This is a genomic window from Curtobacterium sp. MMLR14_010 (genome assembly GCF_001865015.1).
GTDB lineage: Bacteria > Actinomycetota > Actinomycetes > Actinomycetales > Microbacteriaceae > Curtobacterium.
Window position 1 is genome coordinate 67,998 of the sequence record NZ_MJGV01000068.1, and the last position, 113,677, is coordinate 181,674.

The 113,677-nt window shown below is 72.2% G+C and carries 100 protein-coding genes (1 of these 100 running past the window's edge); 47 read left to right on the forward strand and 53 right to left on the reverse strand.

Annotation, left to right across the window (positions count from 1 at the left end):
- Positions 1 to 96: 96 nt before the first annotated feature.
- Together BIU98_RS14260 and BIU98_RS14265 are read left to right on the forward strand one after the other, a co-directional pair.
- Positions 97 to 660: a TetR/AcrR family transcriptional regulator gene (locus BIU98_RS14260; protein ID WP_071277926.1), complete on the forward strand. Its 564-nt coding sequence runs from the start codon at positions 97 to 99 to the stop codon at positions 658 to 660.
- A gap of 80 nt (positions 661 to 740) precedes the next feature.
- Complete coding sequence (locus BIU98_RS14265) at positions 741 to 1,766, forward strand: medium chain dehydrogenase/reductase family protein (RefSeq protein WP_071277929.1); 1,026 nt, start codon at positions 741 to 743, stop codon at positions 1,764 to 1,766.
- Positions 1,767 to 1,793: 27 nt separating this feature from the next.
- Here BIU98_RS14265 and BIU98_RS14270 read toward each other — a convergent pair whose 3' ends face one another.
- A complete protein-coding gene (locus BIU98_RS14270; protein ID WP_071277932.1) occupies positions 1,794 to 2,291 on the reverse strand; it encodes a pyridoxamine 5'-phosphate oxidase family protein in 498 nt (165 codons plus the stop codon).
- 276 nt (positions 2,292 to 2,567) lie between these two features.
- Here BIU98_RS14270 and BIU98_RS14275 point away from each other — a divergent pair, with 276 nt between their 5' ends.
- Positions 2,568 to 3,143, forward strand: coding sequence for a TetR family transcriptional regulator (locus BIU98_RS14275; protein ID WP_071278321.1), 576 nt, complete (start codon positions 2,568 to 2,570; stop codon positions 3,141 to 3,143).
- Between the two features lie 72 nt (positions 3,144 to 3,215).
- On the opposite strand, the gene BIU98_RS14280 is transcribed toward BIU98_RS14275, so the two are convergent.
- Both BIU98_RS14280 and BIU98_RS14285 read right to left on the reverse strand, forming a co-directional pair.
- A complete protein-coding gene (locus BIU98_RS14280) occupies positions 3,216 to 4,655 on the reverse strand; it encodes an MFS transporter (protein WP_071277935.1) in 1,440 nt (479 codons plus the stop codon).
- Positions 4,656 to 4,868: 213 nt separating this feature from the next.
- A complete protein-coding gene (locus BIU98_RS14285) occupies positions 4,869 to 5,369 on the reverse strand; it encodes a MarR family winged helix-turn-helix transcriptional regulator (RefSeq protein WP_071277937.1) in 501 nt (166 codons plus the stop codon).
- A gap of 91 nt (positions 5,370 to 5,460) precedes the next feature.
- Here BIU98_RS14285 and BIU98_RS14290 point away from each other — a divergent pair, with 91 nt between their 5' ends.
- Entirely contained in the window at positions 5,461 to 6,399 is a 939-nt protein-coding gene (locus BIU98_RS14290) for an NADP-dependent oxidoreductase (protein WP_071277939.1), read from the forward strand.
- Here the strand turns inward: BIU98_RS14290 and BIU98_RS14295 are convergent.
- Complete coding sequence (locus tag BIU98_RS14295) at positions 6,362 to 6,736, reverse strand: SdpI family protein (protein WP_071277943.1); 375 nt, start codon at positions 6,734 to 6,736, stop codon at positions 6,362 to 6,364. The two genes, BIU98_RS14290 and BIU98_RS14295, sit on opposite strands and share 38 nt — an antisense overlap.
- Entirely contained in the window at positions 6,733 to 6,972 is a 240-nt protein-coding gene (locus BIU98_RS14300) for a hypothetical protein (RefSeq protein ID WP_139200755.1), read from the reverse strand. The genes BIU98_RS14295 and BIU98_RS14300 overlap by 4 nt, the downstream gene beginning before the upstream one ends.
- A gap of 81 nt (positions 6,973 to 7,053) precedes the next feature.
- Between BIU98_RS14300 and BIU98_RS14305 the strand changes: the two genes are divergently transcribed.
- Positions 7,054 to 7,494: a hypothetical protein gene (locus BIU98_RS14305; protein ID WP_139200756.1), complete on the forward strand. Its 441-nt coding sequence runs from the start codon at positions 7,054 to 7,056 to the stop codon at positions 7,492 to 7,494.
- Between the two features lie 381 nt (positions 7,495 to 7,875).
- Here the strand turns inward: BIU98_RS14305 and BIU98_RS14310 are convergent, their stop codons facing one another.
- The gene (locus tag BIU98_RS14310) at positions 7,876 to 8,082 is read right to left on the reverse strand and encodes a DUF4177 domain-containing protein (RefSeq protein WP_071277952.1); all 207 of its coding nucleotides are present in this window, start codon (positions 8,080 to 8,082) and stop codon (positions 7,876 to 7,878) included.
- A gap of 209 nt (positions 8,083 to 8,291) precedes the next feature.
- On the opposite strand from BIU98_RS14310, the gene BIU98_RS19060 reads away from it, so the two are divergent.
- Together BIU98_RS19060 and BIU98_RS14325 are read left to right on the forward strand one after the other, a co-directional pair.
- Positions 8,292 to 8,852, forward strand: a complete 561-nt coding sequence (locus BIU98_RS19060; RefSeq protein ID WP_139200757.1) for a hypothetical protein — start codon at positions 8,292 to 8,294, stop codon at positions 8,850 to 8,852.
- Between the two features lie 28 nt (positions 8,853 to 8,880).
- Positions 8,881 to 9,240, forward strand: a complete 360-nt coding sequence (locus tag BIU98_RS14325; RefSeq protein WP_139200758.1) for a hypothetical protein — start codon at positions 8,881 to 8,883, stop codon at positions 9,238 to 9,240.
- 69 nt (positions 9,241 to 9,309) lie between these two features.
- Here BIU98_RS14325 and BIU98_RS14330 read toward each other — a convergent pair whose 3' ends face one another.
- Genes BIU98_RS14330 through BIU98_RS14345 form a run of 4 tightly spaced genes read right to left on the reverse strand, consistent with a single transcriptional unit; the run spans position 9,310 to position 15,631 of the window.
- On the reverse strand, positions 9,310 to 12,531 hold the full coding sequence (locus BIU98_RS14330) for a glycoside hydrolase family 38 C-terminal domain-containing protein (protein ID WP_071277965.1): 3,222 nt from the start codon (positions 12,529 to 12,531) through the stop codon (positions 9,310 to 9,312).
- A 49-nt stretch (positions 12,532 to 12,580) separates the two neighbouring features.
- On the reverse strand, positions 12,581 to 13,399 hold the full coding sequence (locus BIU98_RS14335; protein WP_071277968.1) for a carbohydrate ABC transporter permease: 819 nt from the start codon (positions 13,397 to 13,399) through the stop codon (positions 12,581 to 12,583).
- Between the two features lie 13 nt (positions 13,400 to 13,412).
- Positions 13,413 to 14,363 (reverse strand): carbohydrate ABC transporter permease, encoded by a 951-nt coding sequence (locus BIU98_RS14340; protein ID WP_071277971.1) that lies wholly within the window; start codon positions 14,361 to 14,363, stop codon positions 13,413 to 13,415.
- Positions 14,360 to 15,631 carry an ABC transporter substrate-binding protein gene (locus BIU98_RS14345; RefSeq protein ID WP_175481377.1) on the reverse strand — a complete coding sequence of 424 codons (1,272 nt, stop codon included), beginning with the start codon at positions 15,629 to 15,631 and terminating at the stop codon, positions 14,360 to 14,362. The genes BIU98_RS14340 and BIU98_RS14345 overlap by 4 nt, the downstream gene beginning before the upstream one ends.
- A gap of 128 nt (positions 15,632 to 15,759) precedes the next feature.
- On the opposite strand from BIU98_RS14345, the gene BIU98_RS14350 reads away from it, so the two are divergent.
- Both BIU98_RS14350 and BIU98_RS14355 read left to right on the forward strand, forming a co-directional pair.
- Positions 15,760 to 16,794 (forward strand): LacI family DNA-binding transcriptional regulator, encoded by a 1,035-nt coding sequence (locus BIU98_RS14350; protein WP_071277977.1) that lies wholly within the window; start codon positions 15,760 to 15,762, stop codon positions 16,792 to 16,794.
- A gap of 111 nt (positions 16,795 to 16,905) precedes the next feature.
- On the forward strand, positions 16,906 to 18,687 hold the full coding sequence (locus BIU98_RS14355; protein ID WP_139200759.1) for a class I mannose-6-phosphate isomerase: 1,782 nt from the start codon (positions 16,906 to 16,908) through the stop codon (positions 18,685 to 18,687).
- Here the strand turns inward: BIU98_RS14355 and BIU98_RS14360 are convergent.
- The 3 genes from BIU98_RS14360 to BIU98_RS14370 form a co-directional block, all read right to left on the reverse strand.
- Positions 18,677 to 19,591, reverse strand: a complete 915-nt coding sequence (locus tag BIU98_RS14360; protein WP_083393272.1) for an ROK family protein — start codon at positions 19,589 to 19,591, stop codon at positions 18,677 to 18,679. The two genes, BIU98_RS14355 and BIU98_RS14360, sit on opposite strands and share 11 nt — an antisense overlap.
- Complete coding sequence (locus BIU98_RS14365; RefSeq protein WP_071277979.1) at positions 19,588 to 20,805, reverse strand: glycoside hydrolase family 76 protein; 1,218 nt, start codon at positions 20,803 to 20,805, stop codon at positions 19,588 to 19,590. The genes BIU98_RS14360 and BIU98_RS14365 overlap by 4 nt, the downstream gene beginning before the upstream one ends.
- Positions 20,806 to 20,899: 94 nt before the next feature.
- On the reverse strand, positions 20,900 to 21,544 hold the full coding sequence (locus BIU98_RS14370) for a GntR family transcriptional regulator (RefSeq protein WP_071277982.1): 645 nt from the start codon (positions 21,542 to 21,544) through the stop codon (positions 20,900 to 20,902).
- Between the two features lie 118 nt (positions 21,545 to 21,662).
- Here BIU98_RS14370 and BIU98_RS14375 point away from each other — a divergent pair, with 118 nt between their 5' ends.
- The 6 genes from BIU98_RS14375 (at position 21,663) to BIU98_RS14400 (ending at position 27,046) form a co-directional block, all read left to right on the forward strand.
- The gene (locus BIU98_RS14375; protein ID WP_071277985.1) at positions 21,663 to 22,370 is read left to right on the forward strand and encodes a DUF969 domain-containing protein; all 708 of its coding nucleotides are present in this window, start codon (positions 21,663 to 21,665) and stop codon (positions 22,368 to 22,370) included.
- A complete protein-coding gene (locus tag BIU98_RS14380) occupies positions 22,367 to 23,458 on the forward strand; it encodes a DUF979 domain-containing protein (RefSeq protein WP_071277988.1) in 1,092 nt (363 codons plus the stop codon). Before BIU98_RS14375 ends, BIU98_RS14380 begins: the two co-directional genes overlap by 4 nt.
- Entirely contained in the window at positions 23,445 to 24,485 is a 1,041-nt protein-coding gene (locus tag BIU98_RS14385) for a DUF2891 family protein (RefSeq protein WP_071277991.1), read from the forward strand. Before BIU98_RS14380 ends, BIU98_RS14385 begins: the two co-directional genes overlap by 14 nt.
- An 86-nt stretch (positions 24,486 to 24,571) precedes the next feature.
- Positions 24,572 to 24,868, forward strand: coding sequence for a helix-turn-helix transcriptional regulator (locus BIU98_RS14390; protein WP_071278327.1), 297 nt, complete (start codon positions 24,572 to 24,574; stop codon positions 24,866 to 24,868).
- Positions 24,865 to 26,139: a type II toxin-antitoxin system HipA family toxin gene (locus tag BIU98_RS14395; protein ID WP_071277994.1), complete on the forward strand. Its 1,275-nt coding sequence runs from the start codon at positions 24,865 to 24,867 to the stop codon at positions 26,137 to 26,139. Before BIU98_RS14390 ends, BIU98_RS14395 begins: the two co-directional genes overlap by 4 nt.
- Positions 26,140 to 26,287: 148 nt before the next feature.
- Positions 26,288 to 27,046 carry a glycoside hydrolase family 16 protein gene (locus BIU98_RS14400; protein WP_083393300.1) on the forward strand — a complete coding sequence of 253 codons (759 nt, stop codon included), beginning with the start codon at positions 26,288 to 26,290 and terminating at the stop codon, positions 27,044 to 27,046.
- Positions 27,047 to 27,050: 4 nt separating this feature from the next.
- On the opposite strand, the gene BIU98_RS14405 is transcribed toward BIU98_RS14400, so the two are convergent.
- The 5 genes from BIU98_RS14405 to BIU98_RS14425 all read right to left on the reverse strand — a co-directional run bounded on the left by BIU98_RS14405 (position 27,051) and on the right by BIU98_RS14425 (position 31,784).
- Positions 27,051 to 27,932 carry a biotin-dependent carboxyltransferase family protein gene (locus tag BIU98_RS14405; protein WP_071278000.1) on the reverse strand — a complete coding sequence of 294 codons (882 nt, stop codon included), beginning with the start codon at positions 27,930 to 27,932 and terminating at the stop codon, positions 27,051 to 27,053.
- A complete protein-coding gene (locus BIU98_RS14410; protein WP_071278004.1) occupies positions 27,929 to 28,591 on the reverse strand; it encodes an allophanate hydrolase subunit 1 in 663 nt (220 codons plus the stop codon). The genes BIU98_RS14405 and BIU98_RS14410 overlap by 4 nt, the downstream gene beginning before the upstream one ends.
- Positions 28,588 to 29,361: a LamB/YcsF family protein gene (locus BIU98_RS14415; RefSeq protein ID WP_083393274.1), complete on the reverse strand. Its 774-nt coding sequence runs from the start codon at positions 29,359 to 29,361 to the stop codon at positions 28,588 to 28,590. Before BIU98_RS14415 ends, BIU98_RS14410 begins: the two co-directional genes overlap by 4 nt.
- Before the next feature lie 285 nt (positions 29,362 to 29,646).
- A complete protein-coding gene (locus BIU98_RS14420) occupies positions 29,647 to 31,005 on the reverse strand; it encodes a 6-phospho-beta-glucosidase (protein ID WP_071278007.1) in 1,359 nt (452 codons plus the stop codon).
- Entirely contained in the window at positions 31,002 to 31,784 is a 783-nt protein-coding gene (locus BIU98_RS14425; protein ID WP_071278010.1) for a DeoR/GlpR family DNA-binding transcription regulator, read from the reverse strand. The genes BIU98_RS14420 and BIU98_RS14425 overlap by 4 nt, the downstream gene beginning before the upstream one ends.
- A gap of 199 nt (positions 31,785 to 31,983) precedes the next feature.
- On the opposite strand from BIU98_RS14425, the gene BIU98_RS14430 reads away from it, so the two are divergent.
- The 4 genes from BIU98_RS14430 to BIU98_RS14445 are packed head-to-tail and all read left to right on the forward strand — an operon-like array spanning position 31,984 to position 36,150.
- Positions 31,984 to 32,991, forward strand: a complete 1,008-nt coding sequence (locus BIU98_RS14430; RefSeq protein ID WP_071278013.1) for a carbohydrate kinase family protein — start codon at positions 31,984 to 31,986, stop codon at positions 32,989 to 32,991.
- A gap of 36 nt (positions 32,992 to 33,027) precedes the next feature.
- A complete protein-coding gene (locus BIU98_RS14435) occupies positions 33,028 to 34,386 on the forward strand; it encodes an extracellular solute-binding protein (RefSeq protein WP_071278017.1) in 1,359 nt (452 codons plus the stop codon).
- Between the two features lie 10 nt (positions 34,387 to 34,396).
- On the forward strand, positions 34,397 to 35,329 hold the full coding sequence (locus BIU98_RS14440) for a carbohydrate ABC transporter permease (protein WP_254787921.1): 933 nt from the start codon (positions 34,397 to 34,399) through the stop codon (positions 35,327 to 35,329).
- Positions 35,326 to 36,150: a carbohydrate ABC transporter permease gene (locus BIU98_RS14445; protein ID WP_071278020.1), complete on the forward strand. Its 825-nt coding sequence runs from the start codon at positions 35,326 to 35,328 to the stop codon at positions 36,148 to 36,150. Before BIU98_RS14440 ends, BIU98_RS14445 begins: the two co-directional genes overlap by 4 nt.
- Before the next feature lie 79 nt (positions 36,151 to 36,229).
- Here BIU98_RS14445 and BIU98_RS14450 read toward each other — a convergent pair whose 3' ends face one another.
- The 10 genes from BIU98_RS14450 to BIU98_RS14495 all read right to left on the reverse strand — a co-directional run bounded on the left by BIU98_RS14450 (position 36,230) and on the right by BIU98_RS14495 (position 51,826).
- Positions 36,230 to 36,532, reverse strand: a complete 303-nt coding sequence (locus BIU98_RS14450) for a putative quinol monooxygenase (protein ID WP_071278043.1) — start codon at positions 36,530 to 36,532, stop codon at positions 36,230 to 36,232.
- A gap of 622 nt (positions 36,533 to 37,154) precedes the next feature.
- Positions 37,155 to 37,841: a TetR/AcrR family transcriptional regulator gene (locus BIU98_RS14455; RefSeq protein ID WP_071278046.1), complete on the reverse strand. Its 687-nt coding sequence runs from the start codon at positions 37,839 to 37,841 to the stop codon at positions 37,155 to 37,157.
- 26 nt (positions 37,842 to 37,867) lie between these two features.
- Positions 37,868 to 39,643, reverse strand: coding sequence for an allophanate hydrolase (gene atzF, locus BIU98_RS14460; protein WP_083393275.1), 1,776 nt, complete (start codon positions 39,641 to 39,643; stop codon positions 37,868 to 37,870).
- The gene (gene uca, locus BIU98_RS14465; RefSeq protein WP_083393276.1) at positions 39,640 to 43,362 is read right to left on the reverse strand and encodes an urea carboxylase; all 3,723 of its coding nucleotides are present in this window, start codon (positions 43,360 to 43,362) and stop codon (positions 39,640 to 39,642) included. The genes atzF and uca overlap by 4 nt, the downstream gene beginning before the upstream one ends.
- Positions 43,359 to 44,051 carry an urea amidolyase associated protein UAAP2 gene (locus BIU98_RS14470; protein WP_071278048.1) on the reverse strand — a complete coding sequence of 231 codons (693 nt, stop codon included), beginning with the start codon at positions 44,049 to 44,051 and terminating at the stop codon, positions 43,359 to 43,361. Before BIU98_RS14470 ends, uca begins: the two co-directional genes overlap by 4 nt.
- A 3-nt stretch (positions 44,052 to 44,054) precedes the next feature.
- The gene (locus BIU98_RS14475; protein ID WP_071278050.1) at positions 44,055 to 44,891 is read right to left on the reverse strand and encodes an urea amidolyase associated protein UAAP1; all 837 of its coding nucleotides are present in this window, start codon (positions 44,889 to 44,891) and stop codon (positions 44,055 to 44,057) included.
- Positions 44,892 to 44,967: 76 nt separating this feature from the next.
- Complete coding sequence (locus tag BIU98_RS14480; protein WP_071278051.1) at positions 44,968 to 46,575, reverse strand: amino acid permease; 1,608 nt, start codon at positions 46,573 to 46,575, stop codon at positions 44,968 to 44,970.
- A gap of 223 nt (positions 46,576 to 46,798) precedes the next feature.
- Positions 46,799 to 48,109 (reverse strand): NAD(P)/FAD-dependent oxidoreductase, encoded by a 1,311-nt coding sequence (locus tag BIU98_RS14485; protein WP_071278052.1) that lies wholly within the window; start codon positions 48,107 to 48,109, stop codon positions 46,799 to 46,801.
- Positions 48,110 to 48,289: 180 nt separating this feature from the next.
- A complete protein-coding gene (locus BIU98_RS14490) occupies positions 48,290 to 50,425 on the reverse strand; it encodes an Ig-like domain repeat protein (RefSeq protein WP_071278053.1) in 2,136 nt (711 codons plus the stop codon).
- Between the two features lie 114 nt (positions 50,426 to 50,539).
- Entirely contained in the window at positions 50,540 to 51,826 is a 1,287-nt protein-coding gene (locus BIU98_RS14495) for a HupE/UreJ family protein (protein ID WP_254787923.1), read from the reverse strand.
- A gap of 155 nt (positions 51,827 to 51,981) precedes the next feature.
- Here BIU98_RS14495 and BIU98_RS14500 point away from each other — a divergent pair, with 155 nt between their 5' ends.
- Positions 51,982 to 52,707, forward strand: coding sequence for a hypothetical protein (locus BIU98_RS14500; protein ID WP_071278337.1), 726 nt, complete (start codon positions 51,982 to 51,984; stop codon positions 52,705 to 52,707).
- 146 nt (positions 52,708 to 52,853) lie between these two features.
- Entirely contained in the window at positions 52,854 to 53,204 is a 351-nt protein-coding gene (locus BIU98_RS14505) for a hypothetical protein (protein WP_071278058.1), read from the forward strand.
- Positions 53,205 to 53,292: 88 nt separating this feature from the next.
- Here the strand turns inward: BIU98_RS14505 and BIU98_RS18620 are convergent, their stop codons facing one another.
- Together BIU98_RS18620 and BIU98_RS14515 are read right to left on the reverse strand one after the other, a co-directional pair.
- Positions 53,293 to 54,261 carry a matrixin family metalloprotease gene (locus BIU98_RS18620; RefSeq protein WP_139200760.1) on the reverse strand — a complete coding sequence of 323 codons (969 nt, stop codon included), beginning with the start codon at positions 54,259 to 54,261 and terminating at the stop codon, positions 53,293 to 53,295.
- Positions 54,262 to 54,713: 452 nt separating this feature from the next.
- On the reverse strand, positions 54,714 to 56,189 hold the full coding sequence (locus BIU98_RS14515) for an MFS transporter (protein WP_071278078.1): 1,476 nt from the start codon (positions 56,187 to 56,189) through the stop codon (positions 54,714 to 54,716).
- Positions 56,190 to 56,298: 109 nt separating this feature from the next.
- Here BIU98_RS14515 and BIU98_RS19995 point away from each other — a divergent pair, with 109 nt between their 5' ends.
- The 3 genes from BIU98_RS19995 to BIU98_RS14530 all read left to right on the forward strand — a co-directional run bounded on the left by BIU98_RS19995 (position 56,299) and on the right by BIU98_RS14530 (position 58,866).
- Positions 56,299 to 56,868: a TetR/AcrR family transcriptional regulator gene (locus BIU98_RS19995; RefSeq protein ID WP_071278081.1), complete on the forward strand. Its 570-nt coding sequence runs from the start codon at positions 56,299 to 56,301 to the stop codon at positions 56,866 to 56,868.
- A gap of 135 nt (positions 56,869 to 57,003) precedes the next feature.
- Entirely contained in the window at positions 57,004 to 57,717 is a 714-nt protein-coding gene (locus BIU98_RS14525; protein ID WP_139200761.1) for a GAF and ANTAR domain-containing protein, read from the forward strand.
- Positions 57,718 to 57,798: 81 nt separating this feature from the next.
- Entirely contained in the window at positions 57,799 to 58,866 is a 1,068-nt protein-coding gene (locus BIU98_RS14530; protein WP_071278087.1) for an acyl-CoA desaturase, read from the forward strand.
- Between the two features lie 3 nt (positions 58,867 to 58,869).
- Here BIU98_RS14530 and BIU98_RS14535 read toward each other — a convergent pair whose 3' ends face one another.
- Positions 58,870 to 59,352, reverse strand: coding sequence for a RimK/LysX family protein (locus BIU98_RS14535; protein ID WP_083393301.1), 483 nt, complete (start codon positions 59,350 to 59,352; stop codon positions 58,870 to 58,872).
- A gap of 156 nt (positions 59,353 to 59,508) precedes the next feature.
- Here BIU98_RS14535 and rimK point away from each other — a divergent pair, with 156 nt between their 5' ends.
- Entirely contained in the window at positions 59,509 to 60,699 is a 1,191-nt protein-coding gene (gene rimK / locus BIU98_RS14540; protein WP_071278090.1) for a 30S ribosomal protein S6--L-glutamate ligase, read from the forward strand.
- A 55-nt stretch (positions 60,700 to 60,754) separates the two neighbouring features.
- Here rimK and BIU98_RS14545 read toward each other — a convergent pair whose 3' ends face one another.
- Together BIU98_RS14545 and BIU98_RS14550 are read right to left on the reverse strand one after the other, a co-directional pair.
- Positions 60,755 to 61,525 (reverse strand): hypothetical protein, encoded by a 771-nt coding sequence (locus BIU98_RS14545; protein WP_139200762.1) that lies wholly within the window; start codon positions 61,523 to 61,525, stop codon positions 60,755 to 60,757.
- Complete coding sequence (locus BIU98_RS14550; RefSeq protein WP_071278096.1) at positions 61,515 to 62,054, reverse strand: RNA polymerase sigma factor; 540 nt, start codon at positions 62,052 to 62,054, stop codon at positions 61,515 to 61,517. Before BIU98_RS14550 ends, BIU98_RS14545 begins: the two co-directional genes overlap by 11 nt.
- Positions 62,055 to 62,177: 123 nt before the next feature.
- Between BIU98_RS14550 and BIU98_RS14555 the strand changes: the two genes are divergently transcribed.
- The 7 genes from BIU98_RS14555 (at position 62,178) to BIU98_RS14585 (ending at position 72,896) form a co-directional block, all read left to right on the forward strand.
- Positions 62,178 to 63,170, forward strand: coding sequence for a nitronate monooxygenase (locus BIU98_RS14555; protein WP_254787925.1), 993 nt, complete (start codon positions 62,178 to 62,180; stop codon positions 63,168 to 63,170).
- Positions 63,171 to 63,358: 188 nt separating this feature from the next.
- The gene (gene pgi / locus BIU98_RS14560; RefSeq protein ID WP_071278099.1) at positions 63,359 to 65,077 is read left to right on the forward strand and encodes a glucose-6-phosphate isomerase; all 1,719 of its coding nucleotides are present in this window, start codon (positions 63,359 to 63,361) and stop codon (positions 65,075 to 65,077) included.
- An 880-nt stretch (positions 65,078 to 65,957) separates the two neighbouring features.
- The gene (locus BIU98_RS14565) at positions 65,958 to 67,031 is read left to right on the forward strand and encodes a 3-oxoacyl-ACP synthase III (protein WP_071278349.1); all 1,074 of its coding nucleotides are present in this window, start codon (positions 65,958 to 65,960) and stop codon (positions 67,029 to 67,031) included.
- The gene (locus BIU98_RS14570; protein WP_254787926.1) at positions 67,028 to 69,757 is read left to right on the forward strand and encodes an alpha/beta fold hydrolase; all 2,730 of its coding nucleotides are present in this window, start codon (positions 67,028 to 67,030) and stop codon (positions 69,755 to 69,757) included. Before BIU98_RS14565 ends, BIU98_RS14570 begins: the two co-directional genes overlap by 4 nt.
- Entirely contained in the window at positions 69,754 to 70,716 is a 963-nt protein-coding gene (locus BIU98_RS14575; RefSeq protein WP_071278102.1) for an NAD(P)-dependent oxidoreductase, read from the forward strand. Before BIU98_RS14570 ends, BIU98_RS14575 begins: the two co-directional genes overlap by 4 nt.
- Before the next feature lie 125 nt (positions 70,717 to 70,841).
- Complete coding sequence (locus BIU98_RS14580; protein WP_071278105.1) at positions 70,842 to 71,741, forward strand: NmrA family NAD(P)-binding protein; 900 nt, start codon at positions 70,842 to 70,844, stop codon at positions 71,739 to 71,741.
- A gap of 684 nt (positions 71,742 to 72,425) precedes the next feature.
- Positions 72,426 to 72,896 (forward strand): hypothetical protein, encoded by a 471-nt coding sequence (locus BIU98_RS14585; protein WP_071278108.1) that lies wholly within the window; start codon positions 72,426 to 72,428, stop codon positions 72,894 to 72,896.
- 187 nt (positions 72,897 to 73,083) lie between these two features.
- Here the strand turns inward: BIU98_RS14585 and BIU98_RS14590 are convergent, their stop codons facing one another.
- The 3 genes from BIU98_RS14590 to BIU98_RS14600 are packed head-to-tail and all read right to left on the reverse strand — an operon-like array spanning position 73,084 to position 74,981.
- Entirely contained in the window at positions 73,084 to 74,058 is a 975-nt protein-coding gene (locus BIU98_RS14590) for a zinc-binding dehydrogenase (RefSeq protein WP_071278354.1), read from the reverse strand.
- 18 nt (positions 74,059 to 74,076) lie between these two features.
- Positions 74,077 to 74,499, reverse strand: coding sequence for an organic hydroperoxide resistance protein (locus BIU98_RS14595; protein WP_071278111.1), 423 nt, complete (start codon positions 74,497 to 74,499; stop codon positions 74,077 to 74,079).
- 26 nt (positions 74,500 to 74,525) lie between these two features.
- A complete protein-coding gene (locus BIU98_RS14600; RefSeq protein ID WP_175481378.1) occupies positions 74,526 to 74,981 on the reverse strand; it encodes a MarR family winged helix-turn-helix transcriptional regulator in 456 nt (151 codons plus the stop codon).
- Between the two features lie 95 nt (positions 74,982 to 75,076).
- Between BIU98_RS14600 and mvk the strand changes: the two genes are divergently transcribed.
- From mvk to BIU98_RS14645, 9 genes are all read left to right on the forward strand, one after another.
- Positions 75,077 to 76,054: a mevalonate kinase gene (gene mvk / locus BIU98_RS14605; RefSeq protein ID WP_083393280.1), complete on the forward strand. Its 978-nt coding sequence runs from the start codon at positions 75,077 to 75,079 to the stop codon at positions 76,052 to 76,054.
- On the forward strand, positions 76,054 to 77,052 hold the full coding sequence (gene mvaD, locus BIU98_RS14610; RefSeq protein ID WP_254787928.1) for a diphosphomevalonate decarboxylase: 999 nt from the start codon (positions 76,054 to 76,056) through the stop codon (positions 77,050 to 77,052). The genes mvk and mvaD overlap by 1 nt, the downstream gene beginning before the upstream one ends.
- Positions 77,049 to 78,137: a phosphomevalonate kinase gene (locus tag BIU98_RS14615; protein ID WP_071278114.1), complete on the forward strand. Its 1,089-nt coding sequence runs from the start codon at positions 77,049 to 77,051 to the stop codon at positions 78,135 to 78,137. The genes mvaD and BIU98_RS14615 overlap by 4 nt, the downstream gene beginning before the upstream one ends.
- Positions 78,124 to 79,203 carry a hydroxymethylglutaryl-CoA reductase gene (locus BIU98_RS14620; protein ID WP_071278117.1) on the forward strand — a complete coding sequence of 360 codons (1,080 nt, stop codon included), beginning with the start codon at positions 78,124 to 78,126 and terminating at the stop codon, positions 79,201 to 79,203. The genes BIU98_RS14615 and BIU98_RS14620 overlap by 14 nt, the downstream gene beginning before the upstream one ends.
- Entirely contained in the window at positions 79,200 to 80,363 is a 1,164-nt protein-coding gene (locus tag BIU98_RS14625) for a hydroxymethylglutaryl-CoA synthase (RefSeq protein WP_071278120.1), read from the forward strand. The genes BIU98_RS14620 and BIU98_RS14625 overlap by 4 nt, the downstream gene beginning before the upstream one ends.
- A gap of 64 nt (positions 80,364 to 80,427) precedes the next feature.
- Positions 80,428 to 80,883 (forward strand): hypothetical protein, encoded by a 456-nt coding sequence (locus BIU98_RS14630; protein WP_139200763.1) that lies wholly within the window; start codon positions 80,428 to 80,430, stop codon positions 80,881 to 80,883.
- On the forward strand, positions 80,883 to 81,788 hold the full coding sequence (locus BIU98_RS14635) for a hypothetical protein (RefSeq protein WP_071278132.1): 906 nt from the start codon (positions 80,883 to 80,885) through the stop codon (positions 81,786 to 81,788). Before BIU98_RS14630 ends, BIU98_RS14635 begins: the two co-directional genes overlap by 1 nt.
- Complete coding sequence (locus BIU98_RS14640; protein WP_071278134.1) at positions 81,785 to 83,002, forward strand: S9 family peptidase; 1,218 nt, start codon at positions 81,785 to 81,787, stop codon at positions 83,000 to 83,002. The genes BIU98_RS14635 and BIU98_RS14640 overlap by 4 nt, the downstream gene beginning before the upstream one ends.
- Positions 83,003 to 83,106: 104 nt before the next feature.
- Entirely contained in the window at positions 83,107 to 83,469 is a 363-nt protein-coding gene (locus BIU98_RS14645) for an ATP-dependent DNA ligase (RefSeq protein ID WP_071278136.1), read from the forward strand.
- 269 nt (positions 83,470 to 83,738) lie between these two features.
- Here the strand turns inward: BIU98_RS14645 and BIU98_RS14650 are convergent, their stop codons facing one another.
- The 7 genes from BIU98_RS14650 to BIU98_RS14680 form a co-directional block, all read right to left on the reverse strand.
- Positions 83,739 to 85,526 carry a sulfite reductase subunit alpha gene (locus BIU98_RS14650; protein ID WP_083393281.1) on the reverse strand — a complete coding sequence of 596 codons (1,788 nt, stop codon included), beginning with the start codon at positions 85,524 to 85,526 and terminating at the stop codon, positions 83,739 to 83,741.
- Positions 85,523 to 91,126, reverse strand: coding sequence for a glutamate synthase-related protein (locus tag BIU98_RS14655; RefSeq protein ID WP_139200764.1), 5,604 nt, complete (start codon positions 91,124 to 91,126; stop codon positions 85,523 to 85,525). Before BIU98_RS14655 ends, BIU98_RS14650 begins: the two co-directional genes overlap by 4 nt.
- 339 nt (positions 91,127 to 91,465) lie before the next feature.
- Positions 91,466 to 91,648 carry a hypothetical protein gene (locus tag BIU98_RS14660; RefSeq protein ID WP_071278138.1) on the reverse strand — a complete coding sequence of 61 codons (183 nt, stop codon included), beginning with the start codon at positions 91,646 to 91,648 and terminating at the stop codon, positions 91,466 to 91,468.
- A 100-nt stretch (positions 91,649 to 91,748) separates the two neighbouring features.
- Positions 91,749 to 93,014, reverse strand: a complete 1,266-nt coding sequence (locus BIU98_RS14665; RefSeq protein WP_083393282.1) for a glycosyltransferase — start codon at positions 93,012 to 93,014, stop codon at positions 91,749 to 91,751.
- 274 nt (positions 93,015 to 93,288) lie between these two features.
- Positions 93,289 to 94,722, reverse strand: coding sequence for a cell wall metabolism sensor histidine kinase WalK (locus BIU98_RS14670; protein ID WP_083393283.1), 1,434 nt, complete (start codon positions 94,720 to 94,722; stop codon positions 93,289 to 93,291).
- 62 nt (positions 94,723 to 94,784) lie between these two features.
- The gene (locus BIU98_RS14675) at positions 94,785 to 95,507 is read right to left on the reverse strand and encodes a response regulator transcription factor (protein ID WP_071278142.1); all 723 of its coding nucleotides are present in this window, start codon (positions 95,505 to 95,507) and stop codon (positions 94,785 to 94,787) included.
- 10 nt (positions 95,508 to 95,517) lie between these two features.
- Positions 95,518 to 97,716: a glycosyltransferase family 39 protein gene (locus BIU98_RS14680; RefSeq protein ID WP_083393284.1), complete on the reverse strand. Its 2,199-nt coding sequence runs from the start codon at positions 97,714 to 97,716 to the stop codon at positions 95,518 to 95,520.
- Between the two features lie 127 nt (positions 97,717 to 97,843).
- On the opposite strand from BIU98_RS14680, the gene BIU98_RS14685 reads away from it, so the two are divergent.
- On the forward strand, positions 97,844 to 99,955 hold the full coding sequence (locus BIU98_RS14685; RefSeq protein WP_071278144.1) for a glycosyltransferase family 39 protein: 2,112 nt from the start codon (positions 97,844 to 97,846) through the stop codon (positions 99,953 to 99,955).
- Between the two features lie 26 nt (positions 99,956 to 99,981).
- Here the strand turns inward: BIU98_RS14685 and BIU98_RS14690 are convergent, their stop codons facing one another.
- Entirely contained in the window at positions 99,982 to 100,794 is an 813-nt protein-coding gene (locus BIU98_RS14690; protein WP_071278146.1) for a fructosamine kinase family protein, read from the reverse strand.
- Positions 100,795 to 100,882: 88 nt separating this feature from the next.
- On the reverse strand, positions 100,883 to 101,731 hold the full coding sequence (locus BIU98_RS14695; protein WP_071278148.1) for a LysR family transcriptional regulator: 849 nt from the start codon (positions 101,729 to 101,731) through the stop codon (positions 100,883 to 100,885).
- Between the two features lie 70 nt (positions 101,732 to 101,801).
- On the opposite strand from BIU98_RS14695, the gene BIU98_RS14700 reads away from it, so the two are divergent.
- On the forward strand, positions 101,802 to 102,764 hold the full coding sequence (locus tag BIU98_RS14700; RefSeq protein WP_071278151.1) for a DMT family transporter: 963 nt from the start codon (positions 101,802 to 101,804) through the stop codon (positions 102,762 to 102,764).
- An 89-nt stretch (positions 102,765 to 102,853) separates the two neighbouring features.
- On the opposite strand, the gene BIU98_RS14705 is transcribed toward BIU98_RS14700, so the two are convergent.
- From BIU98_RS14705 to BIU98_RS19565, 3 genes are all read right to left on the reverse strand, one after another.
- Positions 102,854 to 103,315, reverse strand: coding sequence for a DUF4383 domain-containing protein (locus BIU98_RS14705; protein WP_071278153.1), 462 nt, complete (start codon positions 103,313 to 103,315; stop codon positions 102,854 to 102,856).
- A 102-nt stretch (positions 103,316 to 103,417) separates the two neighbouring features.
- The gene (locus BIU98_RS19560; RefSeq protein ID WP_071278155.1) at positions 103,418 to 104,248 is read right to left on the reverse strand and encodes a zeta toxin family protein; all 831 of its coding nucleotides are present in this window, start codon (positions 104,246 to 104,248) and stop codon (positions 103,418 to 103,420) included.
- On the reverse strand, positions 104,245 to 104,793 hold the full coding sequence (locus BIU98_RS19565) for a hypothetical protein (RefSeq protein WP_071278158.1): 549 nt from the start codon (positions 104,791 to 104,793) through the stop codon (positions 104,245 to 104,247). The genes BIU98_RS19560 and BIU98_RS19565 overlap by 4 nt, the downstream gene beginning before the upstream one ends.
- Positions 104,794 to 104,944: 151 nt before the next feature.
- Between BIU98_RS19565 and BIU98_RS19570 the strand changes: the two genes are divergently transcribed.
- Together BIU98_RS19570 and BIU98_RS14725 are read left to right on the forward strand one after the other, a co-directional pair.
- A complete protein-coding gene (locus BIU98_RS19570; RefSeq protein ID WP_071278160.1) occupies positions 104,945 to 105,334 on the forward strand; it encodes a DUF6578 domain-containing protein in 390 nt (129 codons plus the stop codon).
- A 238-nt stretch (positions 105,335 to 105,572) separates the two neighbouring features.
- Positions 105,573 to 109,391: a TIM-barrel domain-containing protein gene (locus BIU98_RS14725; protein ID WP_217635705.1), complete on the forward strand. Its 3,819-nt coding sequence runs from the start codon at positions 105,573 to 105,575 to the stop codon at positions 109,389 to 109,391.
- 117 nt (positions 109,392 to 109,508) lie between these two features.
- Here the strand turns inward: BIU98_RS14725 and BIU98_RS14730 are convergent, their stop codons facing one another.
- Together BIU98_RS14730 and BIU98_RS14735 are read right to left on the reverse strand one after the other, a co-directional pair.
- The gene (locus BIU98_RS14730; protein WP_071278164.1) at positions 109,509 to 109,982 is read right to left on the reverse strand and encodes an anthrone oxygenase family protein; all 474 of its coding nucleotides are present in this window, start codon (positions 109,980 to 109,982) and stop codon (positions 109,509 to 109,511) included.
- On the reverse strand, positions 109,979 to 110,407 hold the full coding sequence (locus BIU98_RS14735; RefSeq protein ID WP_071278166.1) for an ester cyclase: 429 nt from the start codon (positions 110,405 to 110,407) through the stop codon (positions 109,979 to 109,981). Before BIU98_RS14735 ends, BIU98_RS14730 begins: the two co-directional genes overlap by 4 nt.
- 108 nt (positions 110,408 to 110,515) lie before the next feature.
- Between BIU98_RS14735 and BIU98_RS14740 the strand changes: the two genes are divergently transcribed.
- A complete protein-coding gene (locus BIU98_RS14740; protein ID WP_071278168.1) occupies positions 110,516 to 111,085 on the forward strand; it encodes a TetR/AcrR family transcriptional regulator in 570 nt (189 codons plus the stop codon).
- Positions 111,086 to 111,220: 135 nt separating this feature from the next.
- Here the strand turns inward: BIU98_RS14740 and BIU98_RS14745 are convergent, their stop codons facing one another.
- Entirely contained in the window at positions 111,221 to 111,793 is a 573-nt protein-coding gene (locus tag BIU98_RS14745) for a TetR/AcrR family transcriptional regulator (RefSeq protein ID WP_071278171.1), read from the reverse strand.
- Positions 111,786 to 112,658 (reverse strand): alpha/beta fold hydrolase, encoded by an 873-nt coding sequence (locus tag BIU98_RS14750; RefSeq protein WP_071278173.1) that lies wholly within the window; start codon positions 112,656 to 112,658, stop codon positions 111,786 to 111,788. Before BIU98_RS14750 ends, BIU98_RS14745 begins: the two co-directional genes overlap by 8 nt.
- 92 nt (positions 112,659 to 112,750) lie before the next feature.
- Between BIU98_RS14750 and BIU98_RS14755 the strand changes: the two genes are divergently transcribed.
- Complete coding sequence (locus BIU98_RS14755; protein ID WP_071278175.1) at positions 112,751 to 113,605, forward strand: UbiA family prenyltransferase; 855 nt, start codon at positions 112,751 to 112,753, stop codon at positions 113,603 to 113,605.
- Between the two features lie 4 nt (positions 113,606 to 113,609).
- Here BIU98_RS14755 and BIU98_RS14760 read toward each other — a convergent pair whose 3' ends face one another.
- A protein-coding gene (locus tag BIU98_RS14760; protein WP_254787930.1) for an NAD(P)/FAD-dependent oxidoreductase crosses the window boundary here: on the reverse strand, positions 113,610 to 113,677 show its 3' portion. It continues 1,108 nt past the right edge of the window; the window shows 68 of its 1,176 coding nt (coding positions 1,109–1,176); the start codon falls outside the window, past its right edge; it ends in the stop codon at positions 113,610 to 113,612.

Below are 113,677 nucleotides of genomic sequence, written 5' to 3' on the forward strand. Positions count from 1 at the left end.
GCACCGGGCCTCCCGTCCGGCTCTGGTCGCGACCGGCGCTGCCAGGATCACCCGCCGCTCTTGACACGCGCTTCTTGTAAGTGTTTGATCAGTCACATGCCCGTCACCGGAACCAGCCCCCGCTCAACCGCCGAGGCCCAGCGTGCCAGGATCACCGCGGCGGCCGTCCGGGTCTTCGCGGAGAAGGGCTACCACGCCACCCCGGTCGCGGACGTCGCGACCGAGGCCGGCGTCTCGCCGGCCTACGTCTTCCGGCTCTTCCCCGGCAAGCTCGGCGTGTTCGTCGCCGCTGTCGAGGACACCTACACGCGCGTCGCCTCGGCGCTCGCCGAAGCGGGCGAGTCGATCGACGACGGCGACCCGACGGCTCGACTGGCGGCCATGACCGACGCCTACATCGCGCTCGTCGAGGACCGCGACCTCATCATGATGCAGGCGCACGCGCAGAGCGCCAGCAGCGTGCCCGAGATCCGCGAGGCCGTGCGCAGCGGGCTCGGTGCGGTCGTCCGGGCCGTGGAGCGGGCCTCGGGTGCGGCGCCCGCCGACGTCCAGCGCTTCGTGGCGTACGGGCAGCTGTGCCACCTCATCGTGCAGACGGACCTGGCGGCCGTCGGGGCGTCGTGGGCGCAGTCGATCACGGCCGGTATCCGGCACCGCTGAGACGCCCCTCCCTCCTCCTGCTCTTCTTCTTACCCAGAGTTGTGACTGTTCAATCAGTAACCAAACGAATCGGGACCACCATGAACGAGACCACCACCCACGTCGTCCTGCCGGGCATCGTCGAGCCGGCCGGGCTCCTGGTCGAGGAGACCCCCGTCGCGACACCCGGACCGGGGGAGCTGCTCGTCACCGTCGAGGCAACCGGCATCTCCTACGCCGAGCGGGCGATGCGCCGCGGCCGCTACTTCATGCAGCCGGCGTTCCCCTTCACGCCCGGGTACGACCTCGTCGGCACGGTGACCGCCGTGGGACCGGGCGTCGACCCCGCGATGACCGGTCGGCGCGTGGCGAGCCTCACCAAGACCGGCGCGTGGACCGGACGCGCCGTCGTCGCCGAGCGGGACTCGGTCGTTGTGCCGGACGGCGTCACGTCCGAGGACGCCGAGGCCGTCACCGTCAACGGCGTCACCGCGTGGCAGATGCTCCACCGTGCTGCGCGGGTGCGTCCGGGGCAGACGATCCTGGTGTTCGGGGCGAACGGCGGTGTCGGCGGCGTGCTCATCCAGCTCGCGCGGCACCACGGCGTCCGCGTGATCGGCGCTGCGTCCCCGCGGCACCACGAGGCCATGCGGCGGGACGGCGTCGACCCCGTGGACTACGCCGCCCCGGACCTGGCCGACCAGGTGCGGGCGCTCGCTCCGGCAGGGGTCGACGCCGTCTTCGACAACATCGGCGGTGCGACGACGCGGACGGCCCGTTCGCTGCTCGCGCGGGGAGGGGTGCTGGTCTCGTACGCGATCATCGACGCAGTCAGCGGGACGGGCAGCCTGTGGCCGCCGTTCCTGTCCCACGTCGGTCGGATCGCGTTCTGGAACACGCTGCCCGGGCAGCGCGCCGTGTTCTACGACCTGTGGAGCGGGCACAGCCGCACGCCGAAGCGGTTCCGGGCGCACCTCGAGGAGGACCTCGGGCGCGTGCTGCAGCTCGTGCGCGACGGAGTCGTCACACCGAGGATCGCCGCACGGTTCCCGCTGACCGAGATCGTGCGGGCGATGGAGCTCGCGGAGTCGCGGACGCTCGACGGCAAGGTGGTCCTGCTGCCCTGACGTGTGGCGTGCCGCGACTCCGGTCGGTCAGAGCTCGACGGTGCCGTTCTCGATCGGGTCCTTGTCCGGGTTGCGGGTGACCGCGGCCCGGGCGGTCTTCGCGATGTACGCGACGGTGCTGCTCGGCCCCTCCCAGTACTCGGCAGAGTCGGCCTCGACCTTGATCAGCGCCAGGCCTGCCGTGTCGAGTCCGTCCGGGAACCAGGCCTGCAGCGGCTTGACCCACAGCTCCTCGGCCTTCTGGCGGTCGTGGACGATGCTCGCGCGGCCGGCCAACGAGGTCCACGAGTGGCCCTTCGTGTCCGAGAACGACACGTTCACCTCGGGGTGGACGCCGATCTGCTCGGCCTTGGCGGAGTCGTCGTAGGCGAAGAACCACAGGTCGCCGTCGAACTCGGCCTCCTGCAGGGCCATCGGGCGGCTGACGTGCTTGCCGTCCGTGGTCATCGTGGTGAGCATCGCGACCTTCGCGTCGTTCATCAGGTCGGCGATGTGGTGCTGGTCGGTGGGGGTGGTGTCGGACATGGTGCGTGCTCCTCGTCGATAGACCGGGTGGTGCTCGCGACGCTACGCGCGGGCAGCCGGGAGGCTCGGTACCGGTGGCGTCGTGCGGCTCACGACTGTGGCGGTGCCGGTGGTGTGGCGCGCGGGGCGGTCGGGCCGCGGTGGCGGCGCGAGCGGGGTCGCGGCCGTCGCGTGGCGTGTGGGCGACAACGTCGACGTCGTACGACATCGACGTTGTCGCGGACGTCCTGCGGTCCCGAGTCCCGCGGCGACCTCCCGCTCGGTACGGTGATCGACATGGCCACCTTCACGCCCCCGCCCGCCGACGCCATGCGTGCGAAGCTCCTGCTCGCAGCACGCGAGGAGTTCGCGGCGGTCGGCATCACCGGCGCCCGGATCGAACGCATCGCCGCGGCGTCGTCGAGCAACAAGGCGCAGATCTTCCACTACTTCGGCAGCAAGGAGGGCCTCTTCGACGCGCTCTACGCCCAGACCGTCGCGGAGACGCTCGCGCTCGTGCCCCTCGACGCCGAGGACCTGCCCGAGTACGCCGGGCGGTTGCACGACGCCGCAGTGCAGCGGCCGTGGGCGCAGCGCTTGGTGACCTGGTACCGACTGGAGCGCGGCGACGCAGCCCCGATGGAGGCCGTCGTCGCCGGCAACGCCGAGGCGGTCGCCGAGATCGAACGGGCCCAGCGCGCGGGTCTCCTGCCGCGGACCGTCCGACCGGCCGTGCTGCTCGGGCTCGTCGTGCACCTGGCGGCGTTCTGGAGCGAGACCAGCCCGGAGTTCGACGCCCTGGTCACCGCGGTGATGCCGGCGCGACGTCGGCAGGTCGTGGTGGACGCCGTCGCGGCGCTCGTTGGGCGCTGACCACGTCCCGACCCGGCGCGCCTGCGTCATCCGGCGCGCCTGCGTCCTCCATCGGGCCGGCGTCCCGGTCCGTCAGCTCGCGTCCCGGCCCTCGCGCGACCGCACGATCCCGACCGTCACGAGCGCGGTCGCCCCGAGCGTCAGCACGACGCCGGCGACCTGCACGCCCGACTCGAACTGCGCCAGCCGCGTGCTCGTCCAGGCCGTCGTCGCGATGCTCCCGCTGACCATCGCCGCCAGCACCGCCCCCGAGGCCGCGATCCCGACCCCGGTCGCCAGCTCGCTCGCCGTGTCCACGAGTGCGGCGCCCATCGACGTCCGGTCGGCGGGCAGCCCCCGGAGGACGTCGTTGCCGGCCACCACGCCGACGACCCGCATGCCGGCGGCGACGAGCACGAGGGCGACGGCCACCCACCCGTAGCCGAGGTGCCCGAGGACGGCGAACACCCCGAGCCCGAGCACGACGGCCGCCGAGCTGGACGCTGCCGCCCGACGGAGCCCGACCCGCTGCACGAACGGCCCGACGAACCGCCCGCTCGCGAGCAGCACCACGACCTGCGGCAGCATCCCTACGGCCGCAGCCGCCGGTGACCAGCCCCAGCCGAACTGCAGCTGGAGCGTCACCAGGTACGACAGCCCGGCGACGGCGAGTCCGGCGCCGGCCTTGAACGCCAGTCCGCTCGCCACCAGCGGCCGGGCGACGAGCGCGAGGTCGAGCAGTGGGTGCGCCGCCGACCGCTCACGCAGCACGAAGGCGACGCCGGCAACCACGGTCGCCGCCGCCATCACCGACAGCTGCCACGACCAGCCGAGGTCGACGGCGAGCGTCGGCGCCACCAGGGCCCCGGCGATCGTCGCGGTGCCGAGGACAGCACCCGCGACGTCGATCGGTGCGCGGTGCAGTCCGTCGGCCGTGTCGGCGCCGATGCCGGTCCGGATCCCGACGAACGCGACCAGGGCGATGGGCGCGTTCGCGAGCAGGAGCACCTGCCACGGCGCCACGGCGAGCACGAGGCCGCCGATGGTCGGGCCGATCGCCAGGCCGACGAGTCCCGCCGTCGAGATGACGGTGAGGGCCCGGACGCGCAGGTCCTCGGTGTCGAAGAGTCGGAACGCCAGCGCCATCGACCCCGGAGTGGTCATCGCAGCCGCGATGCCCATCACGGCTCGCAGGGCGATGAGCTCCGGCGTCGTCGTGACGAAGACGGTCGCGAGGCTCGCCACCGCGAGCAAGACCAGCCCCACGAGCATGATGCGGCGTCGGCCCACCCGGTCGGCGACGGCGCCGAACAGCAGCATCAACCCGCCGAAGACGACGGAGTAGGCGCCGGTGACCCACTGCAACCCGGTGGTCGTGGCGTGCAGTTCGCGGCCGATGGTCGGCAGTGCCACGTTGAGCAGCGAGTTGTCGAGCATCTCGAACAGGAACACGGCGGACAGCCCGGCGAGGGCGAGCCACGCGTCGCCCAGGGACCTCGGCGCGAGCGGACGGACAGTGGGGACGGCGGACATGGGCGCACTCCTTCAGGTGATGAAGTGGCGACTCGAGCGAGTCACGTGCGCGCGCCCGGCGCACGTGGCGCGGGCTTTTTCCCTCTGCGCTCACCGTAGGTGACGACGTGGGCCAACAGCAAGTGCCGCTGCGGGCCCGAGATGGTGCGGACCACCGGACGGGAGGCTCGCATCGGGCTGGTGCCGGGCCTCCTGGCCGGTGGGTGGCGGGTCTCAGGTCGCCTTGCGGCGTCGCGGGCTGGCGGACCGGGGCGGTGCGGCGCGGAGGCGGTCGCCGACCTTGCCGAGGACGGCCGCGAGGGAGTCGACCTCGTCCGTGGTCAGGGACTCGAAGAGCAGACCGCGGACGACGGCGACGTGGCCCGGGAAGACGGTGGCGAGGACGGCTCGGCCGGCCTCGGTGATGGTGACGACCACGCGGCGTTCGTCCTCTGGCGACGTCGAGCGCGTGACGAGTCCGCGCTTGTCGAGCAGCTGCGCCTGGTACGTCAGGCCGCTGCGGCTGTAGACGACGCCGTCCGCCAGGTCGGTCATGCTCCGGCTGCCCGTCGGGTCGTCGCCGAGCCGCGCGAGCAGCTGGAACTGCACATAGCTCAGGCCGCCGGCGTCGCGGAGCTGCTGCTCGACCGCGGGACGCAGGAGTGCGCTGACCTCGGTGAAGGCGAAGTACGCGGCGAGCTCCGTCGGGGAGAGACCGGGTTGGGGTTCGACCATGGTCCGATCCTACCGTTGCTTCGAGTTCGAAGCAGTGCTACCGTCGTCCCCAGTTGCTTCGAACTCGAAGCACACGACGAGAGGTCCCATCATGAAGGCAGTCCGTTTCCTCGAGGTCGGTGGACCCGAGGTCCTGCAGTACGTCGACGTCGAGCAGCCCCAGCCGGCTGCCGGCCAGGTGCGGATCCGCGTCGCGGCGTCCGCCTTCAACTCCGCGGACACTGGCATGCGGGCGGGCTCCCTGCCCATCCCGGTGACTCTGCCGCACGTGCCGGACTACGACGTGTCCGGCACGGTGGACGCGCTCGGCGACGGTGTGGAGGGCTTCGCGGTCGGTGACGCGGTCATCGCGTTCCTGCCCATGGGTGAGGACGGCGGCGCGGCCGAGTACGTCGTGGCTCCCGCTGACGTGCTGGTCCACGCGCCGACGAGCATCCCGCTGGCCGATGCCGCGGCGCTGCCGTCGGTCGCGCTGACCGCGCAGCAGGCGCTGTTCGACGACGGAGGGCTGCAGGCCGGGCAGCGGGTGTTCATCGTCGGCGCGGGCGGTGTCGTCGGCAAGTACGCGGTGCAGCTGGCGAAGCGAGCCGGTGCGTACGTCATCGCCACCGCGAGCCCGCGGAGTACCGATGCGGTGCGCGCTGCGGGTGCAGACGAGGTCGTCGACCACACGGCGTCGTCCTTGCATGAGGCCGTGTCCGAGCCTGTCGACCTGCTGCTGAACCTGGCGCCGATCGAGCCCGCGGAGTTCGCGGCCCTGGTCGATCTGGTCCGTCCGGGTGGGGTCGTCGTGAGCACCACCGCCTGGATGCCCGCACCGGACGACGCCGAACGCGGGGTGCGGTCCGTCGTCGTGTTCGTGCGGAGTGACCTCGCACAGCTCGGGGAGCTCGTGCGGTTGGTCGACGCGGGGGAGCTGCGGGTGGAGGTCTCGCGGCGCATCTCACTGGCCGAGCTGCCGGCGCTGCACGTCGAGGCTGCCGAGCGCGGGGTCAGCGGGAAGGTGATCGTGCTCCCGGAGGCGGTGTGACGCGGAGGGTCGACTCGGGTCGTCGCCGGCTGGCGCGCACGGCGACCCAGGTGCTCCAGAGTGACCCGGCCACCGCTGCCCCGGCGACGGCCAGGAGGAGGGGTTCGCTGTTCCACTGACCGAGCAGGCACCCGGCGACTGCGGCGACGACCATCACCGCGGCGGTCGTGCACATCGGGGCGAGGGCTGCGCGGTGCGCTCGTTGCCAGGCGTCGGCGTCCCGGAGGGTGGCCGTGGTGCGGATGCCGAACCAGCGGTTGCGGGGGATGACGCCCCGGGCCGGGAGCACGACGCTCAGCGCGATGAGGACGGCCGCGGCGATCTCGACGGTGATCATCGCCGCCGCCGGGTGTCGGTCGAGGACGCGGGAGTCGTTGCGTCGAGGGCGTCCCGTTGTGGTGTGCTCCCGGCGAAGTGCGCGGCCGTCGTCGCGATCCACAGGGCGGCGAGGGCGATGAGGCCGACGATGCCCGGGCCGGCGAGGACGAACGCCACGACGAGTGTCGCGAGTCCCGCGAGCATGAGTGCGACGGGGAGCCTGCGGCCCCGGTTCTGGTCCCCGTTTCCTGTCACGTCTCGCCCCTCGTCAATCGCCCCTGCGGTGATCCCATCCTGCCGGTAGCGTGTGACATACGCAACCGCGAGGGAGCAGTAATGGAGCAACGCGTGACCTTCGGCGAGCGGCTCCTCGTCCTCGGGTGGTTCCTGTCGGCGTTCTTCGTCAGCAGTGCGCCGCTCGTGCTCGGGGTCATCGCGGCGGACCTGATCCCGGGCATCGGTGGGGTCCGGCAGTCGGTGACGCTGCCGGTCCTCGTCGCGGCGCTGATGCTGATCGTCGGGTTGGCCGTTGTGTTCGGCAGTGCGCTCGAACGAGTGGTTGACCGGCTCTTCCCGGGGCGCACGGCGAGCAGTCGGATCGCCAAGCAGATCGCGTCAGCGCTTCCCCTCTGGGTGGTGCTCCTGCCACTGATGGAGAACGGCCTCGGTGCCGTGGTCGCGACCGTCGTCGCAGTCGTGCTCTACGACGTGGCGGAACCCGTGCTCGATCGGATCGACCGCAAGCGTCAGGAGGACGACGGCGACGCGGCCTCGTGAACGGAGCAGTTCTTGCGTGATCCTCTGAGGACGTCCGGCCTGTGGCGTGCGAGCCTCCGTCGTGCGGACGGGTGGAGCGAGGTCCGCGGGCCGTCCGGGTCCTACTGCACGGGTTCCCTCGTCGAGTGGGGCAGCATCACGAAGGGCCTCGTCGGCACCGCTGCGTGGCGCACCCTCGACGTCGAATGTCCGGTCGCCGAGGTGCTGCCCGAGTTCCCCGCTGCGGCGTTCACCGTCGCGGACCTCGTCAGGCACACCTCCGGACTGCCACGACTGCGCCGAGGGATGGCGCGCAACCCACTGCGCGACCCCTACCGTCCGACGGTGGCCCGAGCGCTGACTCCTGCCGACGTCACGCCGGTGCATCCGTCCGTGGCCGCGTCAGCCGATGCTCTCGAAGACCATCGTGGCCTGGATGCGGTCGCCGCCGCCGAGGCCTTTGCTCCCGCTGCTCGCCGTGGTGATCGTGTGGAGCCGGTAGCCCTTCGCGGCCTGCTCGTTGATGGCCTGCTCGAGCGACGTCAGGTTGCCCGAACCGGTCCCGAGGAACTTCTCCTTGAGGATCACCTGGAGGACGACGTACTGCATGGGGAGCTCCTTCTCGGGTTGCGGGCGAACCGGACGTCGCCCCGGCCAGTGTCTGCCGCGCAGCCACTGACGTCGTAGCCCCCGTTCGAGTTGCGGCGCACCCGGCACGTACATCTCGCATGTCGTATCCGCGGAGCTTGGCGCGTCCACTTCCGCGCTGCGACCGTCTCGGCATCCGGCACCGAGCCGGCGATGCAACGAGGTGGACGATGAAGAAGACCGGGATCTGCGCACGTGTGGTGGCCAGCGCCGCCCTGAGCTGTGTGCTCGTGGGGAGCGTTGCCGTGGGAGGAGCCTCCGCGAGCGCGGCCGAGGCGCCGACGGACAGCGCGACGCAGCCAGGTAGGGACGGCCGGGCAGCGTGGGCGCACTACAACAAAGTCATCAGCAAGAGCTCGAAGGGGAGCCACGTCGGGTCCCAGAAGCTCGCGTCCTGCGGTTCGCGCACGAGTGCGATGACCTGCTCCCTCAACAAGGGATCGTCCGCGACCCGGACCATCGGCCTCAGCTTCGGCGCGACGCGGAGCTGGGCGGCCGGGCAGCTCAACATCAGTTCCGCGTCCACGCAGAACGTCTCGGTGACGTGCAGCAAGCGGAGCGTCCCGAAGGGCAAACAGCTGGTCGCCTACCCCGTCGGGGTCCGCTACAAGTACAAGATCCAGCGGCACATGACCGGCGGTGGGAAGGACTACGTCTCCGGTACGTCCGGATGGCTGTACGCCTTCAACCCGGGTCCGGCGCGTGTCTCCTGCGACATCAGGAGCTTCTGACCGCCAGCGCACCGCCGGGGTCATGGGCGTGAGCACGGTCCTCATCGTCGCGCTCTCCGGGTGCTCCGCACCGCCGAGCGTGCCCCCGGACACGTTGATCGGTGAGCCGGTCGCGGCGACAGTCAGGCACGTCCCGGCCGGCACCGCGTACGCCTGGTACGACCTGTCCGAAGCGGTCCTGCACCAGCCGGGATCGCTCATCGGTGGGCCGGCTCCGGACGGGGAGGGCGGCGTCGTGATCGCGGTGTGCGCGGACGCCGACACCATCGCCGAGAGCACCAGGATCACGACGGGCGCGATCCCGAGGGCAGCCTACGACGACACGGTCCGCCGCCGGGCGGCGGCCGGCGACTACCGGCACCTGCTCCCGGAGTGCGCAGACCGGTGACGGCGGACGCTGGGCGAGACGGACTGGAGGCTCCCCACCAGCTGGCAGCGAGCCTCCAGTCCGGCGTCGCTACGGCAGTCTCGTGAGCCGGACGGCCGTGGACTCGTACGGTTGGAGCTGCAGGTGGAGCCGATCCCCGTCGATGTGGACGCTGCCGGGGGCGTCGTCGCCGAGGTAGGTGCTGCGGGCGGCCGACTCGACCGCGATGCCGAGGCCGATGGTGAGGTCGACCGGGTGCTCGGTCATCGACTGCAGGCGAAGGATGGACTGCTGGTCGTCCTCGCCGGCGACCACCGACACCAACCGGACGCGGTCGTCGTCGAGCGTGAGCAGCTCGGCGGACGGCACGTCGGAGGCGCCTGAGCCGGAGGCGGGTGCCGTGACCATCGGTCGGACCAGGTCCGCGGTGGTCTGGAGCGCGACGGCCTCGATGCGCTGGCCGGGTTCCGCGCGGACGCCGATCGCGTACTCGAAGGTCGCGGTGAACCCCTGCTCGATCGGGAAGTTCGTGTCCCACACGTTGTTGTGCAGCCACGAGTAGACCGTCGCGGAGCGGGTGGGACTCGTGCTCGCCGGGAACGGTGCGTAGGGCAGGGAGATCGTGCCCGGGTGGACCAGGGGAGCGTCCTTCGTCACCCACACGACGGCGGCGTCCTGGTCCTCGACGCTGACCCAGTTGCGGATCGCGCGCATGTGCTGCGGAGCGCCCGGGATGTGCGGCAGGCCGTCACCGGTGACACCGCCGGAGACCTCGTACCGGACGACGGGCTGCTCGGCGGCGAAGGGGAACGCGAAGAAGGCGCTCTCCTTGGTCCGGGTGACTGGCTTCGCCAGACGGTTCGCGATCCGCAGGCGGGGCTCCCCGTGGCGCAGGCGCAGGGTGACCTCGACGCTGTCGACCCCGGCTGCGGCGAAGCGGTAGACCAGGCGCTCCTCGACGGCGTCGGAGACCCGCTCGACCAGGACGGCCGGGCCCCCGGTCGTCCGCGACGCGAGGAGCTCGAGCCGGTCGGAGCTCCACAGCTTGTTCGCGAGGTGGTTGACGCCGGCCCCCGACGAGCCGTACTCGTCGTAGACGTACCCGTTGAAGCCAGCGGGCGCGTGCTGCTCGACGATCTCGCGCCCGGTCGCCAGCTCGAGGATCGAGCGGATCGTCGACGTCTGCGGGTCGACCGCGACGCGGAGGTACGCGTTCTCGAGCGTGAAGAGGTCGGCGGCCGGGGTGGTCATCGCGTCGTGGATCCGGGGGAGCTCGGGGGCGGAGTCTGCTGACAGCACGTCGACCCGCACGAAGCCGAACGCGGGGACGTCGGTCAGCTGCGCGGTGATCCAGCGACCGGACTCCCGGTGCAGGGAGTTCGACTGCGGCTCGATCACGATCGGCAGGTCGGCGCCCGTGCGACCGTCGCGGAGCGTGACGTGGGCATCGAGGGGGACGGTCGACTCCTTGAGCAGGAACCGCACGGCCCCGGTCCTCGCGGCACCGGAGACGTTCGCCACGACGATCGCCGTGTAGGCGTCGTCGGGAGCGGAGACGGTGTCGGCGAGGTAGACGAGCGCGTGTTCCTCGAAGTCACGGCCGCGCTGGTGGGCGGTGATCGCCTGCGCGACCTTCCACTGCCACTGGCGCTCGCCGGAGTCGTAGCCCTCGTCGCCGTGGGTCCACGAGTTGCTCGCGCCCCACGTGTGCTCGTTGAACATCGAGATCGCGTCGTACGTGGCGTCCGCGTCGGCGCGTTCGGACGGGACGGCCTGTCCGCCCAGCCAGGCGGCGGCCTGGGAGAACGAGCGGGCGTCGCTCACGGTGACCTGGGCCTCGCGGGCCAGGGCGAGGGGGACCGCGGCGGAACCGACGCCCTCCACCCACCAGTCGCCCCAGTCGCCCTCGACGGTGATGAGCTCGTCACCGTGGCGCGCCTCGGCCTCGGCGAAGAAGTCCTCGTTCGTCGAGACCCGGAGCGTCGGCGAGGTCCAGGTGTCGTTCCAGCGGCGGACGACCTCGGAGAGGTGCAGTCGTGCCGGGCCGTTGTCGCCCATGAACCCCTGGGTGCGGAGGTGCAGCACGTCCCACGGGTAGCCCGGGCGGCCCTCGGCCTGTTCGCCGTGCGCACCGAAGACCCCGGGCGGGAAGGGGTAGCCGCGGGTCGCGAGTGCCGTCAGGTAGGCGGGGAGGTAGGTCTCGGCGACCTCGTACGACTCGGTGAGCCCGACCATCGGACCCTCCATGTAGGCCAGCCCGTGCGGGCTGTCGGTCATCCAGACCACGATCGAGTTGCCCGCGGGAGTGCGCCAGCGGAACAGCCGCGGCAGGTCGAGGGCACCGTTCTGGTGCGGCATCGACCGGCCGGCCCAGTTGTGCGCGACGGCGAGGTACCGCACGCCGACGTCGTGCAGGGCGTCCGGCAGCCCGGCGACCTGCCCGGGGACGTCGGTCTGCATGGCGGTGGTGAAGTCGATGCCGTACTGGTCGCGGATCCGGCGGGCCTCGCGCAGCAGCTCGTGCAGCTCCTCGGTCGAGCAGGTGTCGGTGTGCAGGTTGTACGGCATCGCGCTCAGGCCGATCGAGCCCTGCTGGACCAGCTCCACGAACTCGGCGACCTTGGCGGCGGGACGGTGGCGCTCCCAGTCGGCGAAGGCCCAGAGCGCCTCGACGTTCCAGCGGAAGCGCGACGCCTCGGGCCACTCGCGCGTCGCCGCTGCCAGCTCGACGGCGGAGTCGAGGTATGACCGCTGGGAGGAGATGACGGTGGTCTGCGGGTCGGTGTACCCGAAGTCGAAGTGCGAGTGGTGGACGACGTGCACGGACCAGTCGCGCTGGGGGAGGAGCACGAAGGAGAGCTCGGTCCCGGTCTCGGACTCGGTGCTGGCGACGGTCAGGGTGACGTCGGTCGGTTCGTCGACGGTGCGGACCAGCAGCCGGACGGAGGTCGTGTCCGGCGCCGGGGCCGTGCCGACGACGCGGTCGACGCCGTCCGGGCCAGTGAGGGTCGCGGTCACGGCGCGGGGCGCGTGGTCGGGCGCGCCGTCGGTCGCGCCGGCGGGCGTTCCGCCGGTCGCGCCGGCGGCCCCGCCGGCGGCCCCGCCGTCGGCCGCGCCGTCGGTCTCCTCGTCGAAGAGCAGGCGGACGCTCTGGACGGCGACGCCGTCGTGCTCTGTCTTCAGCGGTTCCGGGATGACCCGGACACGGATGCCGTGGACGGTCGCGGCGGCCACGGTGGCGCGGTCGAGGAGCCCGTCACGGGCCTCCAGGTGGGACCAGGGCTGTGCGGAGACGAGGGCTGGTTCGGTCATCGGAGCTGGGGTTCCTTCGGTGGTCGGGAGGGGGATCCGGGTTTCGGGTTCACGCCGTCGGGTTCAGCCCGCGGGCGAAGAACCGCTGGAACGCGAAGAACACGACGATGGTCGGCAGCGACGCCACGAGGGCCCCGGCCAGCGCGACCGGCGGTCCGTACGTCGAGTAGTTGCCGGTGAGGTCGGCGAGCGTCGCCATCACGGGCCGGATGTTCGGGCTGGACGACAGCGTCAGGCCGAACAGCAGGTCGTTCCAGATCCACGTGAACTGGAAGACGAACGCCGCCAGGAGCGCGCTCGTCGAGAGCGGCAGGTGGACCTGGAAGAACATCCGGACCCACCCGGCGCCGTCGAGCGACGCGGCCTCGCGGACCTCGTTCGGCAGGCCGGACATGTGCCCGCGGACGACGAAGAACGCGAACGGGATCGTCAGCGCGACGTAGACCAGGAGCATGCCGTACTGCGTGTCGAACAGCGACGTGGCCGCGAACCCGGTGAACAGCGGGGACAGGAAGGCCTGCAGCGGCAGGATCGTCCCGATGTAGATCACCCAGAACCAGAAGGTCGGGCGCTTGACCGGCATGATCGTGACGGCGAACGAGGCGAGTGCGGCGATGAGCACCGCGGCTCCGGCACCGACCACGGAGTACAGCAGGCTGTTGAGCATGCCCTGGCCGACGTTCGCGTTCCGGAACGCGATCCCGATGTTGTCGAAGAGGGACCACGAGGTCGGCCACCACGAGGGCGTGCCCGAGTAGTCGGCGCCCTTCGTGAAGGCGTTGACGACGAGCAGGTACGACGGGACCAGCCAGATCAGGGACACGACGATGAGCACGGCCGCGAGGACGCGGCGGGAGGTCTTGGTCATCTGCGGTCTCCTGCTAGTCGGTGGGGCGGAGTTGCCGGCGGAGGTACGCCCACGAGGCGACGACGACCACGACGGTGAGGAACACGGCGACGGCCGCACCCGACCCGTACCGGGACAGCGTGAAGGTCTCGCGGTACATCGTGAGCGCAAGGGTCTCGGACGCGGTGCCCGGGCCGCCGTTCGTCAGCAGCAGCACCTGGTCGAAGACCTTCAGGCTGCCGACGATCGAGATGCCCACGACGACGACGGTCATCGGACGCAGCTGCGGGAAGGTGACGGACCAGAACAGCCGCCAGCCGGAGGCGCCGTCGATCTGGGCGGCCTCGAGCGTGTTCGGCGGGATCGACTGCAGCCCGACGAGGAACAGGATCACGCACGCCCCCGTGGCCTGCCAGGTCGTCGCGATGATCATCATCACCGTGTTGAGCGGCCACTGCAGCAGCCACTGCGACACCAGCGGGCCGAGGCCCATGGCCCGCAGGAGCGTGTCCAGGCCGCCGTCCGTGGAGAGCATGAACGTCCAGACCACCGCGGTCGCCGAACCGGAGATGGCGTACGGCAGGACGATGGCGAAGCGTGCCAGCGCACCGAGCTTGAGCTTCCAGGTGCCGACCGCGATCGCGAGACCGATGCCGACCGGCAGCAGGAGCGTGCCGACCACCCAGAGGAACGTGTTCAGGACGGACTGCCCGAACGCCGGGTCGGCGAACATCGCCCGGTAGTTCCCCAGCCCGACCCAGCTCCGCGTGAAGCCGTTGTCGTTGAAGAAGCTGCGGTAGATCGTGAACAGGAACGGGGCGACGAGCAGCACGAGCACGAGCAGGACCGACGGGGCGAGGAACGCGCCGCCGGTGAGCCGGACGCGGAGCGGAACTCGGTGTCCCGGTGCGGCACGGGGCGGACGAGCCACCGGGGCCTGCGGGTCGACGGCGGTCTCGGGGACGGGGGGTTGCGTGAGTGTCATGCGGCGTTCCAGGTCTTCCACTCGGTCCGGGCGCGGTTCTCCATGGAGCGGAGGGTGGCGGCGCCGTTGGCCTTCGACGGGTTCACCATGAACGCGCCGAGGTCCTGCACGTTGCCCTCGACCAGCGGGGTGGGTGAGGCCTCCCAGTAGCGCGTCAGCTCGACGGGGCGGACGCGGGCGACGTCCTTCGCGAGGTCCTTGACGAGGTCCGACTTCGGCAGCGCGTGCGGGTTCGGACTCGTGTCGCCGAGGAACCCGACCCAGGCGGTCTGCACGTCGGTGGCGAGCCAGTTCTTCGCGACGTCGACGGCGGCACGGTGCCGATGGGCCTTGACCGGCACGGACAGCGAACCGCTCTCGACGACGATCGCGGGCTCGGCGTCACCGCGGGGCGGGACACGGAAGAAGCCGATGTCGTCGTCCGTCAGACCGGCGGCGAGCAGGGTGTTGGCGAACCAGGTGCCGTAGAGCATCATGCCGAACGTCCCCTTCGCGACGAGCCCGGGGAGGTCGTTCGACGTGACGTCCGGGGCGGAGAAGAACCCGTCCGCGTACATCCCCGACCAGAGGTCCATGGCCTCGGTGGCCTGGTCCGCGGTGTAGCTGGCCTTGTTCGTGGTGACGGCCTTGTAGTAGTCGGGGTCCGTCGACGCGAGCAGCTGCATGAACCAGATCTCGGCCTCCCACGTCGTGGCGCCCGGGGCGAGGAACGGCGTGATTCCCGCGTCCTTGAGCTGCTGGGCGGCGTCCATGACCTCGTCGAACGTGGTCGGCTCGGCGATGTCGTGCTCCGCGAAGGCCTTCTTGCTGTAGAACACCGCGTAGTAGCTCTTGTAGAGCGGGACGCCGTAGGGCTTGCCGCGGTAGCTGAACGACTCGCGCTGGGCCGGGTCCACCCAGCCGCGTTCGGTGACGTCGTCCCAGACGTCGCTGAGGTCGGTGAGGATGTCGGCCCGGGCGATGTCCTGCAGCCGGTAGCCGTTCGTCCACTTGATGAGGTCCGTCGTGCTGTTGGTCTGCGCCGTCATCCGGATGATCTGCCCGTAGTTGGCGACACTGGCCACCGACCGGGACGTGATCTGGTACCCGATGCGCTTGGCCAGGACGGCCGAGGCGGCGGCGTACCCGGGCCCCCAGGTCGGGTTGTCGCTGTTCAGGCTGACGGTGCCCGGGGCCGAGGGGAGCGTGTCGGAGCCCCGAGCGCATGACGCCAGGGCCATGGCGAGGAGACCGCCGCCACCGAGGGCGAGGGCGGTCCTGCGGGTCACTCCGGGCCCGCTGGAGAACGGATGAGGCATCGGGCGTTCCATTCGACGGTGAATTGATAACGTTACCAACGGGAGCATACACGGCGGCGACCCGGCCGCAAGAGCGCGGTCGGGTATACATGGGACCCATGCAGGCAACCGCGGGGTCCGGACCGGAGCGGAAGGCCGCGATGACCGTGAAGGACATCGCCCGGGTCGCCGAGGTCAGTCCGATGACCGTCTCGCGAGTGCTCTCCGGCGGCAAGAACGTCCGGCCGGCGCTGCGCGAACACGTCGAGCGCGTGATCGCCGAGGTCGGCTACCACCGCAACGAGAACGCGCGCAGTCTGCGCCCGGGGCAGCGGTCCGGCCTCGTCGGCGTCATGATCACGAACATCGGCAACCCGTACTACGCGGGTGTCGTGCAGGGCATCGAACAGGTGGTGGCCGCGACCGGGCGTCGGATCCTCGTCGGCACCACGAACGAGGACGGCGACCTCGAGCGCCAGCTGCTCTCCGACTTCCTCGGCCGCCAGGTCGAGGGGCTCATCGTCGTGCCGGTCGGCCAGGACGGCGAGCGCTTCACGGCGGCCCGTCTGCACGACGCCCCGCTGGTCCTCGCCTCGCGCACGGTCGAGCACGCCCCGGCGGACGCCGTCCTCATCGACGACGTCCACGGTGCCCGCGAGGCGACCTCGATCATGCTCGACGAGGGGCACCGTCGGATCGCCTTCCTCGGCAACAAGGTCACCGTGTCCACCGGGCAGCGTCGCCTGGCCGGCTTCCGGAGTGCCTTCGCCGCGAGCGGGACCGACCTGGACGAGCGGCTGATCGTCCTCGAGCTGCAGGACGCCGACGCCGCCGAGCGGGCGATGCGGGAGCTCCTGGTGCTCCCCGACCCGCCGACCGCGGTGTTCGCCGCGAACAACCGGATCAGCGTCGGGGCCATCCGCGCGATCGCGCGGGGCGTGGCCGACGGGTCGGTCACCGCACCGCCCCGGCTGTTCGCGTTCGACTCGTTCGACTTCGCCGACATGGCGCCGATCCCGCTGTCCGTGATCGACCACGACCCCGCCGAGCTCGGTCGGGTGGCCGCGCGGATGCTGCTGTCACGGCTCGACGGGTCTGCCGACGGCCAGCCGCCGCGGCTCGTCGAGCTCCCGGTGCACATCGTCCACCACTGAGACGTCCGGCCCGCTCGGCTGGCTCGGACTGCTCGGCCTGGAGGCCCGGCTTGCGTCCGCAGGTACGTTCAGCGGTAGTGTTGGTAACGTTATCAGCGCGAAAGGGGTCCCATGACCACCTCCCTGCCCGCAGGCGTGACCGCCGGCCAGTACGACAAGGCCCCCGTCATCGACCTCCCGCCCGGCCACGACGTCTGGGCTGCCGAGCGCACCTGGCAGCAGCTCGCGTCCCGGCTCGACGGCCCCGGTCCCCGCACGATGGCCGTCGACACGTACCCCGGCAGTGACCTCGACGGGCTCCGCCGTGAACTCGCCGCCGTGGCGCCGGACGCCCTCGTGATCGACGTCGAGGACGCGGCCGCCCTGCCCACCGCCGAGATCGAGGACCGCATCGCCGTGAACCTCACCGACGACCGGGTCTTCGGCGTGCTGGGCCACCAGGTGCTGAGCGACCTCTACGACCAGGAGCGCCTCGAGCAGGTCGCCGAGCGGGTCCGCGCTGCCGGGGGTGCCGTCGTGGTCATCGGCTGGGGCGCCACCCTCGTCCCCGAGCGGTTCGACACGGTGGTGCTCGCCGACCTCGCCCGCTGGGAGATCCAGCGCCGACAGCGTGCCGGTGCCCCGAACTGGCGCGCCGACAACGGCGACGAGGACCAGCTCCGCAAGGTCAAGCGCGGGTACTTCGTCGAGTGGCGGATCGCCGACCGGCACAAGCGCACGCTCTTCGACCGCATCGACCTGGTCCTCGACGCGAACGGGTCGATGGCCGAGGCCAAGCTGATCAGCGCCGACACGTTCCGCGCCGGGCTCGAGCTCGCGAGCCGGCGGCCGTTCCGCGTCGTGCCGTTCTTCGACCCCGGCGTGTGGGGCGGCCAGTGGATGAAGGAGGTCCTCGAGGTCGGGGACGCCGACAACTACGCCTGGTGCTTCGACTGCGTCCCGGAGGAGAACAGCCTGCTCTTCCGCATCGACGACACCGTCGTCGAGCTCCCGGCGCTCGACCTCGTGTTCCGGCACCCGCGCGAGCTCCTCGGCGCGAAGACCTTCGCCCGCTTCGGTGCCGAGTTCCCGATCCGGTTCGACTTCCTCGACACGATGTCCGGCGGCAACCTCTCCCTGCAGGTCCACCCGCTGACGGACTACATGCAGAACGTGTTCGGGATGCCGTACACGCAGGACGAGAGCTACTACATGCTCGACGCGGCCGACGACGCCGTCGTCTACCTCGGCGTCCGCGACGACACCGACCCCGAGGCGATGCGGGTCGCGCTCCGGTCGGCGTCCGACGGGCAGGACCCCTTCCCGGCGGACCGGTTCGTGAACACCTTCCCGGCGAAGAAGCACGACCACTTCCTCATCCCCGCCGGCACCGTGCACTGCTCCGGTGCCGACTCGATGGTCCTGGAGATCTCGGCGACGCCGTACATCTTCACGTTCAAGATGTGGGACTGGGGCCGGGTCGGCATGGACGGCGTCCCGCGTCCGGTCCACCTCGACCACGCCTTCGCGAACATCCAGTGGGACCGCCGCACCGACTTCGCCCGGGACGAACTCGTGAACCAGGTGACCGAGGTCGCGCGGGGGGACGGCTGGGTCGAGGAGCGCACCGGCCTGCACGAGCTCGAGTTCATCGAGGTCCGTCGGCACTGGTTCGACGACGTCGTCCCACACGACACGGACGGCACCGTCAACGTGCTGAACCTCGTCGAGGGCGCCGAGGCCGTCGTCGAGAGCCCGGACGGCGCTTTCGAGCCCTTCGTCGTGCACTACGCCGAGACCTTCATCGTCCCGGCGAGCGTCGGGCGCTACACGATCCGCCCCTGGGGTGCCGGGGTCGGGCAGCGGCTCGGCACCGTGAAGGCATCGGTCCGCGGGACCGGCCTCAGCGACTGACGTCCGGGTGCCGCTGCCACACGACGGCGGCACCCGACAGCGGTGCCCGCGCGCCGAGCGCTGCGGGGACGACGACGGCGTGGTCGGCCGACCGTCCGAGACCCGCCCGGAGCGGTGGCGCGACGACGTCCCAGGACCGCGCGATCGACCCGCCGACGACGATGCGCTCGGCGCGGAAGCGCTCGACCCACGGCCGGAGCGCGACCCCGAGTGCGGACGCCGCCGTGTCGAGCACGTCGCGGGCGGTGTCGTCCCCGGCTCGGGCGAGCGCGCAGATCTCCGCCACCGAGCTCGTCCGACCGGAGCGTCGCAGCTGGTCACGTCGGAGTGCGGGGGAGGAGAACGTGTCCTCGAGCGGACGACCGTCGATCGTCAAGCGGTGGACCTCGCCCTCCTCGGGCACGGTCTCGCCGGTGCTGACCTCGACGCCGTCGACGAGGAACGCCGAGCCGACGCCGGTGCCGAGCGTGATGCAGATCGTCCGGTGCGCGCGTGCACCAGCGCCGGCGGCCCACTCGCCGATGCCGTACGCGACCGCGTCGTTGCAGAACCGCACGGCGTCCGGTCCGACCGCGAGTCGTTCGGCGAGGGCGCCGCGCAGGTCGATGCCTGCCAGTGCCTGGAACTTGTCCACCCCGGCGAAGGTCCCCGTGCCGGCCCGGTAGTCGAACGGACCGGGCATCGCGACCGCCCAGCCGGGCACCGGGCGCGTCCTCGCGAGCTCGCGTGCCGGGCCGGTGAGCTGCTCGAGCAGGACGTCGAGCGGCGCGTGCGGGTCGATGTCCGCGCCACGCTCGACCAGCACGTCCCCGGGAGCCGTGGGGTCGACGAGCGCGGCCGTGACGTGGCTCCCGCCGACGTCCATGACGCCGACGGGAGCCCGTCCGTTCTGGTCGGTGGTCAACTGACCTCGCCGAGTCGGTCGGACGACCAGCCGAGCACGGCGAAGACCTGGATCATCGCGGCCTGGTCGAGCGTCGCTGCGGGGCGGTCCCAGTCGGGGTCGCCACCCCCGCTCGGCTGGAAGTGGAACAGCCCGGTGGCCGGGTCGCGGTTGTCCCGCCAGGTCGCGGTGGCCCACTGTTCGGCGGCCGCGCGGTAGGACGGGTCGTGCTGGACGGAGTCGAGCAGCAGCAGGTCCTTCACGTAGAAGGCGTTGAACACAGCGGGCTGCTGCTGCAGGCGGTCCTCCGCGGTCCAGTACCGCAGCGAGGCCTTCGCCGCGGCCGTGGCCTGCTGCAGGTACTTCGGGTCCTCGGTGGCGCGGTAGAGGATCGTGGCGGTGCCGATCATGGCGCCCGAGTTGTACGTCCACAGGGTCGGGTCGACCGTGCCGTCGTCGCCGATGCTGTTCCGGTACAGCCCGGCCGACTGCTTCAGGCACCGGTTGTTCCAGTCGTACAGCTTCGTGCTCCAGCGGAGGTACGACGAGGTGCCCGTCTCCTCGTACAGGTGCGCGGCGAGCTGCGCGGTGAGTCCGGTGACGTTGGCCGCACGCGTGGTGTTGTCCGGCCGGTCGATCCAGTCCGAGCCGCCCGGGCAGGTCAGGGTGGTGTCGGGGTTCCAGCTCCGCACGGCCACGTCGAAGGCGGCCTCGGCGTGGTCGAGGGCAGCCGGGTCCTCGGTCGCCTGGTACTGGCTGACGAACGACAGACCGACCACGGCGTTGTCGTCGTAGTAGACGTCGCCGCCGGTGCCGAGCGGTGCGGGGAGGTACGACTCGTACCCGGGGCGGCCCCCGGGAGCGACCGCGTGGTAGCGCTCGAAGCCGTCGACCCGCGCGGCCGCGGCGTGCGTGTAGGCGGGCCCGACGCCGTCGATGCCCTGCAGGTCGAGCGTCGCCTGGGTCGCTTCGCGGTACTCCCAGAGGTACGAGTACGGGTTGCCGGTGGTCGTGTCGGTGTTCTCCCGGTACAGGCCGTGTCCCGCGGAGCCGGTGTACAGGGCGTCCTGCATGGCGTCGTAGGTCGCACTGGCACGCTGCTGCCAGACGGCGTCGGGCGATCCCGTCGCTGCCTGGGCGGCCTGCGGTGCGCCGGACACGGCGAGACCGAGGACGACCGCGGCCGCGGTGACCTGTGCGCCGCGGACGGTCGCGCTTCGAGTCGAACTGAGCATCGTTGCTCTCCTTCGCGTTGGTATCGTTACCATAAGCGTCCCGTGGCCCGGTGACAAGGGCGAGGTCCGTGGCGGACGAGTGGCGAGCCTCCCGTCAGCGTGCTGCGTCGGCGGCCGACCGCAGGGTCCGCTCGGCGTCGTCGAGGTAGTCCGCGAGCAGCGCGGCCGCCGTGGCCCGGTCGTCGGCGCGCAGGGCAGCGACGATCGCCTCGTTCCGCTCGACGAACCCGGCGTGGAAGGAGCCGGGGTCGTCGGTCGTGAGGAACGCGAGCCGCATCTCGGCGAGCAGCCCGTCCATCAGGCCCCAGATGCGCTCGCTCGGGACGGCTCTGACGAGTGCTGCGTGGAAGCGGATGTCGGCGGTGCCGACGGCGCGCCAGTCGCCCGTGGCCGCGGCGGCACGTGCCTCGGAGACCGCCGAGGCTGCGTCGGCGAGTGCGGGCGAGGACGGCGTGCACGCCCACACGGCCGCTGCTTCGAGCACGCGTCGGGCGGCGTAGAGGTCGACGACGTCGGCGGCCGAGAGGCGGCGGACGAACACGCCGCGGTTGAAGACGTGCTCGACGAGTCGGTCGCGGGCGAGGAGCCGGAACGCCTCGCGCAGCGTGTTCCGGGACACCCCGAGCTGGTCGCTCAACCGCTCCTCGGACAGCTGCGTCCCCGGGGCGAAGTCGCCGGACGCGATCATCGTGCGCAGCCGGGTCGCGGAGGACTCGGCGCCGCTGACGGTTCGGCTCATGCCCCGATCCTGACACGGCCGGGGGACGACTCCTCCACAGGGGGCGTGTGTGACCGACGTGTTACAAGTCCCGGGAGAGGCTTGTGATTGTTGAACAATGCAGTCCAGACTGTCCCGCATGTTCGTCCTCATCGGCGTCGCCGTCGTCATCATCGGCTTCGCACTGCGCGTCAACGCGCTGCTCGTCGTCACCGTCGCGGGCATCGTCACCGCGGCCATCGGCGGGATCGGTCCCGTCGGCATCCTCACCGCGTTCGGCGACGGCTTCGCCTCCAGCCGCAGCGTCACGACCTTCGCGCTCGTGCTGCCGGTCATCGGCCTGATCGAGCGCTACGGCCTGCAGGACCAGGCCAAGCGGCTCATCGCGAAGCTCGACAAGCTGACCACCGGTCGCCTGCTCGCCGGGTACCTCGCGATCCGGCAGGTCACCGCCGCCGTGGGCCTGACGAGCATCGGCGGTCCGGCCCAGACGGTGCGCCCGCTCGTGTACCCGATGGCCGAGGGCGCCGCCATCAAGAAGTACGGCCGCGTGGACGACCCGATGCGCGAGAAGATCAAGGGCTTCTCCGCGTCCTCCGACACCGTCGGCGTGTTCTTCGGTGAGGACGTCTTCGTCGCGGTCGGCTCGATCCTGCTCATCACGACGTTCGTCGACGCGACGTACGACCTGGCGCTCGAGCCGATCGACCTCGCGCTCTGGGCGATCCCGACGGGCATCGCCGCGCTGCTGGTGCACGGCGCGCGGTTGCTGCTGTTCGACCGCAAGCTCGACAAGATGGCGGCGGACATGCGCGGCGCCTCGACCACGGCAGGGGTGGCAGCGTGATCACCAGCGAATGGCTCTACTGGCTCATCGGCGCGTTCTTCATCGCGGTCGCGGTGCTCATCGTCACGGACCGGGAGCACGCCAAGCGCCTCGGCAACGCGGCGTTCTGGGCCATCCTCGGCGTCTCCTTCTTCTACGGCACGTTCGTCGCCGCCAAGACCGCTCCGTCGTGGGTGCTCGGCATCGCGGTCCTGGTGATGGTGGCGCTCGCCGGCCTCGGCTTCACCGGCACCACCGCCAGGGGTGGCAAGCCGAGCCGCACCCGCGTGGCGAGCGTCCCCGGCGCAGGCGTCGGCGCGGAGACCGGCCCGGCGGAACCCACGGGCGCGATGGCCCGGCAGTCGAGCGACAGCACGAGCGTGCTCGCGACGACCTCGCCCGAGGAACGAGCGACCTTCGCGACGCGCTTCGGCAACCGGCTCTTCATCCCGGCACTCGTCGTCCCGGTCGTCGCCGTCCTGGTCGCCACCCTCGGCCCGCTCGTCCACATCGGTGGCAAGCCGCTGCTCGCCGAGGGCAGCGCGACCCTCACCGGGCTCGGCATCGGTTCAGTGCTGGCCGTGGTCGTCGCGGTGTTCGTCCTGCGGCCGCCGAAGATCGCCACACCCATCCGCGAGGGTGGCCGTCTCCTGCAGGCCATCGGCTGGGCGGCGCTGCTCCCGCAGATGCTCTCCACGCTCGGCATCGTCTTCACCCAGGCCGGGGTCGGCGACGCGGTCGGCACGATCATCAAGTCGATCCTGCCGAGCGGCTCGCTGCTCGCCGCGGTGGTCGTCTACTGCCTCGGCATGGCCCTCTTCACCATCATCATGGGCAACGCGTTCGCCGCGTTCCCGATCATGACCGCCGCGATCGGCTGGCCGGTCCTGGTGCAGGGCTTCGACGGCAACCCGGCGGCGATCTTCGCCATCGGCATGCTCGCCGGCTTCTGCGGCACGCTCGTCACCCCGATGGCCGCGAACTTCAACCTCGTCCCGGCCGCCCTGCTCGAGATGACGGACAAGTACGGCCCGATCAAGGCCCAGATCCCGACCGCTGCCATCCTGCTCGTCGTCAACATGGGAGTCATGTACGTTGTCGCCTTCTGAGCCCACCCGCGCCGCCTGGGCCGCGGACTTCGCCGCGGTCGCCGCGGACAACACCACCCGCGAGTACCCCTACGCCTCGCAGCACACGACGGTGAGCCCGGACGACCGGGCCCTGCCCGTCGAGCTGCACCCCGCCTTCGCCACCTCCTACGACTGGCACTCGTCGGTGCACATGCACTGGCTCGCCGCCCGGTTGGTCGCGTTCGGCCTGCCGGCCAGCCTGGAGGCCCGGATCACCACGATCCTGCAGGCCCACCTGACCGCGGACCACCTCGCGACCGAGGCGGCCTACCTGCGCAGTGCGTCGCACTTCGAGCGTCCCTACGGCTGGGCCTGGGTCATGCGCCTGGCGGCGGAGGTCACGTCGTCGCCGGTGCCGGCCGTCCGTGCGCTCGCCCCCGGGTTCGTGCCCGTGGTCGACGCGATCGAGGACCTCGTCACCCGCTGGGTCGACGGCGCCGCCCACCCCGTCCGGCACGGCGTGCACTCGAACTCCGCGTTCGGGCTGCAGCTCGTGCTCGAGGCCGCCCGGTCGCTCGGACGCGACGAGCTCGCCGCGACGTGTGAGCGCGCTGCCCGCGAGTGGTTCGGTGCGGACACCGGCTGGCCCTTCGCGTGGGAGCGCAGTGGGCACGACTTCCTGTCGGCGGGCCTGGCCGAGGCCGACCTCATGCGAGCGGTCCTGCCCCCGGCAGAGTTCGTCCCGTGGGTCCGTGCGTTCTGCTCCGAGGTGCGCCCCGACGACGCGATCCTGCAGTCGACGGTGGTCCGCGACGAGAACGACCCGCAGCAGGTCCACCTGTTCGGCCTCGATCTGTCCCGGGCCGGCGCTGCCCGTCGGATCGCGGACGCGCTGCGTGCTGCGGGCTCGTCGCCCGACGGTCTGGCTGACCTGCTCGACGATGCGGCCGAGCGTCTGCTCGTGTCCGGGCTCGCCGCGAGTGTCGGCGAGGAGTACTACTCGACGCACTGGTTGGCCAGCTTCGCCTGGGACGCGATGGAGGCCCGCGAGCACGCCGTCCGCTGACGACCCGCGCGTGCGCTCACACGTCTGGGTGGAGAACATGCCCGTTCGGGCGCTTTCTGGCACGAATTCGTGTCACCATGTCCGTCATGGTCCAACGTTCTTCACCACGCCGTCGCCGGCAGCTGGTCGCCTTCGGTGAGAACATCCGGCGGTGGCGCTCGATCAACGGGCTGTCTGCTGCTGAGCTCGCAGAGCGTGCTGCCGTCTCCCGCCAGACGCTCCGGGCCATCGAGGCCGGCACCGGGGGGCGCATCGACTCGTTGTTCGCCGTCCTCGGAGCGTTGGGCATCGCAGACGCCGCAGTGGCGGGGATCGACCCGTACGACAACGACGCTGCACGGGCGCGTATCGACGACATCCTGCGTGGAGGGGGTGCGCTGTGACCCCGGAAGCCATCGAGGTCTGGATCGCTGAGCAGGACGTCGACCGGCGCGTCGGAACGCTCCGCCCGTCGTTCATGCGCGGGCGCATGCTGGCCTCGTCGTCATTCGAGTACGACGATGCGTGGTTGCGAGGCGGGTGGGCGATCTCGCCGGATCTCCCTCTCGAGCGGACTCGGATCTACACGGCCGAGAACCAGACCCTCCCGGGCGCGTTCAGTGACACCGTGCCGGACGACTGGGGCCAGAAGCTGATCCGCGCCGACCACGCTCGTCGCCGCCGGCAGGACGACTCCCTCCCGCCGCGGTTGGGCGAGTTCGACTACCTGCTCGGCGTCGCTGACCACACCCGTGTGGGTGCGATCCGCCTCCGGGCTGCCGGGTCGTGGCTCTCGGACGAGAGCGGCGTTGCCAACGTGCACGACCTGCAGCGGATCCTCGATGTGACGCAACGCTACGACGATGACGAGGCGAGCGATGACGACATCGCGTACCTCAACGAGGTGGCCACATCGCCGGGGGGAGCCCGTCCGAAGGCGAACGTGGTCCTCGATGACGGGAGTCTCGCGATCGCCAAGCTGCCGCATTCGAAGGACGGTCGCTTCGACGTGGAGCGCTGGGAAGCCGTTGCGTTGACCCTCGCTGCCGACAGCGGCCTCGTCACTCCGCGCTGGTCGGTGGAAGCGTCCCCGAGTGGGCGCGCGGTGTTGCTCTCGACGCGGTTCGACCGCGACGCAGCGGGACGTCGGTTCGGGTACATGTCAGGACGGACCGCCCTCCGCCTCGGTCTCCACGACGACGGTTCGACCGAGACCTACGAGGACTTCGCCGATGCGATCGCCGAATGGAGTGCAGCGCCGGTCGTCGACCTGCACGAGATGTTCGGGCGGATCGCGCTGACCGTCTTGATCAACAACGTCGATGACCACTGGCGGAACCACGCGTTCCTCCACGGTGCGCAGGGTTGGCGGTTGTCGCCGGTCTTCGACGTCAACCCCAGCCGCCAGCGCGGAGTCATCGACTCCCGGGCCATCAGCGACGACGACGACCCCTCGGACCGCAGACTGGAGCACCTCCTCCAGGTGGCGAGCACCTTCCAGCTCAGCGACGCTGCTGCGCGGCGGGTCATCGCGAGAGTCGCGCGCGCGGTGTCGAACTGGGAGGCGGTCGCGACGCGCCTCGGGCTCGACGAGCGGCAACGGGCGGGCTACCGCGGCGCGTTCTCGTCTCCGCAACTCGCGTGGGCACGGTCGCTCGACACCGACCTGCGCTGACGGCTGTTCCCGCGGTGATTGCAACAACGACATCGGATGTCAAGCCCCTGCGGTCATTGTTGATTGCAACTACGTTCTGTGGACAGCCGAGAGCCGGCACGACACCGCAGGGATCCGGTGTCGAGCGTCACATCAGGGAGTGACCACCATGCAGAAGCGCACAACCACCAGAGCAGTCCTCGCCGCCGTCGTCCTCGGCGCCGCACTCGTCGCCGTGCCGATCGGGTCGTCCTCGGTGGCGCAGGCCGGCGTCTCGGCACCGGTCGGCGACGTCGGGAAGTTCAAGCAGACCTTCAAGGAGAACTTCCACACCTCGGCCGCGGCGAACGGGCCGTTCGCCCGGACCTACGCGAACGCCTGGCAGCCCTACCCGGACGGCACGTCGGGGATCTACTCCTCCAGCTCGCAGGTCAGTGCCCGCGACGGCGTGATGCGTGTCGCCCTCGACGGCGCACATGGAACCGCGGGCACGTTCGGCACGCCGAACGGAGCCTGGTCGCACGTGGGCGGCAAGTTCTCCGTCCGCGCCCGGGCCGAGGGCGGAACGGGCAACGGCGCGGCCTTCATGGTGTGGCCGTCCTCGAACGTGTGGTCGGACGGTGAGATCGACTTCCCGGAGGGCAACTTCGAGAGCACGCCGATGGCCTTCCAGCACTCGATGACGCCGGGTCGGGAAGCCAGCGCGACGAGCATCAGCACCGGGGTGTCCTGGCGGAAGTGGCACACCTACTCGGTCGAGTGGATCCCCGGCAGGTCAGTGACCTACCTGGTGGACGGCAAGGTCCTCCGGACCGTGACGGTGGACGTCCCGACGACGCCGCACCGGTACATGTTCCAGGTCGGGAACTGGGGTCAGTCGGGCCACCTCGACATCGACTGGGTCAGCACGTACGCCTACGTCGGCTGACCGGTCAGGCGATCCGGAAGCGGACCGTGTCGCCCGGCCGGAGCTGGGCGGCACGGTCGACGGACGCGGGCGTGAGGACCGCGACGACCGGGTACCCGCCGGTCACCGGGTGGTCGGCGAGGAACAGGACGGGGAAGCCGTCCGGCGGCACCTGGAGCGAGCCGGTCTCGACGCCCTCGCTCGGCAGTTCCCGCGTGACCGCGCGGACGAGGGGCTCGGCCGCGGTGGTCCGGACGCCGACGCGGTCGCTGTCCGGACTGACGAGGTGGTCCTGCCCGGTCAGGGTGGTCGGCCACCCAGGCGTGAACCAGTCGTCCCGCGGACCCGGGACGACGTCGAGCACGACGGGCTCCCACGGCCAGGGCCCGAGCGGCGGCGCGACGGCGTCGACGACGGGCCACCCGTCGGCCTCGTCCCCGACGGGCAGCGCGTCACCGACCCGCAGCGGAGCGGGACCGAGCTGCGCGAGCGAGTCCCACGAGCGGCTGCCGAGGACCGGTTCGACGGCGAACCCGCCACGGACGGCGACGTACGAGCGGAGGCCGACGTCGGGGACGCCGAGGTGCACGGTGTCACCGGGGCCGAGCAGCAGCACCTCGTTCGCGGCGGCGCCGCGGACGCTGCCGTCCGCCCGCTCGACCTCGACCGCGCAGGCCGCGCCGGTGACGGCGGCGACCACGTGGGCGTCGGAACGGAGCGAGACGGAGCCGAGCAGGGCCTCCAGGACGGCTGCGTCGGGACGGTTGCCGACCATCCGGTTGGCCAGCGCCGCTGAGCCGCGATCGGCGGCTCCGGCCGCGCCGAGCCCCATGTCGCTGAAGCCGGGGCGGCCGAGGTCCTGGGTGGTGACGCCGAAACCGACGCGCTCGACGGTGAGCGTGCTCATGCGCTGCTCGTGTCGACGAAGCGGATGCGCGTGCCTGCGGGGGCGAGTGCGGGCGGGTCGCGGTCGAGTGACCACATCGGGACGTCGGTGCGCCCGATGAGCTGCCAGCCACCGGGGGACGTGCGTGGGTAGACGGCGCTGAACTCCCCGGCGAGGGCGACGGCGCCGCTCGGGACGGCGGTGCGGGAGGTGCTGCGGCGGGGCAGGTCGAGCGAGGATGCTGTGCCGGTGAGGTAGCTGAATCCGGGGGCGAAGCCGCAGAAGGCGCTCGTCCAGACCTGGCCGGTGTGCCAGGCGACGAGTGCCGCGGGGGTCATGCCGGCGAGGTCGGCGGCGGCGGTGAGGTCGTCGCCGTCGTAGGTGACGGGGATCGTGACGTGGGCGTCCGTGGTCGTGGACGTTGTCGTTGCGGCTGCGGCGGCTGCTGCTGCTGCTTCTGCTTCTGCGGTCGGCGTGACGCGGGCCAGGTCCGCGCGGAGGCGGGTGGCGTCGGTGTGCGTGGGGTCGTAGCGGAACAGGAGGGTGCGTGCGCCGGAGACGACCTCGGTGACACCGGGTGGCCGCTCGGTGATGCCGGCGCGGAAGGCCGTGACCGCGTCGAGGGTGTCGAACGTCGCGAGCAGGGCCGCGCTGCCGGCGGGACGCAGGTCGAGGGTCATGCCGGCGTGGCTCGGGAGAACGGGGCGATGTCGATGTCCTGCTCGGTCAGCAGCCGGCGGATCGCCCTGGCCATCGCCACGGCGTCGGGGGAGTCGCCGTGGACGCAGACGGAGTCCGCGCGGACGGGCACTTCGGAGCCGTCGACCGCGGTCGCGACGCCCTCGGTCACCATGCGGAGGACACGCTGGGCCACCTGCTCGGGATCGTGCAGGACGGACCCCGGCTTGCTCCGCGACACCAGGGAACCGTCGGGTTCGTAGGCGCGGTCGGCGAAGGCCTCGCTGACGGCGCGGAGTCCGTGGCGCTCGGCCGCGAGCAGGAGTTCGGAGCCGGGCAGCGCGAGCACGGCGAGGGACGGGGCGACGTCGGCGATCGCGCGGACGACGGCCTCGGCCTGGACCGGGTCGGCGCAGGCGGTGTTGTAGAGGGCGCCGTGCGGCTTGACGTAGTTGACCTCGGTGCCGGCGACGCGGGCGGTGGCGGTCATCGCGCCGAGCTGGTGCACGACGTCGGCGTGGAGCTCGTCAGGGGTGACGTGCACCGGGCGCCGGCCGAAGGCCGCGAGGTCGCGGTAGGCGACGTGTGCGCCGACGGCGACGCCGCGCTCGGCAGCGGCGCGGCAGGTGGTGAGCATGATCGTCGGGTCGCCGGCGTGGAACCCGCAGGCGATGTTCGCGCTCGAGACGACGTCGAGCATCGCGGTGTCGTCACCCATGCTCCAGGCGCCGTAGCCCTCGCCGAGGTCGCTGTTGAGGTCGATCGTCGTCACGGGGGCTCCCTGTCGTCGCCGGGTTGTTCAACAATCTAGTCCGGTGGGGGCGGGGAGGCCAGCGGGGCGGCGGGTGGACTCCGGACGACAACGTCGACGTCGAACGCCAGCGGCGGTCTCGTTCGGCGTCGATGCGCGCGCAGTGTTCGACATGGCAGGAGTCGATCGACTGGCGCTGTGTCGGGTCATGCGTACGCATCCGATGCGTTCGCAGGTACGGACGTCACCGCGCACGGACGGGAGGCTCGGTGCCAGCTGGCACCGAGCCTCCCGTCCGGTGTGCGCCTACTTCGTGAGCACCGCCGCGACCTCCGGGATGCGGTCGATGTAGCCGCGCACCAGGTCGCGGGCGATCGTGACGCTGTCCACGAGGGGGTGGAGCGCGAAGGCCTTGAGCGCCTCGTCCTTCGACCCGGTCATGGCGGCGGCGATCGTGTGGCGCTCGACCGCCTTGACCTGGGACATCAGCCCGATCTGGTGCAGGTCGGGCTGGTCGGTGGACATCGGGTGGACGCCGTTCGCGTCGACCATCGTCGGGACCTCGACCACGGCGTCACGGGGGAGTCCGGCGATGGTGCCGTTGTTCCGGACGTTGAGGATCATCGTCTGGCGCTCGTTGCGGCTGATCGCGGCCATGACCCCGAGGGCGACGCCCGCGTAGCCCTGGTGCGACGGGTCGGTCTCGCGCTCCTTGGAGTCCACGGGCTCGTCCTGCGTGCCGCCCTTGGCCTCGGCCATGTAGGACGCGCTGCGCCGGGCGACGGTCTCGCGCCACAGGTCGGCGACGCCGTTGCCCGCGGCGGTGGCCCGGTCGTAGAAGGCGGACTGGCTCTCGGCGAGGAAGTCGCCGCGGGTCTTGCCGGAGCCGATGATGGAGCGCACGGCGTCGCGGTTGAAGTAGTAGTAGTACAGGTACTCGTTCGGGATGGCGCCGAGGCTGCGGATCCAGTCGAGCCCGAAGACGTGGCCCTCCTCCATGGCACCGAGGCGCTCGTCGTCCGCCATCAGTTCGGGGAGCACGTCACGGCCGTCGTACATCACGCGGCGCATCCACCCGAGGTGGTTCAGGCCGACGTAGTCCATCTGGACGCGGGTGTGGTCGAGGCCGAGCATGCCGGCGACCCGGCGCCCGAGGCCGGACGGGGTGTCGCAGATGCCGAGCACACGGTCGCCGAGGACGGTCTGCATGGCCTCGGTGATGATGCCGGCCGGGTTCGTGAAGTTCATCACGTAGGCGTTCGGCGCGAGGTCGCGGATGACCTTGGCGGCCTCGACCATGACCGGGACGGTGCGGATGGCGTACGCGAGCCCGCCGGGGCCGGTGGTCTCCTGCCCGAGGACGTCGAGGTCGAGCGCGACGTGCTCGTCGCAACGGCGCCCCTCGAGCCCACCCACGCGGAGTGCGGCGAAGACGTAGTCGCTGCCCTCGACCGCGCGGTGCAGGTCGGTCGTGGGCTTCAGGACCGGGGCGTCGGGGAAGTCCGCCGCGAGCTCGGTGAGGATCGCCACCATCGCGTGCAGGCGGACCTCGTCGACGTCGTACAGCGCGACCTCCTCCACCCGGGGCGAGCCGGTGTCGCGGAGGAGTGCCTGGTAGACGTACGGCGTGCGGAACCCGCCGCCTCCGAGGATGCAGAGCTTCATGTGATGACGACCTCTCCGCCGGCGTTCCGGCTGTGTGCGAGTGTTTCGTCGGGGGCGCCGGTCGTCGTGATCAGCGTGTCGACGTCGGTGAGGGAACAGAGCCGGAGGGCCCCGCTCCCCGGGAACTTGGTCTCGGACGCGAGCAGCACCACGCGGTCGGCGGCCGCGATCATGGACTGCTTGATGGGGGCCTCCACGGCCATGTTGTCCACGACGTGTCCGTTCGCGCGGACACCGGTGCAGGACAGGAACAGCAGGTCAGCGCTGACCTGCTCGAGTGCGGCCTCGGCGAGGGAGCCGACGAGCGTGCGGTAGTTGCGCCGGACGACACCGCCGAGCAGCACGAGCCGCACGGCCTCGTCGTCCCGGAGCACGTCGAACACCGCCAGGTTGGTGGTGATGACGGTGATGTCCCGGCCGCGGAGCAGCTCGGCGATCTGCGGCGTGGTCGTGCCGATGTCGAGGATGACGACCTGGCCGTCGGTGACCATGGCGGCGGCGGCCTCGGCCATGCGGCGCTTGAGGTCGAGGTCGCCCGCCTGTTCGAACGGGGTCTCGACAGCCTCGTCCGGGTCGGTGTCCTCCTGCGCGGTGGCACGTGGGGGGAGGACGGCGCCGCCCCACGTGCGGACGAGTTCGCCGTTGCGGTCGAGCATCTCGAGGTCGCGGCGGATCGTCGCCGGGCTGACCGCGAGGGCGTCGGCCAGTTCCTGCACCGAGGCAGCACCGTCAGCCCGGAGTACCCGGATGATGCGGTTCTGGCGGTCACGCAGGATCATGGCGCCACAGTAACGCAGATCGAGCAGAAGCAAGCAAGTTCGCGCAAGCCGGTGGGTGACTCGCGCAGACTTAACAAATCTGGCGCAATCAAGTAACGTCCTCGCAACACGAAGCACGCAGGCTTGAGCACCACCACCGGATCCGTTCCAGGTCGAGCAAGCCTGCGCAGCACTGATCCGCGATGACGAGGAGACTGCCGTGACCGAGGCGCATGCCGAGCCACGACCCACCGGGGACACCGGCGGGCAGGCCGACGAGACCACTCGCGGCACCCTGCTGTTCGCCGGGGACGTCTACTGCGACGTCGTCTTCTCCGGGGTCACGGCTCCCGAGCAGGGCGCCGAGGTCTTCGCGGACGCGTTCGCCATCACCCCGGGCGGCGTCGCGAACCGTGCGGTCGCCGCTGCCCGGGCCGGCGCCCCGACGATGCTCGCCAGCCGCCTCGGCGACGACGTGCTCGGCCGCCACGTGTACGACGTGCTGACCGCCGAACCGTTCCTCGACACCTCCCTGCTCGAGCTCGTGCCCGGCCACCAGAGCGCCGTGTCGGTGGCCCTGACCGGACCCGACGACCGCAGCTTCATCACGTACGAGGAACACCTCGGTCCGACCCTCGTGCCGGACGACCTCGGCCCCGTCGCCGCGACGCACGTCGGCATCGCCAAGCCGCTGCCTGCGTGGGTCGCCCGGCTCCGCGCGGCGGGCACCACGGTCGTCGGCGGTGTCGGGTGGGACCACACCGGCGAGTGGAGCGGCGGGGTGCTCGACCGCCTGGCCGAGATCGACGTCTTCGTGCCGAACGACGTCGAGGCCATGCGGTACACCCGGACGGACTCGGCGCTCGCCGCGGCGAAGGTGCTCGCGGAGCGCGTGCCGCTCGCGGTCGTCACCCGCGGTCCCGACGGCGTCGTGGCGGTCGACTCCGCCAACGGTGTGGTCGTCACGGCCGAGACCATCCGCGTCGAGGCCGTCGACCCCACCGGCGCCGGCGATGTCTTCGTCGCGTCGTTCATGGCCGGCGTGCACCACGGCTGGGACCTCGAGACCCGACTGCGGTTCGCCGCCGCCAGCGCGGCCTTCGCCGTCACCGGACTCGGGGGAGCGGCGAGCGCGCCGCACCCGGACGAGCTCCGCGCCTTCCTCGACCAGCGCTCCGCCCCGGGCGACTGGTCCTTCCTGGCCGACGTGCCCAGCACCGAACGCTGACCCGACCACCCACCCCCTCGCAGAACTGGACCCACCATGAAGCACATCAGCAAGGCGTCGATGCTCATCGGCGTCGCAGCGGCGGTCGCCCTCGGCCTGACCGCCTGCACGCCCGGCGGGTCCGCCGCCCCCGCTGCCTCGCAGAGCCTCGGCGCGGTGTCGAAGGACGTCGGATCGGCGAAGACCACGCTGACGGTCTGGGACCAGAACACGGACACCGGCATCAACGACGCGCAGCAGGTCCTCAACGACGCGTTCGAGAAGGCCCACCCGAACATCACGGTCAAGCGGGTCTCGCGCTCCTTCGCCGACCTGAAGACCACGCTGAAGCTCGCGCTCTCCGGGGACAACCCGCCGGACGTCGTGCAGGCGAACCAGGGCTACCCGGACATGGGCGCCTTCGTGAAGGCCGGCTTCCTGCGACCGGTCGACGACTACGCCAAGCTCTACGGCTGGGACGACTACTACCCCTCGAGCCTGCTGAAGCTCAACTCCTTCTCCTCCGACGGCACGACCTGGCAGGGCGACAGCCTGTACGGCGTCTCGCAGACCGGCGAGCTCGTCGGGCTGTACTACAACAGGGAGGTCCTGAAGGAGGCCGGGATCGACAGCCCGCCCACCACGGTGGCCGAGCTGACCGAGGACATGCAGAAGGTCAAGGCCGCCGGCACCCTGCCCCTCAGCTACGGCGACGTCGAGAAGAGCCCGGGCATCCACCTCTACGGCCTGGTGCTCTCCGCGCTCGCCGGGCACGACGCGGTCAACGACCTGGTCGCCGGCAAGTCCGGCAGCTGGACCGGTGACGACGAGGTGAAGGCAGCCAGCACGATCAGCGGGTGGGTGGAGGACGGCTACGTCACCGAGGGCGCGAACGGCGTCTCCCGCGACGACGCCGTCAGCGCCTTCGGCAAGGGCGAGTCCGCCTTCCTGATCACGGGCACCTGGTACCAGGCCACCCTCGAGGCCGCCAGCAAGGCGAAGGACATCGGCTTCACCGCACTCACGCCGACCGGGGCGTCGACCCCGGTGACGATGGGCGGCGAGGGGCTCGCCTGGGCGATCACGTCGAAGACGAAGAACGCGGACGCCGCAGCGGCGTACGTCGACTTCGTCACGAACGCGAAGGCCGCCTCGACCCTGGTCGACAAGGGCAACCTGCCGACCGTGGTGCCGGACGCCGACACCCCCGCCGAGGGCACGATCGCCGGCGACATCACGAGCAACTACAAGACGATCTCGAGCGCGAACGCCATCACGCCGTACCTCGACTACGCCACCCCGACGTTCTACGACACCATCACCGCTGGCATGCAGGACCTCGTCGCCGGCAAGGCCACGCCGGAGCAGTACACGAAGACCCTGCAGAGCGACTACGCCGGCTTCGTCAAGAAGTGAGGACCGCCTCGTGACCCAGTTGACCGGGGCCCGGGCAGGTGCTGCCGCGAGCAGTGCCCGCCCGGCCCCCCGCCGGCGCCGCCGCAGCCTGGTGCCGTACCTCTACATCCTGCCGGCGTTCGTCGTGTTCGCGGTGTTCCTCGGGGTGCCGTTCCTGCAGAGCATCCAGTACTCGTTCTACGACTGGGACGGCCTCTCCGCGGCGACGTGGGCGGGCTTCGCCAACTACGCGGGCGTCTTCACGGACCCGCAGCTCCGGGCGTCGTTCGGACACGCGCTCGTGCTGATGGTGTTCTACGCCGCCATCCCCGTGGTCGTGGCGCTGTTCCTCACCGCACTGATCTCCCGGGCGAACGGCCTGCGCGGCATGTCGTTCTTCCGCACGGTGCTGTTCCTGCCGCAGGTCATCGCCTCGGTCGTCGTCGCGACGATCTGGGTGTCGATCTACTCCGCCGACGGGCTGCTCAACGACGGGCTGCGGCTCGTCGGCCTCGGGCAGTTCGCGCAGGTCTGGCTCGGTGGGTACGACACGGCCCTGCCCGCGATCGGCTTCGTCGGCACGTGGCTGAACGTCGGCCTGTGCCTGGTGCTGTTCCTCTCCGGCGTCGGCAACATCCACCCGAGCCTGTTCGAGGCGGCCCGCATCGACGGTGCCGGTGCGGCGCGCGAGTTCTTCTCCATCACGTTGCCGTCGCTGCGCGGGCAGATCGCCGCGGCCCTGGCGCTCACGGTCGTCTCGGCGCTGAAGACCTTCGACCTGGTCTACGTCACCACGGCGGGCGGGCCGGGCAACTCGACCTCGGTCCCGGCGTTCGAGGCCTACAGCCGTGCCTTCCAGTCCGGCCAGGTCGGCTCGGCCGCGGCCGTCGCCGTCTCGCTCACCGTCGTCATCATGATCGTCACGGCCCTGATCAGCCGTCTGCAGCCGAAGGACGTCGCATGAGGATCTCCGTCCGCGAGAAGACCGTCAACTACGTCATCCTGTCGCTGTTCGCCCTGTTCGCGATCATCCCGCTCCTCGGCGTGCTGCTGTCGTCGGTCACGCCGTCGGCGCAGAACTCCGGCGGCTTCAGCATCCCCACCGCGATCGACCTCGGGAACTTCGGCACCGCCTGGACCCGCGGCCACTTCGGCACGTTCATGTTCTCCAGCGTGCTGGTCACCGTGTCGGTCGTCGTCCTGACCACGGTGCTCGCCGTCTTCGCCGGCTTCGCGTTCGGCCGGCTCGACTTCCCCGGCTCGAACGTCCTGTTCTTCGTGATGCTCGCGGGCCTGATGCTCCCGGCCGAGGCCTTCATCATCCCGCTGTACTTCAACCTGCGGTCGGTCGGCCTCACCGACACGTACTCGGGCCTGATCCTGCCGCAGACCGCGCAGTCCCTGGCGTTCGGCATCTTCTGGATGCGCAGCCAGTTCCGGAGCTTCCCCGGCGAGGTCATCGAGGCCGCCCGCCTGGACGGCGCCCGTGACGTCCGCCTGCTCTGGCAGGTGATGGTCCCCGCCGCGATCGCCCCGATCATGACGATGTCCCTGCTCATCACGATGTGGACGTGGAACGAGTTCCTGCTGCCCCTGGTGCTCATCACGAGCGAGGACCACCGCACGGCCCCCCTCGGCCTCGCCTTCTTCAAGGGCGCGAACCTGACGGACTACTCGCTGCTCTCCGCCGCCGGGGTGATCGTCGCCCTGCCGATCGTCGTCCTCTACTTCTTCCTGCAGAAGCGGTTCATCTCCGGCATGCTCGGCGGCTTCGCCGACCGGTGACCACAGAACGGACGGGAGGCTCCCCACCAGCTGGTGGGGAGCCTCCCGTCCGTCAGCGGGTCGCGTCGGACGCGGGCCGCTAGGAGAGCTCGATCGTGCGACCGAAGATGCGCTTCACGCCGGGTGCGGCCAGGACCTGGCCGAGCGGGGAGGCGCCCTCGGGCGTGGCACGCCATGCGGCGTAGGCGTCGTGGTCGGCGGTGGTGGTCCAGCGCTCGAGGACCACCAGGCGCGTGGGGTCGGCGTCGTCGATGAGGACCTCGAGCGACTCGCAGCCGTGGTGCTGGCGGGTCTGCGCGAGCGTCTCGCGGATCGTCGACTCGACCTCCTCGTGGGACGCGTCGCTCCGGAGTTCGAGATCGAGGAAGACCGTCGTCGTCATGCTGCACCGTTCCTGTCGTTCTGGGACGCACGTCGGATGACGCACCTCCTCTCCAACCCTGCCCGTCGCGCTGGTGTTCCGTCCCAGGCGGGGCCTCGGCGGGTCGGTGGGTGCTCGGCGGCGGAGCGTGCGGGCACCACGCGACAACGTCGGTGTCGTACGACCTCGACGATGTCGTGCCCAGGGTGGTCCACGTCAGTGTGCGGGCACCACGCGACACGGTCGGTGTCGTACGACCTCGACGATGTCGTGCCCGGGGTGGACCGCGTCAGTGTGCGGGCACCACGCGACAACGTCGGTGTCGTACGACCTCGACGTTGTCGTGCCATGCGCGCGGCGGTGGTGCGTCCGCATGGTCCGACATGGCGGGCGTCGATCGACTCGTGCGGTGTCGGACCATGCGTGCGGCTGTGGTGCGTCCGCATGGTCCGACATGGCGGGCGTCGATCGACTCGTGCGATGTCGAAGGATGCGGACGCAACGTCCGACGCGGGGACCCGGGGACGCGGGGACGCGGACCTGGGGACACGGGGACCACGAGTTCGATCGGCGCGGTGACGGATCTGGTCGGCGAACCTCGGGGAACGGCAACCGCATCCGTCAAGCGGCGGGAGCGAAACCGTCAGACCGCGGCGGCAGCGAGCAGGGACTCCGCGTCGCGCCGGGCAGCGGTGACGGCGGCGGCGTCCAGGCCGCAGGCGCGCAGGCAGGTCGTGATGATGGCGTCGCGGTCCTCATCCTCGACCCGACCGGCACGTCGGAGCTGGATGACGGTCTCGGCGAGCTGGATGAGCACGGCGCCGAGCTGCGTCGGGGTCAGCGACACGTCGGGGGTGGCGGCGCGGGAGCCGAGTCGGCCGTAGGTGTCCTGCAGCTCCTGGCGCTCGAGGCGGAAGCCGTCGTAGCGCTCGCCCTGCACCTCGGGCAGCAAGTAGAGCGTCCCGATGTTGTGCGGCGTGCGCACCAGGGTGTCCACGTCGATGAGCACCAGCGCGGCGAGGGCACCGGCGGCGCTGGTCGACCCCGGCACGCGCTGCTCGAGGTCGCGGACGACGTCGAGGCTCGGGCGCACCGAGGTCGTCAGCAGCTCGACGAGCATGTCGTCCTTGCCCGCGAAGTGGTAGTACAGCGACGCCTGTCGGACCCCGACGCGCTCGGCGATCGCGCGGGTCGAGGTCGCGCTGAACCCGTTCTCGACGAACAGTGCCGCTGCGGCGTCGAGGATCTGGTCGCGGGGGCTGAGCTCGGGGCTCGTGTCCGGCACGGCGCGGGGGCGTCCGACGCGGGACGGTCGCTCGTCGGAGGGCATGGCCCCATCCTCCCAGGCCACCGCGGTCAGCCCTGCTCGCGGTAGGCGCGCCAGCCGCCGTGGTGGGTGATGTCCTCGGCGCCGACGACCGCCCACGGCTCGACGAGGAAGCCCGTGACGTCGGAGCCGTCCTCGAGCGTGACGGTGCCGATCGCCATCGGTGCGGGCAGTGCGGCGACGAAGGTCGCGAAGCCGGCGGCGGGCAGGCGCCAGACCTCACCGGCGATCGAGCCGGTGGCGGGACCGGCGGCCGGCCCGCCACTGGCGGACGCGACACCGCTGCCGGACGCAACCCCGCTGCCGGACCCGACCGGTCCCGCGCGGACCAGCCCCGGCTTCGGCGGCACCGTGTCGAGGGCGTACAGCCGGTAGTCGGAGGCGGTGCGGGCCTCCCGGACGAACGATCCGCCGGCCGCGACCAGCTGGCCGTTCAGCGGCTGGTCGCGGAGGTGCGCTCCGACGACCAGCAGGTCGACGGTGGGGGCGAGGAACGCGGAGGCGAGCGCCGCGAGCCGTCGGTCGGTGAACGCGGGACCGGTCAGCATGACGCCGAAGGGGAGCCCGTCGACGAAGCCCGCGGGCACGGCGAGCGAGGCCATGTCGAGCAGGTTCGCGAAGTTCGTGTACCGGCCCATCCGGCTGTTCGCGCCGATGGGGTCGGCGGCCACCTCGGCGAGGGTCGGGTGCCACGTGGTGGTCGGCGTGAGGAGCGCGGTCGTGCCGTCGAGCACCGCGCGACCCGCAGCCCCGAGGGCGTCGAGCCGGGCCATGTCGGCGAACAGCTCCGACGCGGTGGGCCGGGCGCCGCCGAGCACGATCGCGGCGACGGACGGGTCCAGGTCCTCGCCGACGAGGTCCGCGTGCGCCTCGATGTGGGCACCGACGGCCGCGTGCCGCTCGGCGACGAACGCGCCGTCGTAGAGCAGTGCTGCGGCGTCGAGGAGCGGGGCGATGTCGACCTCGACGACCTCGTGGCCGAGCGCGCGGAAGCGGTCGACGGCCACGGCGAAGGCGGCTGCCCACCCGTCGGCGAGGCCCTCGAGCTGTGCCGGCAGCGGGACGGCGATGCGGGGGACGGTCGGGAGGGCGGCGTGGGCGCGGTCCTCGCGGGCGAGGGGGTCGACGCCGTCGGGCCCGGTCATCAGCTCGGCGGCGGTCCTGGCGAGCCCGAGCGACGCCGCGAACACCGTGACGCAGTCCTGGGACCGGCAGGCCGGCACGACGCCGGTGTTCGGCACCAGGCCCTTCGTCGGCTTCACGCCGACGAGGTTGCCGAGCGCTGCCGGCACCCGTCCGGAGCCCGCGGTGTCGGTGCCGAGCGCGAAGTCGACGACCCCGAGGGCGACGGCCGTGGCGGACCCGCTGGACGAGCCCCCGGAAATCCTGGTCGGGTCCCAGGCGTTCCGGACGGCGCCGAACGGGGAGCGGGTGCCGACCAGGCCGGTGGCGAACTGGTCGAGGTTCGTCTTGCCGACGACGACCGCTCCGGCAGCCCGCAGCCGGGCGACCGCGGTGGCGTCGGCCGTCGGCTCGTACGCGTAGGACCTGGCGGCGGCGGTCGTGGGCAGGCCCGCGACGTCGATGTTGTCCTTCACGGCGAACAGCAGCCCGGCGAGGGGGAGCGCCGGGTCGACGCGGGACGCCTCGGCGAGGACGTCGGCGCGGTCGCGCAGGGTGATCCACACCTCGGGGCGGTCGACCGCGGCGATCCGGTCGAAGGCGTCGTGGACGCGGGACTCCGCGGCCGTCGCGGAGCTCGCGGTAGCAGCGGTGCCCACGGTGCCAGCAACGATCGCGCTCATGCCGGTGCTCCGATCGCGGCGAGGACCTGGCCCGGTGCGACCTGCTCGCCCGGGGTGACGTAGACCTCCAGGACGTGTCCGTCCACGGGTGCGTGCACCATCGACTCCATCTTCATCGCCTCCACGGCCAACAGCTTCTGTCCTGCGTCCACCCGGTCGCCCGGTCGGACGTCCACCTGCCACACCGTCGAGGTGAACGGCGCGGTGACGGCCGTCGACCCCTCGGGCACGGTCACGGCGTCGGGCACGACCACGGCCGGTTCGTCGCGGACGTCGAACTCGCCCGAGGCCCGCCACCGGTCCTTCTCCTCGCCGAACGCCCGGGCCTGCTGCGCCCGGAACGCCGCGATCGAGTCCGCGTTGTCCCCGAGGAACCGGTTGTACGCCGCGATCGAGAACTCCCCGTCGGCGGTCTCGAAGTCCCCGCGGCCCGCGTCGGTCTCGGCCCGCAGCTCGAGGAGCTCCTCGGCGCCGACCGCGTACCACTCGATCCGGTCGAAGAAGCGGAGCGCCCAGGGGTCCTCCTGGAACAGCCCACCACGGCGGAAGCGGTTCCAGATCTGCACGGTGCGTCCGACGAACTGGTAGCCGCCGGGCCCCTCCATGCCGTAGATGCAGAGGTAGGCGCCGCCGATGCCGACGGAGTTCTCGGCCGTCCAGGTGCGCGCCGGGTTGTACTTCGTGGTGACGAGCCGGTGCCGGGGGTCGAGCGGGGTCGCGACCGGGGCGCCGAGGTACACGTCGCCGAGCCCGAGCACCAGGTAGCTCGCGTCGAACACGGTGCGGAAGACGTCGTCCACGGAGTCCAGCCCGTTGATCCGCCGGATGAACTCGATGTTCCAGGGCGTCCACGGGGCGTCGTTCCGGACGCCGTTCATGTAGCGCTCGATCGCCAGCCGGGTCGCGGGGTCGTCCCATGACAACGGCAGTTTCACGGTGCGCGACGGCACGACGAGTTGGTCCGTCGGCGGGATCTCGTCCTCGAGCTCACGGAGCAGCCCGGCCACGTCGCGCGCCTTCAGCACGGACGCGTCGGTGTGCACCTGCAACGACCGGATGCCCGGCGTGATGTCGAGGACGCCCTTCGGCGTGTGCTCCTGCAGCTTCGTCATGAGCGCGTGCACGCGCATCCGCAGTGCGATGTCGAGCGTCATGTCGCCGTACTCGACGAGGACGTTGTCGTCGCCGTCACGGCGGTACGCCACGCTCGGCCGCGAGGGGGTCGCGTCCAGACGCGCCAGCACCCCGTCGTCGCCGTCACCCCCGGTGCGCCCGTCGCGTCCGGTACGCGGGACCGTCCTGGAGGCTCGGTTCGCGATGAGCGCGGCGGCGTCGGTCTCGCGGACGGGGACGAAGCGGACGGTGTCGCCCGGGCGCAGCTGGCCCAGCTTCCACAGGTCGCCGCTGGCCACCACCGCGGGGCAGACGAACCCGCCGAGGGACGGCCCGTCCGGCCCGAGGATGATCGGGGTGTCGCCGGTGAAGTCGATCGCGCCGACCGCGTACGGGGTGTCGTGGATGTTCGAGGGGTGCAGGCCGGCCTCGCCGCCGTCCGTGCGCGCCCAGCCCGGCCGGGGTCCGATGAGCCGGACGCCGGTGCGGGCGGAGTTGTGGTGCACGCCGTAGTCCGTCGCGTAGAACACGTCGAGGTCCGCGCGGGTGAAGAAGTCCGGTGCCGCGTGCGGACCCTCGGTGACGGCGATCTCCCACGTGTCCGTCAGCGCCGTGCGGTGCTCGGCCGGGGTCGGGCCGCCGACGAGTCCAAGCCGGGTGCCGGCGGGGAAGGCCGGGTGCGGGGCGTCGGAGTCGGGGGAGCCGGGGCGGAGCACGTCACCGGCGAGCAGGGCCCGACCCGCGTGGCCGCCGAACCCGCCGAGCGTGAACGTGGCCGCGGAGCCGAGGTAGGTCGGCACGTCGAAGCCCCCGCGCACCGCGAGGTAGCTCCGGAGTCCCGGGCCGGGAGCGGTCCCGACGGACAGGGTCTGCCCGGCGGCGACCTCGACCGGCTCCCACAGCGCGACGGGTTCGCCGTCGAGGGTCAGCGGCACGGGTGCCCCGGTGACCGCGACGACCGCGGCGGCGGAGAACCGCAGCGTCGGGCCGGTCGCGGTGACCTCCAGCGCGGGGGCGCCGTCCGGGTTGCCGACCGCCCGGTTCGCCTCGGCGAAGGACGCCGCGTCGAACGGGCCGCTCGGCGGGACCCCGACCTGCCAGTACCCGAGCCGACCGGGCAGGTCCTGCACGGTCGTCATCGTGCCGGGCACCAGGACGTCGATGCGCGGGTCCGGGTCCTCGGTCGTGTCGAGCGTGGACGTCGAGTGCGTCGCCGTGCGGAGCTCGAGGTCGTCGGTGAGCGTGCGGAGGAGTCCCGCGTTCGTGACGATGCCGTCGATGCGGGTCTCAGCCAGGGCGTCGCGCAGCCGGTCGAGGGCGTCGTCGCGGGTCTCCCCGGTCGCGATCACCTTCGCGAGCATCGGGTCGTAGAACGCCGACACCTCGGAGCCGGTCTCGACCCAGCCGTCGACGCGGATGCCGGTCGCGGTGCCGTCGTCGGTCGAGGTCGCGGGGAAGACGGCCTGCGTCACCAGGCCGCTCGACGGCAGGGAGCCCTTGGCCGGGTCCTCGGCGTAGACGCGGGCCTCGACGGCGTGCCCGGTCGGGGTCCAGCGGCGGTCGAAGACGTCGTCGGGGATGCCGGCCGCACCGTCGCGGGCCAGCCGGAGCATGAGCTCGACGAGGTCGACGCCGTAGACCTCCTCGGTCACCGGGTGCTCGACCTGCAGGCGGGTGTTCACCTCGAGGAACGACGCCTCCTCGCGCACCGGGTCGTAGACGAACTCGACCGTGCCGGCGCTGCGGTACCCGATGCTCGCCGCGAGCCGACGTGCGGACTCGTGGAGGGCCTCCCGGACGTGCTCCGGCAGTGCCGGGGCCGGAGCCTCCTCGATGACCTTCTGGTTCCGGCGCTGGAGCGAGCAGTCGCGGTCGCCGATCACGGCGACCCGACCCTCGCCGTCACCGAAGAGCTGGACCTCGACGTGGCGGGCCGGTCGGACCAGGCGTTCGAGGAAGATGCCGGCGGCGCCGAAGGCGGCGGCAGCGGTGCGCTCGACGCTCGCGTAGGCCTCGCGGACCTCGTCGAGCGTGGCGCAGGCCTGCATGCCGATCCCGCCGCCGCCCCCGGTGGCCTTGAGCATGACGGGCAGGCCGATGCGGTCGGCGGCGGTGACGGCGTCGTCGGCCGAGGCGAGCAGCCCCGTGCCGGCGAGCATCGGGACCCCGGCCGCTGCGGCGAGTTCGCGGGCGGTGTGCTTCGCGCCGAACGCCACGATCTGGTCGGCGGTCGGCCCGACGAAGCGGATGCCGGCTGCGGCGCAGGCCTGCGCGAACGCGGTGTTCTCGGACAGGAAGCCGTAGCCCGGGTGCACCAGGCCGGCGCCGGAGTCGAGTGCTGCCTGGACGACCGCGTCGATGCGCAGGTAGGACTCGCGGGCGGGGGCCGGGCCGAGGCGGACGGCGACGTCGGCCTCGCGGACGTGTGGGGCCGCGCGGTCGGCGTCGGAGTACACGGCGACCGTGCGCATGCCGAGGGCCTTGGCAGACCGGATCACCCGGCGGGCGATCTCCCCGCGGTTCGCGACGAGGACGGTGTCGGTGCTGAGGGCCGGGCGTCCGGCGGGCGACTGTGCCGGCGTCGCGCCCGTCTCGAGCGCGGTCATGGCTGCACCACGATCATCCGGAGGGGCGTGCAGGAGAAGTCGTTGCACGGGTTGTTCATCTGCGGGCAGTTCGACACGATCACGAGCACGTCCCGCTCGGCCCGGACCGCCACGCGCTTGCCGGGGGCGCTCATCCCGTCGACGATGCCGAGGGCGCCGTCCGCCTCGACCGGCACGTTCATGAACCAGTTGAGGTTCGACACGAGGTCGCGGACGCCGAGGCCGTGGCGGGACGCCTCGGCGAGGAAGTTCTCGCGGCAGCCGTGCTGGTACGCGGTGTGGTGCCCGTAGCGGAGGGTGTTCGACTCCTTCGAGCAGGCGCCGCCGATGGTGTCCTGGCGGTCGATCTCGTTGCCGACGACGGTCATCAGTGGGCGGCCCTCGTTCGACATCAGGACCGTGCCGGTGCGGACGTACGCGTTGCCCTGCGCGACGAGGGTGTCGGGGACGCTGTACCGCTCGTCGGGGTCGTGCGCGTCGTAGACGAGACAGTCGGCGCTCTGGTTGCCACCGACGTCGACGATCGTGAGCACCTCGCCGGCCAGCACGACGGCGGACCACGGTGCCAGCGGTGCGACCCGGTCGTCGCGGACTACGGTGCCGGGCACGAGCGACTCGCTCCAGTCGAGGACGGCGTCGGGCGCGTGCACGGCACCGACGGGGACGGTGGAGGTCATGGTGTCGGTCATTGCTCAGCCTCGTGCTTCCGCGTGGTCGATCGAGTTCAGGTAGGCGCGGGTCAGTTCCGGCGTCGCGGTGAAGCGCTCGTCGGCCGCCGTGGTCGGTGCCCCGCGCCAGGCGTGCACGCGCAGGGGCCCCACGACGTAGTCCGGCCGCGGGTCGAGCGGGTGCGCGACGTTCGCGATGAGGACCAGCAGCGGGAGCTCCGCGACGAGCGTGACGTGGTGCCCGGGGCCCGCCGACCCGGTGGGCTCGAGCGCGCCCTCCGGGTCGACGCGGACGCCCTGGAAGAACGAGATGCTCGGCGGCAGGTCGCGCTTGGTGAGCCCGTGCTTGGCGGCGGCCTTCGCCAGGAGCGACCGGCCGCTCGGCGACGGTCCCTCCGGTGCGGCGTCGCCGTACTTCGCGGTGTTCCACGCGTCGGTCGAGGTGCCGCAGAACGCGTCGTGCCGGCCGGACGTGTCCTCGACGATCGTGGCCAGGGCCCGCCCGTCCCCGCTCAGCAGCGGCGACCCCGCGCCGAGGTACGCCTGCCACGGGATCTTCTGCGTGTCCGCGACGTTGAGGCGTTCCCACGGCTCGAGCGCGTTGTACACGACGGTGTTCGCGCACGCGTCCCCGGTCGGGTCGTCGAGCCGGATCCGGGTGCCGCGGGCGAGGACCCGGTGCGTGTACCCGCCGGGGGCCACGGTCTCGGCCCACACCAGGTCGGCGGGGTCGACGCCCTCCGGGGCGAACGGGGACGTCGACGCCGGCAGCCAGGGCATGTACTCCGACTGCGACCCGGCCTGCGCGCGGGCGTCGGAGCGCGAGGCGGTCACGCTGTCGGTCTGGTGGAGGTCACGCATGCGGGTCCTTCGTGGTGGAGCGGGTGGGGCGGGGTGGTGGCGGGGTGGTGGCGCGCTGGAGGCGGGCGCCGGCGGGTCAGGCCTCGGCGGCGACCGGGACGGCGGCCGTGGTCGGGACGTGCGCGAGCGTGAGTGGCCCGTGCGCCCGGTGTCGCCACGACGACCAGGCCCAGCCGACGAGCAGGACGCCGCCGATGAACAGCAGCGCGCTGTACTGCAGCCACCAGGAGTCCCCGGTCAGGTCGTAGATCTCCGGGCGGGGCCAGATGAGGTTCACCGCCATGCCGATCTGGAACGCGACGGCCAGGGCGTTCAATGGGATGCCCCACCGGCCGAGCGTGAAGAGCGGCTTGCCGTCCTCGTCCACCCCGGTCGGCAGCCCGGTGCCGCGCGACCGCAGGCGCTCGAGGAGGAGTGGGCCGGTCACGCCGAGGTAGGCCAGGTAGAGCATCGCGATGCACAGGCTCGACAGGGCGGTGAAGATCGCCGACTGCCCGATGTTGACCGCGAGGGCCAGACCGGCGCCGACACCGACCACGATCGACGCGGCGATCGGGGTGCCGGTGCGCGGGGAGACCTTCGCGAGCGTGCGGTGGAACGGCAGCGCGCCCTCGCGGGCCATCGAGAAGACCATGCGCGCGCCGGCGGTCTGCACGGCCAGCGTGCACGCGAACACGGCGACCGCGACGGTGCAGAGCAGCAGCCGACCGGCCACCTCGCCGAGCGTCGACGTGATCACCCACGCCAGGCCCTGCGTGGCGAGCTTGCCGTCGGTCAGGCTCGGGGCGGCGACGAGGGCGCCGATGATGAGCAGTCCGCCGCCGAGCCCGGACACCGTCAGCGCGCGGACGATCGTCTTCGGGGTCGTCCGGCGCGGGTTGTGGGTCTCCTCGGCCAGTTCACCCGCGGAGTCGAAGCCGACCATCACGTACGCGGCCATCAGCGAGGACGCCAGGAACGCGAAGACGTACGGCTCCGTGCTCGTGGACCCGACGCTGGAGAACACGACGGTCGCGCTGCGGTGGGGGAGCAGGAACAGCGCACCGATGAGCACGATGACGCCGACGATCTCGATGAGCACGCCGAAGCTCGTCACGCGGGCCATCAGCCGCACGCTCGTGATGTTCACGACGGTCGTCACGACGAGCATCACGAGGCCGAGCACGACGGCGTTCGCGGCACCCGTGGCGGATGCGAGCGACGGGTCGGCGCCCGCTCCGCCGACGATCTGGAAGCCGCTCCAGATCGCGGGCAGCACGGCCTGCACGGCGATGGCGGCGACCGCGACGGTGAGGGTCTGGCCGATGATCATCGTCCAGCCGGTGAACCAGCCGAAGCGGGCACCCGCCAGGCGGCTCGACCACTGGAAGATCGCGCCGGAGATCGGCCACCGGGCCGCGAGCTGTGCGAAGTTCAGCGCGACCAGCAGCTGGCCGCCGAAGACGAGCGGCCAGGCCCAGAAGAACGCAGCGCCCCCGAGTCCGAAGCCGAGTCCGAAGAGCTGGAACACCGTGGTCAGGATGGACACGAAGGAGAAGCCGGCGGCGAAGGACGAGAACGAGCCGACCCCGCGGTGGAGTTCCTGCTCGTAGCCGAGGCGGGCGGTGCCCTGGGTGTCGGGGGCGGCGGAGCCGGTCGACGAGGTGGCGCGCGGTGCGTGGAGCGGGGCTTCTGGAGAGCGCATGGCTGCAGACCTTTCGCGGAGTACCTGTCGGGTGACAGGTAGTGCGACCAAGTGTCGTGCGGCGCTGTGTCGTCGCCGTTGCCCGGCTGTTTCGAGCACGTGACACGGGCGGCCCCCGTGTGAACTTCTCGCGTCGGCGGGCCGGTTCCCCGGCCAGCGGAGCGCCGGACTGGAGGCTCGGTGCGGGCTGGCACCGAGCCTCCAGGCCGTCACCTGGTCCGGTTCAGGACCAGGCGGCGGCGATCGGGACGTGTCGGCCGAGCACCGCGCAGGCGGCGCGGTGGCCGGAGTGCAGGGCCGCCGTGACGGTGGCGGGGTCGTCGGTCCAGGTGGCCTCACCCGCCAGGTGGAGGACCCCGCCGACGGGCTCGGCGAGGTCGTCGTGGTCCCGGGTCGTGGAGCCCGGCGTCATGTACGCGTAGGAGCCCCGCGCGAAGGGGTCGTCCTGCCACGCTGTCACGATGACGTCCGTCGGGTCTGGCACGTCGGCGCCGTACAGGCGCCGCAGCTGGGCCGTGACCGACGCCGCCACCCGGTCCGGCGTCCAGCCGCGGATCGCCCGCGCGACCGGACCCGCGGCGAACGTCAGCAGGGTCGGGACGCCGTCGAGCCGGGTGAGGTCGTACCAGGAGTGCCACCAGGCGCCGTCGGGGCCGAGCTGTCGCACGGCGTGCACGTCGGCGTCCCAGAACCGGTGCGGGAAGCGCAGCACGACCTTCTCGAAGGCGTTCATGCGCAACCGGCCGAGGGCTGCGCGCTGCCGGTCGGGGAGCGGTGGTTCGATGACGAAGTCGTCGGACTGCAGCACCCCGACCGGCACCGTCACGACGACCTGGTCGGCGGCGAACCCGGGCACGGTGACGCCGTGAGGTGACCACGTGACGCGGCTGACCACGTGGCTGAGGCGGACGTCGAGCCCCTCCGCCAGGGACGTGGCCAGGCGGTCGTAGCCGTCGGGGAACACGACCTCGTCGCCGGCGATGACGTCGTCGTCGAGGCCGTGGGCGGCGAGGTCCTCGATGCGGACGCCGTACTGTTCCTCGCTGCGGTGCTCCAGGTACTCCCGGACGCGGGCAGTCCGCTCGGCCGGCCAGCCCTGGGCGGCGAGTGCGACCTCGGTGACGTCGCGGTAGGTGGCCTCGGGAGCCGACCCCGCGACGACCGGACCGAGTGCGGCGTCGACGGTGCGGACGTCCGCGACGAACCGCGCGGTGGCGCCCGGGTCGAGTCGGTGGCCGTCGGCGCCGAAGTACGCGATCGGGCGACCGTCGGGCTGGTACCCGCCGACCGTGAACTCGACGAGGGGCATGCCGGACGCTGTGGCGGCGTCGGCGACCCGGCTGTCCTCGACGCCGTGGATCCAGGACGCGCCGAGGTCGGTGACGCGCCCGTGGGACCGGTCGGTGTGCACGCGCCCGCCGACGCGGTCGCGGGCCTCGAGCGCGACGACGCGGCGCCCGGCTCCGACGAGGAGCCGGGCGGCGGTGAGGCCGGCGATCCCGGCGCCGATGACGATGGTGTCGACGTGCTCCATGCGGACAGGGTCGCACGACGGCGGGCTCCGCGACCGGCCGGGACGACGGAGGGCCCCGCGACGGGCCGGGACGACAGAGGGCCCCGCGACGGGCCGGGACGACGGCGGGCTCCGCGACCGGCCGGGACGACGGAGGGCCCCGCGACCGTGGTCGCGGGGCCCTCGTGGGAGCGGGTCAGCTCACTTGACCACCGTGGTGATCGTGGGGCTGGTGCTCATGTTGATCATCGACGTCGGCGCGAAGACGGCGTGCAGCTTGTGGATGCCCGCGTTCTTCAGCGGGACCGAGCCGGTCGCCTTGCCCTTGACGACGGTGAGGGTCTTCAGGAGCTTGGTGCCCTGGTAGACCTTCGCCGTGCCGTTCACCGTGACGCCGTCGGCCTTCACCGTGACGGTGGCCGTGCCGGCGGCGTATCCCAGCGTCGTCGTGGAGGTCGCCTTCGTGACGGTGACCGTGGTGCCGGTCGTCGTCGCCGAGCTGGTGCCCGCGAAGTCGGACGTGCTCGTGAAGGCCGCCGTGATCGAGTGGCCACCCATCGCGAGCGTCTTCGGCAGGGTGATGGAGGCCGCGTTGTCGGCCACCTTCACGGTGCCCAGCTTGGTGGTGCCGTCCGAGAAGGCGACGGTGCCGGCCTGCTGGCCGATGCCGCCGGCGATCGTCGCGGTGACGGTCACGGGCTCAGCGGAGCCGTACTGCTGCTTCGCGGCGGAGGCGGCGACCGTGGTCGTCGTCGTCGGGAGCGCCGCGTCGAGGGTGAATGCGTCCACCGTCGAACCGATGGGTGCCGGGTCGGCCGACGCGGTCGGCTTCAGCGTGACGCCGCAGTCGTCGACCTTGCCGTGCTGGACGGCCGAGTTCAGCGTGGTGCAGTCGCTGGCGCGGACCGTGGTGACGGCGAGGTTGTCGTCCGTGACGCCGACCTTGACGTAGGTGCGGACGTGCTCCTGGTTCTCCACCGAGTTGGCGAAGTGACGCTTGCCGGTCGGGTCGAGCGGGTCGGATCCGTAGCCGCCCTGGGTGGCGTCCGGGGTGGTCAGGTCGTAGTACTTCGAGCCCGACGCCGAGTTCGCGGTCAGGTAGATGACGCCACCGGGGCCGGCGAAGACCTGGTCAGCACCCGGCTGCTCGTCCGGGTTGGCCTTCTTGCCGTTCTTGATCGCGTAGCTGCGCGAGTAGGAGTGGTCGTGGCCCTGCAGGACGATGTCGACGCCCATGTCGGAGAACGCACGCGTGAAGTCGAACCGGCGCTGCTGGTTGTCCTTGTCGTTCGCGTGGTCTGCCGGCGAGTAGATCGAGTGGTGGTAGACCAGCGCGGTCCACTTCGCGTCGTCACCGTGGCGGGTGATCACGTCGCGGACGTAGTTCACGTGCGCTGCGTCCGAGCCGCCCGCGTAGGCGTTCGAGTTGATGTCGATGAACAGGACGCCCTTGTACATGTACCAGTAGTCGCCGCCCGAGTTCGTGGTGGTGTTGCCACCCGGGTAGAAGTCCGGCACCTTGAGCGAGTTCGGCAGCTGGTTGTGCTGCTCGTACGACTTGCCACCGACGTCGTGGTTGCCGATGGTCGAGGCCCACGGGTACCGCTTCAGCACGTCGCTGCTGTCCGCGAACGCACCCCACTGGTACTCGTTGTTGGCGTTCTCGACCTGGTCGCCACCGGAGACGAGGAGCTCGGCGTCCTTCTCCTTGGTCGTGGCGTACTTCAGGGTGTCGGCCCAGCCGGCACCGTCGTCGTCGACGAAGCCCGACGAACCGATCTGCGGGTCACCGAAGAACAGGAAGTCGAAGTCGCCGGAGAAGCTCTTCGTGGTGAACGTGTACGGGGTCGACCAGGCCGAGCCGTCAGCGGCACCGACGTGGTACGTGTACGTCGTGTTCGGCTCGAGGCCGTCGATGACCGCGTGTGCGTTGACGTAGCCGGCCTCGTTGGTGATGCCCGCGATCGTCTTCGTGCTGCTGTCGGTGGTGCTGGTGTCGGCCGCGGTGTTCGCGCTCGCCGAGGCGCCGATGGTCTTCTTCGCGTCGGTGAAGACGCCACCGGTCATCGAGTCGGTCTTCTGGATCTCGACCGACTGGGCGACGTTGGTCGGGAAGTACCAGGACGCGATGCGCTGGCTCTCGGTCGCGCCGACGCCGAGCAGGATGTGGATCGGGCCGCCGGTGGAGATGTTCGTGGTCGGCGTGTTCGTGGCCGCGGAGGCCGTGCTGGTGCCGATGAAGGAAGCGCCAGCGAGGAGCGCCGCCCCGAGGACTGCGCCGCCGACGCGGAGTGTGGTGGATCTGCGCCGGGTGCTGGCGCCAGACAGGAGACTCATGGGGGTCCGTTCTCGTGACAGGGGTGTCGTGCACGGGAGACTCTGCATTCGCCAGGAAACGCCTTGGTGAACGCTGTGTGTCCATCTGTTCCGGATTGGAAGGGGTTCAGCCGATCAGCCGGCCGCGAGACGCTCCACGAACCAGATCATCCCCATCACGAACACCCCGGCGGTCACGATCCCGGTGACCCAGAGCGACGCCCGGTGGGCCTTGCGGCGCAGGAGCGACAGCGGGGGGAACACGATGACGATGATCGCGAGCTGCACTGCCTCGATGCCGACGTTGAAGATGAGCAGTGACACGAGCAGCTGCCAGGAGAACGCCTCGTGGATGCCGAGCGCCCCGGCGAACCCGAGCCCGTGGATCAGTCCGAACGCGAACACGACCGCCAGCCGCGTCCACCCGGCGCGGTCCAGGGCGAACCGGCCCCCGTCTTCGACGATCAGCTCGTCCGCGTGGGAGCGCCGCCGGAACAGCCGCCACAGGTACCAGCCGGCGACAGCCGCGATCGACAGGGCGATGAGCGGCTCGACCACGATCGACGGCGGGCTGACGACCCCGAGCGCGGCGAGGATGAACGTGATCGAGTGGGCGATCGTGAACGCCGACGCGGTGAACACGACCTCGCGGAGACGCCGTGACCCCGCGATCAGCGCCACGAGGAACAGGATGTGGTCGATCCCGGTCAGCAGGTGCTCGGCGCCGAGCGTGAAGAACTCCCAGAACCGGGCGCCGGCGGACTGCTCGGTCGAGAACGAGGGCCGGTCGGCGTCGAGCGTCGCGGAGCCCTCCTGCGAGTCGACGGCGTAGGTGACGATCGTCTTCGTGTCCTTGACGAACGTCTCGGAGTCCGGGAAGAGCTTGGAGGTCACCACGTGCCCGGCCGCCGTGTGCGACGACGTCGGGCAGCGGAAGTCCGCGACGACCTCCACGTAGGGCACCTCGTCCTGCATGTCGACGTGCATCGGCTCCTGCAGGGTGCCGCGGCACTCGCGTCCACCGGAGCGCACGGAGAAGCGGTCGAGGACGTAGTCGGCCATGGTGTCCCGGTGCTGTTCGGCGATCCGGGTCATGGCGGGGAAGTCCCCGTCGTCCCACGCCGCCTGGCCCTGCCGGTAGAACGTGTCGGCGTGCTCGCTGGTGCCGACGGAGACGAGCATCAGGTCGTACTCCAGGCCCAGGCGTGCCTGCACGACCCCGGACTCCTTCGAGGTCACCTTCGCGTAGACGACCGAGCTGAAGCCGTGCGCGGACGCGGGGGCCGCCCCGCCGACGAGCGCGACCAGGACGGTGCCGAGCAGGACGAGTGCGGCGAGGACCGTGGCGGCCACGCGGGCCAGGATCGGGGTGGTGCGGGGGGAGCGGCGTCGGGACGCCGTGCTGGGGGTACCGGGGATCACCGGCCAGACGATCTCGACCCCTGGCGACCGGCAGGGAAACAGCAGGTGACCAGCAGCTGGACAGCGTTCGGACAGGTGCCCATGCCGGACGATCAGGTCGTCGGATCGTGGTTCCATGGTCGCGATCCGCCCGCCGAACGCCCTTGGAGTCCCTCGTGACCAGCCTCGCTCCCCGCACGACGACCCTGTTGGCGGCCGTCGCGGTGCTCGGCGCCGCGGGACTGCTCCTCGCCGGCTGCTCGACCGGGGCCGACGCGCCGGGGCCGAACGGGTCCGGTCCGACCGCCACCGCCGGCACCCTCGACGCCGGGTTCTGGGACGCGAGCCGCCCGCCAGCGCCCGAGTCCACCGTGAGCCCGTCGCCCGGCTCGTGGAACGGCGTGCACCCGCCCGCGGGCTACCGCGTCGTGCTGCTGTCCGCGGGGGCCGTCGACGCCGACGGTGACGGCGAGACCGCCGCATCCACGCCGACGCAGGCACTCATCGGGGCCGTCGACGCCTGGGCCGACACCGAGGACGTCACCGTCACCCGGGTGCACCCTCGGGGGAACGAGACCGTGCTCGACGCCGTCGGCACGGCGGTCGGGAAGCACCCCGACCTGGTGATCAGCGTCGGCAACGACATGGTCGACCCCATCGCGGCGATGTCGCCGAGCGCGCTGCACCAGCAGTTCCTGGTCCTCGGGGCCGAGATCGCCGAGCCCACCTCGAACGTGACCGCTGCCGACTGGACCGGTGCCGGCTACCGCGGCGAGGGGCTCGGCGCCGCGAGCCACCACGACCCGGCGAGCTTCACCGAGGAGCGTGCCGGTCGGGCGCTGCGCGCGGGGGTCGCCGCCGTGCTGCACGGCTACAACGGCACGGTCGTCTGGGTCGCGTGAGCTCCGACCACCGTTCTGCGGACACTCGCGGACCGGGTGCGGCATGCCGGACGTATCCTGACGACGGAAGCAACGACGGTTCCGGCCGAGCCTCGTGCGGCCTGGACCTGTCCGGGCGCGAGACGCAACCTCCTGACCCGAGCGACATGACAGAACACATCATCGAGTACGTCGCCCGCGACCGAACGGGCATCACCGCCGTCATCACCACGACCGGCGTCATCGACGTGGACACCGTGATCCACAACATCAGCTCCGGGCACTCCGGCTACGTCGTCCGTGCGGGCGAGTGGCGCCGTGCTCCCGTCCGCAGCCTGTCGGTGCTGGGCGGCGCGTACCTGTTCGCGAACTGGGACGGCTCCAAGCGCAACAACCTGCACGACGTGGCGTTCCAGGCGCCGACGCGTCCGGCTCGACAGCAGGGCACCGGCGGGTTCGTCGCGGCGCTGACGACCGCGCTCGCCACCGTCTTCGGCCGGGACCGACGCAGCGCCTGACCGGCGCGGCACCCGACCGGCGCGAGACCCGGCCGTCTGAGCGCCCGACCGCCGCAGCGCCTGACCCGACCCGCGGGACGACAGCGCCTCAGTACAGCGCGCCGATGCCGAGCACGTCCCCGAGCCCGAGCGTGCGGGACGCCGTGTCGCAGTACCCGCCCGAGGGCGCCATGACCAACCCGGTGTCGTCCGCCGTGTGCCCGAGCCCGTACGAGTGCCCCCACTCGTGCGTGGCGACCGCCCGCAGGTCGAACCGGGCACCGGAACAGGTCGTGGCCGAGTTCCACAGGTACCGCGTCGAGTACCGCTGGTCGGCCTCCACCGCCGTGCCGTCACCGCGGTACCAGACGCACGTCAGCCCGAGTGTGCCCGTCGGCAGCGTGCCCCAGCCGCTGACGCTGTACCGGTTGCTCTGCGTGCACCCGCCGGTGCTCGTGACGCCGGGTGCCTGCTTCGCGACGCGGACGTAGGTGTTGTCGGCGTCCGATGTCCTGGTGCGCCCGCACGCGGTCAGGGTCCCGTTCCAGGCGTTCGCCGCGCGCTGGAGCGCGGTCAACCCGTACACGCGCTGGCTGTTCGAGTTGTAGTACCAGTCGATGGTGTCCGTCCAGCGGTACCCGAGCTTCGAGTACGCGGAGCTGCCACAGCTCGCCGCCGGTGCCGCTGTAGCCACCCGTGTCGCGAGGGCCGAGCGCTCCCGGGTCACTGCGGCCGGAGCCCCACGCCAGCCGGTGCCGATCCGGACGGCGATCCCTGATGCGCCGGCGTTCGACACGACGACGTCGGCGAGCTCCTCGGCCCCCGGTGCCGCCACGCTGGACGCGGCGACGCTCGTGCCCGGAGCCGGCACCGCGAACGTGCGACCGTCCGGCACCACCACGGTCGTCCCCGAAGCCACCGCGCACCCGCTCGCGAGCATCCGCAGCGTGACCTGGTCCCCGGTGCACGACGTGCCTGCGGCCTCGGCGGGTGCGGCCACGACGGCCGTCATCCCGGAGGCGAGGACGACACCGCCCACCACCGCACCGATCACCCTGGTGAGTCGACGTCGACGCATGCTGGTCCCCTCTCGACGCCGGGTCCCTGCGACCGCCGTCGCCCCCTGCCTACCGGTCCCCATCCCGGCCGTCAAGCCTCCCCTCCGGGGCCGCCGAGGTCGCACTCCGTGTCGGCACGGCACTCCGGCACCCGACACGAAGTGCGACTTCAGCCCCGCTTGGCGGGGCCGGGCCGGTGCCGGGCCGGTGCCGGGCGGGAGGCTCGGGTCCAGCCCGCCCCGAGCCTCCCGCCCGCGCGCCGACGGGTCACGACACCCCGCTCGCGTCCGCCGGGTGGTCGCGGAGCGTCGTCTTGCGGCGCCGGAGCCGACGGCCTGTGGCCGCTCGGCGGCCGCCGCCCGGGGTGTCGTGACCGCTCGCGGCCGCGCTGGGGTCGCACTCCGTGTCGGCACGGCACGTCGGGAGCCGACACGAAGTGCGACCTCGGCGCTCCCGAACGGAACGAGCCCGGCTACCGCGTCACGCCGTCGAGATCGTCGACACCGGCAGCGGCCGCCGCCGCACGACGGGCCCGCATCGACGGAGCAGCGACGGCCGCGAGGACCGCCAGCACGGCCACCCCGGTGCACGCCCAGAAGCCGATCGTGAACGCGTCGTCGGTGGGGAGCCCCTGCGCGGTGCTGTGCGAGGTGATCAGCGCGGCGATGACGGCGGTGCCGACGCTCGAGCCGATCGTCCGGACGACGGTGTTGGCGCTGATGGCCTCGCCGGTCTGGTTCGCGGGGACGCTCTCGATGATGGCGTTCGAGCACGCGGCCAGGGCCAGGCCGATGCCGATGCCGGTGAAGACGCCGGAGACGACGACCTGCCAGAGCTCGCCGTGCGCGATCGCGGGCAGCAGGAAGGCGATGACGATCGCGATCCCGCCGAGCAGCATCGGCGGCTTCGGGCCGATCCGGCGGACCAGGATGCCGGCGATCGGCCCGGCGATGACCATCATCACGACGGTCGGCAGCAGGAAGAGCCCGGCCTGGGTGACGTCCTTGCCGAAGCCGTACCCGAGGGCGCTCGGCAGCTGGAGCAGGGTCGGGACGAGCACGAACGTGCCGAACATCGCGAAGCCGAACACCAGGGCGACGACGTGCGCGGTCCACACGCCGCGCACGGCGAAGAGCCGGACGTCGATCAGCGGTTCGGCGACGCGGAGCTCGACGAGCACGAACGCGACGAGTGCCACGGCGCCGAGGACCAGCAGCCCGACGGTCTTGACGTCGCCCCAGCCCCAGGTCTCGCCCTCGCTGACGGCCAGCAGGATCGCGACCAGGGACACCGCGAGCACGCCCGTGCCGAGCATGTCGAGCCGGCCGGGCTTGCGCACCGGGGACTCCGGCATGCCGAAGACGGCGCCGAGCAGCGCGATCACGACGAGCACGGCGGGCAGCCAGAACAGCCAGTGCCACGACAGGTGCTCGACGATCGGCCCGGCGGCGACGATGCCCACGCCCGCGCCGATGCCGAAGATCGCGGAGAGCAGGCCGATGGTGACGCTGACCTTCTCCTTGGGCAGCTCGTCGCGGACGATGCCGATGGAGAGCGGCATCACGGCTCCGGCTGCGCCCTGCAGCGCCCGGCCGACGATGAGGGTCCCGAGGTTCGGCGCGAGCGCGGCGAGCACGGCCCCGACGAGCAGGATCGTGAGCACCACGATGAGCACCTTGCGCTTGCCGATCATGTCCCCGAGCCGACCGAGGATCGGCGTGAGCACTGACGCGGACAGCAGGTAGGCCGTGAGCACCCAGCTCGTGGCGCTCGTCGAGGCGCCGAGGTCCTTGCCGATCGTCGACAGCGCCGGTGCGACGAGGGACTGCAGGACCGCGAACGACAGGCCGCCGAGGGACAGGTAGACGATGATCGCCGTGCTGTTCGGACGACGGCCGTCCGTGGTCGGGTGGGAGCCGGTGCGGGGGCTCGCCATGGTCTCGGTCATCGTGCTCCGTCTGGTCGATGTAAACAGTTGCTGACTCGACGAGGGTACGCGGTTCGCACCTGATGTCAACAGACGCTTACATTGCCCATCGGCCCGCTACGCTTCGACCATGAGCAAGGACGCCACGGCCACCCGGCTGCTCCTCGTGCAGGCAGCCAGGCGCCGCTTCGCGTTCGACGGCTACCGCGCCACGACCGTGCGGGACATCGCCGCCGACGCCGGGGTCAACGTCGCGCTGATCAACCGCTACTTCGTGTCGAAGGAGGGCCTGTTCCGCGCCTGCCTCGACCGCGCCGTGCGCGACCTCGACCCGGGGGAGGACGCCACCGGACACCTCGACCGCGCCCTCCGCGGGCTCATCGGACACGTCCTCCGCTCGCCGACCGACGAGGACTCGATGCAGCTCATGCTGCTGCTCCGGACCTCGGGCGACGAGGGCGTCGACACGATCCGCCGCGAGACCCTCCGTCGCTACGCCGAACGCCTGGCCGAGGCGGTCGGCGACCAGGTCACCGACGACCTGCTCATCCGCGCCGAGATCGCCCTGTCGGTCGTGCTCGGGATGACGATGATGCGGACCGCGACCCGGGTGGAGCCCCTCGCCTCCGCCTCGGAGGACGCCGTCGCAGGCCCGCTGGACGACGCGCTGCGCGCGCTCCTGACCGGACCGACTGCCTGACTGGAGGCTCGTGGCGGCGCCGCCACGAGCCTCCAGTCCGGCAGTCCCATCGGGGGACGCTGTCGGTCCCGCCCACCGGGACCGAGTACCGTCCACCATGGAACGTCCGACGCCGACCGCCAGGGAGCACGCATCGTGACAACGACCCGCGAGCACCGTCTCGTCGACACCTTCGTCGCCCTCACGGACACACTCGTCGACGACTACGACGTCGTCGACCTGCTACAGACCCTCGTCGACCGCGTGGTGGAGATCTTCGACGCCTCGGCGGCGGGGATCCTGCTGCTGAACCAGGACGGCGAGCTCGAGGTGCTGGCGTCGACCAGCGAGGCGTCGAGCTTCGTCGGCCTGCTCCAGCTCAACGCCGGGGACGGGCCCTGCGTGGAGTGCTTCCGGACCGGCGAACCCGTCTCGGCCACGGACCCGGCGGAGATGCGCCGCCGCTGGCCGGCGTTCGCCGCTGCGGCCGCCGAGTCCGGCTTCTCCTCGGTGCACGCGATCCCGATGCGTCTGCGCGACACCGTGCTCGGGTCGCTCAACCTGTTCCGCGAGCACGAGGGGGCACTCAGCCCGGACGACGCCCTCGCCGCCCAGGCCCTCACCGACGTGGCGACGATCAGCATCCTGCAGCAGCGGACGCTCGAGCAGGCGAGCGTCGCCCAGACGCAGCTGCAGCGCGCGCTCGACAGCCGCGTGCTCATCGAGCAGGCGAAGGGCTTCGTCGCGCACACGCACCACGTGGACATGGAGACGGCGTTCGCGATGCTCCGGCAGCACGCCCGGACCAACCGCGAGCCGCTCGTCGACGTCGCCCGTGCCGTCACGGAACGCCGGTTGACGCTGTCCTGACAGACCCGGCTCCCGCTCGGCTACGATCTGGGGCAGTGGCCCCGGACCCCGGCTGCGGTACAGCCCGACCGGAGGACCAGCATGAGCGAGATCATCACGACCGGACCACGTCCCGGCACCAGCGGTACGTCGAGCTACACGGCGTTGCTCGCCAGGATCAAGGACGAGGGCCTGCTCGGCCGACGCACCGGCTGGTACTGGGGCCTCATCGTCGTGCTCATCGTCCTGCTGGCGCTCGCCGGAACGGCGTTCACCGTGCTGGGTGACTCGTGGTGGCAGCTCGTCGTCGCCGGCGTGCTCGGCCTGCTCTTCACGCAGTTCGCGTTCCTGGCGCACGAGGCCGCCCACCGCCAGGTGTTCGCCTCGCACACCTGGAACGACCGTGCGGCGCGCTACGGCGGCACGCTCCTGACCGGGATCAGCTACGCCTGGTGGACGAGCAAGCACACCCGGCACCACGCCAACCCGAACACGGTCGGCAAGGACCCGGACATCTCGTTCGACGCGATCTCGTTCCGCCCCGAGGACGCCGCCAGCCGCACCGGCTTCCTCCGCGTGCTCGTCCGGGTGCAGGGCTGGGCGTTCTTCCCGATGCTGCTCATCGAGGGCGTCAACCTGCACTGGCAGTCGATCCGCACCTACACCAGCCGAGGCCCGGTCAAGGGTCGCTGGTCCGAGGCGTCGGTGTTCGCCGTCCGCTTCGTGCTGTACCTCGGCGTCGTCTTCTGGTTCCTGCCGCTCGGCATGGCGTTCGCGTTCCTCGGCGTGCAGCTCGCCGTGTTCGGCTTCTTCATGGGCGTCGCCTTCGCCCCGAACCACAAGGGCATGCCGATCATCGAGCCCGGCCGCCGTGTCGACTTCTTCTCGCGCCAGGTCCTGACCTCCCGTGACATCACCGGTGGGCGCTGGGTCGAGTACTTCATGGGCGGTCTGAACCACCAGGTCGAGCACCACCTGTTCCCGAACATGGCCCGACCGAACCTGCGGGCCGCGCGGGTCATCGTGCGCGACTACTGCAAGACGCAGGGTGTGCCGTTCACCGAGACCTCGCTCGTGCAGTCGTACGCGATCGTCGTTCGCTACCTCAACGAGGTCGGGCTGGCGGCGGCGGACCCGTTCGCGTGCCCGATGGTCGAGCGGCTGCGCTGAGCCTCAGGCGCGACCGCGGTTGCGGCGTCGGATCTCCTTCGGGGCCCGGCCTGCCTGGAACGACCGCGCCGGGTCGACGACGAAGCCCTGCCGCAATGCCTCGCGCCCGATGAGCATCCGGAAGCCCATCTGGTCGCGGTTGCTCAGCGTGACCTCGGCCTCCACCGTGCGGCCGGCGAGCTCGATCGCGGTCAGGACGACGATGCGCTCCTGGGCGTGACCCGACGAGCTCCGGACGACCCGGCGGTCGTGGACGTCGCACTCGACGGTCGCCTGGTCGGCGTCGGAGTCCTGCCACGGGTGCACCGAGAACCGCACCCGGTCGCGCGGCAGCTCCTCGAGGTCGAACGCGTGCAGTGCCGAGGTCCGCGCACCCGTGTCGAGCTTCACCTTGATCCACGGGATGTCGAGGTCCGGCAGGGCGGCCCACTCGCGCCAGCCCGACATGATCGGCGTGCGGCGCCTGGGCTTCGGGTCGTCGGCCATGCGCCCATCCTGGCAGGACGGCACCCGCGGTGCGTCGATCGGGGTCGACGGCGTGCGCGGTGCGTCGATCGTGGCCGACGGCACGGGCGCGGCGCGTCGATCGTCTGCCAGCATGGAGCGTCGCCGTCGCCACCCACGAACCCGCGGAGCCTCCCGATGAAACTCGCCATCCTGTCGCGTGCCCCGCAGGCGTACTCGACGCAGCGACTCCGTGCGGCGGCACTCGACCGCGGCCACGAGGTCAAGGTGCTCAACACCCTGCGCTTCGCCATCGACCTGACCGGTGACGCGCCCGACCTGCAGTACCGTGGCAAGCTGCTGTCCGACTACGACGCCGTCCTGCCGCGCATCGGCAACTCGATCACGTACTACGGCACCGCGGTGGTCCGACAGTTCGAGCAGATGGACGTGTACACGCCGAACACCGCGAACGGCATCACGAACTCGCGCGACAAGCTCCGGGCGAACCAGATCCTCTCGCGGCACGACATCGGCATGCCCGCGACGACGTTCGTCGCCGGACGGGCCGACGTCCGCGGGGCCATCGAGCGGGTCGGGGGAGCGCCCGTCGTCATCAAGCTGCTCGAGGGCACCCAGGGCATCGGCGTGATCCTGGCGCCGGAGGCGAAGGTCGCCGAGTCGATCGTCGAGACCCTGCACTCCACGAAGCAGAACGTCCTCATCCAGCGCTTCATCGCGGAGAGCCGCGGGAAGGACATCCGCGCGCTCGTCGTCGGGGACCGGGTCGTGGCCGCCATGCGCCGGAGCGCCAGCGGCGACGAGTTCCGCTCGAACGTGCACCGCGGCGGCACGGTGGAGCAGGTCACGCTCACCCCGGAGTACGAAGAGGCGGCGGTCCGTTCCGCGCAGATCATGGGCCTCCGCGTCGCCGGCGTGGACATGCTCGAGGGCAACGACGGCCCCCTGGTGATGGAGGTCAACTCGTCGCCGGGCCTCGAGGGCATCGAGCGCGCCACGGGCCTGGACATCGCCGGCGCGGTCATCGACTTCATCGCGAACCAGGTCGCGTTCCCCGAGATCGACGTCCGCCAGCGCCTGTCGGTGTCGACCGGCTACGGCGTCGCGGAGCTCCTCGTGCACACGAACGCGGACCTGGTCGGCAAGACGATCCACGAGTCGGGCCTCGGTGACCGGGACATCACGGTGCTGACGCTGCACCGCGGCTCGACGGTGATCCCGAACCCGCGCGGCAGCGTCACCCTCGAGCCGGGCGACCGACTGCTCTGCTTCGGCAAGCTCGAGGAGATGCGCTCGATGATCCCCGAGCGCCGCAAGCGCCGCGCGAAGCTCCGGAAGCTCCCGAAGGAGCCGCTGCTCGAGCAGTGACGACGGGCGGGAAGCGCCCCCCAATGGCCGCTTCCCGCCCGTCGTCCGTCATCCGTCATCCCCAGATCTGCTGCTCCACCGCGCCGAGCAGGTCGGTCGTGGGGAAGTTCGTCTGGTTGACGTGGAACCAGGTCGTGCCGCGGAAGTACCACGTGTCCGTGGTGTCCACCGGGTACTGGGCTGCCTGCTGGGTCTGGGTGCAGACCCGTGCCTCGTCCCGGTCCGTGCACGTGGCGCCCTTCGCGGTGAGCCCGGCCTCGTACGCCGTGAGCTGTTCCGCGGTGCCGGTCCCGACGTCGATCGACAGGCCGGACACGTCGGACCGCGGGTCGCGCCACAGGCAGGACAGGGTGGTCGTGAGCGGTGCGGCGTTCCGTAGCTCGGCCTTGCCCGTCGGGTCGTACAACGGCGTCTCGCCGAAGAGCCGTGCGGCCTCGGACGGGGCGACGAGCCCGGTGCAGTCCGCCGGGATCGTGGCCGCGGCGGGGCTCGGCGTCGCCGTCGCCGAGGGCGTCTGCGGCGGTGCAGGGTCCGGTGTCTCCTGCACCGGTGCCGCGGCGGGTGTGCTGGGTGCTGCGGGTTCGGTGGGGCTGGGCGTGGTGGTGGGTGCCGGCGCTGCGGCGAAGGGCTGGGGGATCATGCCGAGGGCGACGCCGCCGCCGGTGGCGCCGAGGCCGAGGAGGGCGATCACGCCGATGGCGATCCCGGCGCGGCGGCCGCGTCGGCGGGGTGCCGGCTTCCGGTCCTCCGCGCGGTCGAGCACGCTCTGCTTCATCGTGACGAGCATGCGCTGCAGGTCGTCTCCGGTGGGGGGCTCAGTGTTCATCGTGCATCACCGCCTTCTTCAGTCGGGCTCGAGATCGGGAGACGCGCTGTGTGACGGCGCCGACGCTCAGGCCGAGGATCTCCGCGGCCTCGGCGTAGGAGTGGCCCTCCAGCAGGCAGAGCTCGCAGATCCGACGGTCGACCGGCGCCAGGGCGGCGATCTCGTCGCGGACCCAGCGCAGGCGCTCGCGGGCCTCGTCGGCGTCAGCGCGGGCGGGCAGGTCCTCCGGCAGTTCGTCCCCGGCGCCCTTCGCCAGGCGTCGTGCCTGGTTGCGGGCGTGGTTCCGGCAGACGACCAGCAGCCACGGCAGCAGCGCGCTGGTGGCGAGGTCGATCGTCGTCGCCTTCTGCCAGAGCGTCAGGAACGTGTCCTGCACGAGCTCCTCGACGTCCTGTCGGCGTTCGGCCTGTGCCCACGCGTAGCGGGTCAGGGTCGGTGCGAAGCGGTCGAACGCGTCGGCCAGTGCCGTGCGGTCCCCGTCCGCGAGCCGACGCGTCAGTGCTGCGTCGGCTCGGGTGTCGTCATCCACGGTTGCCCCTCTCACCTGAAGAAGTGTCCGGTACCGCCCGATCCTGACGAGCCGTCACACCCATCGGCGTGTCGCACGGGTGCGCCAGGGCAGGAGCACGGTCTGCCAGTGCAGGATCGAGGGGTGAACCAACTCCCCGAGGTCCTCCGGTCACCCCTGCACGTCGCACCGATGGCGGGCGGGCCGTCGACGCCGGCGCTCGTGGTGGCCGCGGCCCGGTCCGGCCAGTTCGCGTCCCTCGCCGCCGGGTACCGCACCGCCGAGGAGCTCGCCGCCGAGATCGCCGAGGTCCGCACCCGCACCGACCGCTTCGGCGTCAACGTCTTCGCGCCGAACCCGGTCCCGATCAGCGACGCCGACTACGACCGGTACCGCGCGTCCCTCGGCGTCCCCGACCTGCCCGACAAGCGCGAGGACGACGACGCCTGGGCCGACAAGCTCGCGCTGCTCCTCGACGACCCGGTGCCCGTCGTGTCCTTCACGTTCGGGCTGCCGTCGGCCCAGACCGTCGCGGACCTCCGCCGTCGAGGCACGGTGACGGTCCAGTCGGTCACCAACCCGGTCGACGCCGAGGCCGCCGCCGAACGGGGCATCGACGTCCTGGTCGTGCAGGGCGAGGCAGCAGGCGGGCACTCCGCGGTCCTCGACCCCGAGCAGTCGCCCGTGTGGGAGCCCCTGCCGGACCTGGTGCGCGCAGTCCTGGCCCGGGTCGACCTGCCCGTGGTCGCCGCCGGCGGCATCGGGGGAGCGGAGGACGTCGAGGCCGTCCGGCTCGCCGGCGCGTCCGCCGCGATGGTCGGCACGCTCGTCCTCCGCACCGACGAGGCCGGCACCGGACTCACCCACCGCGAGGCCCTCGTCGACCCGGTCTTCGACCGCACGGCACTCACCCGCGCCTTCACCGGACGACCGGCACGCGCACTCGTCAACCGCTTCGTCCGCGACCACGAGGACGCACCGCTCGGCTACCCGGCGCTGCACCACCTGACCCGGCCGATCCGCACGGCGGCCGCCGCCGACGGCGATGCGCACGCGCTGCACCTGTGGGCCGGCCGGTCCTGGCGGGCTGCGGCCGACGGGCCGCTGGCGGACACCCTGGAGGCCCTGCTCACGTGAGCCGCGCCGGTCACGTGCGCTGAGCCTCCAGTCCGTCGCCCCGACCCTGTGCACAGGCGAGCCGCTCTCCACAGGACGGCTGGTGCTGTGCGCGCGCCCGCCCCCGGCGCACTACGCTCGGATGCGGCCCGCGTCGCAGCGTTGCGGTGGTCCGCGGACCACTCAGTTCTGGCGTTCAGGAGGACCCCGTGACCGAATCCGCACCCGTCGACCCCACGACGACCGAAGGCTGGAAGACGCTCGCCGGCATCGCCGACGGCTTCTCCCCGGACCTGCGAGGGTGGTTCGACACCGACCCCGGCCGTGCCGAGTCGTACACCTTCCAGGCAGGTGACCTCACCGTCGACCTGTCGAAGGGCCTCGTGACGAAGGAGATCCTCGACGCGCTGCTGCAGCTCGCCGAGGACACCGGCGTCGCCGAGCGCTACCAGGCGATGATCTCCGGCGAGCACATCAACGTGACCGAGGACCGCGCCGTCCTGCACACCGCGCTGCGCCGTCCGGCCACGGGCGAGCTCGTCCCCGCCAAGCCCTTCGTCGTCGACGGCCAGGACGTCGACGCCGACGTGCACGCCACGCTCGACAAGGTCTACGCGTTCGCCGAGCAGGTCCGCTCCGGCGCGTGGAAGGGCGTCACCGGCAAGCGCATCGAGACCGTCGTGAACATCGGCATCGGTGGCTCGGACCTCGGTCCGGTCATGGTGTACGAGGCCCTCAAGCCCTACGTGCAGGCCGGCATCGAAGCCCGCTTCGTGTCGAACATCGACCCGACCGACATCTACGAGAAGACGGCGGACCTCGACCCCGAGACCACGCTGTTCATCGTCGCGTCGAAGACCTTCGGCACCCTGGAGACCCTGACGAACGCCCGTCTGGCGCGCCAGTGGCTGTGGGAGCGCCTCGAGCTGACGGACGCGTCGGACGACGACAAGACCGCCGCGGTGGCCAAGCACTTCGTCGCCGTCTCCACCGCGCTCGACAAGGTCGCCGCGTTCGGCATCGACCCCGAGAACGCGTTCGGCTTCTGGGACTGGGTGGGCGGCCGCTACTCCGTCGACTCGGCCATCGGCACCTCGGTGATCGTCGCCGTCGGCAAGGAGAACTGGCAGGACTTCCTCGCCGGGTTCCACACCATCGACGAGCACATGCGCACCACCCCGCTGGCGTCGAACGTCCCCGTCCTCATGGGCCTGCTCAACGTCTGGTACTCGAACTTCCTCGGCGCCCAGAGCCACGCGGTGCTGCCGTACACGCAGTACCTGCACCGCTTCGCCGCGTACCTGCAGCAGCTCACGATGGAGTCGAACGGCAAGCGCGTCCGCTGGGACGGCACCCCCGTCACGACGGACACCGGCGAGGTCTTCTGGGGCGAGCCCGGCACGAACGGCCAGCACGCGTTCTACCAGCTCATCCACCAGGGCACGCGCCTGATCCCGGCCGACTTCATCGCCGTCGCCAACCCGGCCCGTCCGCTCAAGGACGAGACCGGCGACGGCAAGGCGGTCGAGCCCGGCCAGGACGTCCACAACCTGTTCCTCGCGAACTTCTTCGCGCAGACCAAGGCCCTGGCGTTCGGCAAGACGGCTGACGAGGTCCGCTCCGAGGGCACCACCGACGAGTCGATCATCGCCGCCCGCACGTTCACCGGCAACAAGCCCTCGACGTCGATCCTGGCGCCGGCCCTGACCCCGAGCGTCGTCGGTCAGCTCATCGCGCTGTACGAGCACATCGTCTTCACCGAGGGCACCATCTGGGGCATCGACTCCTTCGACCAGTGGGGTGTCGAGCTCGGCAAGCAGCTGGCGCTCCAGATCGCCCCCGCGGTCGACGGCGACCAGTCGGTCCTCGAGACCCAGGACTCCTCCACCAAGGCGCTCATCGCGAAGTACCTCGAGCTCCGCAAGTAGCACCTGGCGCACCACGACACCCCGTCGCCCCCGGGCGGCGGGGTGTCGTCGTACCCGGGGGCGCTCCGCGCCGCCGGCCCCGCGCTGAGGTCACACTTCGTGTCGGGTCCCGCCGCGCGGACCCGACACGAACTGCAACCTCACCGGCTCCTGTGGTGGGGTTCCGGCGGGCGGGCGGGCGGGAGGCGCGGTGCGGGCGGCAGCCGAGCCTCCCGTCCGGCGAGTGGTCACGACACACCGCCCGCGGTGCTTCGACCGGCCGCGATCTGTCGCCCGCGGGGCGCGCGACCGACAGGTCGCGACCCCTCGGCGAACGCGAGCGGGGTTTCGCGACCGCTCGGCGCCGCCGGCCGCGCCTCCGCGCTGAGGTCGCACTTCGTGTCGGGCCCCGGCGCGCGGAGGTGACACGAACTGCGACCTCACCGGGTCCTGTGGTGGGGTCCCGGCGGACGGGAGGCGCGGTGCGGGCCGGCACCGAGCCTCCCGTCCGGCGAGTGGTCGCGACACACCGCGTGCAGTGCGTCGACCGGTCGTGTTCCGTTGCCTGCGGCGCCCGCGACCGACGGGTCGCGACCCCTCGGCGATCGCGAGCGGGGTGTTGCGACCGCTCGGCGACGACGGCGCCGCCGCCGCCACCTCCGGCAGTGAGGTCGCACTTCGTGTTGGGGCCCGGCGCGCGGAGGCGACACGAAGTGCGACCTCACCGGGTCCGGTGGCGGGTCAGGCGACCCCTCGGCGACCCCGAGCGGGGTGTCGCGACCGCTCGGGAGACCCCTGGAGCAGCGCGAATCGGACCGATCCGGAACGATCGTCCCCCACCACGCAGCGCTTCCGGATCGCGCATCCAGCCCGGATGCGGAAGTATGTATCGGTGACGATCATGACGGAACGCCCGGTCGACGAGTCGACGAGCAGTGAAACCGAGCGGCCCGGCAACGCGACGGTCAGGCACGACAACGTCGCGCTGCTCTCGGTGGCGACCACCGTGGCCGAGCGTGTGACGACCTCGGCGGACATCGAGGAGAAGCTCCGCGGGGTGCTCCGACGCCTGCGCCTGCCGATGGGGCTCCTCGAACGTGTGGCCGGTGTCAAGGAGCGTCGCAACTGGGGCGAGGGGCAGTCCTTCCAGGACGCCGCCATCGACGCCGGACGCCGCGCGATGGCCGAAGCGGGCATCAAGCCCGAGGACGTCGGCCTGCTCATCAACACGTCGGTCACCCGTCCGCACCTCGAGCCCTCGGTCGCCGTGCGCCTGCACCACGGGCTCGGGCTGCCGTCATCCGCGATCAACTTCGACATCGCGAACGCCTGCCTCGGGTTCGTCAACGCGATGAGCGTCGCCGCTGGCATGATCGACTCCGGTCAGATCAAGTACGCGCTCGTGGTCGACGGCGAGGACGCCGACCAGGTGCAGCTCAACACGATCGAGCGCCTGAACCAGGGCGGCCGGAACCGCAAGGACTTCATGAGCGAGTTCGCCAGTCTGACGCTCGGCTCCGGCGCTGCCGCCGCCGTGCTCGGCCCGGCGGACATGCACCCGGGCGGACACCGGATCGTCGGCGGCGTCACCCGTGCGGCGACCCAGTGGTACGACCTGTGCGTCGGCAGCGTCGACGGCATGTTCACGGACGCCAAGATGCTGCTCAAGGGCGGCATGGAGCTCGTCGTCGCCGCCTGGAACGAGGCCCGCGCCCACTTCGACTGGGCGGACATGGACCGCTACGTCCTGCACCAGGTCTCCGACGTGCACACGAACGCCTTCGTCGAGGCCATCGGTGTCCCGCGCGCCAAGGTCCCCACCACGTACGAGCGCTTCGGCAACGTCGGCCCGGCGTCGATCCCGATCACCCTGGCGGACGAGGTCGCGAGCGGACACATCCGCCCCGGCGACCGTGTCTTCCTCGGCGGGGTCGGCTCCGGCATCAACACGGCGATGATGGAACTCCGCTGGTGACATCGGGGCTGCCCCGCGTCGCCGCGAGCACTGCTCCGGCGACGCAGCCGCCCTCGTTGCCCGGCCTCGACCCCGCGTGGTCCCGCCTGGTCACGGTCCCCGCGTGGTCGGGAGAACGGTCGGGAGGCCCGGATCGCTCCGAGCGCACCTGGCACCTCCTCGACACGGCCGGGTCCCTGGCCGCGCTCGGCGTCGAACCGGTCGGCACGCTGCTGTGCGTGCACGGCAACCCGACCTGGTCGTACCTGTGGCGGTCGGTGCTCCGCACCTCGCTCGACGTCGCCGCCGCTGGCGGTCCGGCCTGGCGCGTCATAGCCGTCGACCAGCTCGACATGGGCTTCTCGGAGCGCACCGGGGTCCTGCGCGGGCTGCCGCAGCGCGTCGCGGACCTCGGTGCGCTGACGGACGAGCTCGGGCTGACTGGACCCGTGGTCACCCTCGGCCACGACTGGGGCGGGGTCGTCTCGCTCGGCTGGGCCGTGGACCACCCGGACCTCGTGGTCGGCGTGACGACGTGCAACACCGCCGTGCACCAGCCTGACGACGCCCCGATCCCGGCACCCCTGCGCCTGGCGCTCCGGCCGCAGGTCCTCGGGCGCGGCACGGTCGTCACGCCTGCGTTCCTCGAGACGACGCTGGCGATCGCGCACCCCAAGCTCGACCGGGCCGTCGCGGACGGCTTCCGTGCCCCCTACCGAGGCTCTGCCCGGCGTGGTGGCATCGGCGGCTTCGTCGCGGACATCCCCGTCGACGCCGCACACCCGAGCGCTTCCGAGCTCGACCGGATCGCGTCCGGCGTGGCCGCGCTCGACGTCCCCGCGCTGCTGCTCTGGGGGCCGCGGGACCCGGTGTTCCTCGAGCGCTACCTCGACGACCTGGCCGACCGGCTGCCGCACGCTGACATACACCGCTTCGAGGGCGCCGGGCACCTCCTCCCGGAGGATGCCGACGTCGCCGGCACGATGTTCGACTGGTTGGGGGACCGCCTGCCGGAGGGCCACGTGCCCGCCGGGGCCGAGCCGAGCCTCCCGTCCAGCCCTGGTGCGGCCGCGCCGTCCCGACCGCTCTGGGCGGCACTCGACGTGCTCCGCGACTCGGACGACGCGGCGCTCGTCGAGATGGCGGCTCCGGGCGGCACCCGGACGATCAGCTGGCGACTGCTGTCGCGGCGGGTCGACGAGGTCGCAGCGGGTCTGCTCGACGTCGGCGTGCAGCCGGGGGACCGTGTCTCGCTGCTCGTGACGCCCGGTGCCGACCTGACCGCTGCCCTCTACGCCTGCATCCGGATCGGTGCGACGGTCGTCGTGGCGGACGCCGGACTGGGCCTGCGCGGCCTCACACGCGCCGTGAAGGGCGCCCGGCCGGACTGGGTGATCGGAGCGCTGCCCGGACTGGCCGCGGCCCGAGCGCTCGGGTGGCCCGGTCGGCGGATCGCGACGCTCGCGCTCCCGGCGCCCGCACGTGCTGCCCTCCGGGTGGGGCACACGCTCGCCGGGGTCGCACGCCGTGGTGCCCGTCGTCTCGCTGCCGGTACCGCGCTGCCGGACGCTCCGCCGTCGGACACCCCCGCAGCCGTGCTCTTCACGTCCGGCTCGACGGGTCCCGCGAAGGGCGTCGTCTACACGCACGCGCAGCTCGGGGCCGTCCGCGACGTGCTCTCGGCGCAGTACGGCATCGGTGTCGGCACGGGGCTCGTCGCCGGCTTCGCGCCGTTCGCGCTGCTCGGGCCCGCGCTCGGAGCCAGGTCGGTCGCGCCGGACATGGACGTCACCGCACCGCGGACGCTCACCGCGTCGGCCGTGGCCGCGTCCGTGTCGGCTGCTGACGCGACCGTGGTGTTCCTGTCCCCGGCGGCGCTCGCGAACGTGGTCGCCACCGCGTCGGCGTTGGACGCCACCGAGCGGGCGGCGCTCGGCCGCGTGCGGTTGTTCCTGTCGGCGGGCGCTCCCGTGTCGGCCGCGCTGCTGACGGCGGCCACCGAGCTGATGCCGAACGCCAGTGCGCACACCCCCTACGGCATGACCGAGGGGCTGCTCATGACCGACGTCGACCTGCCCGCGATCCGGGCGGCCGCTCCGGTTGCCGTCGGTGACGGCGCTGGTGCCGGTGCCGGTGGGGTCTGCGTCGGGCGTCCTGCGGCGTCCGTGGAGGTGCGCATCGCGCCGCTGTCGGCGTCCGGTGTCCCGTCGGGCGAGCTCACCGCCGAGCCCGACGTCACCGGCGAGATCGTCGTCGCGGCCCCGCACGTGCGCCAGGCGTACGACCGGCTGTGGCGCACGAACCGCGCCTCCCGTCTCGGGCTGACCGATCCCCGCGGCCACCGTACGGGCGACGTGGGCCACCTCGACGCCTCCGGGCAGCTCTGGGTCGAGGGCCGGCTGCAGCACGTCGTCACGACGCCGTCCGGGGTGCTGACGCCCGTCGGGCCGGAGCAGCGCATCGAGCGCGTGCAGGGCGTGGGTCGGGTCGGCGTCGCCGGCATCGGACCCTCCGGCACGCAGCAGGTCGTCGCGGTCGTCGAGACCGTGCCGGCAGCGCGCCGGCCGGGGCTGGCGTCGCCGGACCTCGCCGCGGCCGTGCGCGCAGCAGCGGGGGTGCCCGTCGCCGCGGTGCTCGTCGTGCCGGTGCTGCCGACGGACATCCGCCACAACTCCAAGGTCGACCGCACGCGGCTGGCCCGCTGGGCGTCGTCGGTGCTCAGCGGCGGGCGGATGGTGCGGCCGTGAGGGTCCTCGTCACGGGGGCCAGCGGGTTCCTCGGTCGGGCCGTCGCGGGCGCCGTGCGGGACGCCGGCCACGAGGTGCGGACGTTCCAGCGCCGGCCGTCCGGTGTCGACCGCGTCTCGGACGTGCTCGGGACGATGACGGACGCTGCTGCGGTCGGGCGCGCGGTGGACGGGGTCGAGGCCGTCGTGCACCTCGCCGCCAAGGTCTCGCTCGCCGGGGACCCCGCCGACTTCGAGCGGGTGAACGTCGAGGGCACGCGGACGCTCCTCGCAGCAGCGCGAGCGGCCGGGGTGTCCCGGTTCGTGTTCGTGTCGTCGCCCTCGGTCGCGCACACCGGGTCGTCGATCTCCGGCGACGGTGCCGCACCCGCGTCGCCAGCTCACGCCCGCGGTGACTACGCCCGCACGAAGGCCGCCGCTGAACTGCTCGCCCTCGCCGCGGACGCCCCCGGGTTCGCCGTCGTGGCCGTCCGCCCGCATCTGGTGTGGGGGCCGGGCGACACGCAGCTCGTCGGGCGGATCGTCGACCGTGCCGCGCGAGGACGACTCCCGTTGCTCGACAGCGGCGCCGCGCTCATCGACTCCTGCTACGTCGACAACGCCGCCTCGGCGATGGTCGCCGCGCTCGACCGCGCCGACGCCGACGAGGTGCACGGCAACGCCTACGTGGTCACGAACGGCGAGCCCCGGCCGGTCGCGGACCTGCTCGGCGGCATCTGCCGGGCGTCCGGCGTGCCGACGCCGCGGTGGCACGTCCCCGCCGGTGTCGCCCGCGCCGCGGGGTCCCTCGTCGAGGCCGTGTGGCGTGTCCGTCCGGGTGAGGACGAGCCGCCGATGACGCGGTTCCTCGCCGAGCAGCTGTCGACGTCGCACTGGTTCGACCAGCGCCGCACCCGGCAGGACCTCCGGTGGGCGCCCAGCGTGTCGATCGACGAGGGGCTGCGGCGGCTCGCCGGTTGACGTCCCACGTCGCGTCGCGTGCGTCGCGTGCGTCGCGTGCGTCGCGTCGCGCGCCACGCCGTGTCGTGCGGCCTGGAGGCTCGTGCCCTGTGCCCCAGGTCCGCTCCGTCCGTAGTGTCGAGGACATGACAACCACCGTGCTCGTCGCCGGCGCCACCGGAGACCTCGGGGGCCGCATCGTCGGCTCGCTCCTCGACCTCGACACCCGGGTCCGCGTGCTCACGCGCCCCGGCAGCTCCTCCGCCACCGAGCAGTACGGCGGCAACGACCGCATCGAGGTCGTCACCGCGGCCTACACGGACCACGCCGCCCTCGTGACGGCGCTCACGGACGTCGAGGTCGTCGTCTCCGCCGTCAGCGGCACGCGCTCGGTGATCGTCGACGCACAGACGGCCCTGCTCGCCGCCGCGGTCGAGGCCGGCGTACCGCGCTTCATCCCGTCCGACTACTCCGCCGACTACCGGTCGATCACCCCGGGGACGAACCGGAACTTCGAGCTGCGCCGTGAGTTCGCCGCCACGCTCGACGCAGCACCGATCCGCGCCACGTCGATCCTCAACGGGGCGTTCGCCGACATGCTCACCGGGCAGGCGCCGATGATCCTGTTCGACCGCCGCCGCGTGCTGTTCTGGTCCTCGGCCGACCAGGTCCTCGACTTCACCACGAAGGACGACGTCGCCCGCGTGACCGCCGCGGCTGCCGTCGACCCCGATGCACCGCGGGTCGTCGAGGTCGCGGGGGACCAGGTCACCGCGCGCTCCGTCGCGAACACCATGTCGCGCCTGACGGGCACGCCCTTCCGCCTGCAGTGGGCGGGCACGGCGACGACGCTCTCCGGCATGGCGAAGGTCGGGCGGCGCCTGTCGAAGGACCCCGACGAGCCCTTCCCGGCGTGGCAGGGGATGCAGTACTTCGTGAGCATGTTCAGCGGCGAGGCCGAGCTCCACCACGTGGACAACGACCGCTACGGTCCCCACGCGTGGACGAAGGTCGAGGACGTCCTGGCCGCGCACCTGGCCGCCTGACCGCCCGCCGTCGCCGAGACGCCGGTGTCCTGGCGAGACGCCGGTGTCTCGCACGTCCGGCCGTTCGTCGAGACGCCGGTGTCCTGCCGAGACACCGGCGTCTGACGGAGACGCCGGTGTCTGGCGTGCTCGGGGGTGCCGAGACACCGGTGTCTGGCGAGCCTGGGCGTGCGAGACACCGGTGTCTCGGTGAGACGCCTCGAGGTCGTCGAGACGCCGTGGAAAGTGGCGGCGTCTCGAGGCGAATGCGTTGTCTCGCGCAGACGCCGGTGTCTCGCCTCCAGACGCCGGTGTCTCGCGCAAGTCGGTGTCTTCCCCACCCGGGTGCGCCGAGACGCCGGTGTCTGGCGGAGACGCCGGTGTGTGACTGGGACGCCGGTGTCTGGCGTGCTCGGGTGTGCCGAGACGCCGGCGTCTGCTGTATCTGGGCATGTGAGACGCCGGTGTCTCGGTGAGACGCCCCGAGGTCGTCGAGACGCCGTGGAAAGTGGCGGCGTCTCGAGGCGAGGGCGGTGTCTCGCGCAGACGCCGGCGTCTCGCAGCCACACGCCGGCGTCTCATTCCCAGACACCGGTGTCTCGCCTGCGCACCGGCAACCGAAGACCCGGACGCAGCAAGACCCGGACGCAGCAAGACCGGGACGCAGCAGGACCGGGCCGCGGGCGTCGGCGGTACGGTCGTCGCATGGACAGGTCCGAGGTCATCGCCGCCGCCGCAGCCGCGCACGCCGCCCGCATCGCCGCAGCCGGCGGCGACGACTCCGCCGCGCGGGACCGCGCCGAGTCGGCAGCATCGGCACCGCAGGACCACAGCCGCGTGGACGAGGCCGACCGCGCCGCCGACCGCACCGAGGGCGTCCTCTCCGACTGGCGCCGGATGGGCACCCGCCGCGGGATGTCGCCGGACGCCCAGGTCCGGGCAGCGTGGTCCGTCGGCGGCGTCCCCGACCCGGGCCCCGGCCGAGCGCTGGCGAACGTGCTGCTCTCGACGGCGGGACACGCGGGCCGGGTCGCCGATGCCGCGCGTCGGAACGACCGCCTGAGCGGCGCCGCCCGCACGGCCGCGCGCCGCACGGTCCGGCGGTACACGGACCACGGCGCCGACATGTCGACCCTCGGGGACGTCCTCCGCGACCAGCAGCCCGACGCCGAGTAGGTCACACCGCGCGGAGCGAGTCCTTCCGCGCGTTGGCGGTCGGAAGGAATGACCTCCAACGCGCGTTCCGACCTGCCATCGCGGGTGTTGTGGGAAGGAACAAGCGCGAACGCGGTGCACCGCACCCGGGAACGACGGGAGGCTCGGTGCCAGCTGGCACCGAGCCTCCCGTCCGTCCGGTGGCGCGTCACGGGCGCAGGAGCACCTTGCCGACGCGACCGGCGGTGTCCGAGGCGCGGACCGCGTCGCGGACGTCCTCGAACACGAAGGTCTCGGCGACGGGGAGCGTCAGCGAGCCGTCCAGCACGCGCTGGATGAGCTCACCGAACAGCTGCTGCTTCGTGTCGGCGGGCATGGTCCGCGACACGACGCTGCCCCAGAAGCCCTTGACTGTGACCTGCTTGAAGATCACGGCGCCGGAGGGGATCTCCATCGTCGGCGACGCCATGGCGCCGAAGACGACGAGTGTGCCGTTCTCAGCGAGGGTCGAGACGATGTCGGCCGCGGCCTTCCCGCCGACGGACTCGACGCCCGCGACGATCGGGGCGCCACCGGTGATCGCCGTGACCTGGTCCTGCCAGTCCTCGGCGTCCGTGGCGACGATGCGCTCGATGCCCTGTTCGCGGAGCTCGTCGACACCGGCGGCGCGACGCACCAGGCCGATGACGTTGATGCCCCGTGCGGCGGCGAGCTGCGCGACCATGCGGCCGACGGCACCGTTCGCGGCGTTCTGGATGAGCCAGTCACCCTCGTGCAGGTCGAGCGAGTGCAGCAGGCTGATGGCGCTGAACGGCATCGACACGAGCTGGGCGGCGGACTCGTCGGTCATCGCCTCGGGCACGGGGATGAGCCCGGCCGCGTCGGCGACGTAGTACTCGGCCCACACGCCGAAGGTCCCGCCGGCGACGCGCTGGCCGACGGAGAGGGCCGTGACGCCCTCGCCGAGGGCCTCGACGACGCCGAGCGCCTCGGTGCCGGACTGGGCGGGCAGCTCGGGCTTGAAGCCGTAGGTGCCGCGGACCGTCCACAGGTCGTGGTTGTGGATGGGGGAGAGGACCGTGCGGACCAGGACCTGGCCGGCGGCGGGCTGGGGGACCGGGCGCTCGGCGACGGTCAGGACGTCGGCGGGCTCGGCGAAGGTCTCGTGGACGACGGCGCGCATGGTGGAGTCGGTCATGGGTCAGTCCTCCGAGACGGTGATGGTGACGTCGATGTTGCCGCGCGTCGCGTTCGAGTACGGGCACACCTGGTGGGCGGCGTCCGCGAGGGCCTGGGCCTGGTCGTGGTCCATGCCGGGGATGACGACCTCGAGCATGACGGCGAGCTGGAAGCCGCCCTGGCCGTTCGGGCCGATCTGCACGCGACCGCCGACGGACGAGTCGGTGACCTTGACCTTCTGCGAGCGGGCGACGCCCTGCAGTGCGGAGTGGAAGCACGCGGCGTAGCCGGCGGCGAAGAGCTGCTCGGGGTTGGCGCCGTTGCCGGAGCCGCCCATGTCCTTCGGGATCGCCATGTCGAGGTCGACGCGGCCGTCGCTGGTGGCGACGTGGCCGTTCCGGCCCTCGCCGGTGGAGATGGCTTCTGCGGTGTAGAGGACGTCCATGGTGGAGGTTCCTTTCCTTCGTGGGGTCAGTGGTCCGCCGGCGCCGTGGTGGGCGCTGCGGCGGCGTGCATCGTCTCGGTGAGACGGTGCAGGGTCTGGATGAGCTCGGCGGCGGCGCGCTCGTCGGGCAGCCCGGTGCCGGCGGCGATCCGTCCGGGGATGTCCGCGAGCTCACCCCGGAGGGCACGCCCGCGCGCGCCGGTGGTCACCGTGACGACGCGCTCGTCGGCACTGCGGCGCTCACGGCGCACCAGGTCCGACTGCTCCATCCGGCGCAGCAGCGGCGACAGGGTGCCGGAGTCGAGCTGCAGGTGCTCCCCGAGGCCCGACACGGTCTGGTCGCCCTCCACCCACAGGGTGACGAGGACGAGGTACTGCGGGTAGGTCAACCCCCACGGCTCGAGCATGGAGCGGTAGGCCTGCGTGGTGGCGCGGGTCGCTGCGTAGAGGGAGAAGCACACCATCTCGTCGGTCACGGGCATGACTCCACCGTCGCACACAACCGAGTTGCGCACAACCTTCCGGAGTACCTGCTGAGCGGTCACGCAGCGAGGCCGTTAGGCTGACGGGACCAACGATGACCAGCAACCACCCAGCCTCGGCACGACCAACGACCCCGCGAGTCGGCTCGTCGACGTCCCACGGCAAGACGATCCTGATCGGCGAGCACGCCGTGGTGTACGGCGCACCCGCGCTCGTGCTGCCGGTCAACGACGTCCGGGTCACCGCCACGGTCACGCCGACCCCGGGCAGCGGTGGGCACGGCCTCGAGTCCGCGGTGCACACCGGTCCGCTCGACCTCGCCCCCGCGGCGGTGATGCCCACGGTCACGGCGGTCACGGCCACCCTGCGGCACCTCGGCGTCACGGACCAGCACTTCCACGTGCGGGTCGACAGCGAGGTGCCCACCGCCCGCGGCATGGGCTCGAGCGCCGCGGTCGCCGCCGCGGTCACGGCTGCCGTCGCCGACGCCCTCGGGGTGACGCTCGACGCCCAGACCCACCACGACCTGATCCAGGAGTGCGAGCGCGTCGCCCACGGTCGGCCGTCCGGACTCGACGCCCGCGGGGTCGTCGCGGACGTGCCCGTGTGGTTCGAGGACGGCCACATCGAGCCCGTCGACGTCACCGGGGAGTTCGTCTTCGTCGTCGCCGACACCGGCGTGCCCGGCCACACCCGCGGCGCCGTCGCCGCCGTCCGCGAGCACCACGACCGGGCCCCCGCCGAGGTCGATGCGGTGATCGGACAGATCGGCGACCTGGCCCGACGCGCACGGGGGACACTGGTCGACGGCGATGCCCAGGCGCTCGGTGCCACCATGGACGCCGCGCACGCACTGCTGACCACCCTCGACGTGTCGAGCGACGACCTCGACCGCCTCGTCGGCGCCGCCCGCAGCGCGGACGCCCTCGGCGCGAAGCTCACCGGGGGTGGACGGGGCGGCTGCGTCCTCACACTCGCCGCCGACGGCGACCACGCGGTCCGGATCGCCGATGCGCTCCGTGCCGCAGGGGCCACCGCAACATGGACCACTCGGATCGGAGACCGCGCCTGATGACCGCCACCGCCGTCGCGCACCCCAACATCGCCCTCGTGAAGTACTGGGGCAAGGCGGACGCCGACCTCGCGCTGCCCGCGACGGGCAGCGTCTCGATGGGTCTCGACGTCTTCCCGACGACGACCTCCGTCACCCTGCAGAGCGGACTGGAGGCTCGTGACGCGTTCGTCCTGAACGGTCGCGTCGTCGACGATGGTCCCCTGACGCGCGTCGAGCGGTTCCTCGACCTGGTCCGCGAGCTCGCGGGGAGCGACGCGCGGGCGTCCGTCGAGTCGACGAACACGGTGCCGACGGGTGCCGGTCTGGCCTCGAGCGCCTCCGGCTTCGCGGCGCTCGCCACGGCGGCCGCGGCGGCCTACGGCCTCGACCTGTCCGAGCGCGACCTGTCCCGGCTCGCCCGGCGCGGTTCGGGGTCGGCCACGCGGTCGATCCCCGGCGGGGTGTCGGTCTGGCACGCGGGCGACGACCAGGGCTCGTTCGCCGAGACGATCCCCGCGCCGCAGATGGCGATGGTCGTCGTGACGATCAACCACGGCCCGAAGGAGATCGGCTCGCGCGAGGCCATGCGCCGCACGATCGCGACGTCGCCGTTCTACCCGGCATGGGTGACCTCGACGACCGAGACCGTCACCGACATGCTCGACGCCTGTGCCGCCGGTGACTTCACCCGGGTGGGCGAGCTCACCGAGAGCAACGCGCTCCGGATGCACGCCACGATCGAGGGCTCGTTCCCGCCCATCCGCTACCTCACCGCCCGCAGCGTCGCGGTGTTCGACGCCGTCGCCGAGCTGCGCGCATCCGGCCTCGAGGCCTACGCGACCGCCGACGCCGGGCCGAACGTCGTCGTGCTCACCAAGCCCGAGGACCGCGGTGCCGTGGCGTCCGCGCTCGGGCACCTGGGCGACGTCATCGAGTCCGGCACGGGACCCGCCGCGCGCGTGGTCCGCTCCGAAGGAACGGGGAGCCAGCCCGTCCAGAAGGAGACCGCCGAGTGATCGAGTTCCGCGCCCACGGCAAGTTGTTCGTCGCCGGTGAGTACGCCGTCGTCGAGCCCGGGCAGCCGTCCGTGCTCATCGCCCTCGACCGCGCCATCACGGCCAGCGTCGCCGAGGGCCACGGCGCCGGCAGCGTGCACTCCGAGGAGTACGGACACCTGCCGCTGACGTGGACCCGGGCCGAGGACGGCCTGGCGCTCGACCGCGAGCACCACCCCTACGACTACGTGATGGCGACGATCGACCTCGTCGAGAAGCTCCGCGCCGAGCTCGGCATCGAACCGCGCTTCCACGACCTGCGCATCATGAGCCAGCTCGACGACGCCAGCGGCCGCAAGTTCGGACTCGGCTCGTCCGCCGCCGTGACCGTCGCGACCGTCGGCGCCCTCGACCGCTTCTACGGTCTCGGCCTGACCCAGCGTCAGCGCTTCCAGACCGCCCTGCTCGCCACGATCCGGGTGAACCCCCGCGCGTCCGGTGGCGACCTCGCCGCGAGCACGTTCGGCGGCTGGCTCCGCTACAGCGCCCCGGACCGCGAGCGCCTCGCCGAGCACCTCGAGACCCGCACCGTGTCCGAGATCCTGCACGACGCCTCCGCGTGGGAGGGCTTCGACGTCGAGCGGCTGCCCGAGCCCGAGGACCTGCGGCTGCTCGTCGGCTGGACCGGGTCGCCGGCGTCCACCACGAAGCTCGTCGGTGCCGTGCGTCGGCACCGCAACGGCGGCTACGCGACGTTCCTCGACGACAGCCGGAGCTGCGTCGACGACCTGACCACGGGCCTCCAGACCGGCGACGCCGAGCGCACGCTCGACGCGCTCCGCCGGGCCCGCGGACTCATGCAGCGCCTCGGCGACTCCGTCGGCTCGAGCATCGAGACCGAGCGCCTGACCACGCTCTGCGACGTCGTCGAACGCGCCGGCGGGGCGGCCAAGCCGTCCGGTGCCGGCGGCGGCGACTGCGGCATCGCGCTCGTCCCCGCGGACGGCGACATCCCGAGCATCCTCCGCGAGTGGGAGGCCCACGACATCCGGCACCTCACCATCGCCGTGCAACCCCCGGAAGGCCCCCTCGATGCACACCGCTGAGAAGACCACCTCGCAGACGCCGATCCCGACCCGCTGGGTGGGTCCGATCCGGGTCAGCGGCAACGCGGTGGAGGGCGAGCACGAGGTGCCCCTCGCCACGTACGAGTCGCCGCTCTGGCCGTCCGTCGGGCGCGGTGCCCGCATCTCCCGCATGGTCGAGGGCGGCATCGTCGCGACGGTCGTCGACGAGCGGATGACCCGGTCGGTCGTCGTCCGGGCGTCGAGCGCCGCCGCCGCGCACATGGCCACCGGCCGGATCCTGGCGCGCCAGGCCGAGCTCGAGCAGATCGTCGTCGGGCAGAGCCGGTTCGCCAAGCTCATCGAGGTGCATCCGGAGATCGTCGGGGACCTGCTGTTCCTGCGCTTCGCGTTCACCACGGGCGACGCCTCCGGCCACAACATGGTGACGCAGGCCGCGGACACGCTGCTGCCGACGATCCTCGCGTGGGAGCCGGACCTGTCCTACGTGTCGATCTCGGGCAACTTCTGCTCCGACAAGAAGGCCACGGCGGTGAACGGCATCCGCGGGCGCGGACGGCACACCATCGCGGAGATCGTCCTGCCCGGCATGGTCGTCGAGCGGTTCCTCAAGTCCTCCACCGAGCGGATCGTGGACCTGAACACCGCGAAGAACCTGGTCGGGTCGACGATCGCCGGGGCCCTGCGCTCCGCGAACGCCCACTACGCCAACATGCTCCTCGGCTTCTACCTGGCCACCGGGCAGGACGCCGCCAACATCGTCGAGGGCTCGCAGGGCATCACCTTCGCCGAGGCCCGCGGCGACGACCTGTACTTCTCCTGCTCGCTGCCGCACCTCATCGTCGGCACGGTCGGCAACGGCAAGGGCAACGACCTGCCCGTCGTCGAGGACGCCCTGGTGCGCCTCGGCTGCCGCGAGGACCGCGAGCCGGGCCTCAACGCACGGCGACTCGCCGGCCTCTGCGCCGCGACCGTGCTCTGCGGCGAGCTGTCCCTGCTCGCCGCGCAGACCAACCCCGGTGAACTCATGGCGGCGCACGTCGCGATGGAACGTGCCGGATCGACGAAGGGCGGCGACGCAGCATGAGCGCCATCGGCATCCACGACCTGGCGGTCGCGACGGGGCACCACGTGCTCGAACTGGACGACCTGGCCGAACGGCTCGGCGTCGACCCGGCGAAGTACCACGTCGGCATCGGGCAGGACGCCTTCAGCGTGCCGGCCCCGGACGAGGACATCGTCACGATGGGCGCCGCCGCGGCCAAGCAGGTCATCGACCGGCACGGTTCCGACGGCATCCGCACGGTGCTGTTCGCCACCGAGTCCGGCATCGACCAGTCCAAGGCCGCCGGCGTCTTCGTGCACGGGCTGCTCGGCCTGCCGCAGGCCGTCCGCGTCGTCGAGCTGAAGCAGGCCTGCTACGGCGGAGCCGCGGCGCTCCAGCTCGCGCTCGGCATCGTCGCGCGGAACCCCGACGAGCGCGTCCTCGTCATCGCGGCCGACGTCGCCCGCTACGACGTCGACACCGCGGCCGAGCCCACGCAGGGTGCCGGCGCGGTCGCGGTCCTGGTGTCCGCCGACCCCGACCTGATCGAGATCGAGCCGCTCTCCGGGCTGTTCACCGCCGACGTCGACGACTTCTGGCGGCCGAACGACCGCTCCACGGCGTTGGTCGACGGGCGGCTGTCCGTCAGCGCCTACGTGGACGCCTTCATCGGCGCGTGGGACGACCTCGCGTCGCGCGGCGGCCCGGCGTACGACACGATCGACCGCTTCGTGCACCACCAGCCCTTCACGAAGATGGCGCTCAAGGCCCACCGCAAGCTCACCCAGCACGTGGGCGTGCCCTTCGACGAGACCGAGCTGCAGACCGGCTTCACGTACAACCGGCAGGTCGGCAACACCTACACGGCGTCGCTCTGGATCGCACTCGCCGCGGTGCTCGACCTCGACGACGACCTCGACGGCACCCGCGTCGGGATGTTCAGCTACGGCTCGGGCAGCGTCGGCGAGCTCATCACCGGCATCGTCCGTCCCGGGTACCGCGAGTACCGTCGCCAGGGAGCGGTCCGCGCCGACCTCGAGGCCCGCGTGCCGCTGACCGTCGACGCCTACCGCGCCCTGCACGCCGACGGCGCGGCGACGAGCCAGGACGTCGACCGCCCCCGCGTGACGGCGGCCCCGTTCCGGTTCGCCGGCGTGCTCGGCGGCGCACGGCACTACGAGGCGACCACCCCCGCGGCCTGACCCGCGGGACGGGGGCACCCCGAGCCTCCCGTATCGTTGTCCTGACGACTGCGAGGGGATGACGATGCATGACCAGGTCCGCGACCTCGTCGCGTCGCTCCCGTCGTCCCCGCGCCTGTCCGACGTCGTCCACGCCGTCTCCGGTCGCGTGGGCAAGCCCGTCCGGGTCGTCGACGTCGACGGGCCGAGCTGGGGCGGGCTGACCGCCCTCGTGGCGCAGCACGACCACGAGGCGATGGTCCTCGTGCCGACGACCGCCCCGCCGCTCTACCGGATGCACTGTGTCCTGCACGAGCTGGGGCACCTGGTCCGCGGCGACACCGGCGCTGCGCCGACGACGCAGCTCGGCTTCGACGCGTGGGTCTCCGGCGGACACGTCTGCCAGCGGTCCCTCGACGACCGACCGGGTCTGGTGGGGGCCGGCGGCGCGGACGAGCACTTCGCCGAGGCCTTCGCGTACGACGTCGCGCAGGTCCTGCTCGCCGGCACGGTCGACGCCGACGAGCGGACCTACGGGTAGTGGTCGTCCTGCACGCCGCCACGTTCTGGTGCGCGGCACTGATCTTCCTGCTGCGGGTACGGCACGTGTGGCGGAACCCGCAGGGGCGAGCGACCTGGGCGGCCACGGGCGTCGGCGCCCTCGGGCTGCTGACGCTCGGCAGCGTGGTGCCCCAGCGGGACCTCGACGCGCTGCTCGGCGGCACGAACGTCATCAACCTCGCGCAGAACCTGCTCGCGGCCACTGCGTTCTGGCTGATGCTCCGCGCGAGCACCCAGGACCTGCCCGAGCGGCCCCTGCTCGCGCGGCCGCTGTCGATCGTCCTGATGCTCGCCGCGTTCACGGTGCCGTTCCTGTTCATCCAGGACCGCGGCGGCACGGTGTTCACGTTCCTCATCGACCAGCTGCACCAGACGCCGACCTGGCTGTACGGCACGATCTACATGTGCGTCGTCGGAGCGCTGGCGGCGTCGACGCTGGTGCACGGCGTGCTGCGCAGCCGCGGGGCGCTCGTGGTGTTCCGGGTCGGGCTGGTGCTCGTCCTGGTGGCGAGTGTCGACGAGGTGCTCTCGATGGCGGCCGACCACTTCGTGCTGTTCTCCGAGCCGGTCCGAGTCGTGCTGCGGTTCCTCTTCGACCCGCCGTTCTACGTGGGGATCGTGCTCATCGTGGCCGCCATGGCGTCCCTGACCATGCGGCGGTGGAGCCGTGACGCCGAGTACGTCCGCCACGGTCGACGGCTGGAGCGCATCGCTCGACGGCACGGCCTGCGCGACCGGGGTCGGCGCGGGGACCCGCGAGTGCGGACCTACGACCTGGTGATCGCGATCCGGGACGCCGAGGTGCAGGGGCAGACGCTGAGTCCGTCCGAGGCGGGGCAGGTGCGGTCGGCGGAGTCCGTGCTGGCCCGGAGCCTCGTCGGATGAGCGGGGGTGCGGTGGTGGCGGTGCTGGGCGCGCTCGTGGTCGTGCTCGTGCTGGTGGGGCTGGTCGGGCTGCTCGTCGTCGTCCGGCTCGTCGTGGGGCGGGTCGTGCTGCCCGGGCGGGAGCGGTGGACGCCGGTGCTCGCCGTGGACGCGTCGTCGATCACGCTGCCGCTCTCGGACGAGACGCGGAGCGCAGGGACGTTCGGGCTGTGGCACCGCGGGGACGGCCGGGACGGCGTGGACGGCTTGGACGGCGGGGACAGCGGGGGCGGCGGCGACGGTCACACCGTCGTCGGGGAGGTGCTCGACGTCGACGACGTGCGCGGGAGCGTCCGTCGCGCCGTGCTCGACACCGTGGGTGCCCCGCCGACCGAGGTCCGCTGGTCCGGCCACGTGCTCCGTCACCCGTCGGTGCTCGGCACGCTGTGGAACGACGTCGCCATCCCGACAGTGCTGGGCCCGGCGCCCGCGTGGCAGGTCTCGCCGCCGGCCGAGGACGGGACCGCGGCCTCCCGCACCTGGGCCGTCCACGTGCACGGCATCCGCACCACCCGCGTCACCGCGCTCAGGACCGTCCCCGCGGCGACCGCCCTCGGCTGGACCTCGTTGGTGCCGTCCTTCCGCGGCGACGGCGAGGCCCCGTCGGACACCCCCGCATCGCACCTCGGCGCGCGGGAGTGGCCGGACGTCGAGGCCGCCCTCGACCACGCCGTCGCCCACGGCGCGGAACGCCTGGTCCTGGTCGGCTGGTCGATGGGCGCGACGATCACCCGCGAGCTCCTCGTGCACTCCGCGCACCGTGCACGCATCGTCGGGATCGTCCTCGTCGCCCCCGCGCTCGACTGGGCGACGACCGTGCAGACGGCCGCCGAACGCTCCGGGTTGCCCGGCCCCGTGGTCCGCCTGGCGCTCGGCAGCATGGCCACGCCGGGGCTCTGCCGGCTCGTCGGACTCCGGTCGCCGGTCGACGTCCGGGCGCTGTCGTGGGTGCTGGACCCGTCCGCGCCGCCGCTCGACCACCTGCCGCCGACGCTCGTCGTGCACTCGCCGGGGGACCCCACCGTGCCGTTCCGCCTCAGCGAGCAGTTCGCGGCGCAGCACCCCGGTGTCGTGACCCTGGCCGTCAGCGAGCCGACCGGGCACGGCTGGGAGCGGAACCGCGACGCGGCCTGGTTCGACGACCAGGTGACCCGGTGGGGCGCAGCACTCGACTGACGCGGACGCCACACCGGCCGGCGATCTCAGGATCGCGCGCTGACGAACCCGCTGCACCGCGGTCACCCGGCAGCGAGCGCACGCGGTGAGGAGTAGACAGAGCCATGGGACAGCTCATCTACGCGGGCGAGACGCTCGACCTGCACATCGACGACCGGGCCCTGACGCACCTGCAGATCGTCATCGTCAACCTCCTCCGGCGGGATCACCGCTTCGTGTTCTCGTGGAAGGACGACGTCACCCACGGGGACGGTCGCAGCAGCATCTGGCTGCACCCGAACGTGAGCCTGCACTTCAGCTTCGCCGGGGGCCGGACGCCGTCGATCAACCGGTCGTGGCTCGAGCAGCTCTACGCCTCGGCGTCGTCCGGGTCCGGACTGGTGCTCACGCCGGAGCCCGCCGACACCAGCGTCGCCGACGACTCGCCGTGGTCGCGGGCCGTGGCGCCGGGGTCCGACGAGGCGTAGCGACGCGCTGCGCAGTACCGGGCCGGGCGGCGTACGCCTATAACATCCTGAACTTTCTTCGTCAACGGGTTCCGCGCCATCAGGACCATCGCGTACGGTGGCCCCATCGCCCGGTGCGCGGACCTACACCGGCTCAGGGCGCCGCGTGGGCCTCGGGAGACCTGGATCAGGGGGTTCCCGCGCGCATCGAGCGATGAGGTCGCCGTCCCCGGCACAGGATTCGGGTTCCGAACCCGGGGGCGGCGACCACCTCGTGACCGCGACAGCGCTCAGTACACGTCGCGCACGTACCGCTTCGCACGCCGCAGGTCGGCCAGGTAGTCCACCGCGTCGTCGGCTCCGCGCCCACGTTCCGTCGCGATGACGTCGAGCAGCGCGGCCTCGACGTCCTTCGCCATCCGGGAGGCGTCGCCGCACACCGTGAAGGTCGCGCCGTCCTCGAGCCAGGCGTACAGCTCCCGCGACTGCTCGCGCATGCGGGTCTGCACGTAGACCTTCTCGGCCTGGTCGCGTGAGAACGCCAGGTCGAGCCGCGTCAGCACGCCCTCGGCCTGCAGCGCGGCGAGCTCGTCCGCGTAGACGAAGTCGGTGTCGCGGTGCTGGTCACCGAAGAACAGCCAGTTGCGACCTGTCGCTCCGCTCGCGGCCCGCTCGTGCAGGAACCCGCGGAACGGGGCGATGCCGGTCCCCGGCCCGACCATGATCAACGGGGCGTCCCCGTCCGCGGGCACGCCGAACGCCGCGTTCGGCTGCAGGTACACGCCGACCTCGTCGCCGACCTGGACCCGGTCGGCCAGGTGTGTCGACGCCACCCCGGAGTGCTTCCGGTGGTCGTCGCCGTAGCGGACCGACGCCACGGTGAGGTGGATGCGGTCCGGGTGTGCGAGCGGGCTCGACGAGATCGAGTACTGGCGTGCCTGCAACGGGCGGAGGAACGGCAGCAGCTCGTCGAGCCCCGGTGCCGTTTCGCCGGCATCGCGGAGCAGGTCGAGCACGTCGCGACCCCACAGCCACCGGTCGAGCTCCTGCTTGTCGCCGTGCGCGACCACCGCCGCGAGCTCGCTGGCGGGGGACCGCTGCACGAGGTCGGCGATCAGGTCCTTCGACGGCGCCCGGACCTCGCGGTCGGTGCGCAGCAGGTCACGAACGGACCGCCCGTCGAACACCTCGTCACCCGTGGCACCCAGGTGCTCGAGCAGGTGGTCGACCAGGGAGTCGTCGTTCACGGGCACCACGGCGAGTGCGTCGCCGGCCGCGTACGTGATGCCGCTGTCGCCGAGGTCGAACTCGTAGTGCCGGATCTCCTTCGCGCTGCGCGGGTCGGAGAGCAGGCGGTTCTCCACCAGGCGCGCCGGGTACGGGTTGCGCTTGGTCCACTCCGAACCCGGACGGGAGGCCCGGGTCGACCCCGCCCCGCCGGCCGCGGTCGTGCCGGTGGTCGCTGTGGCACCCGTCGCACCGGCCGGTCCGGCTGCGCCGGTCTCGGCGGCGATGCGGTCGAGGACGGCGGCGGTCCAGAGCGCGGCCGGGTCCTCGAAGTCGACGTCGCAGTCGACGCGGTCGTGGACGCGAACGGCGCCGAGCTGCTCGAACCGGGTGTCGAGGAGCTTCGCCGCCTGGCAGAACTCGTCGTAGCTCGTGTCACCGAGCCCGAGGACGGCGTACTGCAGGCCCTCGAGCCGCGGCACGGTGCTCGCCTGGACCGCGTCCCAGAACAGGCCGGCGTTGTCGGGCATCTCGCCCTCGCCGTACGTCGAGGTGACGACGAGCACGTGCGACATCCCGGCGAGCTCCTCCGGCGTGACGTCGTCGAGCGCCCGGGCCCGGCCGCCGAGCCCGCGGGCGGTCGCACCGGCCACGAGCTGGTCGGCGAGGAACTCCGCGTTGCCGGTCTGCGTGCCGTACAGCACGTCGACGGTCGTCGTCGGCGTGCTCGGGGCCGTGGCAGTGCCGGCGGCGGCGATGCCCGCGATGAACCCGGCGAGCCAGGACTCCTGCGCGGCCGAGAACGGGGCGTCGACCGGGATCAGCTGACCGGTCGGGGGCAGGACGCTCACGCGGTCACCGCCTCGGCCGGGGCCTGCGGTGCACGACGGGCGATGTCCTCGAGCGCCGCGGTGGCGAGGAGCTCGTCGAAGCGGGCCTCGTGCAGCCGGCCGTCGTTCTTGGCGTTCTGGTGCATGATCCAGCCCGTGGTGCCGGGTGCGTCCATGCTGCGGTTGTTCCGCTGCGTGAGCGCACGCTTGTGGTCGTCGAGGCGCTTGACCGCGATGAGGGTCGCGAGCTGGTCGTCCGCGAACCGCTCGAGCGTGCCGCGGAGGTACTTCACGACGCGCTGCTTGACGAAGAAGTCCTCGGTGAGCACCAGGTTCCGCACGGCCTCGAGCACGCGGGGGTCGGCCGGGCCGGCAGCACCGGGCACCCGCTCGAGCGCCAGGTCCTGGGCGACGCCGAGCACCGTGTAGGACGACAGGAGCGAGAACATGTCGCCGCCCTGGTCGCCGAGCGCCGGGGCACGGCCGCCGAGCACCGTCCGGCGGTCCCGGTAGTCGAGCTTGAACGCGCGGAGCTTGTCCGTCGCGGTCGAGACGGCGAGCTCGTCGAGCAGCTCGTTCCGCGTCGAACCGGCCAGGATCGCGTCGGCGTCCTGGGTGAGCAGGAGCGCCCGGGGCATGCCGACGAACACGTGCGTCCGCGTGGTCGCCCAGTCCGCCAGGAGACGGGCGGCGAGCTCGGAGCCCGTCGCCTCGAGGTGCCACGTCAGGAGCAGCCGGGCGGCGTCCTCGTGGAAGGCGCCGCGCGCGGTGTCGAGCACCGGGAAGACGAGCAGCGAGTCGGTGCTCGCACGCTCGGCCACCTGACCGGTCGGGTCGTACTGGTACAGGAAGCCGCCGGACATGCCGTTGCCGAGGCCCTTGCCGAAGCCGCCGAGGTTGAACACGGCACCGCCGGTCATGTACTCGCAGCCGAAGTCGCCGACGCCCTCGACCACGGCGGTCGCGCCGGAGTTCCGGACGGCGAAGCGGTCGCCCGCCTCGCCCTGCACGAACGTCCTGCCGCCCGTCGCGCCGAACAGCGCGAAGTTGCCGACCAGGACGTTGCCGCCGCGCTCGGCGCTGCCGCCACCGGGGGCGCGGACGACGATGCGCCCGCCGCTCTGGCTCTTGCCGACGCCGTCGTTCGCGGTGCCGGTATGGTCGAGCGTCACGCCGTCGTTGTTGAAGACGCCGTAGGACTGCCCGGCAGAGCCGCTCGTGCGGATGGTCACGGCACCGTCGACGAGCCGACGACGTCCGCGGTCGTCGGTCGACACGGCGGGGGCGTCCTGCAGGGCGTCGGCAGCGAGCTCGTGGTTGAGGACGCGCTCCAGGTCGATGCCGAGCTGACCGCCGACGGACTTGTCCGCGTTGCCGAGGAGCACGCCGTCCATCGTGACGCTGTGCTCGTGGCGCACGAGCAGGGCCTCGCGGACCCGCTCGATGAGCGCGTCGTCGGTGGCGTAGTCCTTCTCCAGGTACTCCGGGTCCGTGACGATCTTCTCCGGCACCTGGGTGAGCAGCGCCCGCACGTCGAGCCGCCCGACGCTCGCCGGGTGGTCGAGGAGCTGGAGCAGGTCGGTGCGGCCGCGGGCCTCGCGCAGGGAGCGTAGGCCGAGGCGGGCGAGGATCTGCCGGACGTCGTGGGCGATGTTCAGCAGGTACTGCGCGAGCGCGCGGGGGTCGCCCTCGAACGCCTCGGCGTTCGTGGTCAGGCCCGCCGGGCACTTCACGTTGCAGTTCTTCGCCATCACGCAGCCGAGCATCATCAGCGCGGTGGTGCCGAACTCGAACGAGTCGCCGCCGAGCAGCGCCGAGGTGACGACGTCGCTGCCGGTCTGGTGCGCGCCCGAGCAGCGGAGGACGACCTTCTGCCGCAGGCCGTTCGCGACGAGGGCCTGGTGCACCTCGGCCACGCCGATCTCCGCGGAGCGGCCGGCGTACTTCAGGCTCGTGACGGCCGCGGCGCCCGTGCCGCCGGTGTTCCCGGCGACGTTGATGACGTCTGCGCCGGCCTTCGCGACGCCCACGGCGATCGTGCCGATGCCCTCGGAGGACACCAGCTTCACGATCACCCGGACGCGGGCGGCCTTGCAGTCGTGGATGAGCTGCGCGAGGTCCTCGATCGAGTACGTGTCGTGGTGCGGCGGCGGCGAGATGAGCTCGACGCCCGGGGTGCCACCACGTGCTGCGGCGATGTCGACCGTGACCTTCGCCGCGGGCAGCTGGCCGCCCTCACCCGGCTTCGCGCCCTGGCCGATCTTGATCTCCAGTTCCTCGAGCATCGGGTCGGCGAGGTAGCCCGCCCAGATGCCGAACCGGCCGGAGGCGAACTGCTTGATGCGCGAGCCGCGGATCGTGCCGTAGCGGGTGTGGTGCTCGCCGCCCTCACCGCTGTTCGACATGCCGCCGACCATGTTCGTGCCGTGCGCGACGGCCTCGTGCGCGGTCGCGACGAGGGCGCCGTGGCTCATCGCCCCGGACGCCAGGGTCCTGGTGATCTCGTGTGCCGGCTGGACCTCGTCGAGCTCGACGCTCGCCGGGGCGCTCTCGAGCAGCCCGAGCAGGTCCACGGCCGAGCCGGTGGCGCGGAGCGTCACCTGGTCGGCGTCGACGGCGTCGACGTCCACCTGGCCGGGGAAGAGCAGGCCGAGCCCGTCCGCGAGGGCCTGATGGCGCAGTGCACCCAGCGACGCCGTCGACGTGAGCTCCAGGCGGAATCGAGCCGGGCCTCCTGTCCGGTCGTCAGCAGACGGACGCGAGCCGAGCAGACCGCGCACCGTGACGCTGCTGTTGCCGGTCAGCGAGAACCGGCCGAGCTCGCGGGCGAAGTCCTCGGCCTCGTCGATGCCCGTGACGTCCGCGGGGAGCGCGAGCACGTCGCGGAGGGCACTCGGGCGGCGGGAGCGTTCCTCGTGCGTGGTCTGCAGGAAGGTGCGGTAGCCGGGCGTGATGCGGAAGGCGTCGATCTCGGCCGTGCTGAGCCGGTCGTAGCCGGTGTTGCGGTACGCGGCGTCGGTGATGCCGAAGGCGTCGTCGAGCTGGCCGAGCGTCAGCAGGCGGAGCGCCTCGGAGTCGCCCGCGCGCTCGAAGGACGGGCGCTCCTCGGTCATGCCGCCGAAGCCGCGGACGGACGCCACGCCGAACGAGTGTCCGGCACCGTCCGAGCGCTCCTTGAACAGGCCGAGCAGCGGCACCTGGGCGTCGCCCTGCACGGCGACGGCGCGCTCGTGCCAGTCGGTCGCCGCCTGCGCGATGCGGGTGAAGCCGACGCCGCCGACCGGCGCCTGCATGTGCGGGAAGACGCGGGCGAACAGGTCGTCACGGGTGTCGAGGTAGTTCGGCTCGAAGAACTCGCCGCCGATGTAGCTCTCGGCCGTGCACAGGCCGACGCGGCCCATCGTCTTCGCGAGGGCCTTCTCCGCGGCCTTCCGGAACTGCTTGAGCGCGAGGTCCGTCGCGGTCAGCTCACCGGCCGGCGCGGGCGCTGCCGGGTACTTCTCCTCGGCACGCAGACGCGCGCTCAGGCTGTAGACCGCCGCGGCACCGAAGCCGAGCGCCGTCGCGACGTGGTGCGACGACGGCAGCTGCCCTGACTCGGCGACCACGGAGACCCGGAGCCGCAGCCCGGTCTCGATGAGCCGCTGGTTGACGGCCGCGACCGCGAGGATCACGGGCAGGGGCGCGCGGGTGGAAGACACCTCGCGGTCCGTGACGACCGCGATGCCGCCGGTGCGCTCGGCGAAGCGGGCGACGTCCTCGGCGAGCTGCAGCACGGCGGCGCGCATCGCGTCGGCGTTGGCCTGCTCGTCGTCGCGGACGGGGGTGTAGAGCATGTCGAAGCGCTCGAGCGGCACGACGTCCTGGTCGCGCAGGCGGACCATGTCGAGGTGGCCGAGGATCGGCGACTGGACGACGAGCTGGCGGGTCGTCGTGCCGGTACCGGTGCTGCCGGTGCTGCCGGTGCTGCCGGTGCTGGTGGCGCTGCCGGTTCCGTCGGGCTTGCTGCCGAGGGTCACGCGCATGCTCATGCCGTCGGCCTCGCGGATGGAGTCCAGCGGCGGGTTCGTGACCTGGGCGAAGCGCTGCGAGAAGTACTTCGCCATGCCGCCCTCGGTGTCGCTGAGTGCGTTGATGGCGTTGCCGTAGCCCATCGCCGAGATCCGCTCCGAGCCGTTCTGCAGCATCGGGTCGAGCATGAACCGGAAGCTCTCCTGGTTCAGTGAGTACGCCACGTAGCGGCCCTGCAGCGACAGGTCGCCGTCGTAGCCGAGGGTGTTCGTGGTGCGGTCGTAGTCCGGCGCGGGCAGGTCGTCGAGGTTGACCCGGGCCGCGTCGAGGAGGGTCTCGTAGTCGCGGCGGGCAGCGAGCATCGCCAGCACCTCGCCCGTGCGCATCAGGCTGCCGGTGCGGTGGTCGACGACGAGCATGCCGCCGGCCTCGATCCGGCCGCGGTGCACGACCTCGTCGTCGGGGAACGTCACCTGACCGGACTCCGACGAGACCATGAGGTACTCGGACGTCTGCACCGTGCGCAGCGGCCGCAGCCCGAGGCGGTCCAGGCGGGCGCCGACGACGTCACCGTCGCTGAAGATGACCGCGGCGGGGCCGTCGTTCTTCTCCTCGTACAGCGAGAAGTACTCCAGCATTGCCCGGACGTCGGGCGTCAGGGTGCGGTCGTTCTCCCACGCCGGCGGCATGAGCGTGACCACGGCCTCGACGATCTCGAGCCCGTCGTCGAACACGCGGCTCTGCAGGGTCTGGTCCAGGCGGCTCGAGTCGGACTGGCCGGGCGGGCGCACGATGCTCCGGGTGCGGGCACGCGCCAGCGCCTCGTCCGACAGCCGGTTCTTCCGGTCGGTGTTCAGCTCGCCGTTGTGCGCCATCAGGCGGAACGGCTGCGCCATCGTCGGGTGCGGCTCGGTGTTCGTCGAGAAGCGGGTGTGGAAGTACAGCGTGCGGACCGAGTGCCGGGGGTCGCGGAGGTCGGTGAAGTAGCCGATGACCTCGCCGGAGTTCAGGCGGCCCTTGAGGACCTGCGTGCGGGCGCTGAGCGAGAGCGGCGAGAGGGCGGCGTGCTCGAGGTGCTGCTCGGCGGCCTGACCGTAGGAGACGGCCTCGATCGCGAGCAGTGCCCGGTTCGCGGCGGCGTCGACCTCGGCGCGGGACCAGGCCGCTGGCGCGCGGAAGACCCACTGCACGATCGGGAGCTGGTACTGCTCGGCCTCCGGGCGCGCCACCGTGTGGTCGACGGGGACGTCACGGACCAGGAGGAGCTCGAAGCCCTCGCTGGTGACGGCGTCCGCGACGGTGTGTTCCGCCGCGGCGCGGTCGGTCGGGTCGGTCGGGACGAAGCAGTTCGCGACGCCGAAGTGGCCGGCGCGGAGCGGCTCGCCGGTGAGCGCGCTGAAGAACTCCACCGACAGGTCGATGCTCACGCCCGCGCCGTCACCGACGCCCTCGGAGGACTTGCCGCCGCGGTGCGGGATCGCACAGAGCGCCTCGTCGCCCTTGCGGATGACGTCGTGGCTCGGGGTCCCGTCGAGACGGGTGATGAAGCCGACGCCGCAGGCGGAGGATTCGCGGGCAGGGTCGTACAGACCGAAGGGGGAGGGGTTCACGAGCGTGTCCAGTGGAACGGTGCCAGCAGCGGACGACGGAGGCTGCAACTCTGGAGCGCTCGCCGCGGGCAGACCGGTGGGTGGCAGTCGGGCCCTGTGGGGTGTGGTGCGGTGAGGCGATGCTACGGGCTGGTATACCGCGGGCGCAACACCGCTCGGCGGGCGGTGGCGCGTCGTGGCTGGTGCCGTTCGGCGCGGACGCGTCGGGCGTGGGTGGTGCCGTTCGGCGCCGCACGTGTCGGGCGTGGCTGGTGCCGTTCGGCGCCGCACAGCAGGAACCGGTCCGAACCGCGGATGTGCGCGGTTCGGACCGGTTCCGGTGGTGCGACGTCGCCAGGGCTACTCGGCGCCCTCGTCCTCTTCCTGGTTGAAGTGCGAGCCGTCCTCGGTGAAGCCGGCTGCGACGCCCTCGGGGTGGTCGGGGATGGTGCCGTCCTCGCCGAGACCGCCGGGCTTCTCGGTGCCCTCGGGGTCCGGCGTGCTGTCGTGCGCGTGGGTGTCGGATGCGTTGCTGTCGGTCATGCGCTGCTCCTTCGCAGATGGTGAGCGGCGGACCTACGGTCCGTGTCTCGGGAACGCCACGGTACTCACGCGGCCCGGGTAGCGGGTGCGAGGCCGGCGGTCATGGCGTCGCGCCGTCGTGCACCGGGAGCGCCTCGGTGCTCGCCTCCGTCGCCGGTGTCGTCCCCCGCTGGACGACCTGCGGGCGGCGTCGGGCGCGGAACACCCACGCCTTGAACAGCACGAAGCGCACCAGCGTGGCGAGCAGGTTGGCGCCGGTCAGGACGGCGATCTCCGCCCCGTGCGTCGCGTTCGGCGTGGTGGCGTGCAGCAGGACGAGCGACCCGGACGTGATCGCCCAGGCGATCCCGAACACGACCAGCCCCTGCAGCTGGTGACGGCCGGCGCCGACGCGACCACGCATGCCGAAGGTGAAGCGACGGTTCAGCGCCGTGTTCCCGACGGCGGTGACGAGCAGCGCCAGGAAGTCCGCCGTCTGGGCTCCGAGGGCGGGACGGAGGAGCGCGTACAGCAGCGCGAACGCGATGGTCGATGCGACGCCGATCGCGCCGAACCGGAGGACCTGCCCGAGGATGCCGACGTGCGGGGTCGTGAAGGGTCGGCGGCCGATCGACTCGTAGACCGGTGCGATCGGGATCCTGCCGGTCGCGAGACCGCGGGAGACCCGCCACATCCCCTTGAGGTCCTCGGTCGCGGTCGAGGCGATGTGCACCGACGAGTCCACGTCGTCCACCCAGTCCACCGGCACCTCGTGGATGCGCAGTCCCGCGTGCTCCGCGAGGACGAGCAGCTCGGTGTCGAAGAACCACGCGTCGTCCTCGCAGAGCGGCAGCAGGTGCTCCGCCGCCGTGCTGGTCACGGCCTTGAAGCCGCACTGGGCGTCGGAGAACGACACACCCATGGTGCTCCGGAGCAACAGGTTGTACGAGCGGGAGATGAACTCCCGCTTGCCGCCTCGGACGACCCGGGAGGACCCGGCCAGGCGTGTGCCGATGGCCATGTCGGAGTGTCCGGACAGCAGCGGCGCGACGAGGGGCTCGAGCGCGGCGAGGTCCGTGGACAGGTCTTCGTCGAGGTAGACCAGCACGCGGGCCGGGGACGCGCTCCACACGGCCTTCAGGGCGCGTCCGCGGCCCTTCTGCCACAGGTGCACCGCGTGGACCCCGTCGAGCATCGCGGCGAGGTCGTCCGCGATGCGAGCGGTGTCGTCGGTCGAGGCGTTGTCAGCGATGGTGATGCGCCACGTGTGCTGCAGCGAGGTGCGGCAGAAGTCGTGCAGTCGTCGGACATGCGCCGCGAGGGTGTCCTGTTCGTCGTGGCATGGGACGACGATGTCGATGTCGAGGGGCTGGTTCGTCTCCGTCATGCTGCTCAGGTTCGGCAGCGCGGCGATGGGGACGGCAGCACCGCCCTGTGGTCACGGTAAGAACCGGAGGCGGTGCTCCGCGACGGGACGAAGCCCCGACCCGTCAACCGGCGAGCAGCACCTGTACGACCGCGACCACGACGAGCACGGCGATCGGGACGCGCCCGACCGCACATCACGGCGGCTGCAGACGACGGCGAGACGGACGGGAGGCTCGGTGCGGGCCCGCCACGGGCCTCCCGTCTGGCGGTCCACGGGACCGGCGCCGCCCCGGCTACGCGGGGAGGGTCACCGTGAACGCCGTGCGGCCCGGCTCCGAAGTCACACGGACGGAGCCGCCGTGGGCATCGACGACCGCGCGCACGATCGCCAGGCCGAGGCCACTCGTGCCGTGCTCCCGGGAGCGCGACGCCTCGCCCCGGGTGAAGCGGTCGAACAGCGACGGCAGCGCCGGGGCCGGGATCGGCGGCCCGTCGTTCGCCACCACGAGCCGCACGACCGCCGGGTCGGATCCCGGCACCCGCTGCACCGACACGACGACCGCCGTCTCCGCCGGGGTGTGCGTCCAGGCGTTGGCGAGCAGGTTCGTCACCACGCGGCGGAGCTGGGCGGTGTCCCCGGACACCGTGACGGGGTCGTCGTCGACCTGCAGCGTCCACCGGTGTGCCGGAGCGGTCGTCCGTGCGTCCATCGTGGCCTCGACCACGAGCGCGGTCAGGTCGACGGGGGCGTGTGCGCGGGTCGGGGCAGCGGCCGCGTCGAGTCGGGCGAGGAGCAGCAGCTCCTCGACGAGCGCACCCATCCGGACGGACTCCTGCTCGATCCGGTCGACGTTGCGGTGGATGGCGTCGACGTCCGAGGAGGACGACGAGAGCTCGGCGTACGCACGGACGGTCGCGATCGGGGTGCGGAGCTCGTGCGAGGCGTCGGCGATGAAGGTGCGCATGCCGGCCTCGGCGTCGCGGCGGGCCGTGAGTGCCTTGGACACGTGGCCGAGCAGGCGGTTCAGGGCGGTGCCGACGGCCCCGACCTCGCGGTTCCGCACGAGGTCGGCGGGGGCCACGCGCACGGGGATGGCGGTGTCGCCGCGCTCCAGGTCGAGTCCGGTGACGCTCGACGCCACGGCGGCGACGTGCTCGAGCGGCCGCAACGACCGGCGGACGAGCATCGCGCCTGCCCACACCGCGACGGCCAGCCCGAGGAGCGTCACGCTGCCGATGACCACCACGAGCCGGACCACCGAGGCCCGCAGGTCGCCGAGGGGGAGCGCGGTGACGAAGACGTCGCTGCCGGAGTCGATCGCCTGCGCGCGGTAGGTGCCGAGCGACCCGAGCATGATCGTGACGGGCCCGTGGTCCGCGTCGACGGCGGCGAGCGTCCGCTGCTGGGCCGTGGAGAGCCGGTGCTGCACGCCCGCGGCGTCGGTGTAGCCGGCGAGGACCGCTGAGCCCTCCCGGTAGATCCCGACGACGGTCCCGGCGGCCTGCCCCGGTGCCCCGATGAAGGCGTTGTCCGGGTCCGGTTGCGACCCGGAGCCGGACGCCCCTGAGCCAGCCGCAGGTGGTGGCTGTCGTCCGTCTCCGGGCCCGAGCGTCCGGTCCGCCGCCGTCGCCAGCTCTGCGTCCAGCCGACCCACCAGGTACCCGCGGTACGCCACGACGGTGACGACCCCGACGACGACGTTCGTCAGCACGAGCAGCAGCGCCACCGCCCCGACGATCCGCCACCGCAGCGACGGTGCCCGGTCCGGCCGCCGCGTACCCAGCGGGCTCACGATGTCGGCCGCAGCACGTACCCGGCCCCGCGCACCGTGTGCACGAGCGGTGACCGCCCGAGGTCGACCTTCCGGCGCAGGTACGACACGTACATGTCCACGAGGTTCGACGACGACCCGAAGTCCATGCCCCACACGTTCGCCAGGATGGTCTCCCGCGGCAGCACCCGGTTCGCGTTCCGCGCCAGGTACCGCAGCAGCTCGAACTCGGTCGGGGTCAGCTCGATCGCCTCCCCGCCGCGCGTCACCGTCCTGGCGTCCTCGTCGAGCTCGAGGTCGCCGACGACGATCGCCGTGCTGCCGCTCGCCATGGAGACCCGCGGCGACGTCCTCGCGAGGATCCGTGCCCGGGCGAGGAGCTCCGCGATGCCGAACGGCTTCGTCAGGTAGTCGTCACCACCGCGCGTCAGGCCGACGAGTCGGTCCTCGGACGAGTCACGCGCGGTCAGGAACAGCACCCGGACCGGGTCGCGGGCGTCGCGGAGGCGGTCGAGGACCTCGAACCCGTCGATGTCGGGCAGCATCACGTCGAGCACGATGACGTCGGGCTGGTGCTCACGCGCCGCGAACAGCACGTCGCGACCCCGGTGGACGGTGCGCACGGACCAGCCGTCCGCCTCGAACGCGAGGCGGACGGCGTCGGCGAGCGCGTGCTCGTCGTCGACGACGAGAGCCCGGACGGGAGACCCGTCGGTGCGCTGCAGCGGTCGGTCGGACATCGCGCCGAGCCTACTTCCCGCTCGTCAGGTCGTAGACGGTCTGCCCGCCGACCGTCGTCGACTCGTAGTTCGCCGCGACCCACTCCTGGATGGCGCTCGCGGTGGAGGAGCCGCCGCCCATCCCGCCGCCGTTGCCGTTGCCGTTGCCGGAGGCGATGTAGTACGACACGTCCCCGGCCTCGACGAAGGCCTTGAACTCGGCGAGCGTCGGCGTCGGGTCGCTCGACCAGCCGCCGATCGCCATGACGGCGGTGTCGCTGTCGAGCTCCAGCTGCGCTGCGGACTGCGACCCGTTGACGGCCGCGGCCCACGTCGTGTCGGTCGCGGCGAGCAGCTTCGTGAGCGCCGAGGACGTCGACGCACTCGCGCCGCCCATGCCGCCACCGTCCGCCGAGCGGTCACCGCTGTCGGACGGGAGGCTCGTCCCCGACTCCGCGTCGGACGTCCCGTTCCCGGGTCCTCCGCCGGTGGCGCCGTCCGGCACCTCGCCGGTCGTCCCGTCCGGCATCTCCGGCGCCGTGCCGGTCGGAGGCTGGCCGCCGGGACCCTGCTGGGAGCCGCTGTCGCTGTCGGAACCGTCGCTCTGCGTGCCGGACGCCGATCCGCCCGGGCCACCAGCGCCTCCCGGCATGCCGCCGCCCATCCCGCCACTGGACGATCCCGACGGACCGACGCTCGGGATCGAGCCGGAGTGCGCCACCGTGGTGGTGGCCAGCGCGTAAGCGGTGGTGCCGGTGAGGCCGAAGAGCGTGCCGGCGAGGACACCGACGGCGACGAGCTTGCGGAGGGACGGGACGCTGCCGACGACGATCGCGGCGGCCGAGAGCAGACCGCCGGCGAGCATCACCCAGCGGAGCCACGGCAGCCACGTCGGGTTCTCGTTGAGCAGGCACCAGCCCCAGAACGCCGTGATGCCGATCATGCCCGCGAGTCCGAGGCGACCGGTCATCCGGTGCCGGGCGTCCCAGAGCAGTGCACCGCCGGTGCCGACCAGTCCGGCGATCGCCGGGGCGAGTGCGACCGTGTAGTACGGGTGGATCGTGCCGGACATGTACGAGAACACCAGCCCCGTGACGAGCAGCCAGCCACCCCACAGGACCAGGCCGGCGCGGACCGGGTCGGCGAGGTGGCGACGACCGACGACGACCAGGCCGAGCACGAGCGCCAGGAGCGCCGCGGGCAGGAGCCAGGAGATCTCGAGTCCCATCTCGGACGAGAACAAGCGGTTCAGTCCGGTCGAGCCGCCGAACGACGACCCGGCGGTGCCGCCCGTCATCCCACCGCCCCCGCCGCCGTTGCCCGACCCGCCGAAGATCCGGCCGAGGCCGTTGTAGCCGAACACCAGGTCGAGCACCGTGTCGTCCGTCGACCCACCGATGTACGGACGGGCGGACGCGGGCCAGAGCGCCACGGCGAGGACCCACCACCCGGCACCGGCCACGAGCGAACCCGCGGCGATGAGCAGGCCGACGATCCGCTTCGGCCAGGTGGTGCGAGCGGCGATCAGGTAGACGAGCCCGAAGGCCGGCAGGACCAGGAGCCCCTGGAGCATCTTCGTCAGGAACGCGAAGCCGAGGGCGACCCCGGCGAGCGCGATCCACCGCCAGCTGCCCCTCGGGAGCGCCCGCACCGTGCAGTACGCACCCGCGGTCATGAGGAGCACGAGGAGCGCGTCCGGGTTGTCGAAGCGGAACATCAGCGCCGCCGCCGGGGTGGCCGCGACGACGAAGCCGGCGAGCAGCGCCCCGACGTTCGCGGTCGTGGTGCCGAGGCGGGCGAGCGTGCGGCGGACCGTGCCCCACACGAGCGCGACCGAGCCGACGGCCATCAGCGCCTGGGGGAGCAGCAGGCTGGTGCTCGAGAAGCCGAACAACCGAGCCGAGAGCACCATCACCCAGAGCGATGCCGGGGGCTTGTCCACCGTGATGAAGTTCGAGGAGTCGAGCGAGCCAAAGAAGAAGGCCTCCCACGACTTCGTGCCGGCCTGCACGGCTGCGGCGTAGAACGAGTTGGCGTACCCGGAGGAGCTGAGGTCCCACAGGTAGACGACGGCGGTGAGGACGAGGAGCGCCCAGAACGCGGGCCGGAGCCAGCGGGCGTCCTCGTGCTCGCCGAGGACGAGCCGGGCGAGCGGCTTGCGACGCGCCGGGGCCTGCGTCTGCTGCGCATGGCCGCGTCGGTCGGACACGGGGATCGGGTAGGTGGTCATGGCAGGAGCGTGACGGGCGGAGCCGGGCCGGTTCTCTGCACTTCCTATGCGGTCCCTAAGACGCTTCCTTACCCGCTCCACAGGCGATGGCGACGCGGGACCCACGGACGATCGGCACCGTCGTGGCATGACATCGACGACCCCGGGCGCTGTACGCCCGGAACCCAGACGACCAGGCGCGGTGCGCGGCGGACTCCGTTCGCTCGTGCGCGGCAGCGCGGACGCGGCCCGGTGGGAGCGCCCGGCGTTCGTCGGGCTGCTCGTGGCGACCGGCGTGCTCTACGTGGTGAACCTGTCCGTCAACGGATGGGCGAACGCGTTCTACTCCGCCGCGGTGCAGGCCGGCAGCCAGAGCTGGGAGGCCTTCTTCTACGGGTCCTCCGACGCCGCGAACGCGATCACGGTCGACAAACCGCCCGCGTTCCTCTGGGTGATCGGCATCTCGGTCCGGCTGTTCGGGCTGAACTCATGGGCGGTCCTGGTGCCTGAGGCGCTCATGGGTGTGGCATCGGTCGCGGTCCTGTACCGGATCGTCCGGCGGCGCTTCTCCGCGGGGGCTGCCCTGGTCGCGGGTGCGGCGCTCGCCACGACGCCCGTCGCGACGCTGATGTTCCGCTACGACAACCCGGACGCGCTGCTCGTGCTCCTGACCGTCGGGGCGATCGCCCTGACCCTGCGCGGCGTCGAGTCGGGGCGGATGCGGTGGGTCGTCTGGGCCGGTGTCCTGGTCGGACTCGGGTTCCTCACGAAGCAGTTGCAGGCGTTCCTGGTCCTGCCCCCGCTCGTCGGCGTGTACCTCTGGGCGTCGCCGCGGCCGGTCCTGCGACGGGTCGGACACCTCCTCGCTGCCGCTGCCGCACTCGTCGTCTCGGCCGGATGGTGGGTGGCGATCGTCGAGCTCGTGCCCGACTCGTCGCGCCCGTACATCGGGGGCTCGCAGACGAACAGCTTCCTCGAGCTGACATTCGGCTACAACGGTCTCGGCCGTGTCACCGGGGACGAGACCGGCAGTGTCGTCCCAGGCGGTGCCACGGGTGCCGGCTCGTGGGGGTCGACCGGGCTGACCCGCCTGTTCGGCTCGGACTTCGCGACGCAGGTCGCCTGGCTGCTGCCGACGGCGCTCGTGCTGGCGGTCGTGGCGATCGTCGCGGTGGGTGTGCGGAAGCGTACGGACGGACGGCTCGCGACGGTGCTGGTGCTCGTGGCGTCGCTGCTCGTCACTGGCCTGGTCTTCAGCTTCATGGGCGGGATCTTCCACCCGTACTACACGGTGGCGCTCGCGCCGTACATCGCCGGCGTCGTCGGCATCGGTGCCGGGTTGCTCTGGGAACGACGGGCGTCGGTGTGGTGGCGGGTCACCGCGGCCGTGACGATCGCGGCGACCTCGGCGTGGTCGTTCCGCCTCCTCTCCGAAGCGTCCTCGTGGCAGCCCTGGATCCGGTGGGCGGTGCTCGCCGCCGGCGTCGCGGCGACCGTCCTCGTGCTGCTGCCCCGACGCAGCCACGGCGTCGAGGTCGCCACGGTCGCGACGGTCCTCGTCGCCGCGTTGCTCGGACCGGCTGCGTTCTCGGTGCAGACCGTCACCGTCGGACACACCGGTGCCCTGCCGTCGGCGGGCCCGAGTGTCTCGTCAGGGGGCGGGCCGGGCGGTGGTGGTCCCGGTGGAGCGCCCGGGGGCGGTCAGGGCGGGGCGGCGCCCGGCGGTGCTGCTCCCGGTCAGGCTGGCACGGCGCCGGGCGGGGGCGCCGGCGGTGGACAGCGCGGAAGCGCGACCGCGGGCGCCGGCTCGACCGGTGGCGACGGGAGCGCCGCCGGCGGGACGGCCCGGCGCGGTGGTGGTGGCGGTGGTGGTGGTGGTGCGAGTGTCATCGGTGGTTCCACCGAGGTGTCCTCCGAGGTCGTCGCCGCGCTGACGGAGGACGCCGACGACTTCACGTGGGCCGCTGCCACGGTGGGCTCGAACGGCGCCGCGGGCTACCAGCTCGCGACCGGCGAACCCGTCATGGCGGTCGGTGGCTACAACGGCACGGACCCAGCGCCGACGCTGGCACAGTTCCGGGCGCTCGTCGCCGACGGAACGATCCACTGGTTCATCGGTGCGTCGGGCTCGTCGGGGTCGTCGAACAGCTCGGGCAGCGACGCGGCCGAGCGCATCGCCGCTTGGGTGGCTGCGCACTACGAGGCGCAGACGGTCGGCGGCGTCACGATGTACGACCTCTCCGCGGCTCCGACGTCGTGAGCGGCAGCGCATGGTGGGAGCTCGCGTCAGGCGTAGCGGCGGGCTGCCCGGAGTGCAGCGTCGGTGTACGAGCCGCCGAACAGCACCACGTGCAACAGCAGCGGCGCGAGCTGGTGCAGCTCGACGCGCTCCTGCCACCCGGGCGCCAGGCGGGACTCGGCGTCGTACGCGGCCACGACCGTCTCGAGTCGGGGGAGCCCGAACAGTGCCAGCAGCGCGAGGTCAGTCTCCGCGTGACCGCCGTGCGGGTTGGCGTCGATGAGCACGGCGCCCGTCGGCTCGGAGCTGTCCCGCGGCCAGAGCACGTTCCCCGCCCAGAGGTCCCCGTGCAGCCGCGCCGGACCGTCCCCGACGAGCGCCGGCTGCGGTGAGCCGAGCGAGCCGTCCTCCAGTCGGGCGCACACCCGCTCGAACACGGCGGCCTCGGACCCGTCGTACCCGCCGGCGTCGACGATGCGCGAGACGTAGTCGCGGATCCGGTACTCCGCGAAGCACTCGCCCCAGGTGGCCGGGGCCTCGGACGCCGGCACGAACGGCGTGCGGGAGCGGCCCATCCGCATCGGCCCGTTCGCCGGGAACCCGGGCGACGGCGCTCCCCAGTGCGCGGCACCGGCGGCGTGGGTGTGGGCCAGCGACCGGCCGAAGCGCTCCGCCTGGGCCGAGGTCGGCGCGCTGTCGGGAACGAACTCGAGCTCGAGGACGGTCGGACGGGGACGACCGAGCACCCGGGCGATGCGGGTGCCGCCGGCGTCCTCGGCCTCGGCGAGCCACTCCAGCCCGGCGGCCTCGGCGGCGGCCTCGTTCGGGTCGGTGAAGGTCTTGACGTAGGTCTCGGGCATCGCCCCATCCAACCCGGAGACGCCCGGGCGCCGCCCGGGCGCCGCCCGGAGACGTCCGGACGCACCCCGCGCCCCACCCGACCACCCGTCACACCGCGTCGACCAACGCCCGCGCCAACGGGTGCCACGCCCGCGAGGACGGCCCGCTCAACACCAGCGTCCGCTCCAGTCGGGGGAGCGTCGGCACCATCACGAGGTCGGCCGGCAGCATCACGCGACCGAGCGTCGGCACGATCGAGACGCCCTCGCCGCGCTGGATCATCCCGAACATCGTGCTCATCTCCCGCACCCGGTGGGCGTAGCGGAAGGGCTGCCCGGCGATCTCGTGCATCCGCTGGATCTGGTACTCGCACCCGCCGCCGCCGGCGACGAGCCCGTCCTCGTGCAGGTCGTCGAGCGTCAACGCGGTCGCGTCGGCGAGCGGGTGGTCCCGGCGGACGACGGCGGCCATCTCGTCCGTCGCCACGACGACCCCGCCGTCGGGCACCACGGTCGGGTCGACGAGCACGGCGGCGTCCACGGTGCCGGCCTCGAGCCACTCGGGCATCTCGTCGTCGTCCCCCTCGTAGACCTGCACGTCGACGTCCGGCAGGGTCACCGCCCACAGCTCGCGGAGCCGCGGCAGCAGTCCCTGGCAGACGGTGGGGACGGCGGCGAGGCGCACGGTGCCGCGCGCTGTGCCGGGCTGGACCACGGCCTCCAGGGCGTCGACGGAGGCGAGCGCGCTGCGGGCGTGACCGAGCAGGCGCTCACCCAGCGGCGTCGGTGTGGCGGGGCCGCCGCGACGGAGGACGGAGCCGTTGACCTCGCGCTCCAGCCCGGCGACCGCGTGCGAGACGGCGGACTGGCCGACGCCGAGGGCGGAGGCCGCCGCGGTGAACGAGCCGCGGTCGACGGTCGCCACGAGGGCGCGGAGCTGGGCGATGGTGATGTTCATGCGTCTCCCTCATGGGTGCATGAAGCCGATGCGTTTGCCTCATGCCGAGCGGTGGCTCGACACTAGCGGCATGAACGCCTTCCTGTTCGTCCTGGTCGCACTCACCTGGGGCTCGAGCTTCCTCTTCATGAAGATCGGGCTCGAGGGCCTCTCGCCGCAGCAGGTCGCGCTCGGACGCGTGCTGCTCGGGGCGCTCACGCTCCTGGTGATCATGCTCGTGACCCGGCGGAGGTGGCCGCGGTCGCTGAAGCTGTGGGGGCACCTGCTCGTGCTCGCGGTGTTCCTCAACGCGGTGCCGTCGAGCCTGGTGGCGTGGGCGGAGCAGAGCGTGCCGAGCGGCCTGGCGAGCATCTACAACGCGACGACGCCGATCATGGTGCTGCTCGCACTGCCCCTGCTGCTGCCGGCGGAACGCCTGCGGGGTCGGCAGCTCGTCGGCGTGCTGGTGGGGATCCTCGGCGTCCTGGTGCTCGTCGGTCCGTGGGGCCTCATCGGTGACCCGGCCGTGCTCGCCACGGTGCCCGGCCAGCTCGCGCTGCTCGGCATGACCGCCTGCTACGGCTTCGGACTGGCCTACATGCGTCGGTTCGTCGCCGGCAGTGGGTACGACGCGATCACCCTGACGACGGTCCAGCTGACGCTGGGCGCGGCACTGCTCCTGGTGGTCGCGCCCGTCACGGCGACCGGCGCGATGCACCTGGACTGGAGGATCGTGGCTGCGATGCTCGCACTCGGTTGCCTCGGTACGGGGCTGGCCTACATGTGGAACACGGGGCTCGTGCAGGCATGGGGCGCGGCGCGCGCGTCCACCGTGACGTACCTGACGCCGGTGGTCGGGGTGGTGCTCGGCGTGCTCGTGCTGGGGGAGCGGGTGCGGTGGAACGAGCCGGTCGGGGGCGTCGTGATCCTGGTGGGGATCGCGCTGGCGTCGGGGCTGCTCGGGCGACGGCGTCGGGCGGCCGTCGTCGAGGAGACGGCGGCCCGTCCTGTCACGGTTCCGCACGAGGCCCGGGACGGCGTCCGGGGCGCCTGACGCGGTCTGCGATCGATGGCGGTTGACGCCGGGAACGTGGAAGGGCACGTCGACGGATCGACGTGCCCTTCGCTGTGTGGTGCAGGGAGTCAGCGGGTGCGGCTCGTTCCGAGACGGGGCAGGACGATGCCGAGCACGATCATCGCGACGGCGAGGAACGCGTGCAGCACGTTGTCGGCGCTGTTCAGCGGCACGAAGTTCGCGCCGCTCGTCATGCCGGCGGTGAACAGGCCGAAGACGAACAGCACGGCGTAGACGATGCCGCCGACGAGCAGGTAGAGGCGCGAGCCGCTGGCGGTGCGGGACGCGACGAGCCCGACGATGCCGAAGAGCAGGTGCACGATGTTGTGCAGGACCGACACCTGGAACAGGCCGAGCAGCATGGCCATCGAGCCGTGTCCGGCGAAGGACATCGTGCCCATGTCCATGGTCAGGCCCGGGATGAAGCCGGCGAGGCCGACGATGAGGAAGACGACACCGAAGAGCAGTGCGCCGCGCTGCGTCCAGGTCGAGCCGGCGGTGGAGCGGGGAGATGCTGTGTTGCTGGTCACGGTCGGACCTCTCGTCGGGGCGCGGGTGCCCGCGCGGCCCTCACCGTAGGCGGACCGTCCGGGCCTGGTTCGCCCCAGTTCGGGGGACCCCGTGGCTGGCGGTCAGCCGATCCGCTCGACCGTGACGTGCCAGCCGAGGTCGGTGGCACGGCGCTCGAGCTCGGACGCGTTCGACCGGCACAGCGAGCCCGTGCCGTCCGGGTAGTACCGGCGGATGGCGGCCTCCGGGACGAAGCGCCCGCCGAGGGGGTCGGACCCGAGGGCGCGGACCTGCCACCAGCGCTCGGTGGCCTGTTCGAGCGCGGCGTCGAACGGGACCTCCACGTCGACGATCTTCAGGCGGTCGTAGCCGGCGTCGTCGAGCTCGGACAGCAGGTCGTCGAGGTAGTCGACGCTCGACAGCGTGCCGTGCACGACGACGTTCTCACCGTCGCGCAGGGAACGACGGCGCAGGGTGTCCGCCACGGCCGTCGACTCGGCGTGCACGAAGCCGGCGAGCTCCCGCGGCTGCACCGGCCGCCCGTCGGCGAGCACGTGACTGGTCCAGGCGTCGAGCAGTCCGTCCGCTGCGGCGCGTTCGAGCAGGGCGTCCTTGAAGTCGTCGGCGTCGACGTGGCGGTAGTCGTCGAGCTCCGGCATCCGCGCCAGTGCCGTCGACTTCCCCGCACCGGGCGGGCCCGCGGTGACGACGACCGCCAGGGTGCCGTCGTCGCTCGGCGCCGGTGTCCGGTCGGCGTGGGCGGCGAGCAGCTCCTCGTGCAGGCGCAGGCGCTCGGCCGTGTAGAGGAAGCCGTCCGGGGCGTACCGGAGCCGGCTGCTCGACCCGGGCTCGTCCGACCAGGGGTCGTCGAGACAGGCCCGCTGGAGGAACGCGGCGAGTTCGTCGGCGGTGCGGTCGCGGAGTGGTCGGTCGTTCGTGCCGGCGTCGGTCACGGCCGGCGGACCCGGCCCTGGCGCCCGGCGATCGCCCGGCGGACCGTCTCGTACTCGCCCTCGCTGATCAGGCCGTCCTGGAACGCGGCGGCGAGCTCCTTGGCGGTGCCGGTCTGGGCCGCGGCGCTGTCGTAGCCGGAGTCGCGCGCCGGTGTCCGGTGCGTCATCGCCATCGTCGAGAGTTCGCGCATCATCGTGTCGGAGTCGATCAAGCCGGCCTGGCGCTGGGAGATGACCTCGCGCGGGGACGGCCGCGACGCGGTCAGCGCTCGCCGGGTCAGGCGCCGGGAGACCTCGGGCTGCGAGATGCCGGCGAGCCGGGCGATGTCCCGCGGGGTGACCCCGAGGTCGGCGAGCTCGAAGATGCCGCGGCGGAGCTCCATCTCGGCGAGGTGCTGCTGTTCGCGGCTGTGCAGGACGCTGAGGACGGCGGCGCGGACCGATGCGGTGTCGCCGTCCATCCGGGCGGCCAGGGCGTCCACGAGCGACTCGACGTCGTGCCGAGGCCGTTGTCCGGCTCGGTGCCGAGGGTCCATCTCCGTCATCGCTGCTCCGTCCTCGCGGTGCCGATCGTACCGCCGCCGAGGGGCGGCGAGCGTCCCGCCGCCGGGCGGCACCGACCGTCCCGCCGCCGAGCGACGCCGGGCGACGCCGGGCGGCGCCGAGCGGCGGCGACCCCCTCCGTAGGATCGGGGCATGGGCGGTGACGGCGTCGACGTGTGGCTGGACTCGTGGCAGGTCGACGAGGACCACTTCGAGGTGTCCCTCGGCGAGCGCGTCGACTGGGACACCGTGACCATGGACGCGTCCTGGGTGTCGAGGCTGTTCGTCGACCGGACGATCCCGTGGACCCGCGACACCTACGCGGATGCGACCCGAGCACCGGACGACCCGTCCTGGCACCGGGTGCAGGGCCGGGTGTCGGGCATCGAGCAGGTCACGGTCACCTTCGTCGCGTCGGACGACCCGGCGGACCCCGGCCTCGTTCCCGTCCCCGGAGCCGCGGTGGTGCAGCCGGTCACCTCCCTCTGGGACCGTCCCGCCCACCCGGACGTGCTGGTCGGGTTCGTCGTCCGGGTGGCCTGACCGCTCCGTCGGCCGAGCACCCGTTCGTCCAGACGGCGCACCGGGAACGCATCGGCCCTTCCTCGGGAGCCGGAAGGCACCTAGGGTTTACAGCGTTGTAAACGGAGCGTCGATCAGGACACTCCGACCGACCCGGCCGACCCCGGCCCGATGGACGACGTCGTCCATGAGGAGTTCCCTGTTGCGTCCCTTCTCCGTCCGATCCCGGGGGCGGCAGCGCGCCGTCGACGCTGCCGTCGTGGGCACGACCGTGCTGGGCCTGCTCGGCCTCGCCGCGCTCCCTGCCACGGCCGACACCGCCGCCGCCCGCACCGTCCAGTCCGGCCAGGCCCGCTTCGAGGTCCTGTCCCCGACGCTGATCCGCACCGAGTACGCCGGCGACAGCAGGTTCACCGACGGCAGCACCTTCAACGTCATCGGTCGGGACGACTTCGCCCCGACGACGTTCACGAAGACGGAGCGCGACGGCTGGCTGACGCTCGACACCGGCTCGATGACCGTCCGCTACAAGGAGGGCTCCGGGGCGTTCACACAGGACACCCTGCAGACCAGCCTCACCCTGCCGTCCGGGCAGCGGGTCTCCGGGACGCCGTGGGTGTCCACGCCGACCCCCTCGTGCGCGATCGGCTCGCTGTGTGAGGCCGAGGCGCTCCGGCTCACCGGGCTGTCCCTCGCGACGGACCACGCGGGCTTCACCGGCGCCGGGTTCGCCGCGGGCTTCGAGTCCGTCGGCAACGCGATGACCTTCACGACGACCGCGGCGACGGCCGGCTCGTACGAGCTGGCCCTGCGGTACGCGAACTCGCAGGGCGGCGACGGCAAGGTCGCCACCCGCACGTTGAGCGTCACCGTGGACGGCGGCGCAGCGACGACGGTCAGCCTGGCGCCCGGTGCGAACTGGGATGACTGGAAGACCACCGCCGCCACGGCGATCGACCTGCCCGCCGGCACGCACACCGTGCGCATCGAGCGCGCCGCGGGCGACTCGGGCCAGGTCAACGTCGACAGCCTCGCCCTCGTGACGACCGGTGGTGCGTACCCGGCCCCGACCACGACGGTCGCCGGGCAGGACTGCGCGTTCGGCGCCGTGTGCCAGGCCGAGGACGCGACACTGACCGCCCCGGCCACCGCTGCGACGAACCACAACGGCTCCGCCGGTGCCGGCTTCGTCGCCGGGTTCGAGCGCGCGGGTGCCGCGATGACCACCCATGTCACCGGTGTGCCGGCCGCCGGCGACTACACGCTGCAGGTCCGCTACGCCAACGGCGGCACCGCCACGCCGACCCTGACCGCGGCCCCGACCGGACAGGCCACCACGACGGCCACACTGCCGCCGACGAGCGGTTGGGACTACTGGAACACCGTGCAGGTGCCCGTGCACCTCGCGGCCGGCGCGAACGACGTCGTGCTCGGATGCCCGACCGTCGCGGCGAACTGCAACGTCAACTTCGACACCGTCGCCGCGGTCGACGCCGCGTCGCCGGTCCTCGCCGCGCACGCCCCGCTCGGCGGCTACCGTCGCGACCTCGACACCGCCAACGGGTCGGTGAAGACCAACCCGGGCTTGCTGTACCAGGACGGCTGGTCGCTCCTCGACGACAGCGCCTCGGCCGGGTACGACCAGGCGACGGACACGGTCACGCCTGCGAGCGACCACGGCGGGAAGCAGTACCAGGACGGCTACGTCTTCGGCTACGGCACCGACTACCGCCATGCGCTGCAGGAGCTCGCCGTGCTGACCGGCCCGACGAAGCTGCTGCCCCGCTGGGCGTACGGCGTCTGGTACTCCGAGTACTACGACCGCTCGCAGGCCGACTACCTCGCGATCGCGAAGCAGTTCAAGGAGCAGGGCGTCCCCGTCGACGTGATGGCGATCGACACGGACTACAAGGTCGGCAGCCCGACGAACGAGGGCGACAGCAAGTGGGACGGCTGGTCGGTCGACCCCACCAGGATCCCGGACATGACCAGCCTGCTCGCCGACTGGCACGCCGAGGGCATCCACAACACGCTCAACATCCACCCGTCGATCTCGGGCAGCGACCCCCGGTTCGCCCAGGCGCAGGCCACGGCGAAGGGCAAGCTCACGAAGGGCGACGGCGACCGCTGGCTGTTCGACTGGTCCGACCCTGACCAGCTCAAGGCCTACTTCGACCTGCACACGGCGATGCAGCCGAAGGGCGTCGACATGTGGTGGCTCGACTGGTGCTGCAGCGAGGTGTCGAAGTACTCGGCGAACGGCGTCACCCCCGACGCCTTCATCAACCAGCAGTACGCGAAGGCCACGAACGAGGCCCTCGGCGGCCGTGGGCTCGCGTTCTCGCGGGCGTACGGCTCGCTGACCGCCGGCGGCTACGGCAACCCGCAGCCCGTGCCGACCGGCCCGTGGGCGGACAAGCGCACCACCGTGCACTTCACCGGCGACACCACGTCCTCGTGGGACATGCTGCTGGCCGAGGTCGGGTACACCCCCGGTGAGTCCGCGGCGACCGGCCTGGCGTCGATCAGCCACGACATCGGCGGGCACAACGGCGCCCAGTACGGCATCACGGGCGCCGAACCGGGGACGACCCAGCTGCCGGAGGACCTCTACGCCCGCTGGGTGCAGCTCGGGGCCTTCCAGCCGATCGACCGCCTGCACAGCAACCACAGTGACCGGCTGCCGTGGCAGTACCCCGCTGCGGGGAACGCCTCCGCGAAGCAGTTCCTCAACCTCCGCGAGGACCTGCTCCCGCTGACGTACACGCTCGCCGCCCAGGCGACCGCGACCGGCACCCCGATCCTGCAGCCGCTCTACCTGCAGTACCCCGAGGCGCAGCAGTCGTACGCCATGGCCGGCTCGGAGTACCTGTACGGGCCGGACGTCCTCGTCGCCCCGGTCACGACCGCGAACGACGCCTCCGGGACGGCCACACGCTCGGTGTGGTTCCCGGCCGGCAGCTCCTGGACCGACTGGTTCACGGGCAAGACCCACCAGGGCGGCACGACCGCGCAGGTGACGACCGGACTCGACGCGATGCCGGTGTTCGTGAAGAGCGGCGGGATCGTCCCGACCCGGTCACACCACGTGACGAACGACGGGTCCGGACCGCTCGACGCCGTGACCCTCCGCGTCGCGACCGGCGCGAACGGCTCCTTCGCCCTGCACGAGGACGCCGGTGAGGACACCGCGACCGGCGGGACCGGCGCGACCGGGGCCGTGGACGCCACCACGACGGCGGACGCGACGAGCCGGGCGGCGGCGGGCAGCGCCTCCACCGCGGTGCGGTACACGCAGCAGGCCGCCGGCGGGCAGCTCGACATCGCCCCGGCCGACGGCTCCTTCGCCGGCCAGGTGCGGGACCGCAGCTGGACCGCGACCTTCGCCGACACCGACCGTCCGACCACGGTCACCGTCGACGGTCGTGCCGTCCCCCGCACCGGCTGGACCTACGACGCCGACGCGCGCACCCTGACGGTGCCGGTCGCCGAGCGGTCCGTGACCCAGCGCACGGTCGTGCGCTTCTCCACCGCGGCCGCGGTGACCCCGACGCTGCAGGTCGCCGACCCGCGGGTCGAGGCCGGCGCGACCCAGACCGTCACGGGCAGCGGGTTCCCCGCCTCCATCGACGTGGTGCTCGCGACGCAGCCTGACGTCGGCGGCGTGACCGTGCGGTCGGACGTGGACGGCGCGTTCTCGGCCGACCTGCCGGTGGCGACCACGGCCTCCGGGCGGGTGGGGGTGACCGCGTCGGTGGACGGTGCCGTCGTGGCTCGCGCCGCCTTCACGGTGACGGCGGCAGCTGGTCCGGCACCGACGGCTCCGGCGAGCGGCACGCCCGGTGCCGGGCCCACCTCCGGTGCCGGGGCGCCCGGTCCTGGAGGCGGTGGTGCCGCCGGCGACGCCGGTGGCAGTCCGGCAGACGCCGGGCCCGGCACGGGGGCTGCGCGTCCGGGCGGGGCACTCGCCTTCACCGGGGCTGACCTGCTGCCGATGGGGCTGCTCGCCGCGGCGCTGCTGGCCGCCGGAGGGCTGCTGCTGACCCGGCGGATCCGTCGGGGTCGGTCACGCGGCTGACGCTCGTCGCCCGGGCGCCGGAATGGCCCGGTGCGAGGGTGCCCACGCCGTGCGATGTCAGAACGTCGCACGGGGTGGGCACGCTCGCACCAGGCGGGACGCCCGCGCGCGCCCTGGTCAGAGCGCGACGAGCGTGAGGCCGAGGGCGAGCAGGGCGACTCCCTGCAGGGTCGCCCGCAGCACGATGACCCGGTCCCACCGGTCCTGCAGCGATCGCGCGTCCGCGGGGGTCTCGTGGGCGTCGGCCGCAGCGGTGAGCCGCGCGTTGACCGGGGCACTGACCCGGACGTAGACGACCATCCACACCACGAGCAGGACGAACGCACCGCCCGCCAGGACACCCGCGGCCGCGTGGCCGGACAACGCGGCGAGCACGGTCGCGACCAGGGCGAAGAGGAGTCCGACGACGCCGGGTACGCGCATGCGGACGTCGGCGTAGCGGTGCAGGTTGCCCATCACCGTCGTGAGGGCGGCGTCGCTGACCCGCGCGAGGGCCGGACGCTGGGCGATGGCGCAGAAGACGTCGGTGCCGTAGACGACCCCGGTGCCCAGGAGGGCGAGCAGGGTGGCGAGCTGGACCAGGGCGGTCATGCGCGGGACTCCTGGTCCCCGCCGAGTGCCGGGAGGGCGCCGACCTGCTGGAAGACCTCCATCAGGTTGAGCTCGTCCCAGTGCTCCACGAACAGGCCGTCCTCGACGCGCCAGATGTCGATGCTCCGCAACTCGACCGGGAGGCCCGTGGCCGGGATGCCGAGCAGGTCGCCGGTGTGCGTGCCCCGGTAGACGAAGCGGCCGACCACGCGGTCGCCGGCGACGACGAGGTCCTCCATCGTGACCGTGACGTCGGGCAGGCCGTGGAAGAACGCCGCCCAGAAGGTGCGGTTCGCCGCGCGGCCGTCGGGGACGACGACGTTGTGGTTGCGGTAGTCCTCGGCGACGAAGGCGTCGACGAGCTCGGGGTCGTGGGTGTTGAGCATGGTCAGGTACGTGTCGGCGAGTGCTTCGTGGGTGGTCATGGGCCGTTCCTCCTGGGTTAGCGGTGCTAGGTAGTAGCAACGCTAACCCTGCTTTTCCGTCTCGTCAATAGCGCCGCTAGGGAATCGTGCTGCTGCTAGCATGACCGCATGGCAATCACGGACCGACGGCAGCGCGAGCGCACGGCGCAACGCGACCTGATCGTCGCGTCCGCGCGGGTGCTCGCGGAGCAGGAGGGCTGGGACGCGGTCACCACCCGACGCCTGGCGACCGAGATCGAGTACAGCCAGCCGGTCATCTACAAGCACTTCGCGTCGCTGGGCGCCCTGGCCGAGGCGGTCGCGCTCGAGGGCTTCGCCGAACTCGCCGCGGCGGTCCACCAGGCCCGGGTCGGTGCTGCGGACGCCGATCCGGTGGTCGTCGTCGCGCACGCGTACGTCGACTGGGCCGTCGCGAACCCGTCGCTCTACGACGTCATGTTCGTCCGCGCCACCGGCCTGCAGTTCGGCGCCGAGGAGACCCCGCCCCAGCTCACCGAGGGGTACGCCGAACTCCTGGCGGCGACGAGCACGGTCGCCGGTGACCGCGATCCCGAGGTCCTCACCGAGGTGTTGTGGGCGGCGCTGCACGGCCTGGTGCTGCTCGACCGCGGGGGTCGGCTCCGGCCGGCGCACCGCCGGGCCCGCGTCGAGGCCGTTGCGGCGCTCCTGGCGGGCTGACCTGGGCGCTGCACCGTGCGCGTCTCGTCAGCCAGTGCGAGGTTGCACACACCGTGCGGGCCCCCGAGCGCGCACCGGGTGTGCAACCTCGCACCGGGGGCGAGCGCGGCGCCGCGCCGCGCCATGCCGCCCGCCTCACCGCTCCGCGGACCCGCGCAGCCCCCGGTCGACGAAGTCGATCATCCACGCGAAGCTCTCGTCGACGTCGGTGCCCATGCGGAACCCGTCCGAGGCCTCGATCGTGGCGAAGCCGTGCAGCACGCTCCGGAGCATGCGGATCGCGTGCACCTCGTCCGCCGGGTCGAGCCGGTACCCACGGAGCGCGGCCGCGAAGGACGCGAGGCTGCGCTCGAGCGCTGTGGCCAGGGGGTCGTCCGGCCCGGTCGGACGCGTGCCGACGGTCGCGGCGTACCGGCCGGGGTGGCGTTGCACGTAGCGCCGGACGGTCTGCGCGGCGGCGGCGAGGGCGTCCACGCCGGCCAGTCCCTGCATGGCCTCTCGGAGTTCGTCGCCGAGCTCGTTCGCCGCGAGGACCGCCACACGACGGGTCAGGTCGGGCAGCCCGTCGACGTGCTTGTAGAGCGAGGGGGACTTCACGCCGAGCCGTTCGGCAACGATGCTCATGCTCAGCTGCGCGAGGCCGATCTCGTCGGCGAGGGTCGCGGCGGCCTCGGTGACCGTCGCGGGGTCGAGCCCGGCCCTAGGCACGAGGACCCGTGGCGCCCGTGGTGTCCGCGGCGCCGGCGCCCACGGTCCGACGGAGGAACGGCAGCAGCAGGGCCACCACCTGGTCCGGCGTCTCGGTGTGGGGGTAGTGCCCGGCACCGTCGATGACCTCGAGCTCACCGAGGCCCTCGGCCAGGTCGCCGATGACCCGCAGCCCCTCGGCCCGGGGGTCCGCCCAGTCGGGGTCGGCGCTGCCCTCGACGACGAGCACGGGGCAGCGCACGTCGGCCAGGTGAGCACCGGCGTCCGCGGGGGAGGTCTTCGTCATCGCGCGGAGCACCGCCATGCGCTCCGGCTGCTGCAGGGTCGTCTCGATGCGGGTGCGCTCCTGGGCCCAGTCGGCGGGCTTCGTCGGGACGGCGACGTCGAGGTAGGCCATCCAGCCGGCCAGGCTGCCGGTCGTCATGACCTTCGCGAGCTGCAGCGTGCCGGCACGGTGGTGCTTGTTGCGCAGGAGCCCGACGAGGTCGACGCCCTGCTTCCGGGTGAACGGGGCGAGCTCGACGATGCCGACGACCACGTCGGGCGCGGTCGCCGCCGCGATCGTGGCCGCGCCGCCGCTGATCGACTGTCCGACGACGACGGCCGGCCCGCCGAGGTGGCGGACGACGGCGACGAGGTCGCCGGCGATGTCCGTGCGCTGGTACGACGGCCACGCCGCGCTCGAGTCGCCGCAGCCGCGGATGTCGACGTTCGCGACCCGGTAGCCGGCGGCGACGAGCTGTGGGACGACGAACCGGTACGAGTGACGGCTGTCGCCCATCCCGTGGGCGAGGACGACGAGCGGGCCGGTACCGGTGACGTCCACGGCGATGGTCCCGTCGTCGGTGGTGATGTGTTCGAGCATGTCGTCCTCCTGGGGGTGTCTGGCTAATGCCAGTAGCCACAAGCTATGACCATTAGCCATGAGTGTCAACACCCCGTCCGTAAACTGGTCCGATGACGTCACCGGTGCGCCTGCTCTTCGCCTCGTCGCACCCCGGGCCCACGGTCACGGTGACGGTCCTCGCCGCGGTCATCGCCGCCGCGGTCGGTCATCCGGTCTGGCTCGTGGTGCTCGTCGCGCTGACGGTCATCGCCGGGCAGCTGTCGATCGGCCTGGCGAACGACTGGATCGACGCCGACCGCGACCGGGCCGTCGGCCGCTCGGACAAGCCCGTGGCCCGCGGCCTCATCGCGAAGGAGACGGTCCGGACGGCCGCGGTCGTCTGCGCCGGCGTCGCCGTCGTCCTCTCCCTGTTCCTCGGTCCGGTCGCCGCCGTCGCGCACCTGGTGCTGGTGGCCGCCGGGTGGGCCTACGACGCCGGCCTGAAGCGCTCGGTCTGGTCCGTGGCCCCGTTCGTCGTCGCGTTCGGGCTGCTGCCGGTCGTCGCCGTGTCCGCCGGCGCCGACGCCCAGTTCCCCGCCGCGTGGGCGATCGCGACCGGCGCGGTGTTCGGCGTCGCGATCCACTGCACGAACGTCCTGCCCGACCTGGTCGACGACGCCGCCACCGGCGTGCGCGGGTTCCCGCACCGGCTCGGGCTGCACGCCGCCGGCGTGGTCGCCTTCGCGTCGCTCGTGGTCGCCGCCGGACTCGTCCTCGTCGGTCAGCTCGGCGGGGACGACCCGGTGCGCGGCCTCGGCGTCGTGCTCGCGCTCCTCGGCGTGGTCGTGGTGGTGGCGCTCGCCGCCGTCGGCGTCCGCCTGGTGCTCACCGGTCCGCCGACGCGCACGCTGTTCCGGCTGGTCATCGTGTCGTCACTGGTGCTCGTCCTCGAACTCGCGCTCGCCGGGGCGCGCCTCGTCGCCTGACCGGTCAGGCCCAGCGCATCGCGTAGAGGCGCGCGAGCAGATCGGCGGTCGGGAGGCTCAGCGCCGTCCGCA

Excerpts from the sequence above, each read along its gene's own strand:
- BIU98_RS14370 (WP_071277982.1), bottom strand. The coding sequence starts at position 21,544 with ATGAGCCGAACCGTCAGCGGCGCCGAGTCCTCCGCGACCCGGCTGCGC.
- BIU98_RS14675 (WP_071278142.1), bottom strand. The coding sequence starts at position 95,507 with ATGTCCGACCGACCGCTGCAGCGCACCGACGGGTCTCCCGTCCGGGCT.
- BIU98_RS14330 (WP_071277965.1), bottom strand. The coding sequence starts at position 12,531 with ATGACCGAACCAGCCCTCGTCTCCGCACAGCCCTGGTCCCACCTGGAG.
- BIU98_RS19995 (WP_071278081.1), top strand. The coding sequence starts at position 56,299 with ATGAGCAAGGACGCCACGGCCACCCGGCTGCTCCTCGTGCAGGCAGCC.
- BIU98_RS14450 (WP_071278043.1), bottom strand. The coding sequence starts at position 36,532 with ATGACGACGACGGTCTTCCTCGATCTCGAACTCCGGAGCGACGCGTCC.
- BIU98_RS14445 (WP_071278020.1), top strand. The coding sequence starts at position 35,326 with ATGAGGATCTCCGTCCGCGAGAAGACCGTCAACTACGTCATCCTGTCG.
- BIU98_RS14355 (WP_139200759.1), top strand. The coding sequence starts at position 16,906 with ATGACCACCTCCCTGCCCGCAGGCGTGACCGCCGGCCAGTACGACAAG.
- mvk (WP_083393280.1), top strand. The coding sequence starts at position 75,077 with ATGACCAGCAACCACCCAGCCTCGGCACGACCAACGACCCCGCGAGTC.
- BIU98_RS14580 (WP_071278105.1), top strand. The coding sequence starts at position 70,842 with ATGACAACCACCGTGCTCGTCGCCGGCGCCACCGGAGACCTCGGGGGC.
- BIU98_RS14600 (WP_175481378.1), bottom strand. The coding sequence starts at position 74,981 with ATGCCCGTGACCGACGAGATGGTGTGCTTCTCCCTCTACGCAGCGACC.
- BIU98_RS14505 (WP_071278058.1), top strand. The coding sequence starts at position 52,854 with ATGACAGAACACATCATCGAGTACGTCGCCCGCGACCGAACGGGCATC.
- BIU98_RS14585 (WP_071278108.1), top strand. The coding sequence starts at position 72,426 with ATGGACAGGTCCGAGGTCATCGCCGCCGCCGCAGCCGCGCACGCCGCC.
- BIU98_RS14740 (WP_071278168.1), top strand. The coding sequence starts at position 110,516 with ATGGCAATCACGGACCGACGGCAGCGCGAGCGCACGGCGCAACGCGAC.
- BIU98_RS19570 (WP_071278160.1), top strand. The coding sequence starts at position 104,945 with ATGGGCGGTGACGGCGTCGACGTGTGGCTGGACTCGTGGCAGGTCGAC.
- BIU98_RS14535 (WP_083393301.1), bottom strand. The coding sequence starts at position 59,352 with ATGGCCGACGACCCGAAGCCCAGGCGCCGCACGCCGATCATGTCGGGC.
- BIU98_RS14645 (WP_071278136.1), top strand. The coding sequence starts at position 83,107 with ATGGGACAGCTCATCTACGCGGGCGAGACGCTCGACCTGCACATCGAC.
- BIU98_RS14690 (WP_071278146.1), bottom strand. The coding sequence starts at position 100,794 with ATGCCCGAGACCTACGTCAAGACCTTCACCGACCCGAACGAGGCCGCC.
- BIU98_RS14485 (WP_071278052.1), bottom strand. The coding sequence starts at position 48,109 with ATGGAGCACGTCGACACCATCGTCATCGGCGCCGGGATCGCCGGCCTC.
- BIU98_RS14475 (WP_071278050.1), bottom strand. The coding sequence starts at position 44,891 with ATGCGTGACCTCCACCAGACCGACAGCGTGACCGCCTCGCGCTCCGAC.
- atzF (WP_083393275.1), bottom strand. The coding sequence starts at position 39,643 with ATGAGCGCGATCGTTGCTGGCACCGTGGGCACCGCTGCTACCGCGAGC.
- BIU98_RS14435 (WP_071278017.1), top strand. The coding sequence starts at position 33,028 with ATGAAGCACATCAGCAAGGCGTCGATGCTCATCGGCGTCGCAGCGGCG.
- BIU98_RS14695 (WP_071278148.1), bottom strand. The coding sequence starts at position 101,731 with ATGAACATCACCATCGCCCAGCTCCGCGCCCTCGTGGCGACCGTCGAC.
- BIU98_RS14565 (WP_071278349.1), top strand. The coding sequence starts at position 65,958 with ATGACGGAACGCCCGGTCGACGAGTCGACGAGCAGTGAAACCGAGCGG.
- BIU98_RS14260 (WP_071277926.1), top strand. The coding sequence starts at position 97 with ATGCCCGTCACCGGAACCAGCCCCCGCTCAACCGCCGAGGCCCAGCGT.
- BIU98_RS14490 (WP_071278053.1), bottom strand. The coding sequence starts at position 50,425 with ATGAGTCTCCTGTCTGGCGCCAGCACCCGGCGCAGATCCACCACACTC.
- BIU98_RS14470 (WP_071278048.1), bottom strand. The coding sequence starts at position 44,051 with ATGACCGACACCATGACCTCCACCGTCCCCGTCGGTGCCGTGCACGCG.
- BIU98_RS14735 (WP_071278166.1), bottom strand. The coding sequence starts at position 110,407 with ATGACCACCCACGAAGCACTCGCCGACACGTACCTGACCATGCTCAAC.
- BIU98_RS14665 (WP_083393282.1), bottom strand. The coding sequence starts at position 93,014 with ATGACGGAGACGAACCAGCCCCTCGACATCGACATCGTCGTCCCATGC.
- BIU98_RS14750 (WP_071278173.1), bottom strand. The coding sequence starts at position 112,658 with ATGCTCGAACACATCACCACCGACGACGGGACCATCGCCGTGGACGTC.
- uca (WP_083393276.1), bottom strand. The coding sequence starts at position 43,362 with ATGACCGCGCTCGAGACGGGCGCGACGCCGGCACAGTCGCCCGCCGGA.
- BIU98_RS14755 (WP_071278175.1), top strand. The coding sequence starts at position 112,751 with ATGACGTCACCGGTGCGCCTGCTCTTCGCCTCGTCGCACCCCGGGCCC.
- BIU98_RS14425 (WP_071278010.1), bottom strand. The coding sequence starts at position 31,784 with ATGATCCTGCGTGACCGCCAGAACCGCATCATCCGGGTACTCCGGGCT.
- BIU98_RS14685 (WP_071278144.1), top strand. The coding sequence starts at position 97,844 with ATGACATCGACGACCCCGGGCGCTGTACGCCCGGAACCCAGACGACCA.
- BIU98_RS14640 (WP_071278134.1), top strand. The coding sequence starts at position 81,785 with ATGAGCGGGGGTGCGGTGGTGGCGGTGCTGGGCGCGCTCGTGGTCGTG.
- BIU98_RS14410 (WP_071278004.1), bottom strand. The coding sequence starts at position 28,591 with ATGACCCTCGACCTGCGTCCCGCCGGCAGCGCGGCCCTGCTCGCGACG.
- BIU98_RS14290 (WP_071277939.1), top strand. The coding sequence starts at position 5,461 with ATGAAGGCAGTCCGTTTCCTCGAGGTCGGTGGACCCGAGGTCCTGCAG.
- BIU98_RS14420 (WP_071278007.1), bottom strand. The coding sequence starts at position 31,005 with ATGAAGCTCTGCATCCTCGGAGGCGGCGGGTTCCGCACGCCGTACGTC.
- mvaD (WP_254787928.1), top strand. The coding sequence starts at position 76,054 with ATGACCGCCACCGCCGTCGCGCACCCCAACATCGCCCTCGTGAAGTAC.
- BIU98_RS14530 (WP_071278087.1), top strand. The coding sequence starts at position 57,799 with ATGAGCGAGATCATCACGACCGGACCACGTCCCGGCACCAGCGGTACG.
- BIU98_RS14365 (WP_071277979.1), bottom strand. The coding sequence starts at position 20,805 with ATGCTCAGTTCGACTCGAAGCGCGACCGTCCGCGGCGCACAGGTCACC.
- BIU98_RS14270 (WP_071277932.1), bottom strand. The coding sequence starts at position 2,291 with ATGTCCGACACCACCCCCACCGACCAGCACCACATCGCCGACCTGATG.
- BIU98_RS14375 (WP_071277985.1), top strand. The coding sequence starts at position 21,663 with ATGTTCGTCCTCATCGGCGTCGCCGTCGTCATCATCGGCTTCGCACTG.
- BIU98_RS14350 (WP_071277977.1), top strand. The coding sequence starts at position 15,760 with ATGCAGGCAACCGCGGGGTCCGGACCGGAGCGGAAGGCCGCGATGACC.
- BIU98_RS14545 (WP_139200762.1), bottom strand. The coding sequence starts at position 61,525 with ATGAACACTGAGCCCCCCACCGGAGACGACCTGCAGCGCATGCTCGTC.
- rimK (WP_071278090.1), top strand. The coding sequence starts at position 59,509 with ATGAAACTCGCCATCCTGTCGCGTGCCCCGCAGGCGTACTCGACGCAG.
- BIU98_RS14295 (WP_071277943.1), bottom strand. The coding sequence starts at position 6,736 with ATGATCACCGTCGAGATCGCCGCGGCCGTCCTCATCGCGCTGAGCGTC.
- BIU98_RS14265 (WP_071277929.1), top strand. The coding sequence starts at position 741 with ATGAACGAGACCACCACCCACGTCGTCCTGCCGGGCATCGTCGAGCCG.
- BIU98_RS14310 (WP_071277952.1), bottom strand. The coding sequence starts at position 8,082 with ATGCAGTACGTCGTCCTCCAGGTGATCCTCAAGGAGAAGTTCCTCGGG.
- BIU98_RS19565 (WP_071278158.1), bottom strand. The coding sequence starts at position 104,793 with ATGACGGAGATGGACCCTCGGCACCGAGCCGGACAACGGCCTCGGCAC.
- BIU98_RS14455 (WP_071278046.1), bottom strand. The coding sequence starts at position 37,841 with ATGCCCTCCGACGAGCGACCGTCCCGCGTCGGACGCCCCCGCGCCGTG.
- BIU98_RS14275 (WP_071278321.1), top strand. The coding sequence starts at position 2,568 with ATGGCCACCTTCACGCCCCCGCCCGCCGACGCCATGCGTGCGAAGCTC.
- BIU98_RS14340 (WP_071277971.1), bottom strand. The coding sequence starts at position 14,363 with ATGACACTCACGCAACCCCCCGTCCCCGAGACCGCCGTCGACCCGCAG.
- BIU98_RS14405 (WP_071278000.1), bottom strand. The coding sequence starts at position 27,932 with ATGAGCACGCTCACCGTCGAGCGCGTCGGTTTCGGCGTCACCACCCAG.
- BIU98_RS14285 (WP_071277937.1), bottom strand. The coding sequence starts at position 5,369 with ATGGTCGAACCCCAACCCGGTCTCTCCCCGACGGAGCTCGCCGCGTAC.
- BIU98_RS14620 (WP_071278117.1), top strand. The coding sequence starts at position 78,124 with ATGCACACCGCTGAGAAGACCACCTCGCAGACGCCGATCCCGACCCGC.
- BIU98_RS14660 (WP_071278138.1), bottom strand. The coding sequence starts at position 91,648 with ATGACCGACAGCAACGCATCCGACACCCACGCGCACGACAGCACGCCG.
- BIU98_RS14730 (WP_071278164.1), bottom strand. The coding sequence starts at position 109,982 with ATGACCGCCCTGGTCCAGCTCGCCACCCTGCTCGCCCTCCTGGGCACC.
- BIU98_RS18620 (WP_139200760.1), bottom strand. The coding sequence starts at position 54,261 with ATGCGTCGACGTCGACTCACCAGGGTGATCGGTGCGGTGGTGGGCGGT.
- BIU98_RS14700 (WP_071278151.1), top strand. The coding sequence starts at position 101,802 with ATGAACGCCTTCCTGTTCGTCCTGGTCGCACTCACCTGGGGCTCGAGC.
- BIU98_RS14515 (WP_071278078.1), bottom strand. The coding sequence starts at position 56,189 with ATGACCGAGACCATGGCGAGCCCCCGCACCGGCTCCCACCCGACCACG.
- BIU98_RS14590 (WP_071278354.1), bottom strand. The coding sequence starts at position 74,058 with ATGCGCGCCGTCGTCCACGAGACCTTCGCCGAGCCCGCCGACGTCCTG.
- BIU98_RS14680 (WP_083393284.1), bottom strand. The coding sequence starts at position 97,716 with ATGACCACCTACCCGATCCCCGTGTCCGACCGACGCGGCCATGCGCAG.
- BIU98_RS14400 (WP_083393300.1), top strand. The coding sequence starts at position 26,288 with ATGCAGAAGCGCACAACCACCAGAGCAGTCCTCGCCGCCGTCGTCCTC.
- BIU98_RS14595 (WP_071278111.1), bottom strand. The coding sequence starts at position 74,499 with ATGGACGTCCTCTACACCGCAGAAGCCATCTCCACCGGCGAGGGCCGG.
- BIU98_RS14305 (WP_139200756.1), top strand. The coding sequence starts at position 7,054 with ATGGAGCAACGCGTGACCTTCGGCGAGCGGCTCCTCGTCCTCGGGTGG.
- BIU98_RS14625 (WP_071278120.1), top strand. The coding sequence starts at position 79,200 with ATGAGCGCCATCGGCATCCACGACCTGGCGGTCGCGACGGGGCACCAC.
- BIU98_RS14630 (WP_139200763.1), top strand. The coding sequence starts at position 80,428 with ATGCATGACCAGGTCCGCGACCTCGTCGCGTCGCTCCCGTCGTCCCCG.
- BIU98_RS14390 (WP_071278327.1), top strand. The coding sequence starts at position 24,572 with ATGGTCCAACGTTCTTCACCACGCCGTCGCCGGCAGCTGGTCGCCTTC.
- BIU98_RS14335 (WP_071277968.1), bottom strand. The coding sequence starts at position 13,399 with ATGACCAAGACCTCCCGCCGCGTCCTCGCGGCCGTGCTCATCGTCGTG.
- BIU98_RS14480 (WP_071278051.1), bottom strand. The coding sequence starts at position 46,575 with ATGCGCTCTCCAGAAGCCCCGCTCCACGCACCGCGCGCCACCTCGTCG.
- BIU98_RS14280 (WP_071277935.1), bottom strand. The coding sequence starts at position 4,655 with ATGTCCGCCGTCCCCACTGTCCGTCCGCTCGCGCCGAGGTCCCTGGGC.
- BIU98_RS19060 (WP_139200757.1), top strand. The coding sequence starts at position 8,292 with ATGAAGAAGACCGGGATCTGCGCACGTGTGGTGGCCAGCGCCGCCCTG.